At 38.6% G+C, this 115,343-nt stretch carries 94 protein-coding genes, 1 pseudogene and 1 riboswitch (2 of these 96 running past the window's edge); of the genes and pseudogenes, 63 read left to right on the top strand and 32 right to left on the bottom strand.

The window, feature by feature from the left end; translation table 11 throughout:
* The 4 genes from QDN89_RS08410 to QDN89_RS08395 form a co-directional block, all read right to left on the bottom strand.
* On the bottom strand, nt 1-996 hold the 5' portion of the coding sequence (locus QDN89_RS08410; RefSeq protein WP_280769666.1) for an extracellular solute-binding protein. It extends 354 nt beyond the left edge of the window; only the first 996 of its 1,350 coding nucleotides appear in the window; it begins with the start codon at nt 994-996; the stop codon falls past the left edge of the window.
* 117 nt (nt 997-1,113) lie between these two features.
* Nucleotides 1,114-1,902: a response regulator transcription factor gene (locus QDN89_RS08405; RefSeq protein ID WP_280769665.1), complete on the bottom strand. Its 789-nt coding sequence runs from the start codon at nt 1,900-1,902 to the stop codon at nt 1,114-1,116.
* On the bottom strand, nt 1,899-3,674 hold the full coding sequence (locus QDN89_RS08400; RefSeq protein ID WP_280769664.1) for a sensor histidine kinase: 1,776 nt from the start codon (nt 3,672-3,674) through the stop codon (nt 1,899-1,901). Before QDN89_RS08400 ends, QDN89_RS08405 begins: the two co-directional genes overlap by 4 nt.
* 448 nt (nt 3,675-4,122) lie before the next feature.
* On the bottom strand, nt 4,123-5,280 hold the full coding sequence (locus tag QDN89_RS08395) for an ROK family transcriptional regulator (RefSeq protein WP_280769663.1): 1,158 nt from the start codon (nt 5,278-5,280) through the stop codon (nt 4,123-4,125).
* Nucleotides 5,281-5,468: 188 nt separating this feature from the next.
* On the opposite strand from QDN89_RS08395, the gene xylA reads away from it, so the two are divergent.
* Together xylA and xylB are read left to right on the top strand one after the other, a co-directional pair.
* The gene (xylA, locus tag QDN89_RS08390; protein ID WP_280769662.1) at nt 5,469-6,782 is read left to right on the top strand and encodes a xylose isomerase; all 1,314 of its coding nucleotides are present in this window, start codon (nt 5,469-5,471) and stop codon (nt 6,780-6,782) included.
* A gap of 66 nt (nt 6,783-6,848) precedes the next feature.
* A complete protein-coding gene (gene xylB / locus QDN89_RS08385; protein ID WP_280769661.1) occupies nt 6,849-8,345 on the top strand; it encodes a xylulokinase in 1,497 nt (498 codons plus the stop codon).
* A 70-nt stretch (nt 8,346-8,415) separates the two neighbouring features.
* Here xylB and htpG read toward each other — a convergent pair whose 3' ends face one another.
* Together htpG and mscL are read right to left on the bottom strand one after the other, a co-directional pair.
* Entirely contained in the window at nt 8,416-10,302 is a 1,887-nt protein-coding gene (gene htpG, locus QDN89_RS08380; protein WP_280769660.1) for a molecular chaperone HtpG, read from the bottom strand.
* A gap of 275 nt (nt 10,303-10,577) precedes the next feature.
* Complete coding sequence (mscL, locus tag QDN89_RS08375; protein ID WP_280769659.1) at nt 10,578-11,069, bottom strand: large conductance mechanosensitive channel protein MscL; 492 nt, start codon at nt 11,067-11,069, stop codon at nt 10,578-10,580.
* Between the two features lie 688 nt (nt 11,070-11,757).
* On the opposite strand from mscL, the gene QDN89_RS08370 reads away from it, so the two are divergent.
* Nucleotides 11,758-12,126 carry a hypothetical protein gene (locus QDN89_RS08370; RefSeq protein ID WP_280769658.1) on the top strand — a complete coding sequence of 123 codons (369 nt, stop codon included), beginning with the start codon at nt 11,758-11,760 and terminating at the stop codon, nt 12,124-12,126.
* Entirely contained in the window at nt 12,123-12,719 is a 597-nt protein-coding gene (locus tag QDN89_RS08365; protein ID WP_280769657.1) for a hypothetical protein, read from the top strand. The genes QDN89_RS08370 and QDN89_RS08365 overlap by 4 nt, the downstream gene beginning before the upstream one ends.
* Nucleotides 12,720-12,764: 45 nt before the next feature.
* Here QDN89_RS08365 and QDN89_RS08360 read toward each other — a convergent pair whose 3' ends face one another.
* From QDN89_RS08360 to QDN89_RS08350, 3 genes are all read right to left on the bottom strand, one after another.
* Entirely contained in the window at nt 12,765-14,171 is a 1,407-nt protein-coding gene (locus tag QDN89_RS08360) for a C40 family peptidase (protein WP_280769656.1), read from the bottom strand.
* A 153-nt stretch (nt 14,172-14,324) separates the two neighbouring features.
* Entirely contained in the window at nt 14,325-14,480 is a 156-nt protein-coding gene (locus QDN89_RS08355; protein ID WP_280769655.1) for a hypothetical protein, read from the bottom strand.
* Nucleotides 14,481-14,498: 18 nt separating this feature from the next.
* Nucleotides 14,499-15,428, bottom strand: coding sequence for an HD domain-containing phosphohydrolase (locus QDN89_RS08350; protein ID WP_280769654.1), 930 nt, complete (start codon nt 15,426-15,428; stop codon nt 14,499-14,501).
* Between the two features lie 245 nt (nt 15,429-15,673).
* Here QDN89_RS08350 and QDN89_RS08345 point away from each other — a divergent pair, with 245 nt between their 5' ends.
* Entirely contained in the window at nt 15,674-16,723 is a 1,050-nt protein-coding gene (locus QDN89_RS08345; protein WP_280769653.1) for a M42 family metallopeptidase, read from the top strand.
* A gap of 87 nt (nt 16,724-16,810) precedes the next feature.
* Here QDN89_RS08345 and QDN89_RS08340 read toward each other — a convergent pair whose 3' ends face one another.
* From QDN89_RS08340 to QDN89_RS08320, 5 genes and pseudogenes are all read right to left on the bottom strand, one after another.
* Nucleotides 16,811-18,268, bottom strand: coding sequence for an aldehyde dehydrogenase family protein (locus tag QDN89_RS08340; RefSeq protein WP_280769652.1), 1,458 nt, complete (start codon nt 18,266-18,268; stop codon nt 16,811-16,813).
* Between the two features lie 190 nt (nt 18,269-18,458).
* Complete coding sequence (locus QDN89_RS08335) at nt 18,459-19,376, bottom strand: DUF7916 family protein (protein ID WP_280769651.1); 918 nt, start codon at nt 19,374-19,376, stop codon at nt 18,459-18,461.
* A 94-nt stretch (nt 19,377-19,470) separates the two neighbouring features.
* Complete coding sequence (nagE, locus tag QDN89_RS08330; protein ID WP_280769650.1) at nt 19,471-20,835, bottom strand: N-acetylglucosamine-specific PTS transporter subunit IIBC; 1,365 nt, start codon at nt 20,833-20,835, stop codon at nt 19,471-19,473.
* A 493-nt stretch (nt 20,836-21,328) separates the two neighbouring features.
* Nucleotides 21,329-21,850 carry a hypothetical protein gene (locus QDN89_RS08325; protein WP_280769649.1) on the bottom strand — a complete coding sequence of 174 codons (522 nt, stop codon included), beginning with the start codon at nt 21,848-21,850 and terminating at the stop codon, nt 21,329-21,331.
* A gap of 231 nt (nt 21,851-22,081) precedes the next feature.
* Nucleotides 22,082-22,351 (bottom strand): annotated as a pseudogene (locus QDN89_RS08320) (Crp/Fnr family transcriptional regulator); the annotation flags it as partial.
* A gap of 411 nt (nt 22,352-22,762) precedes the next feature.
* Between QDN89_RS08320 and ppc the strand changes: the two are divergent.
* Both ppc and QDN89_RS08310 read left to right on the top strand, forming a co-directional pair.
* On the top strand, nt 22,763-25,519 hold the full coding sequence (ppc, locus tag QDN89_RS08315) for a phosphoenolpyruvate carboxylase (RefSeq protein ID WP_280769648.1): 2,757 nt from the start codon (nt 22,763-22,765) through the stop codon (nt 25,517-25,519).
* Nucleotides 25,520-25,757: 238 nt separating this feature from the next.
* Nucleotides 25,758-26,255, top strand: a complete 498-nt coding sequence (locus QDN89_RS08310) for a hypothetical protein (RefSeq protein ID WP_280769647.1) — start codon at nt 25,758-25,760, stop codon at nt 26,253-26,255.
* Between the two features lie 155 nt (nt 26,256-26,410).
* On the opposite strand, the gene QDN89_RS08305 is transcribed toward QDN89_RS08310, so the two are convergent.
* On the bottom strand, nt 26,411-26,539 hold the full coding sequence (locus tag QDN89_RS08305) for a hypothetical protein (protein ID WP_280769646.1): 129 nt from the start codon (nt 26,537-26,539) through the stop codon (nt 26,411-26,413).
* Nucleotides 26,540-26,626: 87 nt separating this feature from the next.
* Here QDN89_RS08305 and QDN89_RS08300 point away from each other — a divergent pair, with 87 nt between their 5' ends.
* From QDN89_RS08300 to QDN89_RS08280, 5 genes are all read left to right on the top strand, one after another.
* Nucleotides 26,627-27,505 (top strand): helix-turn-helix domain-containing protein, encoded by an 879-nt coding sequence (locus tag QDN89_RS08300; protein WP_280769645.1) that lies wholly within the window; start codon nt 26,627-26,629, stop codon nt 27,503-27,505.
* Between the two features lie 409 nt (nt 27,506-27,914).
* A complete protein-coding gene (locus tag QDN89_RS08295; protein ID WP_280769644.1) occupies nt 27,915-28,913 on the top strand; it encodes a BMP family ABC transporter substrate-binding protein in 999 nt (332 codons plus the stop codon).
* Nucleotides 28,914-28,937: 24 nt separating this feature from the next.
* Nucleotides 28,938-30,755 carry a sensor histidine kinase gene (locus tag QDN89_RS08290; RefSeq protein ID WP_280769643.1) on the top strand — a complete coding sequence of 606 codons (1,818 nt, stop codon included), beginning with the start codon at nt 28,938-28,940 and terminating at the stop codon, nt 30,753-30,755.
* Nucleotides 30,756-31,513: 758 nt separating this feature from the next.
* Nucleotides 31,514-33,553, top strand: coding sequence for a bifunctional metallophosphatase/5'-nucleotidase (locus tag QDN89_RS08285; protein WP_280769642.1), 2,040 nt, complete (start codon nt 31,514-31,516; stop codon nt 33,551-33,553).
* 350 nt (nt 33,554-33,903) lie between these two features.
* Complete coding sequence (locus tag QDN89_RS08280; RefSeq protein ID WP_280769641.1) at nt 33,904-38,514, top strand: DUF6359 domain-containing protein; 4,611 nt, start codon at nt 33,904-33,906, stop codon at nt 38,512-38,514.
* A gap of 229 nt (nt 38,515-38,743) precedes the next feature.
* Here the strand turns inward: QDN89_RS08280 and QDN89_RS08275 are convergent, their stop codons facing one another.
* Nucleotides 38,744-38,989, bottom strand: coding sequence for an amino acid decarboxylase (locus QDN89_RS08275; protein WP_280769640.1), 246 nt, complete (start codon nt 38,987-38,989; stop codon nt 38,744-38,746).
* 177 nt (nt 38,990-39,166) lie between these two features.
* On the opposite strand from QDN89_RS08275, the gene QDN89_RS08270 reads away from it, so the two are divergent.
* Both QDN89_RS08270 and QDN89_RS08265 read left to right on the top strand, forming a co-directional pair.
* Nucleotides 39,167-39,907 (top strand): sulfite exporter TauE/SafE family protein, encoded by a 741-nt coding sequence (locus tag QDN89_RS08270; RefSeq protein ID WP_280769639.1) that lies wholly within the window; start codon nt 39,167-39,169, stop codon nt 39,905-39,907.
* Nucleotides 39,908-40,046: 139 nt separating this feature from the next.
* Nucleotides 40,047-40,337 (top strand): hypothetical protein, encoded by a 291-nt coding sequence (locus QDN89_RS08265; RefSeq protein WP_280769638.1) that lies wholly within the window; start codon nt 40,047-40,049, stop codon nt 40,335-40,337.
* 138 nt (nt 40,338-40,475) lie between these two features.
* Here QDN89_RS08265 and QDN89_RS08260 read toward each other — a convergent pair whose 3' ends face one another.
* A complete protein-coding gene (locus QDN89_RS08260) occupies nt 40,476-41,804 on the bottom strand; it encodes a Na+/H+ antiporter NhaC family protein (RefSeq protein ID WP_280769637.1) in 1,329 nt (442 codons plus the stop codon).
* Nucleotides 41,805-41,947: 143 nt separating this feature from the next.
* On the opposite strand from QDN89_RS08260, the gene QDN89_RS08255 reads away from it, so the two are divergent.
* Nucleotides 41,948-42,442: a VanZ family protein gene (locus QDN89_RS08255; protein WP_280769636.1), complete on the top strand. Its 495-nt coding sequence runs from the start codon at nt 41,948-41,950 to the stop codon at nt 42,440-42,442.
* A 121-nt stretch (nt 42,443-42,563) separates the two neighbouring features.
* On the top strand, nt 42,564-43,436 hold the full coding sequence (locus tag QDN89_RS08250; RefSeq protein WP_280769635.1) for an SGNH/GDSL hydrolase family protein: 873 nt from the start codon (nt 42,564-42,566) through the stop codon (nt 43,434-43,436).
* A gap of 127 nt (nt 43,437-43,563) precedes the next feature.
* On the opposite strand, the gene QDN89_RS08245 is transcribed toward QDN89_RS08250, so the two are convergent.
* On the bottom strand, nt 43,564-43,845 hold the full coding sequence (locus tag QDN89_RS08245; RefSeq protein WP_280769634.1) for a hypothetical protein: 282 nt from the start codon (nt 43,843-43,845) through the stop codon (nt 43,564-43,566).
* 269 nt (nt 43,846-44,114) lie between these two features.
* On the opposite strand from QDN89_RS08245, the gene QDN89_RS08240 reads away from it, so the two are divergent.
* A complete protein-coding gene (locus QDN89_RS08240; RefSeq protein WP_280769633.1) occupies nt 44,115-46,166 on the top strand; it encodes a penicillin-binding transpeptidase domain-containing protein in 2,052 nt (683 codons plus the stop codon).
* Between the two features lie 552 nt (nt 46,167-46,718).
* Here the strand turns inward: QDN89_RS08240 and QDN89_RS08235 are convergent.
* The 6 genes from QDN89_RS08235 to QDN89_RS08210 all read right to left on the bottom strand — a co-directional run bounded on the left by QDN89_RS08235 (nt 46,719) and on the right by QDN89_RS08210 (nt 53,137).
* Nucleotides 46,719-47,267: a cupin domain-containing protein gene (locus QDN89_RS08235; protein WP_280769632.1), complete on the bottom strand. Its 549-nt coding sequence runs from the start codon at nt 47,265-47,267 to the stop codon at nt 46,719-46,721.
* Between the two features lie 35 nt (nt 47,268-47,302).
* Nucleotides 47,303-48,352: an ABC transporter ATP-binding protein gene (locus QDN89_RS08230; RefSeq protein WP_280769631.1), complete on the bottom strand. Its 1,050-nt coding sequence runs from the start codon at nt 48,350-48,352 to the stop codon at nt 47,303-47,305.
* Entirely contained in the window at nt 48,309-49,337 is a 1,029-nt protein-coding gene (locus QDN89_RS08225) for an ABC transporter ATP-binding protein (protein WP_280769630.1), read from the bottom strand. The genes QDN89_RS08230 and QDN89_RS08225 overlap by 44 nt, the downstream gene beginning before the upstream one ends.
* Nucleotides 49,338-49,349: 12 nt before the next feature.
* A complete protein-coding gene (locus QDN89_RS08220) occupies nt 49,350-50,291 on the bottom strand; it encodes an ABC transporter permease (RefSeq protein ID WP_425335384.1) in 942 nt (313 codons plus the stop codon).
* A gap of 16 nt (nt 50,292-50,307) precedes the next feature.
* Nucleotides 50,308-51,222, bottom strand: a complete 915-nt coding sequence (locus tag QDN89_RS08215) for an ABC transporter permease (protein WP_280769629.1) — start codon at nt 51,220-51,222, stop codon at nt 50,308-50,310.
* Nucleotides 51,223-51,475: 253 nt separating this feature from the next.
* Nucleotides 51,476-53,137: an ABC transporter substrate-binding protein gene (locus QDN89_RS08210; RefSeq protein WP_280769628.1), complete on the bottom strand. Its 1,662-nt coding sequence runs from the start codon at nt 53,135-53,137 to the stop codon at nt 51,476-51,478.
* Between the two features lie 358 nt (nt 53,138-53,495).
* Between QDN89_RS08210 and QDN89_RS08205 the strand changes: the two genes are divergently transcribed.
* From QDN89_RS08205 to dcd, 3 genes are all read left to right on the top strand, one after another.
* Nucleotides 53,496-54,632 carry a M20 family metallopeptidase gene (locus QDN89_RS08205; protein ID WP_280769627.1) on the top strand — a complete coding sequence of 379 codons (1,137 nt, stop codon included), beginning with the start codon at nt 53,496-53,498 and terminating at the stop codon, nt 54,630-54,632.
* A gap of 334 nt (nt 54,633-54,966) precedes the next feature.
* Nucleotides 54,967-55,221 carry a hypothetical protein gene (locus QDN89_RS08200; protein ID WP_280769626.1) on the top strand — a complete coding sequence of 85 codons (255 nt, stop codon included), beginning with the start codon at nt 54,967-54,969 and terminating at the stop codon, nt 55,219-55,221.
* Between the two features lie 228 nt (nt 55,222-55,449).
* Nucleotides 55,450-56,004: a dCTP deaminase gene (gene dcd / locus QDN89_RS08195; RefSeq protein ID WP_280769625.1), complete on the top strand. Its 555-nt coding sequence runs from the start codon at nt 55,450-55,452 to the stop codon at nt 56,002-56,004.
* A gap of 244 nt (nt 56,005-56,248) precedes the next feature.
* On the opposite strand, the gene rpsN is transcribed toward dcd, so the two are convergent.
* The gene (gene rpsN / locus QDN89_RS08190) at nt 56,249-56,518 is read right to left on the bottom strand and encodes a 30S ribosomal protein S14 (protein ID WP_280769624.1); all 270 of its coding nucleotides are present in this window, start codon (nt 56,516-56,518) and stop codon (nt 56,249-56,251) included.
* A 442-nt stretch (nt 56,519-56,960) separates the two neighbouring features.
* Between rpsN and QDN89_RS08185 the strand changes: the two genes are divergently transcribed.
* From QDN89_RS08185 to QDN89_RS08130, 12 genes are all read left to right on the top strand, one after another.
* A complete protein-coding gene (locus QDN89_RS08185; protein ID WP_280769623.1) occupies nt 56,961-59,288 on the top strand; it encodes a glycoside hydrolase family 10-like protein in 2,328 nt (775 codons plus the stop codon).
* A gap of 321 nt (nt 59,289-59,609) precedes the next feature.
* Complete coding sequence (locus tag QDN89_RS08180; RefSeq protein WP_280769622.1) at nt 59,610-60,983, top strand: ABC transporter substrate-binding protein; 1,374 nt, start codon at nt 59,610-59,612, stop codon at nt 60,981-60,983.
* A 69-nt stretch (nt 60,984-61,052) separates the two neighbouring features.
* Complete coding sequence (locus tag QDN89_RS08175) at nt 61,053-61,760, top strand: N-acetylmannosamine-6-phosphate 2-epimerase (protein WP_280769621.1); 708 nt, start codon at nt 61,053-61,055, stop codon at nt 61,758-61,760.
* A complete protein-coding gene (locus tag QDN89_RS08170; protein WP_280769620.1) occupies nt 61,757-62,608 on the top strand; it encodes a MurR/RpiR family transcriptional regulator in 852 nt (283 codons plus the stop codon). Before QDN89_RS08175 ends, QDN89_RS08170 begins: the two co-directional genes overlap by 4 nt.
* Nucleotides 62,609-62,623: 15 nt before the next feature.
* Complete coding sequence (locus QDN89_RS08165) at nt 62,624-63,532, top strand: ROK family protein (RefSeq protein ID WP_280769619.1); 909 nt, start codon at nt 62,624-62,626, stop codon at nt 63,530-63,532.
* 3 nt (nt 63,533-63,535) lie between these two features.
* A complete protein-coding gene (locus tag QDN89_RS08160; protein ID WP_280769618.1) occupies nt 63,536-64,399 on the top strand; it encodes a carbohydrate ABC transporter permease in 864 nt (287 codons plus the stop codon).
* An 18-nt stretch (nt 64,400-64,417) separates the two neighbouring features.
* Nucleotides 64,418-65,350, top strand: coding sequence for a carbohydrate ABC transporter permease (locus QDN89_RS08155; RefSeq protein WP_280769617.1), 933 nt, complete (start codon nt 64,418-64,420; stop codon nt 65,348-65,350).
* Entirely contained in the window at nt 65,347-66,717 is a 1,371-nt protein-coding gene (locus QDN89_RS08150; protein WP_280769616.1) for an FAD-dependent oxidoreductase, read from the top strand. The genes QDN89_RS08155 and QDN89_RS08150 overlap by 4 nt, the downstream gene beginning before the upstream one ends.
* Nucleotides 66,714-69,332: a glycoside hydrolase family 38 N-terminal domain-containing protein gene (locus QDN89_RS08145; RefSeq protein WP_280769615.1), complete on the top strand. Its 2,619-nt coding sequence runs from the start codon at nt 66,714-66,716 to the stop codon at nt 69,330-69,332. The genes QDN89_RS08150 and QDN89_RS08145 overlap by 4 nt, the downstream gene beginning before the upstream one ends.
* 90 nt (nt 69,333-69,422) lie before the next feature.
* Nucleotides 69,423-70,937, top strand: coding sequence for a DUF4127 family protein (locus QDN89_RS08140; RefSeq protein WP_280769614.1), 1,515 nt, complete (start codon nt 69,423-69,425; stop codon nt 70,935-70,937).
* A 9-nt stretch (nt 70,938-70,946) separates the two neighbouring features.
* Nucleotides 70,947-71,843, top strand: coding sequence for an ROK family protein (locus QDN89_RS08135; protein WP_280769738.1), 897 nt, complete (start codon nt 70,947-70,949; stop codon nt 71,841-71,843).
* Between the two features lie 190 nt (nt 71,844-72,033).
* On the top strand, nt 72,034-73,725 hold the full coding sequence (locus QDN89_RS08130; RefSeq protein WP_280769613.1) for a methyl-accepting chemotaxis protein: 1,692 nt from the start codon (nt 72,034-72,036) through the stop codon (nt 73,723-73,725).
* A gap of 152 nt (nt 73,726-73,877) precedes the next feature.
* Here QDN89_RS08130 and QDN89_RS08125 read toward each other — a convergent pair whose 3' ends face one another.
* The 3 genes from QDN89_RS08125 to QDN89_RS08115 form a co-directional block, all read right to left on the bottom strand.
* Nucleotides 73,878-74,189, bottom strand: a complete 312-nt coding sequence (locus tag QDN89_RS08125; RefSeq protein WP_280769737.1) for a metal-sulfur cluster assembly factor — start codon at nt 74,187-74,189, stop codon at nt 73,878-73,880.
* Nucleotides 74,190-74,508: 319 nt separating this feature from the next.
* Entirely contained in the window at nt 74,509-75,813 is a 1,305-nt protein-coding gene (gene melA, locus QDN89_RS08120; protein WP_280769612.1) for an alpha-glucosidase/alpha-galactosidase, read from the bottom strand.
* 84 nt (nt 75,814-75,897) lie between these two features.
* The gene (locus QDN89_RS08115) at nt 75,898-76,980 is read right to left on the bottom strand and encodes a LacI family DNA-binding transcriptional regulator (protein WP_280769611.1); all 1,083 of its coding nucleotides are present in this window, start codon (nt 76,978-76,980) and stop codon (nt 75,898-75,900) included.
* A 351-nt stretch (nt 76,981-77,331) separates the two neighbouring features.
* Here QDN89_RS08115 and QDN89_RS08110 point away from each other — a divergent pair, with 351 nt between their 5' ends.
* From QDN89_RS08110 to QDN89_RS08090, 5 genes are all read left to right on the top strand, one after another.
* Complete coding sequence (locus tag QDN89_RS08110) at nt 77,332-78,639, top strand: ABC transporter substrate-binding protein (protein ID WP_280769610.1); 1,308 nt, start codon at nt 77,332-77,334, stop codon at nt 78,637-78,639.
* An 89-nt stretch (nt 78,640-78,728) separates the two neighbouring features.
* The gene (locus QDN89_RS08105) at nt 78,729-79,658 is read left to right on the top strand and encodes a carbohydrate ABC transporter permease (RefSeq protein WP_280769609.1); all 930 of its coding nucleotides are present in this window, start codon (nt 78,729-78,731) and stop codon (nt 79,656-79,658) included.
* The gene (locus QDN89_RS08100; protein ID WP_280769608.1) at nt 79,658-80,479 is read left to right on the top strand and encodes a carbohydrate ABC transporter permease; all 822 of its coding nucleotides are present in this window, start codon (nt 79,658-79,660) and stop codon (nt 80,477-80,479) included. Before QDN89_RS08105 ends, QDN89_RS08100 begins: the two co-directional genes overlap by 1 nt.
* A gap of 45 nt (nt 80,480-80,524) precedes the next feature.
* Entirely contained in the window at nt 80,525-82,756 is a 2,232-nt protein-coding gene (locus tag QDN89_RS08095; protein WP_280769607.1) for an alpha-galactosidase, read from the top strand.
* Between the two features lie 61 nt (nt 82,757-82,817).
* Complete coding sequence (locus tag QDN89_RS08090) at nt 82,818-83,072, top strand: SemiSWEET transporter (protein WP_280769606.1); 255 nt, start codon at nt 82,818-82,820, stop codon at nt 83,070-83,072.
* Nucleotides 83,073-83,212: 140 nt separating this feature from the next.
* Here the strand turns inward: QDN89_RS08090 and QDN89_RS08085 are convergent, their stop codons facing one another.
* Both QDN89_RS08085 and QDN89_RS08080 read right to left on the bottom strand, forming a co-directional pair.
* Nucleotides 83,213-84,223: a LacI family DNA-binding transcriptional regulator gene (locus tag QDN89_RS08085; protein ID WP_280769605.1), complete on the bottom strand. Its 1,011-nt coding sequence runs from the start codon at nt 84,221-84,223 to the stop codon at nt 83,213-83,215.
* 158 nt (nt 84,224-84,381) lie between these two features.
* The gene (locus tag QDN89_RS08080) at nt 84,382-85,146 is read right to left on the bottom strand and encodes a GntR family transcriptional regulator (RefSeq protein ID WP_280769604.1); all 765 of its coding nucleotides are present in this window, start codon (nt 85,144-85,146) and stop codon (nt 84,382-84,384) included.
* Nucleotides 85,147-85,571: 425 nt separating this feature from the next.
* Between QDN89_RS08080 and QDN89_RS08075 the strand changes: the two genes are divergently transcribed.
* The 10 genes from QDN89_RS08075 to asnB all read left to right on the top strand — a co-directional run bounded on the left by QDN89_RS08075 (nt 85,572) and on the right by asnB (nt 96,624).
* Nucleotides 85,572-86,561 carry a phosphate/phosphite/phosphonate ABC transporter substrate-binding protein gene (locus QDN89_RS08075; protein WP_280769603.1) on the top strand — a complete coding sequence of 330 codons (990 nt, stop codon included), beginning with the start codon at nt 85,572-85,574 and terminating at the stop codon, nt 86,559-86,561.
* Between the two features lie 26 nt (nt 86,562-86,587).
* On the top strand, nt 86,588-87,355 hold the full coding sequence (phnC, locus tag QDN89_RS08070) for a phosphonate ABC transporter ATP-binding protein (RefSeq protein WP_342394371.1): 768 nt from the start codon (nt 86,588-86,590) through the stop codon (nt 87,353-87,355).
* The gene (phnE, locus tag QDN89_RS08065) at nt 87,352-88,203 is read left to right on the top strand and encodes a phosphonate ABC transporter, permease protein PhnE (protein WP_280769601.1); all 852 of its coding nucleotides are present in this window, start codon (nt 87,352-87,354) and stop codon (nt 88,201-88,203) included. The genes phnC and phnE (QDN89_RS08065) overlap by 4 nt, the downstream gene beginning before the upstream one ends.
* Nucleotides 88,200-89,009, top strand: coding sequence for a phosphonate ABC transporter, permease protein PhnE (gene phnE, locus QDN89_RS08060; protein ID WP_280769600.1), 810 nt, complete (start codon nt 88,200-88,202; stop codon nt 89,007-89,009). The genes phnE (QDN89_RS08065) and phnE (QDN89_RS08060) overlap by 4 nt, the downstream gene beginning before the upstream one ends.
* Nucleotides 89,010-89,037: 28 nt before the next feature.
* Nucleotides 89,038-89,538 (top strand): MgtC/SapB family protein, encoded by a 501-nt coding sequence (locus QDN89_RS08055; RefSeq protein ID WP_280769599.1) that lies wholly within the window; start codon nt 89,038-89,040, stop codon nt 89,536-89,538.
* Between the two features lie 12 nt (nt 89,539-89,550).
* Nucleotides 89,551-90,378, top strand: coding sequence for a histidinol-phosphatase HisJ family protein (locus QDN89_RS08050; protein WP_280769598.1), 828 nt, complete (start codon nt 89,551-89,553; stop codon nt 90,376-90,378).
* 391 nt (nt 90,379-90,769) lie between these two features.
* The gene (locus tag QDN89_RS08045) at nt 90,770-92,779 is read left to right on the top strand and encodes a beta-galactosidase (protein ID WP_280769597.1); all 2,010 of its coding nucleotides are present in this window, start codon (nt 90,770-90,772) and stop codon (nt 92,777-92,779) included.
* Nucleotides 92,780-93,132: 353 nt separating this feature from the next.
* The gene (locus tag QDN89_RS08040) at nt 93,133-93,687 is read left to right on the top strand and encodes an RNA polymerase sigma factor (protein ID WP_280769596.1); all 555 of its coding nucleotides are present in this window, start codon (nt 93,133-93,135) and stop codon (nt 93,685-93,687) included.
* Nucleotides 93,684-94,667 (top strand): hypothetical protein, encoded by a 984-nt coding sequence (locus tag QDN89_RS08035; RefSeq protein WP_280769595.1) that lies wholly within the window; start codon nt 93,684-93,686, stop codon nt 94,665-94,667. Before QDN89_RS08040 ends, QDN89_RS08035 begins: the two co-directional genes overlap by 4 nt.
* Before the next feature lie 79 nt (nt 94,668-94,746).
* Nucleotides 94,747-96,624 (top strand): asparagine synthase (glutamine-hydrolyzing), encoded by a 1,878-nt coding sequence (gene asnB, locus QDN89_RS08030; RefSeq protein ID WP_280769594.1) that lies wholly within the window; start codon nt 94,747-94,749, stop codon nt 96,622-96,624.
* Between the two features lie 79 nt (nt 96,625-96,703).
* On the opposite strand, the gene QDN89_RS08025 is transcribed toward asnB, so the two are convergent.
* The gene (locus tag QDN89_RS08025) at nt 96,704-97,543 is read right to left on the bottom strand and encodes a flagellin N-terminal helical domain-containing protein (protein ID WP_280769593.1); all 840 of its coding nucleotides are present in this window, start codon (nt 97,541-97,543) and stop codon (nt 96,704-96,706) included.
* 361 nt (nt 97,544-97,904) lie between these two features.
* On the opposite strand from QDN89_RS08025, the gene QDN89_RS08020 reads away from it, so the two are divergent.
* From QDN89_RS08020 to QDN89_RS07980, 9 genes are all read left to right on the top strand, one after another.
* The gene (locus tag QDN89_RS08020) at nt 97,905-98,465 is read left to right on the top strand and encodes an FAD-dependent oxidoreductase (RefSeq protein ID WP_280769592.1); all 561 of its coding nucleotides are present in this window, start codon (nt 97,905-97,907) and stop codon (nt 98,463-98,465) included.
* A 165-nt stretch (nt 98,466-98,630) separates the two neighbouring features.
* The gene (locus QDN89_RS08015) at nt 98,631-99,263 is read left to right on the top strand and encodes a PspA/IM30 family protein (protein ID WP_280769591.1); all 633 of its coding nucleotides are present in this window, start codon (nt 98,631-98,633) and stop codon (nt 99,261-99,263) included.
* Between the two features lie 9 nt (nt 99,264-99,272).
* A complete protein-coding gene (locus QDN89_RS08010) occupies nt 99,273-99,806 on the top strand; it encodes an NfeD family membrane protein (RefSeq protein ID WP_280769590.1) in 534 nt (177 codons plus the stop codon).
* A gap of 218 nt (nt 99,807-100,024) precedes the next feature.
* A complete protein-coding gene (locus QDN89_RS08005) occupies nt 100,025-101,599 on the top strand; it encodes a flotillin lipid rafts scaffold protein FloT (RefSeq protein ID WP_280769589.1) in 1,575 nt (524 codons plus the stop codon).
* 612 nt (nt 101,600-102,211) lie between these two features.
* Nucleotides 102,212-102,940, top strand: a complete 729-nt coding sequence (locus tag QDN89_RS08000; protein WP_280769588.1) for a hypothetical protein — start codon at nt 102,212-102,214, stop codon at nt 102,938-102,940.
* Between the two features lie 262 nt (nt 102,941-103,202).
* Nucleotides 103,203-104,099, top strand: coding sequence for an AEC family transporter (locus QDN89_RS07995; RefSeq protein WP_280769587.1), 897 nt, complete (start codon nt 103,203-103,205; stop codon nt 104,097-104,099).
* Nucleotides 104,100-104,215: 116 nt separating this feature from the next.
* Complete coding sequence (locus QDN89_RS07990; protein ID WP_280769586.1) at nt 104,216-105,625, top strand: diguanylate cyclase; 1,410 nt, start codon at nt 104,216-104,218, stop codon at nt 105,623-105,625.
* A 269-nt stretch (nt 105,626-105,894) separates the two neighbouring features.
* Nucleotides 105,895-105,986, top strand: a riboswitch (cyclic di-GMP riboswitch).
* Nucleotides 105,987-106,019: 33 nt separating this feature from the next.
* The gene (locus tag QDN89_RS07985) at nt 106,020-106,199 is read left to right on the top strand and encodes an anti-repressor SinI family protein (RefSeq protein WP_280769585.1); all 180 of its coding nucleotides are present in this window, start codon (nt 106,020-106,022) and stop codon (nt 106,197-106,199) included.
* A 188-nt stretch (nt 106,200-106,387) separates the two neighbouring features.
* The gene (locus QDN89_RS07980; RefSeq protein WP_280769584.1) at nt 106,388-106,885 is read left to right on the top strand and encodes a ComEA family DNA-binding protein; all 498 of its coding nucleotides are present in this window, start codon (nt 106,388-106,390) and stop codon (nt 106,883-106,885) included.
* A gap of 173 nt (nt 106,886-107,058) precedes the next feature.
* Here the strand turns inward: QDN89_RS07980 and QDN89_RS07975 are convergent, their stop codons facing one another.
* A complete protein-coding gene (locus tag QDN89_RS07975; protein ID WP_280769583.1) occupies nt 107,059-107,706 on the bottom strand; it encodes a YigZ family protein in 648 nt (215 codons plus the stop codon).
* Nucleotides 107,707-108,496: 790 nt separating this feature from the next.
* Between QDN89_RS07975 and QDN89_RS07970 the strand changes: the two genes are divergently transcribed.
* The 7 genes from QDN89_RS07970 to flgM form a co-directional block, all read left to right on the top strand.
* Nucleotides 108,497-109,636, top strand: coding sequence for a sensor histidine kinase (locus QDN89_RS07970; RefSeq protein ID WP_280769582.1), 1,140 nt, complete (start codon nt 108,497-108,499; stop codon nt 109,634-109,636).
* A gap of 158 nt (nt 109,637-109,794) precedes the next feature.
* On the top strand, nt 109,795-110,493 hold the full coding sequence (locus QDN89_RS07965; RefSeq protein ID WP_280769581.1) for a response regulator: 699 nt from the start codon (nt 109,795-109,797) through the stop codon (nt 110,491-110,493).
* A gap of 196 nt (nt 110,494-110,689) precedes the next feature.
* A complete protein-coding gene (locus tag QDN89_RS07960; RefSeq protein WP_280769580.1) occupies nt 110,690-111,544 on the top strand; it encodes a DegV family protein in 855 nt (284 codons plus the stop codon).
* Nucleotides 111,545-111,646: 102 nt separating this feature from the next.
* Nucleotides 111,647-113,227, top strand: coding sequence for an ATP-dependent helicase ComFA (locus QDN89_RS07955; RefSeq protein ID WP_280769579.1), 1,581 nt, complete (start codon nt 111,647-111,649; stop codon nt 113,225-113,227).
* A gap of 15 nt (nt 113,228-113,242) precedes the next feature.
* Entirely contained in the window at nt 113,243-114,052 is an 810-nt protein-coding gene (locus QDN89_RS07950; RefSeq protein ID WP_280769578.1) for a ComF family protein, read from the top strand.
* A 6-nt stretch (nt 114,053-114,058) separates the two neighbouring features.
* Nucleotides 114,059-114,559 (top strand): TIGR03826 family flagellar region protein, encoded by a 501-nt coding sequence (locus QDN89_RS07945; RefSeq protein ID WP_342394370.1) that lies wholly within the window; start codon nt 114,059-114,061, stop codon nt 114,557-114,559.
* Nucleotides 114,560-115,102: 543 nt separating this feature from the next.
* On the top strand, nt 115,103-115,343 hold the 5' portion of the coding sequence (gene flgM, locus QDN89_RS07940; protein WP_280769577.1) for a flagellar biosynthesis anti-sigma factor FlgM. Its footprint extends 17 nt past the window's final position; the window shows 241 of its 258 coding nt (coding positions 1-241); it begins with the start codon at nt 115,103-115,105; the stop codon falls past the right edge of the window.

The following is a 115,343-nucleotide window of genomic DNA, read 5'->3' as shown; positions in this document are numbered from 1 at the left end:
GCTGTTAATATCGCCTTCTCCGCCTTCAACAACAGGAAACTTAAAGAAGCCTACGTTATCACGGAATTCCTGAGAAACTTCTTCATTCGTCGTATAGTTTGGAAGATCCCATGAGCCGATTAAGTACATTGCGGCATTACTGTTCATAAACTCTGACTTAGCTTCTTGATCTGAGAGGCCGTTGAGCCCACGGATAAATGCTTCACGGTCGACCATATCTTGAATTTTTTCCGCAGCTTCTATTAAACGTTCATCTTCAAATGAACCACTGCGATCGATGGCAGAATTGAGAGCGTCAGCGCCACCGATTCTATCAGCTAAATACATGTACCAAAGGGAACCGGTCCAACGATCACGGTTACCAAGAGCAATTGGAGCTATATCATTTTCAACAAATGTATCAATGACATGAAGAAAATCATCATATGTTTCAGGAACTTCAAGTCCGTATTCCTCAAACATTGCTTGATTGTAAAAAACAGGTGCAATGTTTAATTCTAATGGAAGAGCATAAGAGTTTCCGTTCATTTCGTAAGCTTCGAGTGTACCAGTGACAAAGTCATCACGAAGCCCATCATCGAGAATGTCATCTAGTGGAGTGAACATTTCCCCATTTACGTAAGGCTCCATAAATCCTGCTGGCCATGTCATGCCGACATCTGGAAGTTGATTTGATGAAGATATGACTTGCAGTTTATTCTTATATTGCTCGTTCTCCAGAAGTTCCAGTTCAACCGTGATGTGAGGATTTATTTCTTCAAACTCATCAATAATCTGATTGACGACTTTGTTATAAATATCTAAACTACCCCATGGCCATAAGTGCATGAAATCAAGAGTGACCTCTTCTTTAGGTTCTTCGTTGACGTTATGTTCCGAGTCTGTTGCACCTGTAGCTTCATTTTCATCATTAGAATTTCCACCGCCACATGCGGCTAACGTGACTAGAGAGGCGATTGATAATGCTAATAATCCTTTAAACGCTTTCTTTTCCATTCGTTGTTTCCCCCTTAACTTAGTTTAGTGAATGAGTATAACTTAATGATAAAGGAAAGAAAGCGTTATCATAAGGTGGTTTTGATTGGTTTAAATACCACTTTGATTAGGTTTCTTTTACTCAATTAAGGAAGATTGTCCGTTTTTTCTATACTCTGATGGGGTCATCTGTACATTTGATTTAAAGATCTTTACAAAATATTTTGCTGTTTGATAGCCTGTTTTTTCAGCAATATGAGCAATGGTTTCATTTGTTGATAATAGAAGATGTTTGGCATATTGAAGTTTTTTACGGGTGACGTAATCACTGAATGTCATTCCGACTTGCTCTTTGAAATGGACACTAAGATAACTTGCATTTAAATGGACGGCATTTGCCGCATCTTTGATGGTGATTTTTTCATGTAAGTGATCGTCTACATAATTCATCACTTGCTGAGCGGCTTCGGAGTAATCGGAAGTATCTGATTCTGCTTTTTGTAGAGTTTGATCAATAGCCCTATTTACTTTTCCGTAACGCGTTTGTTCTTCTATAATATTCAGAGCTTGCTCTACAGCTTGAATTAGTTTTTCTTTTTGTACTGGTTTTAATAAATAATTGATCACCCCTAACTCTAAAGCTTGATGAGCGTAATCAAACTCGGAATAAGCTGAGATGACAATAAAAACAAGGTGAGGATTATTCTGTTTTAATGATTGAATTAGCTCTAATCCGGTTTTCTCTGGCATACGAATATCTGTAATTAATAGATCAATATGAGAAGCAGTGATAACGTGTTGAGCCTCTTTGGCATTCGCTGCTGTCTGTATGTCTATAAAAAGCGAAGGAGTTGACTCTAATGTTCGTTTTACACCCAATCGAGAGCGAGGTTCATCATCAACAATAAGAATGTTCTTTTTTGTCATGACTGTTTTCCTCCTTTCATAATAGGAACCACTAAAGTAACCGTTGTACCTTTCTGGATTTCACTCTCAATCGAAATAGAAGCATCAGGATAGTCTAAATAAGAAAGATCCATCCGTTGTTGAATATTAGACATAGCAATTCCCATCCCCTTTTTGGATGTAAGTGACACGGTTCTAGTTTTCATAGAAGAAACAAGAGCTTCAAGGGCTTCTTCATCCATTCCTATCCCACTATCTTGAATAGAAATAAAGGCATAGTGTGGATTTTTAGGATAAATGCCGGCTTCTATTTTAATTTCACCTCTTTCAGGTTTTTGGCCAATGCCATGTAAAATAGCATTTTCTACGATTGGTTGGATTAGAAGTTTAGGTATAATTATTTCAGCGACATTATCTGGAATCTCAATCGACCAAGTTAACTGCTCACCAAACCTTAATTTCATGATTTGTAAGTAACGTTCAATATGCAACACTTCTTCATTTAAGAGAACCCAATCCTCTCCTTTGACATCACTAATCGTATATCGAAACAACTCAGACATAGCAATGACGATATCGGCACTTTCTTCATTTTTTTCATCTAGTGACCAATAAAGAGCTTCTAATGTATTAAAAAGAAAATGCGGATTTATTTGAGCTTGTAAAGCTTTTAATTCTGCTCGGTTTCGTGTTAATTCTTCTTCATAAACAACTTTAATTAAATGATTTGTCGTTTCAACCATTTTATTATACGTATCGTTTAATTCCGTTAACTCGACAGAGGAGGTTATCTTTGGTGATGGCTTTAATGCACCGAGTTGACCGAATCTCATCGCTTTTGTCAAGCGTTGGATTGGATCAGTAATGAATGTAGATAAACTATAACTTGCTAAAGCAAAAATGATAAAACCTAAGCCACCAGCTATGACAATCGCTGTTCCTATCCCAGTAATACCTTCTAGAAGAGTGTTCACGGGAGAGTAGATAATAAGAGTGAATTGGTTATGAGTAGACGTTCGACTGACCCGGATAAATTCCTGACCCTCAATGGTTACTGTTCGTCCATCATTAGTCAGATCGATGGTATCTAACGTTTCATAGGGGATGTTTGACGTAATATAATGTCCTTCTTGGTCTTGTAATAACACAAAGTCACTCGATGGTTCGGATGTTGAATATTGCCTTCTAAGATCGAAATAGTTTTTATTAATTTTTGTAATTAAATACCCCCCGTGAGAAAAGTTTCGGTCCAACAAGTTGATTTTTTTGATGGTCACAAACGAATCTTCATCGAACGGATCTTCACCAGCCCAAACAAGTCGCCCATTTTCTTCTATTGCAACATTGATCCAATGAGGATCAATCCGAGCAGGGAGAGAAAGTTCATTTAATGGAAAGAGGCGAGTGTAATCTGTGAAATATAATTCAAAGGAAGACATGCCAGTCGTATAAGCTTGATAGCTATTAATGATTTGATTCATTGATTGTCGTTCATTAAAGGTAACAGCTTCTTGATTAATCGTCTTGTAAAGGAGACTTTGAACAAAAGGATCGGTACCAATTTGACTCGTAATCAGTTCTATTTGTTCATACTGAGAATTGACTCTATTAAGCGTTTCTGTTGCTGTTTGCTCTATTTGTACTTCTGCATTTTTATTTAAAATATCTGTGACGAGATTAAAAGTGATAAGACCAACAAAAAAAAGGACAACCGTCATGACTATCGTGAAGATAATTAATATTTGATTTCTTAACGTATTCCATTTACGCCAATTCAAATTCATCTTAAACATAGTAAGTCCCCCAACAGTGTTGATTCTTATTAGCTATAAGTTGTTACACATCTCTGATCTTATGTAGCCAAAAACGATGTTTTTGATCATTTTCCATGTCGGAATTTAAATATAGTAATAAAAAACCTCTATTACGGGTTCATGGTAATGTTGAAGAATATTTTCCCCTATGTCGAATGAAAATGGTGTTCCATATATTCGAGCGAAAGGCAAGAATCTAGAACCCTCATTGTTACGTTTTAATTTCAGACTATTCAGACTAGTGAGAGGGAAAGAAAGCGGTACCTGTAAATCGTTCAGATACCGCTACAAGAATATATTGTGAAGGGGATTCACAAAGAAAAAAGTTAGTTCATTGAATGAACTTATTTTACTAATAGTTTATGTCAGTTTGAAAGCGATGTCAATAGTAGATAAATCGATAGGGGAGCTACTTTGTAGCGCCCCCTTATAAAAATTGTCTATTTAAAAATCCATCGATCGAAAAAGCGGACATACCAAGTGCTGAAGAATAAGGATGTAAACTAGTAAATTGAATGTCTACCGAACTTTCCATAAATGAAATGGTTTGGTTGGACACAACATCAACAATAGAAGGGAGTAATAGATCTTTTGCTTTTGATAACCTATTCCCAATGATCACTTTTTCAGGATTGAAAGTATTGATTATATTATTAATTCCGACCCCTAATTGAGTGCCAACTTCCTCAAATAAATGACGGATAGTGTCATCATGGTTAGCAAGTTGTATCAAATCTTCAAGGGAAGCGGTTTCTGTATTTTTTGAAAGTTCCTTATAGCGATCAAGGAGTGCCATTTCAGACGCGTAAAGTTCCCAACATCCTTTACTTCCACAACGGCATGATGCTCCATGTCGTTCAATGATCATATGACCCATTTCTCCAGTGAAACCGTGTGCTCCTCGATAAAGTTGGTTGTTTAAAATGAGACCTACACCAATACCAATCCCGGCACTAACGTAAATGGCATGATCTACATGTTTTGCAGAGCCAAAGGATTTCTCCCCATAAGCCCCTGCATTTGCTTCGTTTTCAATATTTACTGGGACTTGATAGATGTCTTCGAATATTTTTTTTATCTGTGGTTCATGCCAATCTAAATTAGGAGTAGCTAAAATATCCCCTTTTGAGTTTACTAAACCAGGAATAGCAAAACCGATACCAACGAGACCATACGGTGTTTCATCCCCTTTTCGAACGAGGTAATCAATCATTTCTTGCATTTCATCGATTGTTCCTTCTAAGTTATTTGTGTTAAAGGAATGAAGCACTTCGTTTACGACAGTTCCTTGAAGGTCAGTTAAAATACCTAAAAGATAGTTTACTCCAATATCAATGCTTACTGTGAAACCTGCTTTTTCATTGAATTGAAGCATGAGAGGGCGACGACCGCCACTGGATTGACCTAATCCTGTTTGATAACAGTAGTTTCCATCAATAAGTTCATCCACAAGGGTGGAAACAGTCGCTTTCGTTAATCCTAGTTTTTGTGCTAGCGCAGCTCTAGAAATGGGATGATCTTTTTTTATTGTCTGTAAAAGTAACAGTTTGTTGCTCATTTTTACACTATATTGATAACTAGACATAGTAATCTCCTTTTCAAATGGTTCTGTAATCATTCTGTGGTGACTTTGCTAGAGTTGTAAATAAGTCTCTCTCCTTAGTTTATCCATCTTCTAAACTACTTACAATAAATAAACTTAGTTTATTCAATGGACAAACTAAGTTTAACTTGATACAATACATTTATCAAATACTCCTAGGAGGTTATATCATGGCATATTTCAAAAATATTTCTGCAATACAGTATGAAGGGGCTCAATCGGAAAATCCTTTTGCGTTTAAGTATTACAATCCAAAAGAGAAGATTGGTAATCAAACGATGGAAGAAATTTTACGATATGGGATCGCTTACTGGCACACATTTACTGGAGATGGTGGCGACCCTTTTGGCGCTGGAACGGCAAAACGCCCGTGGGATCACTTGACTGGAATGGACCAAGCGAAAGCACGAGTAGATGCGGCGTTTGAGTTTTTTGAGAAAATGAATGCTCCATTTTTCTGTTTTCACGATATTGATGTAGCACCAGAAGGAAGTACGCTTCGAGAGTCGAATAAGAATCTTGATGAAATTGTCGCAATGATAAAAGATTATATGAAGACAAGCAATACAAAACTTCTTTGGAACACAGCGAATATGTTTACACACCCTCGGTTTACTCACGGAGCGGGAACTTCTAGTCACGCAGATGTATACGCTTACGCAGCAGCGAAGGTGAAGAAGGGGTTAGAAGTTGGGAAAGAATTAGGTGCGGAAAACTACGTTTTTTGGGGCGGTCGCGAAGGGTATGAAACGCTTTTGAATACGGATATGAAACTTGAGTTAGATAATTTGGCGAAATTTTATCATATGGGATTAGATTATGCGAAAGAAATTGGCTTTGATGCACAGTTCTTAATTGAGCCGAAGCCAAAAGAACCAACAACGCATCAATATGACTTTGATGTGGCAACGGCGACATCGTTTCTTTATCAGTATGGGTTGCAAGATCATTTCAAGTTTAACATTGAAGCAAATCATGCCACATTAGCTGGTCATACGTTTGAACATGAGCTTCGAACAGCACGTGAAAGTGGGATGCTTGGTTCGGTTGATGCCAATCAAGGAGACTTATTGCTCGGCTGGGATACAGATGAATTTCCAACAGATTTATATGCAACAACACTTGCGATGTACGAAATTCTTAAAAATGGAGGCCTAGGTCGTGGAGGGTTAAACTTTGATGCGAAAGTGCGTCGCGGTTCTTTTGAAGCAGATGATCTCTTCCATGCACACGTAGCTGGAATGGACGCTTTTGCAGTAGGACTTCGAGTAGCTCAGAAAATGATTGATGACCAATTCTTTGAAAAAATTGCCGCTGATCGTTATAGCACATTTAAGTCTGGGATTGGTGAAAAAATTGTTTCAGGCAAAACAAACTTCAAAGAATTAGAAAGTCATGCGTTGGATCTTGGAGAAATAGATGTGAAATCGGGTCAGTTAGAAAAGATTAAAGCACGGATCAATCAATATTTATTGAATGTATAAACGTTAAATCATGCGAATAGCGCTTGTCGCTATTCGCATCACGTATATTAAGGGAGGTTACTAATCATGAGTAGGTATGTCATAGGAGTCGATTTAGGGACAAGTGCCGTGAAGTTGTTATTAGTGAATCGTAAAGGGGAAGTGGTGGAGGAAGTATCCAAAGATTATCCCCTTTATCACGACGAGCCAGGATACAGCGAACAAGATCCGGAAGATTGGGTGCATGAAACAATAGCAGGATTAAAAGAATTAACCGATCGATTGGAAGATCCTAGTGCCATTGAAGGGATGAGCTTTTCAGGACAAATGCACGGTCTTGTTTTATTAGGAGAAGACTTAAAGCCTTTAAGAAAAGCCATTCTTTGGAATGATACAAGAACAACGGCACAATGTCGACAGATTGAAGCAAATGTAGGTTTAGATAAACTTCATGAAATTACGAAGAATCCCGCATTAGAAGGATTCACGTTACCAAAACTTATGTGGGTGAAAGAACACGAGAAGGCGTTATTTGAAAAGGCTAAAACATTTGTTTTACCAAAAGATTATCTTCGTTATCGTTTAACTAGCGAAATTCATATGGACTATTCAGATGCAGCGGGAACGCTTCTTCTAAATATAGCGAAAAAAAAATGGAGCGAAGAAATGTGTTCGATGAACGGCATCCCATCGATTCTTTGTCCACCGCTCGTTCCATCTCATGAACAAGTAGGGAAGATAACAGAAAGGATAGCGGAGGAAACTGGTCTTCCAATTACGTGCGAAGTGTTTGCTGGCGGAGCGGATAATGCTTGTGGGGCAATCGGTGCGGGTATATTAGAAGAAGGTGTGACGTTAAGTAGCACTGGGACTTCCGGTGTTGTTTTATCTTATGAAGAAACAGGGGATAAAGATTTTGCGGGGAAAGTTCATTACTTTAATCACGGAGAAGAAGCGGCATTTTATACAATGGGTGTCACATTGGCTGCGGGATATAGTTTAAGTTGGTTTAAAGATGTTTTTGCCAAAGAGACGTTGTTTGAAGACTTAATTAGGGAAGCGGAAGAATCTTCTGTTGGTTCAAAAGGATTATTATTTACACCATATATTGTTGGGGAAAGAACTCCTCATGCAGATGCAACGATTCGAGGGAGTTTTATTGGAGCTCATGCAGGACATACAAGAGGAGATTTTACTCGATCTGTCATCGAAGGCATAACATTTTCATTAAATGAAACGGTGGAAACATTTCGGAACAAAGGAAAAACGATCAACAAAGTGGTTGCGATCGGGGGAGGTGCAAAAAGTGCACTTTGGCTACAAATACAGGCAGATATCTACAATGCACAAGTGGTGACGTTAAAAAGTGAACAAGGACCTGGCATGGGAGCTGCAATGCTTGCTGCATTTGGACTGGGTTGGTATGACTCATTAAAAAGTTGTGCGGATGATTTTGTTTCTGAAAGCAGTGTTTATGAACCAATTCGAGAAAATGTAGAAAGGTACGCTAAGCTATTTAAACTATATCAAAAAGTATATGGAGCCACAAAAGAACTAAGTGGAGAGTTAGCAGAGTATAGGTGATTTAATATTGTATTCATAGTTAAATATACACATATAAAAACCCCTGACGAATCTGTCAGGGGTAAAATCGTTATTCCATCACTTTGCACATATCATTCGTAAATTCGACTGGATCTTCTAATGGAAGTCCTTCGATTAACAAAGCTTGGCTGTATAATAACGATGTATATAATTTAAGTTTTTCTTTATCTCCATCATATGCTTGTTTTAATGATTGGAAGACGTTGTGATTTTGATTGATTTCAAGCACTTTATCTGCTTTTACGTTCTGGTTTTCAGGCATAGACTGGAGGATTTTCTCCATTTCAATCGTCACTTCCCCTTCTGTTGTTAAGCAAACAGGGTGAGACTTCAATCGTTTAGAAATACGTACATCTTTGATCTTATCTCCAAGGATGTCTTTCATTTCTTTAAAGAGATCTTTGTTTTCATCGGCTGTTTTTTCATCTTCTTCTGTTTTGTCATCGTCAGAATCGATGCCCAAGTCACCACTTGAAACAGATTTGAACTCTTTTTCTTTATAGTCGCGCATCATTTTAATCGCAAATTCATCTACATCTTCTGTGAAGTAGAGGATTTCATACCCTTTGTCAGAAACCATTTCCGTTTGTGGAAGCTTCTCAATACGAGCGTAAGATTCCCCTGTTGCATAGTATATATATTTTTGGTCTTCAGGCATTCGCGACACATACTCGTCAAGTGTGACCAGTTTCTTCTCTGTAGAAGAGTAGAACATAAGTAAGTCTTGCAAGTCCCCTTTGTTACTTCCGAAGTCCGTGTAAACACCGTACTTTAATTGGCGGCCAAAAGACTCGAAGAATGTCACATATTTATCGCGATCTTCTTTCAATAACGACTGAAGTTGCGATTTGATTTTTGATTTAATATTTTTAGCGATCATCTTCAACTGGCGATCGTGCTGCAGTATTTCCCGAGAGATATTTAACGACAGATCTTCGGAATCAACCATGCCTTTGACAAAGCCGAAGTAATCAGGCAACAAGTCCGAACATTTATCCATGATCAAAACGCCACTAGAGTACAATTCGAGGCCTTTTTCAAATTCTTTCGAATAATAATCAAATGGGACCGTTTCAGGTATAAACAAGATCGCATTATAGCGAATCGTACCGTCGACATTAATATGAATATGTTTTAATGGCTTATCAAAGCCATATCTCTTTTCATTATAAAAGTTTTCATAATCTTCGTCTTTTAATTCAGACTTGTTTTTACGCCAAATCGGCACCATACTATTGACCGTTTGTTCTTCTATCGTTTCTTCTGTTTCATTGTCTTCTGCATCTTCTTTTGGTTTATGAACAGTGACATCCATTTTAATTGGGTAACGAATGAAGTCAGAGTACTTCTTAATGATGGATTTCAACTGCTGTTCTTCTAAAAACTCATCATACGATTCTTCTTCTTGGTTTTCTTTCAGCTTGATGATAATCGTTGTACCAACGGAATCCTTTTCTGTTGGTTCGATGGTGTATCCGTCTGTACCGTTTGATTCCCACTCGAAAGCTTCTTCATTACCGAAAGCTTTACTAAGTACTTTTACCGAGTCAGCAACCATAAATGCTGAGTAAAAACCGACACCAAATTGTCCGATGATGTCATGTCCATCTTTGATTTCATTTTCCTTTTTAAATGCTAGAGAGCCACTTTCTGCAATCGTACCAAGGTTTTTCTCTAACTCTTCTTTCGTCATACCAATACCTGTGTCAACAATGGTTAGCGTTCTGTTTTCTTGATCAGCGCTAACCTTAATGTAGAAGTCGTCTTTGTCGAAATTGACGGAATCATCCGTTAGAGCTTTGTAATACATCTTATCGATGGCATCACTAGCATTTGAGATCAATTCTCTTATAAATATTTCTTTTTGTGAGTAGATCGAATTGACCATCATTTCCAAAAGCCGCTTCGATTCTGCTTTAAATTCTTTTTTCGCCATATTCACTACTCCTTCGTTTGGAAAAATATTGTCTTTTAGCACTCGCTGTATGAGAGTGCTAATTCTAATTATATTTTACTTATAATATTTTGCTTGTCAATGGGGAGTAGGATAAGAAATAGGAAGAATGTCAAAATGAAGGGGTTGTGGTAATAAAAAGGGAGGGAATGCAACAAGTTTGACACGAGTGCCACATGATAAGGTGGGAGCGGAACAAATGAGTCGCCGAACGCCACAAGTCTCAGCTTGAGCGTCACAACATAACCCACTCCCTGTTACTTTCTACCTCGAATGCGAACGAGAGTATCAGTACTGGATCTTTTATCTTGGATATTTTCAATGGAAGAGGTACATTTAGGGCACCGCATAGCTCTTGAAGGAATATCAGAATAGCAGAAGAGACATGTTTTAACTTTTGTTGACTCAATAGATGATTTTCTTAACTTCACCATTTGAATAATAACAAGGTAGGAAGCAAATGCAATGATGACAAAATGGATAATTGTTTCAATAAAAGTACCATAATTTACAGTTACAGCTCCTGCAGCTTCTGCTTCAGAAAGGGTCTGATAGTTGCCTCCTGTTAAGTTTATGTACAAATTAGAGAAATCTACTTTTCCTAACAATAGACCAAGAGGAGGCATCAATATATCAGAAACAAATGATGTAACGATACTTCCGAAAGCGGCTCCTATGATCAAACCAATCCCCATATCAACGACCGTTCCTCTGATAGCAAATTCTTTAAACCCCTGGAAGAAACTCATGGAACGTCCTCCTCTTTCTTAGATAGATTTTTAATCTAAATCAGTATATGAGGTTGTCCGAACAAAATATGCTAAACGAGTTCTGTAACTATAGACTCGTGCATCGTTGTAAAATAAGCAGAATCAAACTTGTCATTTATCTTAATTATTGAAATCACATTTTTTATCCTACTTACCTCCAATTTCAATTCACTATATAGAACAAGAGCGTTTTGATAATAGCTTTGTTGTCGTTCCATGTTAATTTTAAAATCCTCTAATGAAACGCTTCCTTAATGTTCTCTAACTTTAAAGAAGCGTTATTTTTCAAAATCAAAAACAGCATTTGGCGAAGCACTAATAATAAACGGAAAACTGATAATATTGGAGGTATAACGATATAATCAACGGATTTTGTTCGTTATAACAAAATATAGACTGAATTTCAGACTTTCCAATTAATAAGGTGAGACACTATAATTTCATTATATTGCAGAATAAAGTAACTTTTTGTTGCTTTTATATTTATCAGCTTTAAACTACTATAGTAATAGAAGAAAATGGGATATGACCGAATTATCTTACTGCTTTGTGACGTAAGGTGGGGGAGGAAACGCTTATTTTTTCTGGAAATATTCTTTCTACTCTTGATTTATGGTATAAAAAGAATGGATGTAATTATAAATGAACTTTGTGGGAGGTAAGGAATGTGGAAGTAGTTATGATCGTAGCGTTGGCCGTGGCAGCTGTGGGAATATTTGCATTTTCATTTGTTACAAAAGATGAGAACTCTGAGGTAGATAGGAAGATTGAGAACTTTTCTATCACTTTAATGAAAGAATTGTATCAAGTGAATAAAAAAGTAGATATGTTAGAGAATAAAGTATTTCATAACGATAAAGAAAAAGAATTTGTCAATGCATTGACCGCTGAAGATGCGATTAATAAGCAAATCGCTAAAATGACAGAAGATGGTCATTCACCTGAAGAGATTAGCAAAGTACTAGATATAGCAAAAGAAGATATAGAGGCGCATTTAGCCTATTCAGAAGAAAAAAGTGAGGTTGTGTCTGGATGAAGAAATCAGATTTGCGGAGTTTATCCGGAGGAATCTTGGTTGCTACATTAGTCCTTTCCCCGTTTATACTTTTTGGTGATGATGAAGGTCAAGCTGATGAAGAAAAATCAGAAATCGAACAAGTTGATCATATAGAAGATAATGAAACAGAATCAGAAGTAACTGATCAAGATATTCAAGCTTATATTGAAGCTGAAGGGCTGTTCATTGTTTCAGAATCTGAATATGATTCTTTGAAAGAAGGTTCATCTGATATTGAACTAGTGAAAGCAGAATTAGAAGAGACAAAAGAAGAGTTAGAAGAACAAAAAGAAGCTGCTCAACTTGCCGCTGACGAATTAGAAGAATTACAAGAGCAAGAGGATGAGTCTTCTTCTGATGGAGATACGATTCATCAACTCTATTTAGTAATAGGGTCAGGGATGAGCAGTGGTGAAATTGCTATTATACTTGAAGATGCAAATATAATTAATGATGCAGCTGATTTCCGTCAACATATTGAAGATGAAGATTTAATCATGTCGATAAAGACAGGAAATTATATGCTGGATAGCTCCATGTCCATCAGAGAAATTGCTGATATCATATCGTAATGATACCCCCCCATGCAACCCTATACGTTGGGAGAGTGGGGGGGGTTAATATCGTTTTGCTCCAACGTATTTATCTGAAAAGAAATCACCATGATCTAAGTGGCGAGTCGTGACACCAGATGATTCTGTAGCAATGATAAATTGGTCATGTCCAATGTAAATACCCGGAAGGAGATTTCCTCCACTTTCGAAAAAGACGATATCTTCTGGCTCCAAATCCTCACGATTGACTTCGGTACCACTATTCTGAATATCACGAGAATTATCGGGTAATACTTGCCCACGACTTTTTTCGAATACATACGTTACGAATCCTGTTGTATTAAACCCGTCTTCCGGGGTACTTCCACCTGACTTAAATGGCGTGGTTAAATAGCTAGCCGCCTCTTGTACAAGAGGTGCTTCATCGTTCAAGCTCATGTTATCAAATCGCTTCACACCGGTAAATGCATCTTTCCAATAATCGTTTAAAAAAGAAATTTGTGTCATGTCTTCCGTTCGACTGGAGTGAATCATATAGTTGTTGCCAACGTAAATTCCTGCATGAGTGATCTCTCCTTCCTCACGATCACTTGTTTCCACATCAACATCCGAAAAATAAAGCACATCTCCTGGTCTCAAGTCTTCTTCAGGAATATCATCGCCTACTTTATATTGGTCTATCGTCACTCTAGGTAAATAAACATCCATCGTTTCTCTGAAAACTTCTTGAATGAAAAAGGAACAATCAAAAGCTTCTAGTGAATTTCCACCGAATTCGTAAGGTGTTCCTAAATAATTCATGGATTCACTTACGATAGGATGATCATGATTGCTATACGAACTAGGGTGAAGAGCGGTCATTTCTTCTTTTGTTAATCGTTTTGCACCTATGTAGTTATCGCCCCAGAAACTGTCGTTCTCCAAGGGAAGAACCGCAATCCCTTCGCTTTCTGTTGCTGTCATGAATTCATTGTTGCCTATATAAATTCCTGACATAAGTGTACTAGCTTCAAAAAATACAACATCGCCTTCTTGAAGGAAATCATTACCGACCTTTTCTCCTAATTCCTTTTGATGGCCGGCAATTCTCGGCATTCGAATACCTGTCGCTTCTTCATATACATATTGTACAAAACCGGATGAATTGAATCCTTCTTCTGGATCTTTTCCCCCTGATTCATAGAGGGTGCTTTCTAAATTTTCAGCGGTCTTGATAAATTCCTCAATGGAAAAATCAAAGTCTGAGTCGATAATTCCGTCGCTCACTGGTTCCGTATCGATGTCATATCCAAATGGTTGACTATCGTTTGATATTTCTCCTACTGTTTCTGTTGATTCGATATCATTATTTTCATTGTCAGAATCATCGCCTGATCCGAAAGCATTAGTTAAAATAAGGATAGCGAAGATAATCCCAATAATCATAAGGGCTGTCAGAGGATCAAATAGTCTCTTTTTCTGTTTTCCCATTAAATAAATCCCCCTTCATTTGTACTACGTTGACTCACAGTTTATGGTAGATAAAGGGTATTGTAAATAGGTATCGTGAAATTATCATCGTTGTTCACATGAAAAAAATCAGAGTAAAATAAAAAAACAGCAGGGATCCTGCTGTTAAAAAGATTAATCCATTTTTATCGGTTTTGAAAAAGTGCTAAAAGAGCTGTCTACTACGGAAATTTTAGTTTCTTTTACTGGTTTAGTATCTGATGCGCCAACAACTCCTGTTCCTACGGATAGCATCGCAACTAGAGCAACGACTGTAAGTAATTTTTTCATATGAATTCACCTCCCTTTTTAGTTACTTTCTAAAATAGATAAAAAGGTATCAACAACATCTGGGTGGTATTTAATAGCTCGAAGTTGTTTTATTTCAGAAATTGCACTGTCTTTTGTTCGCCCTTTTTGGTAGACTCGGTCGCTTGTGATGGCATCATAGGAATCAACAAGACCCACGATAGCAGCTTCTAGACAAATTTGTTCTTTTTCGAGACCTTTAGGATAACCACTACCATCATACCTTTCATGATGTTGAGCAACTACTTCGGATGCTAATATTAAGTGAGGAATATTTGTTTTTAGTAGAATGTCTGCACCGAATTGCGTATGATTCTTCATCACTTTCCATTCTTCTTCAGTCAGTTTTCCAGGTTTTAATAATATTGATTCAGGGACTTTTATTTTGCCTATATCGTGTAGGATAGCACCAAAATGCAATTTTTGCAGCGATACAGAATTTAACCCCATTGATTCGCCTACAAGCATAGAGAGGTGTTTTATTCTTGTACAGTGTTCTGCAGTATAGCCATCTTTTTTTTCAATATCAATGGCTAATAATTCTAATTCTTTTGTATCACTAAAATAATGATGGAATACAGGTCTTGATGAAGTGTATAAGAATTCGGAATCTTCTACTGCAGTTAATACTAAATGCTCACTGACGGGTTGGCCAGCAATAATATCTCCTGGTACTAGAAGAGTTTCTTCTTTTGTTGTGTGTAATTTCATTTTTCCAGATAAAATATAAACAGATTCTAATAAGTTTATATGATCATCATCTGGACTCATGCCCCACCTTGCACCAGATTTTAATATCTGATGAATAATTTCGGTGCCGTCATGTGAACTCAAAAGGGAAGTAATTGAATTTTTAGTAGAAACAGTTTGCAGTGCTTCGCCTTTTTTTAGAATAAGTAAAGGTGATTTGGCTGGTTTTTGAGAACTCACGAGTAGGCCTCCAAACTGGAAAGTATGTTCCGATATTCTTTTGTCTTCATTATAATCGAACACATTTGGTTATGTCGAACAATAATGATAATATACGCCAATTAAGAGGAAAGGCGCAGGACTATTCTTGTTATTTTAGGGAAAAATAGGGAAATTTTCTACACTATTATACTTATTCCTTTTTAGTGAAATCTTCAAACTCTGTTATAATTGACGTGGAATACATAAAAGTGAGGAGAGATAAAATGAGTTTGCCAAATGTAGATGAAACAATAGATGTGATTAAAAAGCTTGTAGAAATCCCTAGTCCGTCAGGGAATACGAATGAAGTGATCACTTTTGTTGAGAAATTACTTACAGATATGAATGTAGAGACGAAGCGAAATAGAAAAGGTGGACTGATCGCAACGATCCATGGCGAAAATACTAGTAAACATCGCATGTTAACGGCTCATGTTGATACGCTTGGAGCGATGGTGAAAGAAATCAAACCGAGTGGAAGATTGAAATTGGATCTGATCGGCGGTTTTAAATATAACGCGATTGAAGGCGAGTATTGTCAGATTGAAACCTCAACAGGTAATATCTTCAGCGGGACCATTTTGATGCATCAAACATCTGTTCATGTTTACAAAGATGCAGGAAAAGCAGAACGTAATCAATCAAACATGGAAGTTCGAATTGATGAGAAAGTCTCATCAGCCGAAGAAGTTCGAGAGTTAGGGATTGAAGTGGGTGACTTCGTATCGTTGGACCCTCGCGTACAAGTGTTGGACAATGGGTTTATTAAATCTCGGCACCTTGATGATAAGGCAAGTGTAGGTATTTTACTTGAACTGATCAAAAGTGTTAAAAATAACAACATTTCACTGCCAAATACGACACACTTCCTCATTTCAAATAACGAAGAAATTGGCTACGGTGGAAATTCGAATATTACACAGGAGACTGTTGAATACTTAGCAGTTGATATGGGAGCAATGGGCGATGGGCAATCCACTGACGAGTATACAGCTTCTATTTGTGTAAAGGATGCTAGTGGTCCTTACCATTACGCTCTTCGCAAAAATCTTGTTAAACTGGCTGAAGATAATGGTATAGGTTATAAGTTGGATATATATCCTTATTATGGATCTGATGCATCTGCAGCCATTCGTGCTGGGAATGATATTATTCATGGATTAATTGGACCAGGAATTGATTCTTCTCATGCATATGAACGAACGCATAAAGATTCCATTGATGAAACGACGAAACTTCTCTGGCATTATTTGCAAGCGGAAATGGTGGAATAATAAAGTTAACGAATGGTACCTGTTGTTAGGGTCAGTTATTAAATGAAATAACCAAGCCGAAGAATGACCTTCGGCTTGGTTATTTTGCTATTCAAAAAAAGGATATTGTCGTCGCTCTTTTTGAACGGATATCCATTTTTCTGTTGTGAATTTATTTAGAACCCACTCTCCTCCAAAGCGTCCAAGACCGGAATCTTTTTCACCACCGAAAGCCATATGAGCTTCATCATTGACTGGTTGGTCGTTGACGTGGACCATGCCGGACTCAATTTGCTGAGCAAGTTCTACACCTTTGTGAAGATCACTTGTATGAACAGCACCGCTTAAACCATAAGGGAGTTCGTTTGCGATCCGTATCGCTTCTTCCTCTGTTTTAAAAGAAAGGATAGGTGCTACTGGACCGAAAATTTCATTTTTAGCAATTGGCATGTCATTGGTGACATTCGTTAAGATGGTTGGATGAATGAGGTTTCCGTCAACTTCAGGCTTTATTAGTATTTTCGCACCTTGTTTGATCGATTCCTCCACATCTGATTGAATTCGCTCAACTTGAGAGTTGTTAATCAATGGTCCGATGACTGTTTTTTCGTCTGATGGGTCACCAGCAGCAAGAGTTTCTACTTTCTTTTTAAACAATTCAACGAACGAATCATGGACGTTCTGATTAACAAGGATACGGTTGATGCTCATGCAAATTTGACCTTGATGCATAAATTTACCGAAGGCTGCAGATTCCGCTGCCGCTTCAAGGTCAGCATCTTCTGTGACAATGAGAACGTTATTTCCTCCTAGTTCAAGTGCTGTTTCTTTTATATGTTCACCTGCCTGTTTGGCAATATGTCGCCCAACTTCGGTTGAACCAGTGAACGAAATGACTTTTGGGATAGGGTGCTGAACGAACGCATCACCGATTTCTGAACCACGACCAGCGATGACGTTGATTACACCATTTGGTGCCCCTGCTTCTTCAAATATATCGGCGATAAGTGTCCCAGCAGTGACGATCGTGTCTGACGCAGGTTTCAAAACGACAGTGTTTCCTGTTGCAATGGCTGGCGCAACAGATCTCATCGATAAATGAAAAGGGAAGTTCCAAGGACCAATGATTCCGATGACGCCTTTTGCATTTTTGTAAACGAAATTCTCTTTTCCAGGAATATCCGAAGCCATTATTTGTCCTTTCATTCGGTAAGGAAAAGAAGCAGATTCTTTAATAATTCGTTGTGCTACGCTGAGTTCCAGTTCAGCTTTGATGTGCGTACTTCCTGATTCTTTAACGAGCCAGTTGATGATTTCTTCTTTTCTCTCATCGATAATCTGAGAAACACGGTCGAGAAGCTGTTGTTTTTCAGCTGGTAATGTCTTCGCCCATGTTTGTTGTACGTCAGCAGCAGCTTGATATGCAGCGTCTAAATCTTTATCCGATGCTGAATTCATTTCAAAAATTTCATCTTCATTGTATGGGTTGATATTTTTCAACGTTTTTTCACTAGATCCGTCTTTCCATTGTCCGTTTATATATTGTTTCGCGAAATTCTTTACCATAGTTGACTCCTCCTAAGTATTTAAAAGCTTCAATATATTACTTAGAGAGACCAATTCCCTTGTTTGAGGGACTTTCAAACATTGTTCGTCCAGTACTATCATTCGTGGAAAGCCGCGTTGTTCCAATAGGTTCTTTACAGTTGGGTTCGTTTGCTTTATTCTCTTTATAATTAAAAAAAATTATTTTCTCTCATCTTATAACCGAAGCCGCCATCCGAATATACGTATGTCGTTTCCCTCTAACTGTGATCGAATAGGTCATAATATTCTCAGGGATAGCTACACCTGTATAACCTGCGTCACCGATATGGTGAATATCTGCACCAGCCATCTTGTTATTTAAACCAATTTGACGGATGGTTGCTTCATCAGCACCTTCTTGGCTTGTTCCAATAGTAAGCATCGTCAGTGCTCCTTTTTTATGAGCGTAAGAGACCTTTTCTTGCATCGATGCTACGGAAATGCCAGGGACTGTTCCAGGTGCCGGTAATAGAAGAACATCTGCACCAGCTTCAATAAAGGAGGAGATCATATTTTTTGGAATCATGTCTGCCCCTTCTTCTCCTTCTACTCCAGAACTATGCATTTTGCCAGCGATGATCAATACATCACCATCTAGAATATTTTTTGCTCTTTCGATTGCTTTGACGATTTCATCATTACTAACACCAGTTTTTGGATTGCCTGTTAAGCATACGAAGTCAAACCCTAGCTGTTTAACCATTTTTAATGCATCAACAGATGCCGTTCGACCTTCTGAAATGGATTCCCGTTCATCTAACGACTTAGATTTAATATCAACAGGTTCCAAATTCAACCCAATTGGTCTCCCAGTTAGTTTTTTCAAATAAGGGATAAGTTCGCTGGATTCCACCCCAGTTAAGCTAGCAACGTTTGGATCAAAAACATCAAATAAATTCAGTAAAATGAGGTCTGCTCCAAAAGCGGCAACTAGTTCGGCATTTGTAATTTCATGAAAAAGTGGAGGAGCAGGGGAGACAACTTCGGCAAGGATGGTTCTGCCTTCGGATGCTTTAATGGCTTGCTTTAACTCATGGGATTTCATTGTTGAAAAATCAGATGCGCGACAATCTAATAAACGTTTCATTTCTATCACTCCCTCAATAGTTAAAAAGGAAGAAGCTACTAGTCTCAGCAGCTCCTTCTCTTAGATAGTTATTTATAAAATTAAACTAATCTACTTATAGTTTAGGTCTCATCGCATCTGCTACAAACTCTACATCTGTTCCAATAACAACTTGAATATCAGTAGAGTTAAGTTTCATGACACCTTTTGCTCCTGCTTTTTTCAAAGCTTTTTCGTCTACTTTATCCATATTTTTCACTTTCATTCGTAAACGAGTCACGCAGTTGTCGAGACTTTGAATGTTCTCTTTGCCACCTAATCCTTCTAAATAAAGCTGAGCTAAATTCTCATACTTTTCACCAGACTGAACAGGACGATCTTCAAATTCGTCATCCTCATCTTCACGACCTGGAGTTTTCAAGTCTAATGCTTTGATAAGGAAGTAGAAAACAACGAAGTAGATGACTGCATAAACGAGTCCTACTCCTGCGAGCAGTAATGGTCTGGTAGCTATACCAAAGTTTAGGAAATAGTCGATGGCTCCTGCAGAGAAACCAAAACCATGCAAGATCCCAAGAGCATTAGTAACAATCATAGATGTTGCAGTTAATAGTGCATGAACAACATATAATAGAGGGGATAGGAACATAAATGAGAATTCAATAGGTTCCGTGATCCCTGTTAAGAATGATGTAAAGGCGATACCGATCATCATACCTGCAACTGCTTTCCTTCGGTGTTCTTTTGCTGCTGCAATCATTGCTAAACATGCAGCTGGTAAAGCAAACATCATAATAGGGAAGAAACCAACCATAAATCTACCTGCTTCCGGATCTCCAGCAAAGAATCTGTTCAAGTCTCCAGTTGCTCCATTGAATTCACCAAATTCAAACCAAACAAGTGAGTTTAATACGTGGTGAAGACCAATTGGAATAAGTAGTCGATTTAAGAAACCGTAAACCCCTACCCCAACAGCACCAGAACCGATAATCCATTGTCCTAATGCATCAATTCCTTCTTGGACAGGTGGCCAAATAAATCCGAAGATGGCAGCAAAAATGATCATTGCTGCAGCGGTTACAATAGGAACAAAACGTCTTCCTCCAAAGAATCCGAGCCACTGAGGAAGTTGAATGTTGTGATATTTGTTGTAAAGCAAACCAGCGATAACCCCACTGAATATACCTCCAAGAAATGCCATATTAATGTCTGGATTAATCGCTTGTGTACCTTCTGTGAGTACGAAGAACCCAATCGCACCAGCTAAACCGGCAGCACCATTTCCATCTTTCGACATTCCAATAGCAACCCCGATTGCAAATAACAACGGAAGGTTATCAAATAGTGCGCCACCTGCTGCTGCCATAAATGGTATGTCGAGAACATCCTCAGCACCGAGTCTTAATAATAGTGCGGCAGCGGGTAAAGAGGCAATAGGAAGCATGAGTGCTTTACCAATACGTTGTAAAAAACCTAACATAGTGAACAACTCCTTTCATATTCTTAAAGTAGTGTAAATAGATAGAAATAAGGACAACTGAATAAGTACCAAATGATTATTTAACCTTATTGAAAAATCACCACCTTAATATAACTACGGTTATGTCAACGCTTTCTTTTAACTGAAAAAAATTTAAGTTTTATTTGCGTTGTTAAGTATATTTTAGCATCTAGAAGTAAAGATGTCTATACCAGTTTGAAGAGATAATTTACATATTATTAAATTGACATCCATATGAAATAAATATGAACCAAAAGCATATTTAGAAGAATAAAATAAGAGATGGGGGTACTTTTTTATTAAGAGTAAAAAGAAGATAGAAGAAAACGAAAAGGTGATATTCGCACATTTAAGAAAGGAGAGTAATCATTAACAGAGGAATGAATCACAGTAATTTCTGCTATATTGCAACTTGCATCTTATCGACTCAAAGAAAAGCAAGAAAAAACCGAACGGCATGCTCAGTCCTTTCTTAATAATAGTAGTTATCTTTCACAAAATTATTTCTTTGTTTGCCTTGTATTCTTAACTGACAATAATTAATTTTATTAATATTTCTTAATTTAGAAGAGTAATTTTTGATTAACAAATCTAACACAGTAACTTGTTTTTTAGGTGAGAGTTGATCTTTAGTGAAATTCATATAAATGGATCGTGGGGTTTGTTTTAATTCCTCTATTTCTGGTTTAATAAATGCCAAAACGCCAGGTGAAACGAAAGATTTATGTTGTGATAAATGTAGTTGCGTGTTTCGTTTATGTCGTTCTATTTCATAATCAAAAATGACACCATCACCCACCGATAGCAGTTCAGATACCCCTTTTAGACAAATAGGGCCTCGCATGACAAATATAATCGGATATTGAATCAAATGAAGGATGTTCATCTCTTTTTCTTCTGACAAGTTTGTCACAGGATAGGAAGTCAAATATACGTAATGAATGGAAGGGAATTTGACTATTGAACGTAAGTAATGCCTAAACTGACTAGCCATAAAAGTAACCTCCTTAAGTACCATACTACAAACTGTACATACTAAAGAACTATCAAAATTCATATATTTACAGTTATCATTACTATTATAATACCCATTATAGACTAAAAGTAACATAAATTTGAGGGGTAATTACTAGGTATTTTCTATTTATTTGTGAATAGTACATAAATGTATAGTTAATAAGACGCAAAAAAACCTTCAGCCCTAGGGGGAAGGTTTTAAAGTTTTCTATGCAACTCGTTTTTCATTAGTCGGTGTGAATTTGTCTTTAAACATTATGGAACGGATGTAAGGGATAACCCATCGGTCGCCACCGAATCGCCCTGCGTTATTACCTGCGATAATAATGAAGAACGTAAGTAGAATCAACCAAGGGTTTGAAGATACTGTGCCGGCAAACATAAATGCGAAATTCATTGATAGACCAAAGAATGCTGCCGCAGTTGTTAAAATACCTACGATCAATCCAATTCCAACAAGAACCTCTCCCCATGCAAGCCGTTGATCTTCCTCTTAACAAGAGAAAGAAATAAGCAATCAACGTTTTTTTCAGGATAGGAAAGTTAATGATAGTTTTAGAAATTTTTAATTTGCACTAAAAAAGTATATTATGAAAGGTGTTGGTCATGTTTTCTTACAAGGTGAGATGACATAATTATTAGAAAAAATTGATTATTGTCGTTGTTTTTTGGTATGATAGAAAACATTATCGGCTAAACTTATTTTTATATTGTGAGTGGGACAGGTTATGTCAAGGTGGACGCAGGTTGTCCCACTTATAATTTTTTCCTGAGAAAGTATGACTAACTGAGACAAGGCTGATGATAAAAAAAGAAGCCGTTTAGGTTTCAAATCGACTTACATAAAAGCGTAGGAAGAAATCCTAAGCTTTGATTGGAGGATTAAAACATGATTGAAACACAAGATGCGAACGCACAGTTACGAACAGATGTGAAGAAGCTAGGTACTATTTTAGGAGAAGTGCTTGTAGAGCACGGGGGCGAAGACCTCTTTAATAAAGTAGAAGAAATTCGAGAAACGACAAAAGGACTTCGTGTTGATTTTAAAACTGAATCCTATGAGAAACTAAAAGAAATGATTAGTGGTTTGGAGTCTCCTCAGCGGCAAGATGTCATTCGAGCTTTCTCTACGTATTTTCATCTCGTTAATATCGCTGAACAAAACCACCGGATTCGTCGTTCACGTCAATATCGATTAAAAGAAGATGGACAAGTACAACCGATCTCAATCGAAAGTGCTGTTCAATCGGTGAAAAACGATCAACACTCAGATGAAGTGATTCAGACGATCCTTGATGATTTGTCAATTGAGTTGATTATGACTGCTCACCCAACAGAAGCTACGAAACGAACGGTACTTGAAATTCAAAAGCGTATTTCACAAATTCTTCAAGCACTAGATAATCCTCTTATTACCAAAAAAGAGCGTAAAAACTATGAAGAAAGTTTGGCAAATGAAGTAACAGCCCTTTGGCAAACAGATGAACTGCGTTATCGAAAGCCAACCGTCATTGATGAAGTGAAAAATGGACTTTACTATTTTGATCAAACTCTTTTTGATGTATTACCAGCTGTTCACCAAGAACTAGAAGAGCAACTAGATGACTATTATCCTGGTCATCAATGGAAAGTTCCTAACTTTTTGCACTTCGGTTCATGGATTGGCGGAGACCGGGACGGAAATCCATTTGTTACGCCAGATGTGACATGGGAGACATTAAAGTTACAACGAGAACTAGCATTGAAAAAATATGAGGAGTCTATCGTTGATTTAATGCGTCGTTTTAGCCAATCAACGGAAAGAGTGACGATTGACAAAGGACTAATTGCATCTGTCGAAGAAGACGAAAAGGCATATTTGAAAAAAAGTGACATGTGGCCGATTAAATCAGAAGTGTATCGAAGAAAATTTGCCGTCATTTTGAAGCGAATTCGCCAAGTTGGTAAATCAAAAACAGGGTACAATGATTCAGAGGAAATGCTAAACGACCTCCAAATGATTAAAAGCAGTGCAGAACAGCATCAAAAAGAAGGTCAAAAGCTGAAAAAGTTAGCGAAGATGACTCGGCAAGTAGAGTTATTTGGCTTCCATTTAGCGACTCTTGATGTGAGAAACCATAGTGGAGAACATGAAACAGCAATAGCTGAAATTCTTAAAGTAGTAAATATCTCTGAAGACTATAGCCAATTATCTGAAAAGAAGAAACTAGACGTATTGCAAAAAGTCCTTCGCGACCCACGCCCATTGATGTTGTTGAATGAAGATTATTCAAAAGAGACACAGGAGATTTTTGATGTGTTCCGGATGATCAAAAATGCACACGATGAGTTTGGAACTCGCTCGATTGAAGTATATTTAGTGAGCATGACGCAATCCTCTAGTGACTTATTGGAAGTGCTAGTTTTGGCAAAGGAAGCGGGGATTTATCGTCTTCACGCAGATGGCACGGTGGAAAGTGGTCTCCACGTAGCACCGTTATTAGAAACCGTAGACGATTTAATTGCAGGACCAAAAATTATGAAAACATTGTTTGACATGGAAGTTTACCGTCACCATATTAAAGAGCGAGGCGATCATCAAGAAATCATGCTTGGATATTCTGATGGCAGTAAAGATGGTGGAACACTAACAGCAAACTGGAAGTTATTTAAGGCGCAGCAAGAAATTCATGATACTGCGAGAGATTATAACATCGGTCTTAAGTTTTTCCACGGGCGCGGGGGCTCCCTTGGACGTGGAGGTGGACCACTTAATAGAAGTATCGTTTCTCAACCAGCCGAAACGTTGGGGGATGGTGTGAAAATCACTGAGCAAGGAGAAGTATTATCCTCAAGATACTTGCTTGAAGATATTGCTTTCCGTAATTTAGAGCAGGCAGCTTCTGCACTACTTGAATCTTCATCGAAAGTTCACAGTGAATCGGTGAAAGTAACGGGATTAAAGAATAAGTGGGAAGAAGCCATGGAGGAAATTTCAGAGAAATCGCTGAAAAAATATCAGTCTCTTGTATTCGGAGACGAAGATTTCTTGACGTATTTCAAACAAACGACTCCATTAAACGAACTGCGTGAATTGAATATTGGATCACGTCCAATGAGTCGTAAAAACAGTGAAGCATTTGAGGATTTACGGGCGATTCCATGGGTGTTCGCTTGGACCCAGTGTCGTCAAAATTTACCTGCTTGGTATGCTGCAGGCTCAGGGTTAGCTGCTTATGCTTCAAAAAGTGAAGAACATTTAGAAACGCTTCGTGAAATGTATGAAGTTTGGCCGTTCTTTGAATCAACGATCAATAATTTGCAAATGGCTTTAATGAAAGCTGATTTGCAAACAGCAAAAGAATATGTCGATTTAGTTGAGGATAAGAAGATTGGGGAACGTATCTTTGCAGATATTACAGAGGAATATGATCGCACAAAAGATGTTCTATTAAAAATATCTAAAAGTGAAGAACTTCTTGATCATACTCCAAACATTCGTGAGTCTGTTCACCGTCGAAATCCATATGTCGATCCGTTAAATTATTTACAAGTGGATCTCATTCAAAAAATGCGTGAGGCAGAAGGTAAAAAATCGGATGAACTTCTTACGGAAGTGCTGTTGACAATTAGTGGTGTTGCTGCCGGACTTGTTAACACAGGTTGATGGTTGAAAAATAAGGTGTATTTTAATAGGTAGAAACACACATAAAAAGTCCTGAGAGAAATAATCTCTTAGGACTTTTTTTCTTTTATGTCATTATTCCTATACGTATAGTTATTGTGTTAATTCTATTTAAATCGAATAAACCGACTCTCTTCTGCGATATGTCCATTTAACAGAATTTTCACTCTATTTTTAAAAAAGGTATCATGGAATTAATCTAAAAAAGGGGGTTTTATTAATGGTCAAGAGGCTGTCGGTATTCGTTGGGGTTTTGTTGGTGTCTTTGTTCGTATTCAGTTCTGTTGCTCATAGTCAAGGTTTACAACAAAGTGGCACTAGCAACTCTCTTAATCTGTTATCTGGCAGTGGGAGAAACGGTGAGGTTATGACTGTCAAGAATTCGGAATCCTTTCAGTCATCTGGTGCTTTTCAAGCGCCAAAAGAATCATTACACATGACGCCTGTTGAAGACCGTTACGTCGAAGTGATGGAAGTAAATCATCACGTGCCCATTCATCCTCTTCCGTTACGAATAACTTATCTTGAAAAGTACCCAGTATCTGTAGACCCTTATGGACAAGGACAAATGATTCGACAACTCGATCAAACGATATTCGCCCTTCTAAAAGAATTAAATGTCGTTGGGTTAATTGTCCTCTTTTTCATCATTCGAGTTACGTATACTAAGTTGTTCCGAGACTATCGTTCACAGAAACCATTTCGTTTTCCTTTTTAACTATCATCAATTTAACCACTCTTCAATTAAATCAAATTGAAAATATGTGGTAATAAATGGTATATTAATATTGGGGGAACAATAAAAAAAAGCATGAAGGAGACCAAAGCTCTCCTCTCATAATAAGAGAGCTTTGGTTTTGGGAATACAATTGATTACCCTTGATCTGGAACGCTGTGTTGATTTGGTAAGTCTCTAGCTGCGAACTGCTGATCTCCGCTAAAAGAGACAATACCACCTAGAAACATTGCGACAATGCCCATCGCTAAAAGGTACTTTTTCACTTAAACACCCCCTTTAATTAATATCCTTTAAAGCATCATGAACTTCTTTTCAGCATGGCTTATTAAATGATTAGGAGGTAAATTGTGATGAATGATCGGTTAATAGGCGAAAACATTAAGATGTTACGAGAAAAAGCAGGTATGTCGCAAACGGAATTAGCCGAAAGTATCTGCACTCAGGCACAAATTAGCCGAATCGAAAAGGGAGAGGTTATACCACTAAGTACAACACTTTATAATATTTCAAGAAAACTAGAAATCGATATGAACGAATTTTTCAATATGGCTAATTATCGTAGATTTGATTATATTGATACTGTAAAAAGCGAAATTCGAAAAGCAATTCGTGACAAAGAGTATGAAGCGGTTTATGAAATGGTAAAGTCCGAACAAAAAAATGGTGTTTTTGCATCTGTTGAGCATGAACAATTTCTCTTGTGGCACGAAGGAGTTGCAATTTATTATTTGAAACAAGATTTTGACCGATCGATTGAATTATTAATGAAAGCATTGTATCGAACTCGCCAAAAAACAAATTCACTTTATTCTAGTACGGAAATTGAGATTATGAATAGTATTGGAATAATTTTTAATGAAAAAGGTGAACTTGAGCTATCTGTTCAATATTATGAACAAGCGCTGGAAGAAATGCATAAAATTCAAAAGAAAATGGATCTGACAAAAATCAGACTGTATTATGGACTTACTAAATCATTGACCTCATTAGGCAGATACAGAGAGTCGTTTGCTTATTGTAAAAAAGGAATTTCGTTATGTATTTATTTAGAAAGTTTTTATTTGTTAGGAGAATTGCATTTTCAAGCGGGAATTAATTGTTTTCATTTAAGACAGTTCAAACGTTCCATGACGCATCTTAATAAATCATTATTATTATTTGATATTATGGATAAACACGACTATGTAGAAATTATTAAAGAAAATATGAACGAGTACTTTCCAGTATAGGAGTATATCAGATTATGGTGTAGTCTAAAATTAAATTAATATTATCGACTATCTTTCGATAATGAGCTATTATTCAAATACTTCTCAAGGTCGTTTTAGAATACTATAAAAAGGACTTTGCTTTCATGATAATAAGTCATTCTAAATACACTAGAAAAAACCATATTCTTGATTATATTCGGGAAGAAGTATAGACCTAAGAAAGGTTTTTCGTTAAGATACAAGTAGAAAAGCTGTCTTTTGTATAAAAAGATAGCTTTTTAGTTGGTGAAAACAAATTGGATTGTGGTTCTTATAGGTAGAGAAGATCTTACAAAAGGTATGAGATATTTGGATCGATAGTTATCAAGTAGGTATGTTACTGTTTTGTAGCCCAAATGTTTTGTTTATCCAAATAGGAGATGGTGTGATGCAAGCGGTTGAACAACAATCTAAAAAAATATTAATCTTCTCTATATTAGTTGCATTTTTACTTATTTTAACCATGCTGTATCAATCCAGAAGTATTTTACTAGTAGAAGAAGAGGATAAGGAAGAAATAACAAAAGTAGGAATCTTGACAACTGATCAAATTATCGATCAAAGTTGGGGTAGCCTTGCTTATAAGGGCCAATTAAAAATTGAGGAAGAGTTTTCTGTACATACGACGTTAAAAAGTGAGTTAAGAAAAACAGATTCCATGGAACAAGCGACCATAGAAATGATAGATGAAGAAATGGATTTGATTATTGGTCATGGACGTGAGTTTTCAAATACATTTACGAGATTAGCTGAAAACCATCCTCATATCATGTTTGTAACGATTCATGGAACGGCTGTTTTTGAAAATCAAGCAGTATATACGTTTGATCAAGGGGAAATAGAATATTTCGCTGCATTGGCTGCAACATTAAAAACGGAATCACAGAAAATCGGCATCATTGATGCTGATAATGAAAGAGACAAATACCCACAATTTGAAGAAGGTCTTCAATACTATGATTCAGAAATAACATCATATTATGACATTATACCTGACCGGAATGACGGAGATAGAGCTTTGGAAATAATGGAAGAAATGATAGAAAATGACGTTGATGTGGTTTATTCGAAAGGAAATGCTTTTAATCGGCACATTATTGAGCGTGCAAAAATGGAAGATATTTATGTCATAGGTTATATCGATGACCAATCATACATGGCGAGAGATCATGTGTTGACTAGTGTGATTAATGATGTTCCGCGAATTTATTCGGTAATAATGAATGATTACTTTAGCGAAGAAGGAATTTCTAGTGGCGAGAGGATGCTAACAGAAAAAGATGGGATTTATAGACTATCACCATTAGGTCCAATGTTTACAGCGGACGAAAGAGAATACATACATGATGAAATTAATAAATATGATCAAGGTGAGATTTCGTTTTAGCGTCCTACCGGAAGGAGAAGGATAATGAAAGGCTTTTTTACTAACATGACGTTTCGAAGCAAGATATTATCCGTCCTTCTATTGACGACCATTTTGTTTACTAGTTTTTCGTTTGTTTTTATTCATTCGATGGATGAAATGAATCAAGTCAGTGATGATTTAAGCAATCGAAATATTCCAGAACTTATTTGGCTTACTCATTGGCAAGAAAATCTTCAAGTCAAAGAACATCTTGTTGAAACGGCAATAATGACAGATTTTTGTTGTGAGTTTATAGAACAATATGAAGAATATCAAGCTGAGATGGATGAGAAGTTATTACAGGATTTCGGTACCATCCCGACGGAACTTGAGAATACAAAGAGGGACATCGATCGTTTGGACTTTATGATTACAAATGAGATACGAGGATTGATATCGTTTGGGAATGAAGAATATGCATCTTTGATGATCGAAGAAGATTATCTTCCGAACTTAGAGTCTTTGCGAAGTGATATTGATGGAAAAAAGCAAGAGGTGCTTGCGTCGCTTGATGATCATTCAACTAGACTAACGACGATTATTGAAGAGTCATTATGGCTATTATTGTTAGTGACATCAGTGGCAATCTTATTAGCGATTGTGGCATCTTATCGAATTAGTAAAGATTTAACGAAACCCGTTGAAATAATAGAAACAAAAATAGGGAAAATTGCTAAAGGACAATATGGATTAACAATTAAAGAAGCACATCAAGTGGAGTTAAAGTCCTTAACCCGATCGATCAATGAGATGTCTTCACGGTTAAAAGAGTCATTTGAACTGATCATGGATGACAAAGTTTATCGGGAACAAATATTAAATTCTTTACCAATTGGAATTGTCACCTCTGATGAAAAAAGAGGGGATATTGTCTTGAATGATGCAGCAAAAGACCTAATCGGCGAACATGAAAGTCAAATGGAATCTTTCGTAGGAAATCCTTATGAAAGAGATAATAAAGATTTTTGGTATGCTTTTTCATCAAAGGAAATTTTTCAAAATGTTAAAATGCCATTTGAAACAAATGGTGAGATTCGGTATTTACTCGTTTCCCAGTCGCAATTAATTGGGAGAGAAAAAGAAATAATCGGGAAAGTGTTTTATTTTGTTGATATTACAGAAACAGAACAATTAGAGAAAAAGATACAACAGACAGAAAAACTTGCGTTCGTTGGAGAACTTTCGGCAGGGGCAGCTCATGAAATTCGTAATCCTCTAACAGTGATTGATGGATTTCTGACGTTAATGAATCAATCATTAACGAATAATCAAAAAGAGAAGTTTCGTATTCAATTGTTATTAAAGGAATTAGCTCGAATCAATTCCATCATTGAAGAAATGCTTTTGTTAACGAAACCTAGTGCCCCGAAAATGAAACCAACATCTTTAAGGGAGATTATCAATGATATAGTCCCACTAATCCAACATGCCGCCGGTAATGAGCAAGTGAACTTCGATATGCACTTGGACTCCATTTCAATGTTTGTAGATAGTGAACAAATGAAGCAAGTATTACACAATTTAATTCGAAACAGCATTGAAGCAATGGAGGGGAAGGGTACAATTTATATTTCTTCGAAAATAAAAGGAGAAATGTGTCAAATCTTTGTTAGGGATAACGGTCCAGGTATACCAGAGAAAATGAAAGCACAGTTGTTTCATCCATTTTTAACTTCAAAAGAAAGTGGAACTGGACTTGGATTAACGATTGCCCAACGGATACTTGATAACCATGAAGGTAAAATAGAACTATTTTCCTCAAGTAAACAAGGGACATGTTTCTTAATTGAAGTTCCTCTCGCATTAATAGACAAAGAATGACTTTAAATACTAAACAGTGGCGAAATGATCGTCACTGTTTTTGTTTTGTTGATGTTCGTGAAATTGTTCTTTTGTAAGGGTGAATTTATCCAAAAGTAATGATGTATGTGAAAATTAAATGAAGTAAGTTGAAAATAAGATGAATTTTCCATTTTTTTCAGGTGTAGGACTATATAGGTAATATTCAGTATTTGTCGATTTTCTATTAATAGTATGAGACTTTACGCTTACTAAAAATCTATTTATAGAACACTCTACAGTTAATTTTTTAAGTTAGAACTCCTTTTAATCACTTATTATTAATTTGAAGAAATAGAAAAAGATTATCTTAATGAAGTCTCATAGAATTAAGTTTAAAAATCGATAGATTAAAAATATAAAGTTAACACGCATTTATTTTCCTTTTAATCCCATAAAAAGAAGCTATTTTACTTATGTTTTATAAAAAGTACATTTCGTTGTATCTATTATTTCTATAAAAACAAGATAAATTTAATACTATTTCTATTATTAAAACTTAATAATTCAATTTTTGAATAAATTTAAATCGAGTGTTAAAAGTATTTTATAGAAATGTGATGGTAGATAGTACACATATCCTATGAGCATGTACATGAAGTGATCAGACGTCTGATTTGAAAGGGTTTACATGTTTTACTCGCAAAGATTATACTTTATTAGTTGCTACTTCTCTTTTATTCAAGTAGTAGGTAACGATTCATAATTTTACCACTTATTTTAAGGGAGGAAATCGTATTATGAAATATCGTTCGAAAATGAATCGCAAGTTTATTGTTGCAACGATGTCTGTCGCTCTTATCGTCTCATCATTTGCCCCAATGGCCAGTGCAAATCCTGGTAATGGAAATGGCAATGGTAATGGACAAGCTACGAGTGAAGAAAGAGGTAACAATGGAAACAACTCTCAGGGGCCAAAAAGAGCCATTGAAGATGTAGAGATCCTTGATTCTACCAGCTTTAAGATCGATTTTGATAAGACATATCCAAAAGGATTGGATATTAACCGAATGATTGATGTGGAAGTCGAGTTAGAGGATGAAACAGTTGTTCCTGAATTAACGAACTACGAGGTGTCGTCAGATGACCGATCACATGTAATAGTTGAACACGGGAACGATGATCTTGATGGATTAGTAGGAACATTATCGATTAATAATTTTGAAGTCCCATTTGATTACGTTGAAGATGCAGAGGAAACATTTGAGTTATCTGTTCTACACACGAATGATCTTCATGGACGAGTGAACATGTATCCACAATTAATAACAACTGCAAACGAAGCACGTGAAACGCGTCCTGATGCTCTCTTATTAGAAGCGGGGGATATATTTTCTGGAACATTATACTTTAATGAATTCCGAGGTCAAGCAGCTTTAGAGTTCATGAACTTAATGGACTATGATGCCTTTGTTTTTGGAAATCATGAATTTGACCTAGGCGATCCGGAGGAAGGGCATCCAGATTTAGTTAAATTCGTTGAAAATGCAAACTTCCCATTTTTAGGGGCAAATATGGATTTTTCTGGTCATCCAGAGTTTGATGCTCTTACAAGTAATAAAGATGGTATCACCTACGAAGCAGAAGGTGGAATGATTTACGACGGGATCGTTAAAGAAGTTAACGGAGAAGAAGTTGGTATTTTTGGTATTAATACCGAAGATACTGCGGACATTTCCAGCCCGATTAATGTGACTTTCTCTGACTTCGCAGATGCTTCAGCTCAAATGGTTGAGCAGTTTGAAGATGCTGGAGTAAATAAGATTATCGCGTTAACACACCTTGGTTTTGACAGCGATCCAAGTGTTGGGAATGACCTTCGCTTAGCTGCAGAAGTTGAAGGAATTGATATTATCGTAGGTGGACATAGCCACGATGCGCTTCATGATCCTGTCGCTGTAACTGAAAACGAAGCAGGAGAAGAGATGGAGCCAACAGTGATTGTACAAGCAAACGAGTACGGAAATTATATTGGGACGTTGGACGTTACGTTTGATTCAGAAGGCGTATTGATTGATTGGGAAGGAGAACTTCTCGATGCAAGGGATAGAGAAGCAGACCCATATGCCGCAGAGTTATTAGAGCCTTATACAGAAGCAATTGAAAAGGTTCAAAACGAACCGGCAGGCTTTACATTAAATGAAGAGCTTCCTAACCCACGTTTAGGAGATGGCTCTGATGTCAGTGTTCGTGCAAATGAAACAAAGTTAGGGAACCTTATCGCTGATGGTTTTCTAAGAGCTGGTAAACGTGCAAATAGTGACACCGTAATTTCCTTCCAAAATGGTGGTGGAATTCGTGCAGCTCTTCCAGCAGGAGACGTGACTGTTGGTGAATTAATTACGGTTCAACCGTTTGGAAATCGATTGACCCTTCTTGAATTGTCGGGGGCAGAAATTATCGAAGCACTTGAACTGAGTGTGAAAGACGTTCCAGGAGAGAATGGTGGTTTCTTACACGTTTCAGGAATGAAATTTACGTTTGACAGTAGTCAACCTGCTGGAGAACGTGTTCAGACTGTCGAAGTGAAACAAGGAGAAGAGTACGTAGCGCTTGAGATGGATGAGATGTATGTAACGGCAATGAATAACTTCACAGCAACTGGTGGAGATGGTTACAGTGTGTTCGGCGAAGCTTATGATGAAGGCCGAGGTACGATTGTTGGTGACACGGATTGGGAGATTTTACGTAACCATGCGCTAAAATTGGTTGAGGAAGTTGGAGAAGTAAAACCTGAAATTGAAGGGCGAATTATTGACGTTAATAGTAGCGATGAGTAAGAAGTCTGTTTTATAGACTTATAGCTTATTAGTGCAAGTTTAAGGAAAAGTGCGAGACTCCTTCAGGAAAGCAAAATTAAAAGAGGTTTTTCCTGAGGGGGCTCGTGAACTGTTCCAAAAAGGGAGTGAAAGTCTTCCTACAAAACTAGACATCACTTTAATAAAATAAATTTTCAAATTATTCAAAAATATGGTAAGTTTGAAGGAATAAAATACATACAAATGAGTGTAATAGAAATCGTCTTTACACTCATTTGTTTTGTATATGACAACAGAATATCATGTTAATACTGGTTAGTTCTTTGTCGAAAAGGTAGTAATCTAGGTTACTTAAGGGAGGAAATCATTTTATGAAGTATCGATCAAAGATGTATCGCAAGTTTATTGCTGCAACGATGACTGTCGCTCTTATCACCTCATCATTTGCTCCAATGGTCAGTGCAAATCCTGGTAATGGTAATGGTAATGGACAAGCTACGAGTGAAGAAAGAGGTAACAACGGAAACAACTCTCAGGGGCCAAAAAGAGCCATTGAAGATGTAGAGATCCTTGATTCTACCAGCTTTATGATCGATTTTGATAAGACCTATCCAAAGGGATTAGATATTAATCGAATAATTGATGTGGAAGTGGAGTTAGAGGATGAAACAGTTGTTGTTCCTGAACTAACGGACTACATGGTGTCGTCGGATGACCGATCTCATGTGACAGTGGAACACGTGAATGATGATCTCGATGGATTATCAGGCACATTATCGATTAATGATTTTGAAATTGATTTTGATTATGGTACTGACGAAGAGTATGGTTACTACGAAGGTCAATCGATTTTAGATATAAGAGAAACTGATTTTGGAACGACACAAACATTTTATGGAACGGTGACTGCTCACTTTGAAGCAGGTGGTCAAACAAACATGTATGTTCAAGATGATACCGCAGCCATTTTAGTTCGCGGTGCTGGTTTAGGGAGCCAATACAACTTAGGTGATAAAGTTCAATTCACAGGAGAACATAACCATTTTAGAGATATGAAACAAATATTAGTATCTGACTCTGAAATCGTTGAAAAAAACCACGGTCAAATTGAGCCAAAGGTGGTCGATTCAACATTTTTTGAAAAGGATGCTGATGAGATTGAAGCTCAATTAATTGAAATGAAAGATGTGACGGTGAGAGATAATTTTGATTTTGATGATTTTAATGCAGATGATGCTGCAGGTGACTTTTTAGTTTATGGTGCATATGCAGATGTTCAAGAAAATACGGAATATGACTCCATCTTTGGAGTAGTAAACTATCATTTCTATGAAAACAAATTGATGCCAAGAGATAACGATGACCTCGTTGAAGATGCATCTGTTGTTCAGTCACCTAGAGCTAACTACGAATCTGGAGCTATTGCTTCCGGTAGTGAAGTGACGTTATCTTCAGGTACAGAAGGTGCAGATATTTATTATACGATAAATGGAGAAGACCCTACAGCAGAGGACATGCTGTATGATGGTCCAATTACAATTACTGAAGAAACAACACTTAAAGCGATAGCGATGAAAGATGGATTAGAAAATAGTGATATTCGCGAATATCAGTACACACTACTTCCAGAAGCAGGAGAATTAGAAATCTATGATATCCAAGGAGCTTCTCACACTTCTCCTTATGAAGGACAAGTTGTTCGTGGAGTGCCTGGTATTGTGACACATACTGAAAATAACGGATTTTACTTCCAAAGTGCAGAGTCCGATGGCGATGTAAACACATCTGAAGGGATGTATGTTTATAGCAGAAGTCATGAAGCAAGTGTTGGTGATGAAGTTCTTGTTGATGGTAAAGTGGTCGAGTATGAAGAGGCTGGGTTCCATGACTTTAGCTCTGACCCTAACAATGATCTTCGAACAACTCAAATGGAAGCAAGTAATATACAAATTGAATCTTCAGGAAACGATCTACCAGATGCCATTGTTGTAGGTGTTGATCGAGAGATTCCAGAGGTTTTGCTTGCAGATCCTGAAAACTATGATATTAACGATCCAGAAGATTTCGATGCAGAAGCAAATGCACTTGATTTTTACGAAAGTTTAGAAGGAATGCTCATTGAAATTCCAGGTCAAGTAACGGTTACTGGCCCACAAAAATACGATGAACTTACAGTTATATCAGAAGAGTGGGGACTTGAAAATAGAACAGAGTCTGGTTCTGTTTATGTGGAGGAAAATGAGCAAGGAGAAAATTACTCCGAATTTAATACTGAAGTGATGTTTGTTGTCGCACCGAGAGGCACGATTGCAAAAACAGGAGATTATTTTGAGGAATCTATCGTTGGTGTTGTAGGTTATGACTTTAGTAACTTTAAAATTCAGCCGGTAGGTGATGGACTACCAGACTTACAAGATGGTGGTTTAGAGCGTAGAGACGAGACAACCATTGAGTTTGAAGATGATAAGCTTACTGTTGCTACTTATAACGTGGAAAACTTCCATCCTGATGCTAATCCTGAGAGAATTCGTAGATTAGCTAATTCGATGGCGAATGAACTGAATTCTCCTGACATCATTACTCTCGTTGAGGTGATGGATAATTACGGAGAAGATGTTGGTCCAGATACAGATGCAAGTGCAAGTTATCAGACATTAATTGATGCGATTGAAGAAAAATCAGGTGTCGAGTATGCCTTCACAGAAGTTGCGCCAATCCAAGGGAACGATGGTGGGATACCAGGAGGAAACATTCGAAATGGACACCTTTATCGTGTTGATCGAGTAGAACTTGCTGATGATTCTGTAGCACCAAATGATGAAGGTCTGACAATTGATGAACAAGGAAACTTAAGTTATGGAACAGGGTTGATCGATCCAACAAACGATGCGTTTAGGAATTCACGAAAGCCACTGCTGACTGAATTCAATTTCAAAGGTGAGTCCGTTTATGTTATCGGAAATCACTGGAATTCTAAACGTGGAGATGAAGCACCATTTGGAATCGTTCAACCGGCAGAGCAAGGAAGCCGTGAACAACGTTTAGAAATAGCAGAAGTGATTGGTGATTTCGTTGCTGAGCTAAATGAAAAAACGGAAGAAGATGCAAATGTGGTTGTTCTTGGAGACTTCAATGACTATCCTTGGTCTCCTCCTGTAGATCTCCTTCTTGAATCAGGAAATCTTTACAATGCTATTTTTGAATTGGAAAGAAGTGAACAGTACACTTACAGCTATAATGGAAGCGCGCAATCACTAGATTCTATTTTGGTTTCAGAGCATTTACAATCTGAAATAGACGTAGATGCGATGGGTATCAACTCAGAATTTATGTGGGAGCATGGACGAGCAAGTGACCACGATCCGATCATGGTTCAATTAGAAATTCCAGATATTGATCCAGATTATGAGATTGTACCAGGTCCAGAGTTAACGTTCGAAGATGACGAACTAAACTCAAATGCAACAATGGAACTTACTGTTGGGGACGATTTTGATTATCCAGAAGTAACGGCAACGGACAGTGAAGGGAATGACCTTACTGTTGAACGTGGTGGGGATGATGTTGATGCAAACACTGCAGGGACATACATTGTCGTTTACAGAGCTTCAGACGAGGAAGGTCGTTCGTCGACCCTTCGATTGACAGTGGTTGTGAAGGAAGATATTGATAGAGATAATCTTACTGTCGCACAAGCGATTGCTAATAATGACGGGGAAGGAACCGTTCAAGGCTATATTGTTGGAACGATGACCGGAAATTTTGACGGTGATTTCACTGCAACAAACTTGATGTTAGCAGATGATCCAGATGAGCGTAACATGGATAAAATTTTACCTGTTCAATTACCAAATACGTCATTAAGATCAGATATCAACTTACAAGATAATCCTGAAAATCTAGGTAAAGAGGTTCGGTTAACTGGTAATTTAGCTGCATATTTTTCTAGACCTGGATTAAGGGATACGAGTGAGTATGAGTTTGTGGAAGGCGATGACGGTGACAGCGGTAACGGAGACGGCGAAATTGATAGAGATAATTTAACTGTTGCTCAAGCAATCGCAAATAACGACGGGGAAGGAACCGTTCAAGGTTATATTGTTGGAACAATTATTTCAGGTGGTAACGGAAACTTTGACGGTGATGATGAATTCTCGCATACAAACCTGATGTTAGCAGATGATCCAGATGAACGTGAAATGGACAAGGTCTTGTATGTTCAATTGCCAAATACGTCTTTAAGAGCTGACCTAAACCTAAGAGATAATCCTGATAACCTTGGAGAAGAAGTCAGGTTAACGGGAAGTTTGGAGGCGTATTTTGGATATCCTGGATTGAGAAATACGAGTGAGTATGAGTTTGTTGAAGGCGATGGTGATAGCGATAATGGAAATGGCGATGGAGAAACTTCTGTCATGTCAATCAGTGACGCACGGGATGCTGCTGAAGGAACAGAAGTAACAGTAGAAGGTGTTGTAACAACTAACCCAGGGTCTTGGGGCGGACAAGGATTTGCTGTTCAAGATGATTCTGCTGGAATTTACGTTTTTCAAAATAATGGTGACATTTCATTAGGAGATCAAGTCAAACTTACAGGAACAAAAGGGGAATTTAATGGTGAAATCCAAATAACTGACCTAACTTCTCTAGAAGTAAAAGGGGAAGGTGAGTTGCCAGAACCAACCCTTGTTAATCTGGATGAAGTGGCGAAAAATATGGAAGGACAACTTGTTAAAGTTGAAGGCGTAGAAATAAATGAACTTGAAGAAGTAAATAACTTTGGAACATTTGAATTCAACGCAGTTGTTGATGAGGAGTCCGTTCTTATTCGAGTGGATAACCGAACAGGGCTTGATTACAACGGATTCACTTTTGAAAATGGAGATATTGTTGATGTAACAGGTATTGTTGCAGAATACCAAGGTTCGATGCAACTTAAACCTCGAATGGAAGCAGATATTTCTGCAAGTGAAGACGAGTAAAAAACGGATTTAAAAGGAATGGTTAACAATATAGCGAGTGCAGGGATAAACCCTGTACTCCTTTTGTTGTTTGTTGGAAATATATAAGGAGGCGGGGAAACTTGAACTGTGTCCAAAGGAAGAGTGTTCTGGCTAAGACGGTAAGAAGAGAGGACGTCATGTGACCGAAATAAGCATGAATTTAGCAAAGAGGACAGCCTTGTTCAGACTATCCTCACTACTTATAACATTAAATTTTTACCGTATGAAGGCAAAAATGATCAGCCTCAATTTTTTTAACAGTTACTTCGAAGCCTTGAGCTTTAATTAATTGAACAAGTGGTTCCGCTTCATGCGGAACATGTATTTCAGTTACACCTCCCTTAGGTACAGTTTTGAGATGAGCGATAATTTCATTTTTTGGGTGTTGTCCGTTATTCACCATCTCTCTTACATCGATGACGGTTTGATTATTTGATCCTTTTGTTATGTTCATGGTATGTCGTCCTCCTTTAAAGTATCTCTGTTGATATGTCCACTTTATCTGAAGAAAAAGTCGGTAGCGGTGATGAACGTCACAAAAAATGAAGGAAGATGTGAATTTTCACTTTTTCATTTTTCCTGTACAATAGAAGCTAAGTGTAAATATTTGTTCTAGGAAAGGCTAAATACTATGGTAACCGAATTGCTGATTATTTTTGTTATTTTACTTATAGGCAGTTTTATTCAAGGAGTAAGTGGATTTGGTTTTGGTTTGTTTGCCATGAGTTTTTTACCATTTCTTTTTACAATAAAAGAGAGTACACTTCTCGTTGTGGCCCTCGCATTAATTTTATCAGTAAGCATTGCGCTTCAATTGTTTCGCCATATTAAATGGAAATCGCTTATCTATCTTTTAGGCGCAGCATTTGTAGGGCGAATTGGTGCATTTTTCATTCTCGATAACTACGGAGAGTTAGATATATTAAAAGTTTTCCTTGGGATTTTTCTCATTGGTGTTGTTATTTATTTATTTACGAGCAAAGGACCTAGCGACTCGGATGCATTTACAAATCGAACGTGGCTTCCAGTACTTCTTGGTTTTGGTGGTGGTTTTGTAGGCGGGATATTTGCTGTTGGTGGACCGTTTTTTGTGTTTTATTTGATGTTAATTTTCAACAATAATAAATATGCCTACAGTGCTAATTTACAAGTAACTTTTGTATTCACTAATTTTATTACCGTATTTTTGCACGGGATAAATGGAGATTTCAGTGGTGTGTTTTTCCTTTATTTCTTAATCGGAGTGATTAGTGTTTTGGTCGGTTCACGTATAGGTATTTATTTTTTTAACCATATTTCTCAGCAAAATATAAAAAAATTAGCTGGGGTCGTTGTGGCTATTGCAGCGATTAATCTTATTCTGTTTAGTTAATCTGAGACAAAATAGTCATTGAATTCCTTTCAACACCTGTTATAATGAATTTTGATTCGATGATACATGTGGATCTTTACTGCAGAGCGAAACGAAATACGTTTTAGCTCATTAAAAGTATGGAAAGGATGAATACTCCATGTTGGATACTTTACAAACTGCTTTCACTGTTTGTGTTCAACGAAACCCTGATGATACATATACGTTTGCTGGATTAGTAAACGCTGAAGATGTTTCAGAAGGAACAGTGGTTGAATTAAATGTAAAAGAGCCATCAGGATTTTTTAGCAAAATGGTGTCTGCTTGCTTGGATGAATTTCGTTATTTTGAAATGGAGCATATCCAAATCACGAAAGAAAACTTTGCTGATTTATATTTCTTTTTACCAGATCAAAACATTATGGAAAAAGTTGAGTTTACTGAAGAATAATATCAATTATATATGTGATTCCAAACAGAGTTATCCTCTATTGGAATCACTTTTTTTATGTTTAGCCGGAAATTATATATTTTTGAGATGTGGATAAATTTTAGGGTGTCGTGCTCATAAAGGAAGGAACTCAATAGTCTAATTGCTTCTATTTGTTTTTTGTAAGTATTGACCCAATGAATAAAAGAACGTTACTAAAGGTGAAAGCAGAAGAAAAAATGCAAAAGGGAGATAGGTCAGCACAGGAATCCCAATAATCGTGCTACACAGTATCGCTAACAAACTCCATGGAACAAGCCCTGCAAAAACAACGGTTGAATCAGCGAGTGTCCTCGCTAAATCTCGTTTCGATAAATGCTTTTGCCAGTAGGGAAGAAGCGCCCGCCCAGTTAAAATAATTGGAAATGACTGATTAGGTGAAATGAGGGAGACACTTGCGGCCACTGCAATACTTTTTGATGTATTGATAGGTAAAGCTGTATTGGTTGTGAAAATCTTTTCTATGTAAGGCTGGATGAGTTTTGTATCCTCGATCATTTGAGAATAGGCTCCAACGAGTAAAATAAATAGAATAAATGGCAACATTTGCTGTAATCCATTTATCGCATCGACCCCAAATACAATGCCATGAAACCACTCATCTAAGGCTACTCCGCGAATAACTAAAATGATTAGCGCTGTAACAATACTAGCTGAGAAAGTTATTTTCATGTTTTTTCCTGCTAAGATCATCACAAGTAACACTAACGGAGGCAGTAAAGAGATGGAAATGGAAGTGAAATTAATTTCTTGTAAATGATGAGACAGTACTTCCTCCCCGGTTGTTCCCTTATCTATGAAAAGATCAAACAACAAAAATATAACTGTTGTTAGTCCGGTAGTCCATAACATCGTTGGGAATATTGCTTTAAAATGGTTTCGAACCGTCAATTCCAACGAGTGCGATAAAAGAAAAAAGGAACTAGATAAAGGGGAAGTTCTGTCGCCCACAAAGGCACCTGATACAAGTGCTCCCCCAACAATAGCTAATGGAAAACCGAGGATATCAGCGGCACCTATTAATGGAACACCAACGATACTAAGACTTCCGATAGCAGAACCAACAATAAGAGACATGATTGCGGTAACGACGAAAGTGATCGTGAAAAAGTATCCAGGGTGGATGAGAGAAAGAGATAAATCATTTAAATCTCGAATCGTCCCTGCTAAATACCATGTTGGTAGCAAAATACCAATAAATGCTAACAACCAAGCCACGTCTTTGTTTCTTTTCACCCCTGTCCATGAGGATGTACGCAGTTTTTTAATAGAAAATCCTTTTCTCAAGGAGATGACGACAAGTAAAAATAGTCCTGGACAGATCGCCAGGACGAGAGATAAATCATTTAGAATCGCTGTTATTAGAGAGCTGACAGTAACAGATATAATGAATAGTAATTCTACTAGTGTGAATGTTTTTTGTTTCATAATGATCGAACCTCCGCAAAAGGGTATGGGAGCATTTTATCATAATGACTGGAGATTCGTGTCTATATGATTTGTGCTATGATCAAAATGACATTGCATCACAATAAATTTATACATTAATTGTCAAGAAAGGAAGGTTTTCATTGCTTAAGCAAACAAAAGAATTTTTATTATTTTATTTATCACCATTCGTATTTTGGGTCGCACTTATTTATTATTCTTCCTCCCAATCGTTTGAAGATCAAACAGTTGAACCGCTATTAGCTGGTGGAAATCTTACTTGGATCTCGGATTGGTTTTCATGGGTATCTTTTTATTATGGGGATACACTTGTAAGTTTAGAAACGAGAACGACAGCTGAATTTGCAGAATTTTTTATTCGAAAAGGGGCCCATCTTGCCGTATTTGGTATATTAGCAATTTTAGCTTTTAGACTTGTATATGTTGTATATCGTTCCAATAAGACGGCAGTTATATCTTCATTAAGTTTTGTATTGTTGTATGCATCTGTTGATGAGTTCCGACAATCACTGCATCCTGGTAGGTCAGGCATGGTGGAAGATGTAATTTTAAATGTTGTTGGAGGGATAATTGCTTTACCTATCTTTATCTGGGCGAAAAAGAGGTGGAGATGCTAAATATCTGTTACTAGTCTTTTGATATAGGTCATTGTTTTTATAAATTCGTGTAATACTAGTGAAAATACCGTTTTTTTCCTGTATAATATGGTGGAGATTCTCGATGTTAAAGGAGAAAAAGATGAAAAAATACATAGTAATAAGTGTCGTTGCATTATCCATCATAGTGATTATTATTGGAAGATATCAATATGATCAAAAGCTATCAACTATCTCGTCAACTGCGCAAGAGATGCTATCAGAACAAGCAGAAAACGTTGTCGATGAAGAAGAAGTAGGGAGTTCGGAAAATAATACGGAAGATGTGGTGACGTCTAATAATGCAGAAAGTGACGAAGAAACTTCGGAATTTGATGTAGAGGCATTACTAGAAAATGTCCCGCAGCCTATCGCAGAAAAAATCGAAGAAAAGTTAACGAATGAGGAACAAGTAACGATTTTGGCATTTGGATCAAAAGCGCTGACTGATTCACAGGATGAAGGAATTGTCCCGTGGCCTGAGTTGTTTATGGACAATATCAATGAAGCATACGATACGGATTTATTCCAAGTGGAGACGATGGCAGTCGGTGATATGACATCTTTAGAAATGGTTCAACAAGGTGTGGATCAAGAAGTTGCTGATAAAAATGCAGATATATTTTTAATTGAACCGCTACTATGGAACGATAATGGTGAGGTGAGAATAGACCATTCAACCGATCACCTGTTAACATTATGGAACACAATCATGACAGAAAACGAAGAAGCAGTTGCTATTATTCAATCTTCCCAACCAGCATACGATACGGTGAATTATCCAATTCAAATGGAAGGATTACGAAACTTCGTTAATGAAAACGATCTTTTATACATTGATCATTGGAGTGATTGGCCAGACATTAGAGATATTGAATTAGTTGACTATGTTGATGAAGATCATAGAATGCCCACTCAAAGAGGACACGAACAATGGAGTGACAGCGTGATGTCGATATTTGTTAGTAATGACTAAATGATCTATCTTGCGGAAAATGACACGTGTTTTCGATCTTAAAAAAATGGTGAAGATTGATGTAAACGATTAATATTAAAAAAGAACCTAGGTTGAATTGATGATCAACCTAGGTTCTTTTTCTAACTTATGTAGTTTGAGAAGCTTTTAAAGGGGCAGGGTGCACGTGCTGTTCTTCATCCAAAAAATGAACATTATGTGCGGAATAGCCTTTAAAACAGTGTGGACACTGAAAAGGAAAAGAATTTCCTTTATTAATTGCAGCTTTTCTAATATCAGGAGAGTGAGTTCCGTATGTTTCCTGAGCTAGTTTATTCCAATTTGCAGCCCGATCAATCGTTTCACAACTTGGACACTCTACATAAGTTGCTTCTAAAATTCTCTTTTGCTTCGCACTTTTCCAAAACAACAAATCACCACCAAGTTTAAATATCTACTAACAATATAAGCTAAATGTAGACAAAAAAAACAAGTTTCAACAAATTCTGAAATAAAGACTATATAATAAATGTTTAAGTAGGTCTTTTTCATAAAAAAAACTACTAATTTGACATTCTTTTCAAATAATACCTATATGAATGTCATATGATGTGATAGGTTTGGATTAGGCATAAAGGGTAGATCTGTTATGTGGAAGTGAGACAACTATTCGAAAGTTTCAACGGGGGGTTGATCAATATGAATAGAAAGAGCTTTTTTTCTTTTCTGAGTATCACGGTAACAATGCTAGTAATTACTGCTTGTTCCAACGAGGAACCTGCACATCCTGAGGAGCCGCTCGAAGCTTATGTAAACGCTTGGAGTTCTCAGTCATTTGAGGAGATGCTTGATCAGTTAAGCGAGGAGTCGATGAATCAAATTAGCGACTTTGAATGGGATTTTCAAGAGCGGTATGAAAAAGTCTATAGTGACTTAGGTGTGGAAAATATGGAGATCACTTTTGAGTCAAGAGATTATACTGAAGAAGAAATAGATCTAGAAGAGCTAGAAGAAGTGGACTATTCTATCTTCATTGAAATGGAAACGCTTGTAGGGAAGTTAAGCTACGAGACAGATGTAAAAATGAATAAACAAGTTACGGCAGATGAAGAAGAAGAACAGGAGGAATGGGTGATTAATTGGGATCCTTCTCATTTAATGATGAGAATGCAGGAGCCTGATGATCAGATCGCCATTGAAATAGAACAACCAGAGCGGGGAGAGATTTTCGATCGTAATGGAGAACCATTAGCGATCAATGGAGAAATCTATGAAGGTGGTCTCGTCCCAGAAAGCTCCGATGATTTGGATGAAGCAGCAATAGAATTTGCAGAAGTACTTGGATTAGATGAGGAAAGAGTAATTGAACAAGCGAACCAATTTCCAGATAATCCAGATTGGTTTGCACCAATACAGAACTTATCATTAACGGATGATCGAATCGAAGATCTTCTAGAAATTCAAGGTGTTTTGCTAAATCGTGTCGATGGAAGGGAATATCCATATGGTGATATTACGGGGCATCTTGTTGGTCACATTGGTGCGATAACGGCTGATGAAATAGAAGATCGGGAAGGTGAAGGATATAACGCTACTTCAGAAATCGGGAAAAATGGAATCGAACTTCTTCTAGAAGCAGAACTTCGAGGAGAACCTGGTATTTCATTTTCTGTTCTTTCAGAAGAAGGAGAAACAAGAGATGTTATAAAAACAACAGATCCAAATCACGGAGACGACGTTACATTGACATTGGATATAGATATGCAGGAAAAAATGTCGGATGTTTTAGATGAAGACTCTGGGTCCGGTGTTGTGATTGATCCTTTGTCAGGAGAAACGTTGGTATTAGTTAGCGAACCTCAGTTTGATTCGAATTTGCGTTATTTACAATTATCCGATCCACGTGCAGAAGAGATGGATAGCACGGATATATTGTTTGAGCGAAGGTTTCAAAATGTCTATTCACCTGGTTCCATATTCAAACCCTTTACAGCTATTGCAGGAATAGAAGAAGGGACGTTAGATCCAAACGAAGAGAAACAGATAGAAGGCACCCAATGGCAACCAGATGATAGCTGGGGCGGTTATCGAGTGACGAGGGTGAATGATAGTGAATCAGATATTGATTTGGAAACAGCGATGAAACTGTCAGATAACATTTATTTTGCACAGCAAGCATTGGACTTAGGGGAAGATGCAATGGAAGAATGGGCCGATAAGTTTGGTTTTGGAGGAGAGTTTACATTTGATTTTCCTCTTAATAATTCTAGTATTGCCAATGATGGGATAGATCGAGAAATTTTGTTAGCAGACACTGGTTATGGGCAAGGGGAAGTGCAAATTTCACCAGTCCATATGAATGCGCTGTACTCGATTTTCCTTAATGAAGGATCGATGGTTCAACCAACTTTATTTATAGATGAAGAGACGGATTCAACTCTAATTGACATAGTACCTGTTGAAACATCTGATACCGTGTTAGATACTCTAATTCAAGTTGTGGAGGATTCCGATGGAACGGCATACCGAACAGAGCCTGGGCATACTCGTTCTATAGCTGGAAAGACAGGAACAGCCGAATTAAAACAAGAGCAGACGGTTGAAGATGGTGATCAGATTGGATGGTATGTTAGCTTCGATTACGAGGAACGTGATTTGTTAACAACGGTCATGGTTCAAAACGTTGAAGATAAAGGCGGAAGTGGATATGTAGTTGATTTGGCCAATGATTTTTGGGGAAGTGTAGAGTAGAAAGCGTGAATTCTCATGAGGATATATTATATAGAAAAGATTAATACAATGCTAAGCTGGCTGCGGCCAGCTTTTTTTGTTACTTAAGATTTTTTTATGGTCATAAGGGAGGGAGCCGCACATTATGTGCCCGTTGCGAGCTAATTTTGGTAAAAGACGGTCACAAGAGAGCGCGTCTTGAGCCCGTTGCGAGGTGATTTCATTAAAAGACGGTCACAAGAGAGCGCGTCTTGAGCCGGTTGCGAGTCGAGTTTGGTGAAAGACGGTCACAAGAGATCGTGTCTTGAGCCCGTTGCGAGCTGATTTCAGTAAAAGACGGTCACAAGAGAGCGCGTCTTGAGCCCGTTGCGAGGTGATTTCAGTAAAAGACGGTCACAAGAGCAGCCTGCTTGTGCCCAAGACGAGCTGATTTCAGTAAAAGACGGTCGCAAGAGCCACCGCCATGAGCCCATGATAATCTGATTTCTTTCAAAAGAAAGAACGCACGTAAAAAAACAGGTGTGCTTTAAATCTAAGCCACCTGTTTTCCTTCACGAAAGCAAACAAAACTAGTTAAAATATTTTAGGTGTGACGACGCACATAATTGTTGAACACTTATCTTTCAACGGGTTGCGCCAAGTATGCGGCCGCTCAGAAGGGAAGTGAATCGTATCTCCTTCTGAAAGGATATACTCCTCATTATCAATCATATACTCCACTGTTCCCTCAAGAATATAGTGAACTTCTTCTCCAGCATGCTGAAAGATTCGATCCGTTGCACCAGGATCAAGCGTTACAAGTAACGGTTCCATGGAGCGGGTAGAAAAATTACCGCTTAATCGAACATATTTAGCGGGGGACCCTTCAATGCGAAACGACCGCCGCTTATCTTTAGTTGTTTTATAGTTTGTATTTTGTTCTGGAGAAAAAAAGCTCGTGATTGGTACTTCTAATCCATCAGCAATTTTTTTCAATGAACTGATTGCAGGTGACGAGGACCCACGTTCTACTTGAGACAGAAAACTAACGGACAGACCAGTTCTCGAACTGAGTTCCTTTAATGTTAACCCTTGGTGATTACGGGTAAGTCGAATTTGTTTTGCTAATTCTGATTCAGACATAATGTTTAGTCACTTCCTTCTAAATACCAAGCTCTTCAGGAGCGTTGGATTGTTCCTTTGCCACCTTCAAGTGGATAGTGGCATGCAACAAAGTGATCCGGTTTTAGTTCTTCGAATGCAGGTGTATCTTGTTTACATTTTTCATCAGCAAATGGACAACGAGTATGAAAGCTACAACCTGAAGGAGGATTTACTGGGCTCGGAATATCTCCTTTAAGTACAACTCGTTCTCTTGTGTCGCGAACTTCCGGATCTGGGACAGGAACGGCAGTGAGGAGTCCTTCTGTGTATGGGTGCATTGGGTTAGCAAACAACTTTTCCCTCGTGGTAAGTTCCACTACTTTTCCTAAATACATGACAGCAATACGATCACTAATGTGTTTCACTGCAGGTAAACCGTGTGCGATAAATACAAGGGTTAAGTTAAACTGTTCTTGCAGTCTTTTTAACAGGTTAAGAATTTGAGACTGAATCGACACGTCCAACGCTGAAACGGGCTCATCACAAACGAGCAATTTCGGATTTAATGCTAATGCACGTGCAATCCCGATTCGTTGTCGCTGACCGCCACTGAATTCGTGAGGAAAACGTTGAGCGAACTCCGCACTAAGACCGACCACATCCATCAATTCATAAACGCGCTCTGATAATGCCTTTCCTTTATGGGTTTGGTGCGTTCGTAAAGGTTCAGCGATCAATTCAAACACGCGCATCCGTGGATTTAAGGATGAGAAAGGATCTTGGAAGATCATTTGAATGTCTTTCCGCTTTTGTCGAAGTTTTTCCCCATCTAATTCAGTTAGGTTTTCCCCTTCAAATATGATTTCCCCTTCTGTTGCTTCAAGCAAACGTACGATAAGATTTCCTGTCGTGGATTTTCCACAGCCAGATTCTCCAACGATACCTAACGTTTCTCCTGGGTATACTTTAAGATCAATGCCGTCGACAGCTCGTAAATATTCTCGCTTTTTCTTGAACCAGCCTTCGGTGACGTCGAAGTGTTTTTTTAATCCCCTAATTTCAAGGAGAGGTTCTTGCGTATTACTTTTGTGGGGTTCCTTCGTTTCCACTTTTTTGTCGCTCATGTTCCATCACCTCCTCATCAAATAACCAGCAACGAACTTCACGTCCATTTTCCATCGTCTCAAGTTGTGGTTCATGTGAGATGCAGTGGTCCATGGCGTGTGGACAACGGGGATGGAATCGACATCCTTCGGGCATATTGGCTGGCGTTGGTACGGTTCCTTTAATCGATATTAATTCTTCATTTAAATCTTGAATTTTCGGTGTACTGTCTAGTAACCCTTTTGTATAAGGGTGTTTAGGATCTTTAAATAACGTGAATACGTCGGACTGTTCCACGACTTGACCTGCGTACATAACAATGACGCGATCCACCAATTCTGCTACAACACCAAGATCGTGAGTAATTAAAATGATAGCTGTATCCATTTTTTTCACTAAGTCTTTCATTAACTCTAGTATTTGCGCTTGAATTGTTACGTCTAGTGCAGTCGTTGGTTCATCGGCAATGAGAAGCTTAGGGTTACATGATAGTGACATCGCGATCATCACTCGTTGTCTCATCCCACCACTTAGTGAGTGGGGGAAAGAGTTATATACTTTATCCGCACGCGGAATCCCAACTTGAGTGAGCATGTCGATACTCATTTTTTTCGCTGTTGCTTTATCAACGTTTTGATGCTGAAGAATCGCTTCACGCAGCTGATTTCCAATCGTAAATACTGGGTTTAATGACGTAAGCGGTTCTTGGAAAATCATCGCAATGTCATTCCCACGAATTTTACGCATTTGCTTGTTAGTATAGGTAGCTAAATTTTTGTCTTCAAACATAATATCCCCACCGACAATTTTTCCGGGATCTTCTACAAGTCCCATGATGGATAAGGATGTGACACTTTTTCCGGAACCTGACTCACCAACGATAGCGACGAGTTCCCCTTTATTGACTTGAAACGATACGCCGTCCACGGAAGGAACAGTCCCATTTTCCGTGAAAAAATGAGTTTGTAAGTTACTTACATTTAACAATTGATTTTCATCTTTCATGGTACCCCTCCTTTAACGACCTTGTGAACGTGGATCTAAGACATCGCGTAACCAGTCACCAAGGAAAATAATACCCAGTACTGTTATCGTAATGGCCAAACCTGGGAATGTTGCTAGCCACCAGTTTGTTGCTAAATAGTCACGACCGTCTGCGAGCATATATCCCCAAGATACATCAGGCGGTTGTACACCCATTCCGAGGAAACTCAAAGATGCTTCCAAAATAATTGTCGTAGCTACACTCAAAGTAGAAATAACGATAAATGTCGAGAACACGTTCGGTAATATGTGCCTACGAATGATCGTCATGTTTTTCGTTCCGATCGATTTGGCAGCTTTTACATATTCACGCTCCTTAACGGAAAGAACTTCTCCGCGAATCAGTCGAGCGTAGATGACCCAGTTTGTAACCCCAATCGCAAAAATCAAGGTTAGGATCCCTGGATTTAACACAGACAAAATAACAAGAATAAATAGAATGTTAGGAATAGATAAAAATGCATCGACGAGTCTCATCGTAATTGTATCGAGCCATCCACCATAATATCCTGAGAATAACCCTGCGGCCATGCCGAGAACTCCAGCAACAACAACAGAGAAAATACCAACAAGTAGTGAAATGGTTGTGCCATAAATGATGCGACTTAATATATCACGCCCGAGGTTATCGGTACCGAGAAAATGTTCGGATGTGCCGCCCTCTGCCCATGAAGGAGGAGCGAGCATATTGGCATAATTTTGTTCATTTACGCCAAACGGAGCCAATTGATCGGCGAAAATACCGACGATAAAAACGACAAGAACGATAAATAAACCAACTGTTCCTGTTTTACTTTTTAATAACAGTTTTGCCCATCGAGTGATCGGAGACGATTTTTTCAATCTTCTTTTCGATTCTGGAGTTGGTTCTACTGGCGGCTCTGGAATCGGTTCTGGAGTTACTTGTTGACTCACATTCAAGACCTCCTTTCTAGTATTTAATCCGTGGATCTAGGAGTCTATATAATACATCAGCGATAAAATTGATGAAAATGACGAGTAAAGCAATTAAAAATACAGCTGCTTGAACGATCGCCATATCTCTAGCATTGACAGCTTGAACGAGTAACTGTCCGATTCCTGGCCAAGCGAATACTTGCTCTGTAACAATAGCGCCACCAACTAACGTGGACGTCTGCAAAGCCATGATGGTAACAACAGGAATCAGCGCATTTCTAAACGAGTGCTTGTATGTGACAATCCCATTGCTGACACCTTTGGCTTTTGCGGTTCGCACATAATCTTGTTGGAGTATTTCAATCATATTTGACCGTGTTAACCGCGTCATCTCGGCGGCAACAGCAGTACCAAGCGTAATCGCAGGCAAAACAACATGCATGAAAGTCCCTCTTCCAGAAACAGGGAAAATTTGAGTGTTTACCGCTAAAATAAGAATAAACATAATCCCAAGCCAAAAGTTAGGCATTGCTTTTCCTAAAACAGATGAACCAGTAATAAAAAGGTCAATAAACGTATTGCGACGTGTAGCTGACCAGATACCCATTGGAATAGCGATGATTGTTGCAAAAATCATCGATGCAATAGCTAACTCCATCGTAGCAGGGACTCTTTCTAGCACTATCGACATAGCATCTTGGTTATATCGGTATGATTGACCAAAATCCCCTTGAACAGCATTCGTTAAGAATATGCCATACTGAACGTAAAAGGGCTCATTGAGACCTAGTGACTCTTGCACTCTAGCGACGTCTTCAGGAGATGCTTCTTCTGGTAGCATTAATGCGACGGGATCTCCAGCTACATAGACGAGACTAAAAACAATAAAAGTCATAATGATGAGGACAGGAATGAGTTGTAATAAACGTTGTATCAAAAAGCGTTTCATCAGTTTTTCACCTCCAAAGGTGGAATATGTATATCAGTGTGTTTGGCTTTCTTCTATAGGAAACGCGATCCATTTTTGTATGATTTCCTTCTTTACTTGAAAAATAAAGTAATACTGTAACGTGAAGACGCAAGAAAACTCTTTATAAAAGAGGAGCGACGTTTCGTCATAAAAATGATTCGGCCGGTAATGCTTCAACAGTACCTGCGGTTAGACAGGTACTGTTGAAATTCCGGTAGTTCACTAACAATAGTTATCTTCGTGTAATTTCATCTGCATAATACATTTCATCAATACGTGGTTCATAATCAACTAAGTCACTCACACCAAAGTTCATGTTAATCGAGTGCAAGTAAATGTGTGGTCGTTCTTCAGCAAGAATTTCTTGCGCATCTTGATACTGTTGTGAACGCTCTTCAGGATCCATGTTCACGTCAGCAGCGAAGAAAAGCTCATCAAATTCTTCATTAACCCAATCCATACGACCTTCGTTAAGTGGTGATTCTGACGTATAGTGGTCCAAACCTTGAGCTGAGTCAAATAGTGAGCTTGCAAGACCAAGTAGCATTAATTCTTCATTAGTATTACCTTGGTAATGCTCAATAAATTGGCTCCACTCGAGGAATTCAAGGTTTAAGTCGATGCCAACTTCACTAAGCATCCCAGTGATAACCTCTGCAATATCACTGTCCATTAAATAACGTCCTTGTGGTGCTTGCATCGTAATTTCAAGTCCGTCTTCATAACCAGCTTCTGCCAGTAGTTCACGAGCGCGCTCTTGGTCATAGACGAATGTGTCAAACAAGTCTTCGTTAGCCCCTACGTTACCCGGTGTCATACGAGTTCTTGTTGGTGTTCCAGACCCTTGCATAACTTGTTCAGTAATCGCTTCATTATCAATTGCTAAGTCAATCGCCTCAACAACTCTCGGGTCAGATGTTGCAACACCTTCTGTTTGACGAACGATGATTAGCATGGTTCGGTTTGATTCAGCGTTAATATGTCTTGTACCATCGTTCTCATCAACACGATCCCATTCGTTTGGTGGGATGTCAGTAACAACGTGTGCGTTTCCTGTTAGTAGTTCACCTACACGAGTAGAAGTTTCAGGAATAGCTCGGAAAACAACTTCTTCCCATTCAGTGAAATCTTCCCCTAGGAAGTAATCATCAAATTTCTCTAGTTCGACACGATCATCACGTGCCCAGTTAACAAAGCTATATGGACCACTACCTACTGGCTCATCCAAGAAATGATCCATGCCATTTTCTTCAATGTAATCTTTAGGTAAGATACTAGCACCTGTTTGGCCGAGGCGGTTTAACAGGGATGGCTGAGGACCATCTGTTGTCATTCGGACAGTAAATTCGTCTAGAACTTCAATGTCACCTAGCTGAGTAAAACGCGCATGCTCAGAAAGCGTATCGTCTTCCATTACACGGTCAAATGTAAATTTCACATCTTCAGCAGTTAGCTGATCTCCGTTATGGAAATATACATCGTCACGAATCGTGAATTCCCAAACGTCGTCTTCGATTGATTCATAGTCTGAGACAAGATGAGGTTCTACTTCCATCGTATCCTTGTTTCGTTTGAACATATAATCAAATACGTTTACGTGTACGGCTTCAGTAGAAGTGTTCCCGTGGTCATGGATGTCCCAAGATACCATGTCTGTACCCATTGCAATAACAAGCGTGCTGTCTTCTATTAACTCTTCCGCTTCTGCTTGTCCTTCGTCATCATTTTCTGCGTTGTTGTTGTCTGTTTCTTCCGCAGCATTGTTGTCGTTACCCTCATCAGCATTTCCTGTGTTCGCTTCATTATCGTTATTGTCTTCTCCGCCACAGGCGACGAGTAGGGCTAAACTAAGTACTGAGAAACCCCCGATAGTTCTCTTTAATGTCTTTTTCATCCAATTAAACCTCCATTTTACAGTCGCGCTTCACTTTTGTTGAAAAAATGAAGCAGGACTTTAATTTTGATATGATCAAGCGTACCATGATTATTTAGAATTGCAAGATTATTTGTAATATTCCTGTAATATGAAACCGGTTGCTTTAAAGTGATAAAGTAGGTGGAGGTCTTGAGCGAGTAGTATTTACACTATGTAAGACTATTTAACATTTTTTTTGATGAAATAATAGATTGTTGCAAATATTTAAAAAGAACAGTAAACTACAAAAACATTACGAGTGTTTTAATTACAGTATTCATTTAAAAAATAATGAAGTAGAGGGATTTATTAACAAATTGAATTAGGGGGAATAGCGATGACAAAATTGAGCGATTATTTTTACAAGAAACAAGAAGAAATAAAGGAAGACTTATTAACATTAACTCGAGCAGAATCTCCAACGCCAGATAAAAAATTAGTGGATGAGTGCGGACAAGAATTGGCGAAGCTGTTTTACGATTATTTAGGATTGAAGCCTGAAGTGTTTAAACAAGACGTACAAGGTGATCATTTGAAGTTCACTGTCGGAAACGGAGGAAAACGAGTCCTTTTCCTCGTTCATTTTGATACTGTTTGGGATAAAGGTAGAATCCCAATTGTCGAAAAAGAAGGTAAACTATATGGTCCAGGGGTATTTGATATGAAAAGTGGTATTATTCAAGCTCTTTGGGCAGTGAAAGGATTGATTGATATAGAAGGTGGACTTGATAATCTGGAAATCGTCTTTCTCTGCACATCCGATGAAGAGATTGGCAGTATAAGTTCACGCTCACTTATTGAGCAAGAAGCAAAAACTGCGGATGTTGTTCTTGTAACGGAAGCACCTGTTCATGGAAGCGGTGCTCTAAAAACATCGCGAAATGGTGTTGGTATTTATGAGTTAATCGTCAAAGGACACAGTTCCCATGCAGGAAGTCATCATTATGATGGAATAAGCGCCATTAAAGAGATGGCACATCAAATCATAAAATTGGAAGGGATGACGGATTATGACGTGGGCACAACGGTAAATATCGGTATCGTAGAAGGCGGCACCCGACTGAACGTTGTTCCTGATCATGCACGGGCAACGATTGATTTTCGAGTGAAAACAAAAGAAGAAGGTGCACGAATGGTTAAGGTTGTAGAAAATTTACAACCTTTAACGGAAGGCGCAAAAATGGAAGTGCGTGGAGAACTGAATCGTCCACCGATGGAACGAACGGAAGCAACAGCGAAGCTATTTTCTTATGCGAAAGATGCAGCGAAAGAAATTGGCTTTGAGTTAAAAGAAGCACACATCGGTGGAGGAAGTGATGGAAACTTTACAGCAGGCTTAGGGATTCCGACTATTGATGGGTTAGGTGGTTATGGTGACGGGGCTCATGCGGAACATGAACATATCGACTTGGACGAGTTGCCGAAGCGAACGGCATTAATTGCTCATCTTTTGAAAAATATCGCGAAGGAATAATAGTATGATTGAGTAACGAATGGGACGGACACATAAAAGGTCTGTCCTTTTTGTTGCGTTCTCATGCGAGTTGTGACACTTACCCTCATCTATTAATAAAAAATGTAAATTGACGCTTTTGTGAACTGTATTGTAATTGAAGCAATATTATTTTATATTATAACTATCAAGTTAGTGAAATGTATCACAAAACAACACGCAGATATTGTTAAACAAGGAAAGTCATTTCACAAACAAGTAAGAATAGTTTAGAAGTAAGTTGAATGATCATACAATACGTTTTTACAGTTAATTATGTGAATGAAATCACAATTATAATTAGGAGGAATGCAGCATGTTACAAATTACAGAACGAGCAGCTGGTATGTACAGAGATGATATGGAACTTTCAGGTCAAGATGAGGTTCGTTTATTTGTTCGCGGAGCAGAAGGATTTTTTCTAGGTGTTGAAAAAGACGCATCAGAATCAGAAGACTGGAAGACGGTTGTTAATGGCGTTCGTTTCTTTATTAAAGAAGATGATCTTTGGTTGTTTGATGGCATGACACTTGATTTTTGTGAAAAAGGCGATTGCATTAAGCTTCACTAAAAATATAATATTAACCGCTAAAAGAGCTTCCTGGATAGATCTGGGAGGCTTTTTTTTGATAGTTAGAGCGTCGGCATTAGTGAGTGACCGCTTCTCTTACCCGATTATCATTATTTGCACGAACAAAATATATTTCATGGGTTGGGAGAATATTGTCTTACTGCCATTTCATGATAAAATATATATAATATTAGAGATTGATAAACAGTGATGAGGGAGTGTTTTGTGATGATTTTAAGTGGAAAAACAATATCAGAGAAAATCACATCAAAAGAAATGGTCATCAAACCGATGACAGCAGAACAAATTCAACCTGCTTCTGTCGACCTTCGATTGGGGCATCATTTCCTTGTAATAGATGACCATTTAAGTACGAAACTTTCACTGACTGCAGAAGCGGTTTATCGAGAAATTGATGTAGGTGACAGAGGTTCCATTGTTATTCCTCCGCAGTCATTTCTTCTTGCAACAACGAAAGAGTATATTGAAATTCCTCCGACGTTAACAGCGTTCGTTGAGGGAAGAAGTTCGATTGGCCGCCTTGGCTTGTTTATTCAAAATGCAGGGTGGGTTGATCCAGGTTTTCGAGGACATATTACTTTGGAATTATTCAACGCCAATCGCTTACCGATTGAATTAGATGTGAACCGTCGAATTTGCCAACTCGTTCTTGCACAAGTGGACCAAGAAGCGAATCCATATGAAGGAAAATACTTAGATCAAAAACATGCAACCGCAAGTCGAGTGCAGTTGGATTATGAAAATCGAAATAGATTGGAATAGAAAAAAGCCATTGCCCTATATTTTCATTAAGGCAATGGCTTTTTTGCAGGTGAATGAGAGATTGTATTTGTGTCCTTTTTCTAAAAGCTTGTTCTTTCAAAAGGGGAAAAACTTCTTGAATTAAGCACAAAGTGATTTTTTTCAGCTTTTTTCAAAGATAATAATGGAATTAATAAAAAGAAGCCTGTTTTCATGCATCACAGGCTTCAAAAATGTAGTGGATAAACCGAAAATGTTTTTTACCTTACCAGCTGGCTTTTTTCACACCAGGAACTTGCCCTTTATGAGCTAGTTCACGTAATGCAATTCTCGATAACTTAAATTTACGTAGTACTCCGCGTGGTCTGCCTGTTAATTCACAACGGTTCGTTAAACGTGTAGGCGAAGAATCTCGGGGGAGTTTTCTTAACGCCGCGTAGTCTCCTTTTTCTTTTAACTCTCGTCTTAAGTCTGCATATTGAGCGACAAGTTGTTGTCGTTTTCTTTCTTTAGCTATTTTTGATTTTTTTGCCATAAGTTAATTCCTCCTTAAATACTATTAATAAATTAAATCGTAACAATTACGATTTAAACATAATTTCATGCTTTTGGCAAGTTAGAAAGATTTTCTTTACGAACTTTGTCAACTTGATAGGTTTAGGAAGAATGAAAGTAACAATAGGAGGTCGATAAGGAAATATAAGAAGAAGGCAGTAAATGAACGGAACGTAAATAGAAAACTACTAAATAAAAAAAGTGTAAAATGGTGCATTTATCCTTTTTTTATGAAAAATAAAAAGAAAATATCCACCTTTATCTAAGCTTATGTTACGATGAATGAAGAAAATGGAAGAGATTCATCTTTATGAACTCTTCTATCCATCATGATCTAACTAACATTTAGGTAATGTGAAGGGAGGTCTAAAACGAGTAGTACGGTATTTATTTTCAGAATATTAAAATCGGGAGGTAGATGAATGCTTGTTTCAAAATTTATTAAAATAGCGATAGTAAGCGTGCTTTCTTTAGCTCTGTTGATTACTCCATTTCAAGCTAAAGAAGCGGTACAGGCGGCTTTAGCGCAAGATTACATTCAATCATCAGATGGGGAAACCCACGTCATTGCAGATTTTAATGTACTCCGTGGACAGGATCAAATTGTTGTTTATACGCCTGATTACGGTAGTAATACTCCAAATAACCGTTGGGGGACAGAGGTAGTAGTTGAAAATGACGTAATCTTAGAAGTTAGAGATGGCCCTGTAGATGCAACCGAAAGAGCTCCAATTCCTGAGAATGGGTACGTTATTTCTGGACATGGTTCCGCTAGAGAGTGGATCCTGGAACACTTAGGTGAAAATGAAAGCGTTGACATTCTTTATGATGTAATTGATGATCCTGTGAGAACGTCGATGTACAATGTTAGCAAAGTAAATCCGGAACTGCCGCATGAATTTCCTGGCGGACGAGGGACCAATGAACTTATATACTATGATTCAAATTATGAGTATGAAACGACAGGTACGAATCAATATGGAGCAGAAGTCATTATTGAAGATGGAATCATAGTTGAAATGTCAGGAAGTAATTCAACCATTCCGGAAAATGGGTTTGTCTTATCAGGCCACGGAACCGCGCAGCAATGGATTCTACAGAATACTCAAGTCGGGGCAGAGTTATCATTTGATGAAGATCAAATGACTGTTCAATCTACTATAGATGCGAAGGCTTATATTAGGGCGGCGGAATTGAAATTAAATGAAGCGGAAAATAACATTGCTCTAGCTGAGAAAAACTTCAAGGATGTGCCGATAGAAGAAGCTATTGAGTCAGTGTCGAACGCACAAATTTATTTAGAAAAAGCCAACAAAGCTTTTGAAGAAGAGAATTGGATGGAGACAATTGATTATTCGGAGAAAGCAGAAAACAGTGCTAACCAAGCTACTTTCCAAACTGTTGAATCACAGGTAGTCGATGCTAGAGGTGTTTGGCATAGACCAACGGAGAACAATAAGGAGGAGATTATTCGTACGTTAGACAAGCTGGCGGATGCTAACTTTAATATATTATTTGTAGAGACCTTTTTTCACGGATATACAATCTATCCTGGTGATCATGTTGAACAAAACCCAAACTTTGAAGGGTGGGATCCGTTACAAGTTTTCATAGAGGAAGGAAAAAAGAGAGGAATTGAAGTTCACTCTTGGGTACACACCTTTTTTGTAGGACATGAATCGTTAAACCCTCCTGGACCTATTTTATCTGAGAATCCAGAGTGGGCAGCGGTAGACCGTGAAGGGCGAATTCCTTCAGTTAGAGAAGAAGGTTACTATTACTTAAATCCAGCTCTTCCTGATGTGCGCGACTTTTTGTCCACAGTCTTCGAAGAGATGATGACTGAGTACGAAGATCTTGATGGGCTACACTTGGACTATATTCGCTATCCTGTAAGTTTACCAATTGAAGCAGGCTATAGTTATGACGAATATAGCCGGACTCAATTTGAAAAAAAGTATGGTGCTGATCCATTGGAGATCACTCCAGATGATGAAGAACTGTGGACACAATGGAATGAATGGCGCCAAGAACAAATTACGACGTTTGTGGAAAGAATCCACCGAGAAATAAAAGAGGTTGATGAGACAATTGATATCTCTACAGCTGTATTTCCAGAAGTGTCAGATGCAGTAGACCAAAAGTTTCAAAATTGGATCGAATGGGTTAGCGAAGGCTACATGGATTTCATTACACCAATGATCTATTCTGTAGATACAAATTATGTTCAGCGAACGACAGAAGAATTTATGGATAAATTTGAACAGCCTGTGTTAGCTTACATCGGATTAGCCCCATTTATTGGCTTTTCTGATGAACTACTAGTAAGTCAAGTGGATGCGATGAATGATACGCAAGCTTTAGGACAAGTGCAATTTGCTCTGCACTCACTGAATGATGAGCATTTTAAAGCTCTTAAGGAAGGACCTCAACGAAAAGAAGCCGTTCTTCCACATCGCGATCCCGTTTATGCAGCTGAAATAGTTGTAGAAGATGCTCTTCGAAGAATGGACGAAGTTTATAGCGATGGCATAAGGCACTCGCTAACTAACCCTTTAATAAATCATATCCAAAAAATACAAAAAAGCTTAAACAAAGGAGATCTAGTCCAAGCTGAAAAACGGGTCGAAAAAGTCTCGAGATTTCTAGAGAATAGAAGTCATCATATAGATGAAACTGTGAAAAACTACTTGCAAAGAGATATGCAGCAAATCAATCAGTTGATTGAGTTTGCTAAGTTCAAAGAATAGACTCGCTCTCGTCTGTAATGACACAAGGTTGGTCATCCTACTCATTACAGGCGATCTTTTTGGAGGATTTATTCACAAATTAAAATATTTTTGGAGAAAATGTTCACTTTTATATCTTTCTATGCTATAGTCAACTTATAAATAAAAGTTTTCTGAAAATTACCGAAGGGGGATCGTCCACAAAGTAAAAAGGTGATCATTCGTTAATTTGCAATGTTACCAGTTTCATTGATTAGCAGGTAATTTAAGCTATATTTTTTCCGGTAAAAAGAAACCGCTTACTAACGTTGAAAAAAGATTAATTAAAAGGGGTGTATGATTTTGAAGAGTAATTCTATGAAATGGTTTTTCTTTATGTGTATGTCTTTCGTTATCGTTTTAGCGGCTTGTGGTGGAAACAATAATGATGCGGCATCAGGGAACGAAGAAGCTACAGCTGAAGAGTCTAATAATAATAGTGACGATAGTAATAATAATGATGCTAACAGCAATGCAGCTGACTCAGGAGAAGCAGTTGAAATAGAATTTTGGACGATGCAATTATCTCCTGATTTTGATGATTATATCAACGGAGTAATTGAGAAGTTTGAAGATGAGAATGACAATGTTACTGTAAACTGGGTGGATGTACCTTGGGGTGACATGGAGACTCGTATTTTGTCTGCCGTTGCAGGTGGAACCGCTCCTGACGTTGCTAATTTAAATCCTCAATTCGCCGCTCAATTAGCAGAGTTAGACGGTTTGATTAATGTTGACGAATTGATCGATTCGGAAGTGAAAGATCAATACTTTGAGGGAGCATGGATATCAAACTCTTTTGACGGAAAAACATTCGGAGTTCCATGGTACTTATCTAGTCAAGTAACGATGTACAACGCAGATATTTTCGAACAAGCTGGATTAGACTCAGAAGATCCTCCGTCTACATTTGAAGAACTATATGATGCCGCTGAACAAATTAAAGAAGAAACAGGGAAATATGGATATTTTCCACCGTTTGACGGCAGTCATGTGTTAGAAGCACTCGTCATGATGGGCGTTGATTTAACAAACGAAGAAATGACTGAAGCAGCTTTTAATACGCCAGAAGGTCTAGATGCGTTTGAATACTTTTCTAACCTATATCAAAATGAATTAATTCCACGTGAAGTGTTAACAGAAGGACATTCGGCGATGATCGATATGTACCAAGGAGGGCAGTTGGCGATCATGGCATCAGGACCTCAGTTCTTAAGCCAGATCGAAACGAATGCTCCAGATATTTTTGAAGTCACACGTCCCGCACCACAAATTACGGGTGAAACCGGACTGATGAATATAGCCGCTATGAATCTTGTCATTCCTGAAGGAACCGAATACACGGATGAGGCACTTGATTTCGCAGTATTTATGACAAATGCAGAAAACCAGACTGATTTTTCAAAGGAAACAGCGATCTTACCATCTATTGAAACAGCTTTAGATGAGCCATTTTTCCAAGAAATGGAGGAAGATCCTACCCCTGAGGAAGAAGCGAGAGTAGTATCAGCCTCTCAACTTCCTGATAGTGAAGTACTTATCCCACCTATGGAAAATTATGAAGACTTGAGAGTCGCAATGGTAGAAGCATTGGAATCTGCTATGTTTGAACAACAAAGTCCACAAGAAGCGCTCGATCAAGCGGAAGAACAATGGAATCAAATTTTAGCTCAATAATAATGAAAGAGGGGGAGGAGATCTCCCTCTTTCCATCTTTATATTTTGAAAAAGCTGGTGATGACGTCTATGACTAAACATATAATTGAAAAGATTAAAGGCTCTCTAATTGTTTCTTGTCAAGCTTTGGATGATGAACCGTTACATGGGTCTGAAATCATGGCATTAATGGCGAAAGCTGCTAAACAAGGCGGAGCAGTGGCAATTCGTGCCAACGGTAAAGAAGATATTCTTGCTATAAAGAAAGAAGTCGAACTGCCTATTATAGGATTAGTTAAAAGAGATTATCCTGATAGCCCAGTGTATATTACAGCTACAAAAGAAGAAGTAGATGAGTTGATTGAGGCAGGAGTGTCTATGATTGCGGTTGATGCGACAAATAGATCTCGCCCAAATCAAGAAACGCTTCAGTCATTGATTAAGTATATAAAACCTTTAGGTATCCCTATCATGGCTGATGTTTCAACGGTAGAGGAAGGGATGAAGGCTGAAAAGTTAGGTGTGGATTGCATTTCTTCTACGCTTTCAGGTTACACAGAATATTCTCCAACTCATTCTGGACCAGACTTCGAGCTTATTGAAAACTTGGTTAATTGTTGCTCTGTTCCTGTTATAGCTGAGGGAAGAATCAAGACACCAGATCATGCGAAGCAAGCTCTAAGTATAGGTGCTTATGCAGTGGTCGTCGGTTCAGCGATTACGAGGCCGCAAATCATTACGAAAGATTTCGCTGAAGGGATGAAATTAAACCAAAGAGTAAAGGGGGAAGTACATTGATTCATCCTGTAGATAAAAACACACCGGTAGCAATTCGAATTGATAGTCATTTAAAAGCTTTAACCAAGTCAGAGCAAAAAGTTGCAGAGTTTGTACTGAACCATTTGGATGAGGTGATGTATTCATCAGTAACCGATTTGGCTGACAAAGCTGAGGTGGGAGAAACAACGGTTCTTCGTTTCTGTAGAAAAATAGGTTTTAAAGGATATCAGGAATTTAAATTTTCTTTAGCGAAGGATATTTCTGCTCAATCTCAAGAAACAAAAAATGAAACGAAGGAAGAGAGCTTTATAGACAGTATCACCTCTCACATCATCCAAGCTGTTCAGGAAACAAAAGCAATGATTGACGAAAATTCTCTAAATGAAGGACTTTCCATGCTATTAAAAGCGAGATCCATCTACATTTTTGGTGTGGGGACTTCAGGTATAACGGCTTTAGATGCCAAGAGTCGTTTTTTACGCACAGGCCACAGTGTTGAAGCAATAACGGACTCACATTTCCAAGCGATGACAGCTGCAACGGTTCGATCGGAAGATGTGGTCATAGGTCTTTCTGTATCAGGTTCTACGAAAGATACAATCGACTCTCTGCAAATAGCAAAGAAAAATGGTGCTAAAGTGATTGCTATTACACATCATGCTAGGTCACCTATAACCAAGCTAGCTGACATAGTCTTGCTAAGCGGCGGGAAAGAATCACCTCTTGAGGGTGGCTCGATGACAGCAAAAATAGGTCAGCTTGTAGTGATTGATTTATTATGTACGGGTCTTGCTCTAGAAGATTTTGACTCTTCCATAGAAATGAAAGAAAAAACAGCGAAGTCTGTGACAGGAAAATTGTACTAAGCGGGTGTGAATATAATGGAAGTCATTGGTGTAGATATTGGAGGAACAGCTATCAAAGGAGCAATTATTACTAGTAATGGTGATTGGTGCGAGGAAATAAACGTTCCTACAAGAGCAGAAAAAGGGAGAAAAGAGATCTTATCTGGATTATTGAGAGTGATTTCAGAATTACTCAATAAAAAATTCAATATCGTCGGAATTGGAATTGGCTCTGCTGGAAACATTGATTATCTAAATGGAAAAGTAGACTTCGCTTCAGAAAACTTACCTGGTTGGACAGGGGTAAATTTGCAATCCCTTATAGAGGAAACTTATAAACTTCCAGTAGTTGTAGATAACGATGCGAACATGGCCCTAGTCGGAGAAATGTGGCGTGGTAACCATCCACATACCCAATCCGTTGTGATGGTTACGTTAGGAACTGGTGTGGGTGGAGCGAATATGTTTGATGGAAAATTATCTAGAGGCGCTTCTTTTAAAGGCGGAAACTGGGGACATTCCAATTTGGTTCCTGGTGGTAGGCTGTGTAATTGTGGTCGAAAAGGGTGTGTAGAAGCTTATTTATCAGGAACAGCTTTTGTTGAGAGAGCATGTGAACAAACCGGAAGATGCTATCGGCATGGTGCAGATGTTTTTAATGATTATCACCATCATGTGGGGGATGTTGTGCCTGTCGTTCAATCGTATATTCATGAATTAGCTTTATTCATAGATTCCTTAGCTGAAGGATTGAACCCTGAATTGTTTTTAATTGGGGGGGGAGTCATTCATGCGAAAGACATTTGGTGGGAAGATTTCCAAACATGCTTGAAACAAAATCCTCAACCTTCTCCGTTGGTGCGTTCGGCTAGTTTAGGAAATCGTGCTGGTATTTATGGAGCAGCTTTTACAATCATAAAGAAAGTCGAAGGAAAGGAGTTCTAATAAATGAAACAAAGTAAGATTGCCCCGTATCTGTTTCTCCTTCCAGGCTGTATTGTTTTAGGGTTAATTATTTTTTATCCTCTCGTTCAAGCAGTTTGGTTAAGTTTTACAGACTATAATATTATACAAGATCCTAATTTTGTTGGGATGGAGAATTATCAAACGATGATTGAGAGCGATTTGTTTTGGAAAGCCCTCGGGCAAACGTTTTTATATTTAATTGTTGTCGTGCCATCTTTGGTTATATTACCTATTTTTCTAGCAATATTAGTGAATCAGAAAGTGAAAGGTATTGGTTTTTTTAGATCAGCTTATTTCGTACCGGTTGTAACTTCAATGGTTGTTGTTGGGATCACATGGAAATGGGTTTATGCAGAACAAGGAGTACTTAATTACATATTAGATCTGATGGGACTAAGCTCAGTTAACTGGCTCACGTCCACATCTACGGCGATTTTTGCGGTCATGGCTGTAACCATCTGGAAGGGGTTAGGCTATTACATGCTTATCTATTTAGCTGGATTGCAATCAATTCCATCTGACTTATATGAAGCAGCGGAAATTGATGGAGCAAGTAAATTCAAGCAAATCATTCATGTCACGATTCCATTATTGGCTCCTTCTATCCTGATTGTAAGCATAATGTCTTCCATTTCAGCTATGAAAGTGTTTGAGGAGATCTATGTCATGACAGGTGGGGGACCCCTTAATAGTTCGAAGACCATTGTATTTCTTATTTACGAACAAGCGTTTAGTCGTTTGAACATGGGATATGCAAGTGCAATAGGTGTTGTATTATTCGGAATCACCTTGATTATTTCCATTATAAACTTGAAAGTTATGAGTAAAAAAGAAAAAGTAGCTTAATAGATAGGAGGAAGAAACATGGGACTTCGTGTACTTAAAGACGAGGAAGAGGAAATGAAAAAATCATCGATTACTCAACATTCTCAGAAAGAAGAAAAGCCGAAAAGAATAAAAAAGAAAACGCCGTTCACTAAATTTCTTTATAATCTGTTTATATACTCGCTATTAATTTTGATGACCATTGTAACAATAGGACCATTTTTATGGTTATTATCTACGGCTTTGAAATCTGGAGCAGAAAATATCTTTGCTTATCCTCCTAAATTCATTCCTGAACAGCCGACTTTGGCAAATTTCGCTAGAGTCATGGAGGCGTTCCCCTTCTGGCGATATTTATTTAATAGTTCGCTTGTTTCATTCGTAACGGTTTTATTAAATCTTGTATTATGCTCGTTGGCAGCTTATCCATTAGCGCGAATGAAGTTTAAAGGGAAGAATATCATTTTTATTTTAATATTAAGTACGATGATGATTCCATTCCAATTATTGATGATTCCTATTTATTTATTAGCTTTGGACCTAGGGTTGAATAACACGTACGCAGGGGTGATTCTCCCACATGCGACAACAGCTTTCGGTATCTTTTTAATTCGACAGGCGTTCATGACGGTTCCTTATGAATTAGAAGAATCGGCGCGAATAGATGGATGTAACAGTTTCCAAATTTGGTTGAGAATTCTTATGCCACTTGTGAAACCGTCATTAGTCACACTAGCTATTTTCACATTTATGATGTCTTGGGGAGATTTTTTATGGCCGTTAATCATTTTGGATGATACAAGTATGTATACCTTACCTCTTGGTGTAAATGCTTTAGCGGGCAGCTTCTCTTCCGATTGGAGACTAATAGCAGCTGGCTCGATCATCTCCATTTTACCAATTATCATCTTCTTTATCTTTATGCAAAAATACTTTATCGGCGGTGTAATGAAAGGAGCTGTGAAAGGATGACAATGGGACCTGATTTTAGATATGAAACGACTCTTCCTGTCACAGCTCATTATGAAACGGTAGTGATCGGTGGCGGATGGGCTGGCGTAACAGCTGCTTGTGCTGCTGGCAGGAAAGGTGCTAAAACACTGCTTATAGAAAAAAGTAATTGTCTAGGTGGAAATGCCACACAAGCACTGGTTGGGCCATTTATGCCTTTTTCCGTCAAAGACAAGCCATTAGTGAAGGGCATCTTTCAAGATATTCGTGATGATGTGGTTCTGCGGGAAGGTGCCTCTGGAGAAAGCCGTGGATTTGATGTAGAAATTTTAAAACAAGTTCTAAATGAAACGGTGGAAAAGTATGATGTTGAACTCCTTTTTCATACAGTATTAATCGATGTGGTGAAAGAAGGAAGAACGGTTAAAGGAGTAGTGATTCATAATAAGAGTGGGTTACAACTCGTAACTGCCGACTATTTCATCGATACATCAGGTGATGCGGATTTGGTTCATTTAGCCGGGGGGCAATACGTCGTTGGTCGTAAAGAAGACGGGTTGACTCAGGCGATGACAAAGATGTTTAAAATTGCTAATGTCAATATGGGTGAAGTTATTCAATACTGCCAATCAAACAGCGAACATTTCATGTTTATTGAAGACGAGGAACTCGTCTCCATTGCTGGATTTAAAGATTTAGTAAAAGAATACAAAAATAAAGGGGAGTTCCCTTTGCCTCAAGATTATATATTCTTTGTGTCGACGAATCGTCGAGATGAAGTCTTGGTAAATACGACGAGAGTGGTCTTAAAGAGCGGTATTTCAGGATCAGATATTACAGCAGCGGAATTAGAAAGTTTAAACCAAGCGCACGCAGTTATGCGTGTACTAAAGAACGAAGTGCCAGGAATGGAAAGAGCGTATATTTCAACGACAGGCTCACACATCGGCATCCGAGAAACTCGGCGAATTGTTGGTGATTATGTGTTAACGAGAGATGATGTTTTATATGCGAGGAAATTTCATGATGCGATCACTCATGGAGCTTACCCTATCGATATTCATAATCCTAAAGGGGAAGGCGGAGAGTTAACAGATATCAAAGAAAATGAGTACTATGATATTCCCTATCGTTCTCTTGTTCCCGTAGATTTTGATAACGTTCTAGTTGCAGGAAGATGTTTGTCTGCCACGCATTCCGCCCATTCCTCTGCGAGAATTCAAGCAACGTGTGCAGCTATGGGTGAAGCAGTAGGAACCGCAGCAGGAATCGCTTCAGAGGAGAAAGTATCTGTGAGAGACATTGATCTAACCAGTTTGCAGAAATACTTACATGAACATGGTCATATTGTTAAACCGGAGTATGTAGAAAGGGTGGAAGTGACGTGAAAACAGGACATATTGTGTTTCATACCCACTGGGATAGAGAGTGGTACTTACCATTTGAAACGTTCCGGCATCGGTTTATGCAAGTGATGGATCGGATTCTAGATGGGATTGATTCAAAGGAGATTGACACCTTCGTTTTAGATGGCCAAGTAGCCGCCCTTGAAGATTATTTAATCGAGAACGATGATGAATTAAATAATAAAGTCATTGATTATATTAAAAATGGGCGCTTAGTTATTGGCCCTTGGTACGTATTAGCGGACGAATTTTTAGTTTCAGGTGAATCATTGATTCGTAATTTAGAGATCGGCATGAAAAAAGCGGAGCAACTGGGTGGCGTTCAGAAAGTTGGTTATTTGCCTGATACGTTCGGTCATATCGGTCAAATGCCGCAATTATTGAACCAATTTCAAATTAATAATTCATTTTTATGGAGGGGAGTTTTACCTGAGAAGTCTGAATTTGTTTGGAAAGCACCAGATGGATCATCGGTATTAGCGATATTCTTGCCTGATGGGTACTATCAACCACTGCTTAATGAGATAAATCCTGAAAAAGCTGTCCAGTCTTTCACGGAGAAAGTGCTACCGTGGACAGATTCGGATCAACTCCTGTTACCGAACGGTGGAGACCATCTTATGCCTTCATTAAAAGGTATGAAGGAAGTCATTGATTCCATTCAAGGCGTTGGCGGTGTTCATTGGAAACAAAGCTCATTGGAAGACTATCTTCGCGATGTCAGAAAAATTTTAGTAGGTACTGACCGTCTGCCAGAACATCAAGGAGAAATGAGGTCTAATAATCATTTTTATATTTTGCCGAATGTCTTGTCTACAAGGACGTATCTAAAAGAACAAAATCAGCGGATGGAAGACAAACTTACAGGGCATGTGGAGCCTTTAATTGCTTATGCTTCGTTTATTAACAACCATCGTTTCAGAAAAACTTACTTAGAAAATTCGTGGAAGCTGCTATTAGAAAATCACCCTCACGACAGCATTTGTGGATGCAGTGTGGATAACGTACATAGAGAAATGGAAACGAGGACAATGAAGTTGGAACAGCGAGTGGACGTTTCCATAGCGGAGGCGCAAGAAACTCTCGGTATGAGAACAGGGCTCGTTAGTGGGCTGGCTTCTAGATACCCATTTGACGATGATAAATATTTTTCAGTTTTTAATCCTCACCCCTGGAATTACACAGGGTTCATTAAAGGGGAGCTATGGTTAAATGAACAAGAAGAAGAATTCGGAAAAGGGTTTTATCTTCATAACAAAAAAGGTGAAAGGATCTCCCCCATTGTTATCAAAGCAGAGAGAAGAGAGCTTTTTGCTTCACCAAGAGATGCGGCCCCTGATTTCAAGTCGATGACAAAATATACTTTTGGGTTTCATTGCGCAGATTTAAAGGGACTGTCTATGACACCCTTTGAAGTCAAATATGGTGAAAGTAATCAGCTTAAACAACTAGAGCGCTGGAACATGGAGAATTCTTCCTTGTTCATTGAACTTGAAAAAGATGGAACGCTAACAATGCTAGATAAAAAATCTGGTAATAAAATATCTGGACTTATGAATATATATTCATCCATGGATGCGGGTGACGAATATAATTATTCACCACCAATCAATGATCCAGTGACATTCGCTGAGCTAGCAGAAGTTCCACAAGTCTTTGAAAATGATGGATACTCGACCATGGAGTACCGCCTTTTATTGAATCTACCGAAACAATTAAATAAAGATCGAACAGGTCCGGTAAATGAGACAGTTCAATCAGAAGTAACGATCTATCTCCAATTAACAGAAGCCACGCATATGAACGTGAGTTTTCATATAAGTAATCATGCTAGTGATCAACGTTTACGAGCGATATTTCCTATTGGAACTAGTATCCATCAATCTAAAAGTGACTCTAGTTTCGAATGGGTCACACGCCCCGCAAAAAAGAAAGAGTTAGTAGATGCAAAAAAGGGGACAGAAGTTCCTGTCGTTGTAGAACCATCGCACTCAGCCATTATGGGTTATAACGATCAACGTTCCCAAGGCATTGCACTCGGTCAGCGCGGTCTGCAAGAATATCAAGTGATCGAGAAAGAGCAAGAGGATGAAATGCATTTAACTTTACTTCGAAGTGTTGGATGGTTATCTCGAGATGACCTCCGTACAAGAGGAGGAGGAGCAGGACCGCGCTTAGAGACTCCGGAAGCTCAGTGTATAGGAGATTATTCATTTGATCTCATTGTTACACCGTTTAATGAGACGAAATCTGAAGCCCAATGGTTGAGAACCGTCAAAGAGTTTCGTGTTCCTCCCCTTGTCCTCTCCGGCCATGCTGAATCACAAGAAGAGAAGGGTTTGTTGACAATTGACGAACAAAATTTGCAATGGAGCGCCGTTTGTCCAGTTGAACAGGGCTTTAAATGCAGGTTGTGGAACCCTACGGACAAAGAGATCGTGTTTCGTGCTGAGTCGACCGTGCGTCACGTAGAAAAGTGGTCTTTAAACGGTGAGAAGTTAAAGGAGATTGACATTCAGAATGGGTTATGGAAAGACACAGTTGCTTCTCATGAAATAGTGACATATATATTGATGAGACAGCATCCTGATTTATAAACTTTACGGGGGAGAGCATGTTGTCTCCCTTTTTTACATAGAACCTTTCATGACTAGAAAGGTTCGTTATATTTATAAGGAGGTATAAAGATGATGTCTGATATTGCATTATTGCCAGTGGATGCACGCCCGGTGACAAGATTACTTCCAGCTCAATTAATGAATGTAGCAGGTAGGTCCGTTCGTATTCCTGATAAAGAGGTACTTGGTTTTTTAAAGGATCCCGGAGATGTCAGCGCTATACATGAGTGGTTGCGCCAGCAAGTAGATCAAGTTAAAGGTTTCGTTCTTTCCATTGATATGTTGATTTATGGAGGGCTTGTTCCTTCGAGAGTTAGCCCTATTGATCTCACAGAAGCAAAAAAAAGATTGAATCTACTTAAAGAATTGAAAGAGGAAAACCCGGATTGTTTAATTTATGCCTATAGCACAACGATGAGATTGTCGAACTCTTATGTGAATGAAGAGGAGAAAGACTACTGGAGCGAATACGGAAAAGAACTTTGGAAACTGTCTTTTCATTCTCATCGACTAGAGCAAACAGGAGAGTCAGATTCGCAGAGAGTGATAGAAGAGGTAACTCGAGTGATCCCTGCACATATTATAAAAGACTATACAGAAACGAGAAAAAGAAATTTCCAATTGAATCAGTATTTGTTGGACGAAGTGGAAAAAGAAGTGATTGATTTACTTATATTTCCTCAAGACGATACGTCAGAGTTTGGTTTCAATATATCAGAACAACAACAGTTGTCTCAGAAGGCGGATGAAAAAAAATTATTCGACCAAGTTCTCATATATCCCGGTGCGGATGAAGTAGCCAGTGTTATGGCGACACGAATGGTATTTGAATTGGCTCATGAGCCACTCCCGTCATTTTATCCGATATACAGTGGAGAGAAAGGTTCTCTAATAAACGCCATGTATGAAGACCGACCGATAGTCGAATCGGTAAAAGGTCAAATTCATGCTTTAGGAGGTTCCTTTGAAGACGAGGGTAAAGACGCGGATATCGTATTAGCTGTTAATGTACCAGGCAAAAAACAAGGAGACCTAGCTTTGCAACTTGATTTGAAGGGGGTTCATACGGCCGATCGTAACTTAGGAGAATGGTTACATAGAATGGAACGTTATATAAATAAAGGAAAAGAAATAGCGGTAGCGGATGTAGCTTATGCAAACGGAGCTGACCCAGCGCTTATTCCTCGCTTATTAAATAAAATGAACTGGAAAGAATTATTATCATATGCTGGCTGGAATACAGCTGGAAATACAATTGGAACGGTAGTCGCTCAAAGTGCATTAGTCTATTTAGCGAAAAAAGAGAATAAGAACTTTCAGAAGAAAAATGAAGAGGTTCTTGCCCTTCGCTTGCTCGAAGATTATTTATATCAGGCGGTAATAAGAAAAATTGTAAGAGAAACTGCTCCAGAAGGAGAAAAGTCCGTTGATCTAGAAAAAAGAGTCTCAGGTGTATTTTTAGAAAGAGCGCAAGAATGGCTGATAACAAATAATATGGATCAATTTCAAATTTCTGATGTGTATTTACCTTGGAAACGAACGTTTGAGATCGGCTTTCTTGTTCATCAAAGAAAGGATGATTGATGAGTGACTATGAAAAAAAACAGAATTGGCATTGATATTGGAGGGACATCGATCAAAGCGGGAGTCATAGCTCCTGATGGTCAGATAGTTGCCCATAGAGAAATGGCTACCCCGTTAAACCCTCATCAAGGAATGGATCAAATCAAAGGGTTAATCGGCGAATGGTTGTCCAATAGTGAAACTACTATTGGGGTAGCAGCCCCCGGTCCGATGGATTTGCAAAATGGGCTATTTTTAGATCCACCTAATTTAAAAGGATGGCACAACTATCCATTTGTAAAACAGTTCGAAAAGAACGTGGGTAAAACGTGCCTATTTGAAAATGACGCAAATGCTGCTGCAGTTGGTGAATACTATGCTGGAGCAGGAAATAAAGCAAAAAGCATGGTCTATATTACGATTAGTACAGGGATCGGTGCTGGAATTGTTTTGAACGGTCAAATACTAACGGGGGCACAGTTTAGCGCAGGAGAAGTTGGGAACATGATTATTACGAATGAAGGTCCAAAACGTGAAGGGTTAAATGTTGGTTCGTGGGAATCATTAGCTTCGGGAACCGCGATAAAAGAAAAAGTAGAAGATGTTTTTCAATCGAAAGATGGAGCGAAAGAGTTATTAAAACGTGTAAAAAATAACGAAAAATTAGCTGTTGAAATGTTCAATGAATGGATGGAACATTTAGCATCAGGGATTGCCAATATCGTCCATGTGATTAACCCAGAAATGATTGTTCTTGGTGGCGGCGTCATGATAGGAAAAGATGTTATTCTACCGTCCCTTATTCCAGCAGTAAAAGAAAAAGTATATGCAAGCTTAAGAGCATCGATTGACATTCAACCTGCAAAATTAGGAACAAAAGCTGGTGTCATTGGAGCCTCTTATTTACCTATAGTCAAAAGATTATAAGTATGTTTTTAAATATACGACCGATAACCACAACCAAGGTTTTAGATGGTTGTGGTTTATTTGTAATAAAACAAGTATAAAAGTCCTTATTATTTTACTTAAAAATGACGTCAATCGTCTTGCTTCTCCTATAATTAGATGGTATTTTTAGAAAGCACGACTAATTGCTTATAAATATAGGGGTGGAGACATGTTAAAGAATATGAAAATATTGACGAAGTTTCAATTAGTGATGGTTGCAACAATTATTGGAATTTCGGCAATCTTATTAACGGTTACTTATAGTCAAGTAAAGAGTGGGATTGAAAGTTTTGCCGCAGAAAAGGCAAGCTCTGATCTGGAATTATCTTATCAGTATGTCAATGAAAAGCATGAAGGGTCATGGCAAATTCTAGATGGAGATTTATACAAAGGGGACCATCGGATCAACGAAGATTATGATCTTGCGGATGAAATAGCTGAGATGACAGGTGGATTAGTGACTGTTTTTCAAGGGCGCCAACCGATAACAACTAACTTAATTATCAACGATGAACGTGCTGTGTCAGTAGAAGCGACAGGAGAAGTGACGGAACTCGTTCTAGAAGATGGTCAAATGTATTACGGGGAGGCAGATATTTTAGGTACAGATATGCAGACAGCTTATCGACCTATTTTGGATGAAAATGGGGCCATTTTAGGTATGTTTTTCATGGCTGCATCTCAAGAAATAATCAATTCGATTATGACTGAGGTCATTACATATGTAGGTATCGTTGTTGCTGTGATATTAATCATTACTACGATACTCCTTTTGTTTTTTTCTCGGAAAATAAAGTCGAGGATTCAAACCATTTTGGATAATCTTCAACTAGCTGGTGATGGGGATTTTCGCAATCATCATCAAGAAGAGAGCAATGATGAACTTGGCCAGATTTCTATTAGTTTTAATAAAATGAAAGAGAACCTTAGTTATTTACTACAAAATGTCACTTCAGCTTCTGATCATCTTGCTTCATCATCAGAAGAACTAACGGCAACCAGTGAACAATCGGCGAAAGCGGCAGAAGATGTAGCTAAAACAATTGAAGATATTTCTAAAGGAGCAACGGACCAAGCGGCAGACACAGAGAAAGGTTCTGCAGAAGTGAATGAGCTTGGAAGTACAATTGACCAAAATCAAAACCATGTTGAGAAGTTAAATGATCTTGCTAGTGAACTTCGTACGTTGAAAGATCAGGGCGTGAAACTAGTTGGTGACTTAATTGAGAAAACAACAGATAATAATCGTGTAACAGAAGAAGTGCATGAGATGATATCCGAGACGAATAGTAACACAGAGAAAATTGAAAGTGCTAGTGGAATGATTAAAAGCATTTCTGAACAAACAAATCTACTTGCATTAAATGCATCGATAGAAGCGGCGAGAGCAGGGGAAGCGGGGAAAGGGTTCTCTGTTGTGGCCGATGAAATTCGGAAACTTGCTGAGCAGTCGAATAAATTCTCTGAAGAGATCTCAACGATCATTCAAATGCTAGCAGAAAAAACAACAGAAGCTGTCTCAAAAATGGATGAGTCAAAACAAATGTCTGTGATTCAATCCAAAAGTGTCCACGAAACAACTGCGACATTTGATGGCGTGGCGAAAGCGATTGAGAGAATGAGATTAACATTGGACGACTTGAACCATTCAGGAGAAAACATGCATCATAAAAAAGAAGAAATTATTCGAGTGATTGAAAATTTATCCGCAATATCTGAAGAGAATGCGGCTAGTACAGAAGAAATGTCAGCGGCTATTGAGGAACAAACGGCTTCTATGGAGGAGATTGCCAGTTCTAGTGAAACACTAGCGAAGCTAGCAGAAAATATGCAAACAAATGTAAGTAAATTCAAATACTAAATGTTTAACGACGGCGGACAGAGAACTTCTGCCCGTCGTTTTACTTTACCGACTCTACATAAGAATTAGAAAGCGATCGAGGAAAGGTTGGTATGAATAACAATGAAAAGGCTCTCCGTGTAGGAAAGCCTAGGTTAAAATTTTTAAGTTTTTTAACTCTCATGCACGCCAAGTGCTAATTTAGCATAACGTGACATCATTTTTTTATCCCACGGTGGACTCCAAACAATTTCTACATCCACTTCGCCTATTTCTTTAAATTCCTGAAGTTCTTTTAACGAATTCTTAATGTCACTGACGATCGTTCCAGCAAGTGGACATCCCATCGAAGTTAACGTCATTTCAATTTGCACGTTATCTTTATCATCAAGATCCACATCATAAATTAGTCCTAGATTGACAATATCAACACCAAGCTCCGGATCAATCACCTTTTCCAATTCGGCATAAACTCGCTCGATCATTTCTTGTTTTTCATCGGTCACGTGTATCGCCTCCTTCCATTCTAGTTTATCCAATTTCGAGGAAAAATGAAAATAGAACGCACACAAGATAGATTTAGAATGAAAAGGTGAGGAGTGCCGCAAGTTGTATAGCGATAGCTATAAACAAACGAGTGAGCGAACGCAATAATTTTGTGGTTTAGCACAACAAGATGTTAGACGAACACTACAAATCCGATCTTGTCCGCAACAAAAAGAAGACGACTGCAAATTTGTCAGGAAGGGGATCCCTTTTTTCGTCAGTCGTCTTCTCGGCTAGTCCATCTATATCATTTACCGTTTACTTGTATTCAGGAAGCCAGTCACCGTGGGCTTCAATCAAGTCATCACACATCGCAACGATGTCATCTAGCGACAATTCAGCACTCGTATGAGGGTCGAGCATCGCTGCTTGATACACGTGTTCTTTCTTTAACGTACTCGCAGCTTCCATCGTTAATAGCTGCGTATTGATGTTCGTTCGATTCAATGCGGCTAATTGTTCTGGTAATCGTCCAATATACGTTGGTAAAATCCCATTACGATCGACGATACACGGAACTTCCACACATGCATTTTCAGGAAGGTTAGAAATAAGTCCACCCGTATTCAATACGTTTCCACCAAATTTAAACGGGACATTCGTTTCCATCGCCTCAATAATTCGCGAACCATATTCATGGGAACGCTCGTGTGTGAGCTGAGCATTTCCGACAATCTCCCCGCGCATCTCTTCCCACTCGTTAATTTGATTGACGCAGCGACGTGGATATTCATCCAATGGAATATTAAATCGCTCAATCAATTCAGGGTAGCCACTCTTAATAAAGTAAGGGTGATATTCCGCATTATGCTCCGAAGATTCGGTAATGTAGTAGCCGAACTTATCCATTAATTCGAAGCGGACCATATCATCGTGTTTTTCAGCTTGCTTTTCACGAGCGCGCTTTTTAATTTCAGGATATAAATCTTTGCCATCTTTTTTCACTTCTAGAAGCCATGCCATATGATTGATCCCAGCAATTCGTTCTTCAATACCTTCATGATCCATATCGAGCGACTCAAATAAATCTTTCGTACATACTTGGACGCTATGGCATAGTCCAATCGTTTTCACATTTGTATAACGAAGCATGAACCCAGTCAACGCCGCCATCGGATTCGTATAATTTAATAACCACGCATCCGGACACACTTCTTCCATGTCTTTCGCAATATCAAGCATGACAGGAATCGTTCGTAGCGAACGGAATAAGCCACCAATGCCGATCGTATCTCCGATTGTTTGTTTTAAGCCGTATTTTTTAGGAATCTCAAAGTCTATCACTGTGCTCGGTTCATATCCACCAACTTGGATCGCATTGACAACATACTTTGCCCCATTAAGCGCCTCTTTTCGATCCAAATATGACACGATCGAAATCGAGTCATTGTACTTTTGCGCCAAATTTTTCAGCATCTGCTCCGACTCTTGTAACCTCTTCTCATCAATATCATGCAACGCAAACTCAAACCCATTGAGGGCAGGGACAAACATACAATCTCCTAGAACATTTTTTGCGAAAATCGTGCTTCCTGCACCGATAAACGTGATTCTTTTCGTCATAATCATTCCACTCCTTCTATTATCTGTTGATATTGTTAATCGTTTATGAAGATAGCGATACTGAAAGCGCTTAAAAAACACTAATTAAAAATCGAATGAAACCTCTACCGAATTACCGCTATGCTCTTTCAAAGGAGCGCATGACTCACGATATTCGATTCGACATGGATGAATGATTTTTGCTGGAACCTCTCTACCCTCAATCCGTTCACTTAATAATTTTACTGCTGATTTTCCCATTTGCTCTGAGTAAACCTTTGCTGTTGTTAACGGAGGATTAACGTATTTAGCAATTTCAATATCGTTAAAGCTAGCAATGGACACGTCGTTAGGAACATTTAGTCCTTCTTCATGCAATGCACGAATCGCTCCAATCGCAATCGGATCACTTGCAATCAGAAAAGCAGAAGGAAGGTTGCCTTTTTTTATCGCTTGTTTCATCAGTTGGTAGCCAGCATCCGTAGACCAATCTCCAATATACACGTGCTGAGGATTATATAGGCCTCGTTTTTCCATCACTCTTTTATATGGAATGAACCTCATTTTTTCAATATTTTCAATGATTCCTAAATCTGACTCGTGGGAGGGAGTATGAGTAATTTCACTTCCGCCTAAATAGCCAATTTTTTTATGCCCCATAGAGAACATATACTCCATTAATTGGGTTGCAGCACCGAAAAAATTTGATGTGACACTATCAAATAAGTCTGTTCTTGGTGATTCGTCTACGAATACGACTCTGTCATGTTGCGCATAGATTTGTTGAACAATACTATCTGAAATATTCCCAACAACGATGAGTCCTTCCAAATCAGTGAAGTTCGTTTCTTCTATTGAATGTTGGCCAAGCCTTATAACGGAAGAAATAGTAAAACCTAATTTCAAACTTGCTGATTCTATTCCCCTACGGATACTCATAAAGTACTCGTCTTCATATTCATGATCTTTTGAACAGAAGATGATTAACCCAATAGATAATTTAGGAGAAGCTTCTGACATCGTTTGTTTTCTTTTAGATGAAGGAAGATAGTTTAATTTTTTTGCTGACTGGAATACTCGTTCTCTCGTTGTATCAGCAACAGACAAATTAGGATCCCGGTTTAAAACTCGAGATACCGTGGCAATCGAAACATTCGCATCTCGAGCGACATCTTTTAAATTTGACATCGTACACCTCCAATCGATTTTCAGTAAAATTTTACTTAATATTTAAGTTACCACAGTTTTATATTTTGTTCAACATTCAAATGAGTCTGATGACTAAAAAAGGAAATAATCACTTGTATATAAGGATTATTGCCTGATATACAGCTAGTAAATAAATTTTTAGAAATTTTAATTTTTCACTTGAAAGCGGTTACCTAATCTGTTATATTCTAATTACAGAAAGATAAAATTTTAGTAAAAAAGAAACGGAGAGGTGAACGAATTTTACTCTTTCTCGATTTTAGGCATGATGAGGTAATTATTCTTTTAGATTTAAAAGGCGTTAAGCCTAATTAAACAAGGGGGTACACAATGAAAAAAGTATTAGCAAAGTTGGCTGTTGGTTTTGGTGCTGTAGCTATGTTGGCAGCGTGTGGAGGAAATAATGATAACGGAAATGAAGTAAATAACGAAAACGACGGAAACAATAACAATGGAGAAGCAGCTTCTGCAGATGGAGACGCAAACGTTGTGTTATATTCTACGATGCAGTCAGATGGTGAAAGAGGTGCATTTGAAGAAATTGTTGCTGATTTCGAAAGTGAAAATCCAGGTATTACTATAGAAGCAAATTTCCCAGGTGGAAGTTATGAAGATCAACTTCGCGTTATGATGGCTGCTGATGATTTACCAGATTTATTTGATACACACGGTTGGTCCCAACTTCGATATGGAGATTATACAGAAGATTTAGCTGACATGGACTGGGTTGAAAATCTTGATCCAGCGATGGACCAAATTATTAAAGATGATGAAGGAAAAGTATATACGTATCCATTAAACCAAGCGCAAGATGGGATTATCTATAATGTAGATATTCTTGATGAACATGGGATTGAACCGCCAACAACGTGGGATGATTTCAAAACAGCACTTGAAACGATTAGAGATGAAGGTGATGGAACGGTTGCGCCACTTTGGATTGGTGGAGGAGATAACTGGACAATCGCGCAAATGGTTGACCAAATGCTGACACCAACGTTCATTACAGATGATGATAATGATTATAGCGAAGAACTATTAGATGGAACGTTTGATTGGAGTAAATACGAGTGGTTAGCGGAAGAAATTCTTTCTTTAAAAGAAAATGACTTGCTTAACCAAGATGTGTTAACAGCCCAGTTTGCTCAAACAGCGGAAATCATGGCTAATAACCAAGCGGCGTTTATGTTTATCGTAGGTTCTGTCGGACCAGATGCAACGGAGATGAACCCAGATACACAAGTTGGATTATTACCAACACCAGCAGTTCATGAAGGCGATGACCCATCATGGATTGGAGGAGAAAGATATACATTCTCTGTTGCTGAAAAATCAGAAGTAAAAGAGGAAGCAAAACAATTTATTGATTTCTTAGCTCAAGAAGAAAACGCGAAGAAAATGGCAGAGGCGACTAACCTATCTTCTGCATTAGTGAATGTTGAGGCGGATACGTACTATTCTGAGTATTATGATATGTATTCTGATTTAGAAATCGAGCCTTACTTCGACCGTGTTTATTTACCGAGTGGCATGTGGGATGTGATGGCGAATACAACTGCTGAATTGTTAGCAGGTGGAACGCCAGAGCAAGCTGCAAATGAAATGGAATCAGAGTACCATCGCTTAAGAGATCAGTAAACAGCAATTGGATTAAAAGGAGCAGGCGTGTTCTGCTCCTTTTCCTTTCAATAGACCTTTAAGGCATAAGAGTAAGGAGATGGAACGACATGAGTGAACTAGCAGGGAAAGTTAGTAACACTGTGAACCCAAAAAAACCTAAAAAATACAAGATTGAGAAACATTCGTCTCTATGGTGGATGTATCTTCCGGCGCTTCTCTTTGTTACCACATTTATCGTATATCCATTCATCAACGGGTTTCGTATTTCATTTACGGACTGGAATGGATTCTCACAGGATAGTAATTTCATTGGTTTAGATCAATATAGAAGAATGTTCACGGACCCGACAACTTGGACGGTAGTGAGAAACACGTTACTTTACGGGATTGGAAGTACCATATTACAAAACGTGATCGGACTTGGTTATGCCCTTCTATTAAATAGCAAAATCAAAATGAGAACGTTGACGAGAACAGTCGTTTATCTTCCGGTTATTATTAGCCCGTTAATTATGGGGTACATTTTCTACCTTATTTTTGCTTTCCAAAACGGAGCATTAAACGATGCGATTACATTCTTTGGATTTAATCCAATCAATGCGTTAGGGAATCCAAGCGTTAATCCTCTTATCATCGTACTCGTTAATACGTATCAATTTGTTGGTATTGCGATGATTATTTATTTGGCTGGACTGCAAAGCATTTCTAAAGATTATTATGAAGCAGCGGATATTGATGGAGCTTCTGCATGGCAGCAGTTTAAATCGATTACTTTGCCACTATTAGCCCCTTCTATAACAATCAATGTTGTGTTGAATATTATCGGTGGTTTGAAGTTGTTCGACGTGATCATTGCTTTAACAGGTGGTGGACCAGGGAATGCTTCGCAATCCAGTTCAACCTTTATGTATTCTTTGTATTTCAGCAGACAAGATGCAGGTTATGCTGCAACTCAAGGGATATTGGTAGCCTTTATTATATTGATTATTAGCCTTCTAGCACTGTGGTATTTCAAAAGGAAGGAGATTGAAGCCTAATGAGTACGAGTAAAAGAATTATTTTAACATTAGTAGCATTTTTCATCACTGTTTTCCATATCATTCCGTTTTATATTTTAATTACGACGTCCTTGAAAGTGAGAGGCGATTTCAGCTCTAGGTGGACATTTCCAGACTACTTCACACTAGAAAATTTCACAACCGCTTGGCAAAATGCCAATTTAGGAAATGCGTTTATGAATTCTTTTATCATCACAACAGGAGCGGCTATTTTATTAATTTTCTTCGGTTCTATGGCTGCTTACCCTCTTGCAAGACGAGCAACAAAACTAAACAAAGCAATACTCGTTCTTTTTGTTGCGATTATGGTAGTGCCACCATTAACGGCACTTGTACCGTTGTATCAAATGGTTGTTCAAATCGGTATGTTAAACACAAGAACGGTGGCGATTTTAAACAACGTAGCCGCATTTATGCCATTAACGATTTTCTTGTATTCAGGTTTCATTCGCTCGACGATTCCAAAAGAATTGGAAGAAGCAGCGAAAATTGATGGATGTAGCACTTTAGGTATTTTCTTTAAAATTGTTTTCCCGCTATTGAAACCTGTCACGGCTTCCGTATTAATTATTGCTTGTGTATTTATTTGGAACGACTATCAATTTGCAATCTTCTTCTTGCAAAGTAGCGACGTACACACGTTGACGGTTGCGATGGATAGCTTCGTTGGAGCAAATCAGAATAACTTAGGACTTGTAGCAGCTGCAGCGTTTATGGCAATGATTCCAATGGCGATCTTGTTCCTATTCTTGCAAAAATATTTTATTGCTGGTCTTTCATCAGGTGCAGTAAAAGGATAATAAAGATGACTTGAAAGACGAAATTGTTGTAATGGAGGAAAAGACATGCCGATATATTTCAATGAAAAAACAAAAGAATTTCACTTACAAAACAAAGGATTAAGCTATATTTTTACGATCATGAAAAACAATCAGTTAGGTCATCTTTACTACGGGAAGCGGATCCGTAATCGAGAGTCTTTCCAACATCTTTACCGAGAGCAACCTCGGGCAGGGATGTCCTGTGTGTTCGAAGGAGATTTATCATTCTCATTAGATATTCTAAGACAAGAATATCCTGCTTATGGCTCAACAGATTACCGAGAACCTGCTTATCAGATCCTTCAAGAAAATGGAAGCCGTACGACAATGTTTGAATACGATTCCCACAGTATATTTTCTGGTAAACCTTTATTAGAAGGATTACCAGCGACTTACACGGAACAAGAAGAAGAAGCGACAACGCTTATTGTTGTGTTGGTAGATTCATTGATTGATGCAAAAATTGAGTTATCCTATACGATCTATGAAAATAGAAATGTCATCACAAGAAGTGCGAAGTTTATTAATAAAGGAGATCAGAAACTCGTCTTAAATCGAGCACTTAGTGCGAGTGTTGATATGTTTGATGCGGACTATGAGATGGTTCAACTGTCGGGTTCTTGGTCTAGAGAACGTCACGTGAAAACAAGGGAACTTCAATCAGGCATCCAAAGTATTTCTAGCACTCGTGGAACGAGCAGTTCGCAGCAAAATCCGTTCCTTGCCTTGAAACGGCCAGACACGAATGAACATCAAGGGGAAGCATACGGATTCAACTTTGTTTATAGTGGGAATTTCCTTGCTCAAGTGGAAGTGGACCATTATGATGTAGCTCGTGTAACGATGGGAATTAACCCGTTTGATTTTCATTGGTTACTAGAACCAGGTGAAATGTTTCAAGCTCCAGAAGTAGTCATGGTTTATTCTGACACAGGGTTGAATGGCATGAGTCAGACATATCATGATCTTTACCGCGAGCGACTCGTTCGTGGACCTTGGAAAAATAAAGAGCGCCCTGTTTTAGTTAACAATTGGGAAGCGACTTACTTTGATTTCAATGAAGAAAAATTATTGTCGATTGCAAAAGAATCAAAAGAGCTCGGTATCGAGCTATTTGTTTTGGATGACGGTTGGTTTGGTAAACGAGATGACGATACAACGTCATTAGGAGATTGGTTCACAGACGAAGCGAAACTTCCAAATGGAATCGAAGGAATTGCTGAGAAAATTACCGATCTTGGTATGGCATTTGGTCTTTGGTTTGAACCAGAAATGGTCAACAAAGAAAGTGAATTATATAAAAAACACCCGGATTGGATTATTCAAGTCGAAGGACGAAGAGCTTCTCACGGTAGGCATCAATTTGTACTAGATTTTTCACGCGAAGAAGTCGTTAGTCATTTATTTGATCAAATGGCTGAAGTATTGCAAAAAGCGCCTATCACGTATGTAAAGTGGGATATGAACCGATACATGACAGAAATTGGTTCTGCGAAACTACCACCTGAACGTCAAAGTGAGATCGCACACCGATATATTTTAGGTGTGTATGAATTATATGAGCGTCTAACAAGAGAATTTCCAGACGTATTGTTTGAATCATGCGCAAGTGGTGGTTGCCGCTTTGATCCGGGGATGCTTTATTATGCTCCGCAGACGTGGACGAGTGATGATACCGATGCGGTTGAACGATTGAAAATTCAATATGGAACAACGATGGCTTATCCGCTCAGCTCACTTGGTGCTCACGTGTCAGACGTACCGAATCATCAAGTACACAGACATACGAGCTTGAAAATGAGAGGAGACGTCTCTTTCTTTGGAATGTTCGGTTACGAATTGGACATCACAAATATGTCCCAAGAAGAAAAAGAGGCTGTCAAAAAGCAGGTTCATTTTTATAAAGAGCATCGACAACTTATTCAAAACGGAACATTCTTCAGGTTAATTAGTCCGTTTGAGGATGGTGGAAATCGAGTAGGTTGGATGGTTGTCTCTAAAGACAAAAAAGAAGCATTAGCAGGATATTACAAAATACTTGCTGAGCCAAACCCAGGATTTAAACGAATGATCCTAAAAGGATTAGACGAGAAAAAAGAGTATAGGATTGAAGGGAAAGCTGGAAGCTTTTATGGTGATGAATTAATGGGACCTGGTTTGATGATCGAAAATGAATATTCAGGATCTGTTCCTCCTCAAGACGACAATATTGGAGATTTCAAGTCTTCTCTATACAAATTGACGGCTGTTAACTAATTGACAAGAGCCTCTATCCGATAAAATAGGGTAGAGGTTTTTTCTTGAAATACGAAAGGTTGTGAGAATAATTGCTATCATCGGACTATTAGCAGCAGTTTTAACAACGGTTTCTTTTTTACCACAAGCGATAAAAACAATCAAAGAAAAAAATACAGAAAGCATTTCCCTAGGGATGTATACTTTGTTCACGACAGGCGTTTTTTTATGGCTTGTGTACGGAATTATGATCAAGGATATTCCTATTATTGCAGCAAATTTAGTTACATTTGCTTTAGCTAGTTTTATTTTGGGAATGAAGTTGAAATATAAATAGGCTAGACACCGATAAGAATGTTTCCCATGACGGATGAAAATGGTATCCAGAGTGGTTTTATATGACAAGAAAAAAGGATGTTTTGCTTTCTCAACATCCTTTTTTGTGAATTTAGAATGGCTTTTGATGTAGCCTCTACTTTAGTTTTGTTGGGCTGTGCTTTCTCGAATCATTAATTCCGTTGGGATAACGACTTTCTTCGGAATTTTCCGCTTTGTCTCTAGCCTTTCGATCATCAAATCAACGGCCGTTTCTCCCATGAATTCGGTATACACTTTCACTGTTGAAAGGGAAGGTTGCAGATAGCTGGATGCTGAAATGTCATTGAATCCGATAATCGACACTTGTTGAGGGACGTGGATGTTATTTTCGTGAAGAGCCCTAAGCGCACCAATGGCCATGGAATCACTAGCGATAAAAAAAGCAGTTGGAAGTTTAGGTTGTTGGAGTGCTTTTTTCATTAACTCATAACCTTCTTCCGTTGAAAAGAGTCCTGTAAAGACAAATTTTTCATCAAAAAGGTTGATCGAAGACAAGTAATCTCTAAAAGCTTTTTCTCGATAATCCATGACCGTTATTTCAGGGCGAATAAGTTGTTTACCACCAATAAAGCCGATGTTGCGATGATTTAATGACAGTAAGTGGTCCAATACATTAATCATCGATTTTTGAAAGTCGATAACGACAGAGTCTTGAGTTGCCTCTAGAGGTGAGAAATCGACAAATGTAATATAGTTGGTTATTTTTTTAACTTCATCGATTTCTTCTGGAGAAAGTCTACCAACGATAATCAATCCATCTACTTGATCAACATGGGAAAGATCTAAGTTATTGTTTTGGCGATATATTTTGATCAAATCAATTTTTTTCGTCGTACATGCTTTTTCAATTCCAAGCCGTATCGCTAAAAAATAGGGATCGTTGATTTCTTCTTGTTCAGAATTAAAAAGCACAATTCCAAGCCGATATTTTGTTTTTTCATTTTTAGCCGATCGTTGTTTTAATGTGCGATAGTTCAGTTCTTCTGATACTTTGAAAATCCGTTCTTTCGTATCGTCTGACACAGACAACGTTTCATCGTAGTTGAGTACTCTTGAAACGGTGGCAATGGAGAACCCGGATTTCTTAGCGATATCACGAATGGTGGCCATGTCTTCCTCCTTCATAACAACATAATAACCATTTTAGAAATGTTTAGTAAAATACTTTGTTACTTTTACTATATCATAAAGGAAATCTCTGAGGGGGTGTTATGTGAGTTTAGCCAACAGTAGATAAAGGCATTTAGCTAAATGGAATGTGACCCGGTTCAATTATTATTAGATGTATTTGAATTTGATGAATGAGACCTTGGCTGTGCTAACAGTTCCGCAGAGAATCGGTATCTATCTGAACGATTAACAGATATAGACCACTCGATAGGTCTGCCGTCATCTAAATAAGTGACTCTTTCAACAATTAAAACCGGTGAAATTTCTTGAATGTCCAAATGTTTTCTTTCGCTTTCCGATGGCATAGAAGCCTCAATAGATGTGCTTGCCTTCCCCATCGTATACCCGCTATTTTTAATACATTCATGAAGGGAGCGTTCCATGTCTTGCTCAGTCAATTCTGGTAATAGATGGACTGGAATAATGTTCGTTTCAACAGCTATAGGATTTTCATCTGCATAACGAATCCGCTTTGTAACCCACATGTCATCTTTTAATTGAATGCCCATTTTTTCAATAGATTCAAACGTCCCTTTTTGTTTCTGGAATGAAAGCACTTTTGAAGATGGTTTCATTCCTCTTTCCATGATGTCCTCTGTAAAGCTTTTTAATGTCGTAAGGCTTTGCTCAAGTTTTCTTTCTTGCACGATCGTTCCGACTCCTTTAAGGCGTTTAAGAAAACCTTCTTCAACAAGTGCGTTTGTTGCCTGCCTTAATGTCATGCGGCTAATATCAAAACGTTTTGTTAATTCCTTTTCTGTAGGTAATTTATCACCTGGTTCGTACGATCCACTTTGAATTTCTTTTTCAAGTATGTCTTTTACTTGTACATAAAGAGGTATGGAAGAAGATTTATTAACCATTGAGCTCACCCGATTCTTTATTAGTCTTACTTATTATTATAAATGGAAAATGATAAAAACTACAAACATTTTTTAATTATTGTCTAGACATACTTACAAAAATGTATTATGATGAGTTTACAAATTAATAATTATCTAAATATTAAAAATAATTATGAAAGGGTTTACAAACAATGGTAATAAACAAAAAACAAGGAGGATTACCATGAAAAATAATTCTTTATATTTTTGAAAAAATCGTACTTTTATAAGAGGAATATCTGAAAAATCAATCTTACTTTTTTAATATGGTAGCTGCTTTTAGGATTTATGAATGCTCGTTAATAGATATTAACAGTATGTTTATATTCCTTTAATACTTCCTTAATCTTTTATCAGTAGTGTGTTAATCGTACTTAATTAAAATCACAAGGAGGAAATTAATCATGAAGAAAATTTCAACGTTATTTATCGGAGTTATCAGTTTTTCTTTACTATTTGCTTGCGGGGAAAATGAAGATAATGAAACTAATGAAGTAGAAGGGGCAACAAATAATGAAGAAAATACTAATTCTGAAAATGAAGGTACAACAGATGATAGAGAAGATTGGCCAGAAGAATTTGTCTACGGCTTAGTACCAGGGGAAGACCCTTCTGTATTAGAGAGCAGATGGGACCCTATGAGAGAATTTTTGGAAGAGAGACTAGGTATTCCGGTAGAATTTTTCCATGGCACAGATTATACAGCAATGATTGAAGCGATGCGTGGAGGACATGTTCATCAAGCACACTTTGGACCATTTGCATACACACTAGCCCATGAACGTGCAGGTGCAGAGGCGTTCGCAATGGGAATTAATGATCTGGAAGATGCGGCTTATAATTCAATCATTATTACGTTGGAAGACTCAGGAATTGATTCATTAGAAGACTTAGAAGGAAAAGATTTCGCATGGGTAGATCCTACGTCAGCGTCAGGTCACCTATTTCCAAAAGCACATTTAATTAATGAATTAGGAATCACGAACGATGAAGTGGATGAAATGTTTGGAAACGTTGTTTTTGCAGGTGGACACGACTCAGCTTTCATTTCCGTATTAAATGGCGATGTTGATGCAGCGGGAGTAGCGGACTTCATTATTGGAAACCTTGAAGATACGCATGGGGATCATCCGGAATATGACAATATTAAAATTGTTTCAACGACTGGCGATATTCCACGAGGACCAGATGCTTATCTTGCAGATTTGCCAGAAAGTTTAAAAGAGGAATTGCAACAGGCATTCGCTGATATGGCTGAGCAAGAAGAATTACAAGAATTTTTGGAGTCAGCGAATTTCCAAGCTGGTTGGATTGAAGTGGATGACAGCGATTTTGACATTATGAGAGAAACAGCAGAGGCGCTAGGTATGTCACCAGAGGAATTGTTAAATTAACAGCTAGATGAAAGGAAGGCTTGATGATGATGGAAACTATTTTAGAAATAAAACATTTAAATAAGACTTATCCTGATGGCACAGAGGCGCTGAAAGATATTAGCCTCTCCGTGAAAAAAGGAGAGTTCATTGTCATAATTGGGCCTAGTGGAGCGGGGAAGAGTACTTTTCTTCGCTCTATCAACCGATTGAGTGAACCTTCTGGTGGTGAAATACTCTTTCACGGAGAAGATATCGTCAAAGCAAACAGAGCGAAATTAAGAAAAATCCGCCGAAACATCGGAATGATATTTCAAGGGTTTAATTTGGTAAAACGTTTACCTACTGTCAGGAATGTTTTGCACGGAAAACTAGGGTACATGTCTACTTGGAAAGGAGCTTTAGGGCTTTTTGGACAAGAAGAAGTGGAAGAAGCGTTGGACATTTTGGAAAGAGTAGGATTGGAAAAGCAAGCATTCAAACGAGCTGATGAATTAAGTGGAGGCCAACAACAAAGAGTGGCGATTGCTCGTGCTATCAATCAATCGCCAAGTATGATTCTTGCTGATGAGCCGATTGCCAGTTTAGATCCAAATGCGTCTCGAGTGGTCATGGATTATTTGCAAAAAGCATGTCGAGATGAGGGGTTTACAACAATCGTAAACCTTCACCAAGTTGATTTTGCAAAAGAATATGCGGATCGTATTGTAGGTATAAAAAATGGAGAAGTTTATTTTGATGGCCCTGTTCATGAACTAACGGAAGATGTGATTAAAGCCATATACGCTACTGACAAAGAGGCGATGCCAGTATGAGACAAGAAGCGCTTAAAGTAAGTCCATCATCTCAACCTTCGATGACAAAAAAACAGTCTAAATACGATGAATATAAACGGCGACGAAAAATATTACTCAAAAGCCAAGCGTATATTGTCGGACTCATTTCATTATTAGCTTTATGGTCCATTTGGGGGACGGGGTTTAATTTATTAAGCTTAGTCTTTGGAACATACGAAATATTGGTGTTTATATTTACGGATATGTTTCCTCCAGATTTATCGGTCATTGGTAGTTTAATAAGTCCTGCACTAGATACGTTATATATGAGTTACGTTGGGATGGTTATTTCCGTTTTGGTTTCTCTCATTCTAGGAGTTTTGGCAGCAAACAATTTATCGCCGCACTGGATTGTTGCTCGAGTTAGTCGAAGTGTCACGGCATTCCTCCGTTCTGTACCAGCTGTTGTTTGGGCAATTATATTAGTTTCTGGAATCGGCCTAGGACCTCTCACTGGTACAATTGCGATCGGTCTATCAGGTATAGGTATTTTAGGAAAAGCTTACGCGGAAGTATTAGAAAGTATTGATGAGAATCAATTAGAGGGTGTTCGTGCGACAGGAGCTAACTGGTTTCAAGTTATTGGGCAAGCTGTATGGCCTCAATTCAAAGCAGGATTTGTCTCATGGTCCTTATATAAATTAGATATGAATATTCGTGAAGCTGCCATTCTAGGGTTAGTCGGAGCAGGTGGATTAGGTTACTATTTACAAGGATCGATCAATCTATTTCAATACAAAGAAGCGGCTACAGCGATACTTATGATATTTGCCCTTATATTACTAGTAGAATATATGACAGCTAAGATAAGGGAGCGGATTATATGATTAAAAATAAGGAAACATTTCGTCAGCAAAAGAAAGTTCAAAACTCCATATTTACTTTTCTAGCATTCGCATTCTTTGTATTCAGCATGCTTCAATTAAATATCGTTCCTGAAAGAATTGTGAGAAGTATTGATAGACTTGGTTATATTTTCTCAAATATGTTTCCACCTGTAACAAATGAACCGTTAAATCTGTTCGGTGCAGCGATAGAATCAATTCAAGTTGCTATATTAGGAACCATTTTAGGCGTATTAATTTCACTATTTTTAGCAGTACTTGCAGCAAAAAATTTAACATTCTCTCCATATTTGAGCTATTTTATTAAAGCTTTTGCAGGATTTGTTCGAGCAGTACCCGCTTTGATTTGGGCACTCCTGTTCATTGTAGCAGTTGGTTTAGGACCAACCCCAGGAATTCTTGCACTGGCAATTAATAGTATAGGGATGCTTGTGAAAGTTTATGGTGAGGCATTAGAAGAGATCGATATGGGGATTGTAGAAGCTCTGGAATCTGCAGGAGCTACGAAACTACAAGTGATTCTCCAAGGAGTCTTCCCGTCAGTGTTAACTGCTTTCACAGCTTGGTCATTATTTAGATTAGATGTAAATATTCGATACTCTGCCATTTTAGGAGTCGTTGGTGCAGGTGGCATTGGATGGGAATTAATGAAAGCAGCACAAATGAGTCGTTATGATGAAGCTCTCATGGTAACCATTGTTATTTTCGGAATGGTGATGAGTGCAGAAGTTATTTCAGAATTTATGAAAAAACGAACGAATGCAGCAACAGCTCAAGCTTTAAATTAGGAAGATGCAAGAAAGGGTGTAAGAAGGTATGGAGACACTGGAAGTTTTGTATATCTATCATATCTCTCCCTATATAGAAATGGTATTTAAAGTGGTGTTTAGCGCATTTTTAGGGTTCATGATTGGCTGGGATCGCTCGTCTAAAAGTAAACCAGCAGGAATTAAAACACATATGTACGTTTGTATATCATGTTGTTTAATTACACTTATTTCTATCTACAGTGTAGAAGCTTTCTCTACAAGTTCTAATAATGTCATGATGGACCCTATGCGACTAGCCGCTCAACTAGTAAGTGGGTTAGGTTTTCTAGGCGCGGGTGTCATATTGAAAGATGGATTAAACGTGAAAGGATTAACTTCTGCAGCGATGATGTTATTTGTAGGTGGAGTTGGAATAGGAGTGGCTGCAGGTTTTTACGTGTTAGTGATTTCTACCGTATTGGTAGCTATTAGTCTAGCAAGACTCGGAAATTTTATAGAAGATAAAAGTTTATTAAAAGACGAGGTTAAGAAATCAAAAGCTAGTTAAAAGGATGATTATATGATTATAGACTATCACACCCATCACGAAAGATGTGGTCATGCAACTGGTTCTATAAGGGACATGATAGAAAAAGCGATTCAACAAGGAATTTCTCACATTGGTATCTCGGACCATAGTCCTTTGTATATTTACGAAGAAGATCACTTTAATCCAGGAATGACGATGGCTAAATCAGAGTTTCCCAATTACTATAAAGAAATTTTTGAACTGAAAGAAGAATATAAAGGAATGATCGATGTACGCCTTGGAGTAGAGTCAGATTATTTTGAAGGCTGGGAAACGTTTTACAAAGAGTTGTACTCCCAATATTCATTTGATTTTATCATTGGTTCCGTTCATTATTTTGGAGGGTATCACGTATTTAACCCTGAGAGGTGGAAAGGGACTAACGTTGACCGTGATGAGATTTATAAAGAGTACTTCTCTCTCGTTCGAAAAGCTGCGAACAGTGGAATGTTTGACATTTTAGGACATATTGATGCAGTGAAAGGATTAGGCTATCAACCTGTTTCAAGTATGCAAAAGGAAATGGAAGAAACAGCTAATGTGATAGCTAAAAGTAATATGGCTGTAGAGCTAAATACTTCTGGAATAAGAAAATGTGGAGAAATATTCCCATCAACTAATTTTTTAAGCTTGCTTCATGATAGAGGAGTTCCATTTACATTTGGATCAGACGCTCATTCTCCAGAGGAGCTCTCACACGGATGGAAGGAAGCTCTTGCAGAATTAAAGCAATTAGGTGTAACAGAGCTTGCTACATTTGAAAATCGAGAACGTAAAATGATGCCATTAAATGAATTATTAGTAGAACATAAAAGGTGAAAACGGATGAGTTAACCATTGCCATGGTTGACTCTGTTTTTTTAATTATATTATCCTATACACAGAATTATTTTTTTGAAATCCTGCTCGAGTTATTCTACGTTAGCACTCATTGTGTCTTTTTAGTACTAAGCATGCCTAAGCCACTTCGGGACTTGTTCTGCAAGCCGGCGTGATGATTTTTTTAATCAAACGAGGAACATAAACAAAGTTAATTAATAAAAGAACAGAAACTTTATAAATTTAATTTACAAAGTGTAAGGAGAACAAGTATAATTGATATAGAAATTAATTTTCTTAGGAAGAGTATGAGAGCGTTATCAAATGAAGTTTTTTTAAAAAATAGTGGAATCTTTGAAAGAGTAATATATCAAAAAAGGAGAAATCGACAATGTATATAGGAGTAGATTATTATCCAGAGCAATGGCCTCGTGAAAGATGGGAAACAGATCTTCAACTCATGAAAGAGTTAGGAATCAACGTTGTAAGAATCGCAGAATTTGGTTGGAGTATCATGGAACCAGAAGAAGGAGAATTCGACTTCCGTTTATATGATGAGGCGATAGAGCTTATTCATCAATACGGTTTCGACATCGTATTAGGAACGCCAACGGCAACGCCACCTGCTTGGCTTATTGAAAAATACCCGGAAGTCCTCCCAGTGGACGATCATGGACACGTGATTGGGTTTGGGGCGCGTCGTCATTATACGGTGAATAGTGACGTTTTCCAAGTGTTATCAAAGCGAATAGTGAAAGAAATGGGAAAGCATTACGGAAACCATCCAGCAGTGATCGGTTGGCAAGTAGACAATGAATATGGCCATGAGAAATCCGATCGCAGTTACGGGGAAGTAGACGAGAAAGCTTTTCAAAATTGGCTAGAGAAAAAATATGGTGATGTACAAGCCCTCAATGAACGGTGGGGGACCGTGTTTTGGAGCCAAACTTATACGAATTGGTCACAAATTCCTGTGCCAAGAAAAGTGTATCAAGAACATAATCCGAGTTTGCTTCTCGATTTCGATCGTTTTTGCGCAGACAGCTATACGAAGTATAATCGCTTGCAAGTGGAAACGCTTCGACAATATGTCGATGAACGACAGTTTATAACGCACAACTTTGTTTATAGCGGCCTTGCTCAAGATCAAAAGGAAATAGCGAAAGATCTCGATTTTATATCGTTTGATAATTATCCCGTTTGGGGTGGATTGGCAGATCCCATTTCACCAGCTGCCATTGCCAGACAACATGATCTTTGCAGAGGAACGAAAAATGGAAAAGGGTTTTGGGTGATGGAAGAACTTTCTGGTGCGCAAGGGTGGAGTCAAATTGGCTACCTTCCTCGTCCTGGTCACTTGAAATTATGGACATACCAAGCGATGTCCCGCGGAGCGGAGGCCATTGTTTACTTCCGTTGGCGAGCGGCTCGGTTTGGAACAGAACAATTTTGTCACGGTATTTTAGATCACGACGGCAAACCACGGCGTAAATACGACGAAGTAAAAGAAGTAATTGACTCGTTACGTGGATTTGCTGATGATTGGATTGCGTCTGATTATTCCGCTGATGTCGCTTTTTATCACGATCCTGAAAATGAGTGGGCGTGGCAAATTCAACCACAGTCCGATCAATTTGATTATGTGAAAGAATTTCTCCGTTTTTACGAGCCTGCTCACGCAATGAACGTACAAGGAAATATTATTCGTGCTGATGAGGACCTGAGTAAGTATAAAGTTGTTGTCGTGCCAATTTATTTTTTAACGAAAACGGGCTTCAATGACAAATTGAAAAAATACGTGGAAGATGGCGGCACGGTTATCTTTAGTTATCGAACAGGTGTGAAAGATGAAGATAACGTTGTAACAGATAAGACATTACCAGGAGAGTTAGCTGACTTATGTGGAATAGAAGTGCACGAGTATGAGTCACTTCGAGAAAACAAATCTAGTCAGGTCAAAGGAATTAGCGGACCGTTAAGTGGAATGGAAGCAACGGTGAACGTATGGTGTGACTATGTTGAAGCGGATACGGCAGAGGTACTAGCCACATATAACGATTCTTGGTTTCAAGACAAAGCAGCGGTCACTCGCAACACGTATGGAAAAGGAACGGTTTATTATGTCGGCTGTGGATTAAGTCCGGAGATGATGAATCAACTCTATACGTCTGTGTTTACAGATACCGAAGTCCCTTTTATGGAATCAGCGGAAAACGTTGAAATAGTTAAAAGAAACTGCGGAGAGTATGACTATCTTTCTGTCCTGAATCATGATGTTGAAAAAGGACATGACGTATCTTTACCTAGTGGAGATTGGACAGATGCCACAACAGGAGACAAGTACTCCAAGAGCCTGGCGATTCCTCGTTTAGGAAGCGTCGTATTGATGAAAAAGAAGTAATGTTTAGGGAAAATAGGAAGTAATGGATTGGTATCTCTTCCTTCATAGATGGAAGAGAACAAATCAGGCTCTGCGTTCCTTGCAAAGGTTGACCGGCAAGCTTATTGGAGAAATTTTCACACTAAATTTATAGAAGTGAATTAAAGGTTTGAATGTGATGACATATCACTTCAAACCTTTTTTGTGTCTATAGGCATGATAAGTTCAACGAGATACAATAATATATGACAAGAAATACATACAAAAGAAAGAGCTTTAAAGAGAGAGCATACACTCTTCTAAAATTTTTATGGAATGTGACTCCTTTTTATTTTTTGTGCGTCTAATAGTGTGAATGGAAAAGAGGTGGTTTTATGGAAGATGAAAAACTCGTCGAACTAGCTTTAGATGGCGATGATGAAGCCCTTCGTACGTTGCATGGCCGTTACGTTCAGCCGTTATTTCATTATGTTTACGTCCAAGCAGGAAATCATCATGATGCAGAAGAGCTGATCCAAGATATCTTCTTTAAAATGGCGAAGAATTTAGCAAGGTTTCAAGGGAAATCTAGTTTTAAAACATGGATCTTTGCGATTAGTAGAAATGTTGTGATCGATTACCATCGAAAACAAAAAAAGCATAAGGCGACAACTTTCATGCCACATTCCACGCTAGAGGCATTTACTGAAAAGGTTCATTCTGCGGAGGAAGAGGTTTTAGACAAAGGCTTGAAAAATTATTTGTTGCAAACGATGAATCAGCTGCCGACAGATTATCAAGCTGTGCTTCATTTACGGTTTGTGGAAGAATTTTCCGTAAAAGAAACAGCAGAAATCATGAAAAAAACAACGTTTTCAGTGAAGGCGCTACAAAATCGAGCGAGGAAAAAAATGATGAGTCTTATTAGAGAAGAGGTGGGAGAAGGATGACGGATAAAAATAATAATCCAAACTCAGAAAAAAGAGACGAAGGTCATCCATTTCCAACCGAAACCGAGCTAGAAGAAGCGATGAAGGAGTGGAAAATGGAGCCTTCAGATAAAACGAAACGAGAATCGTTCCAAAGAGCAATGCAAGGAATAGAAGAAGCTAGAAGAGAATCTAGTAAAAGAAATAAGATGGCTAAAATGAAACGGTGGTCTCAAGGGCTTGTTGCAGCAGCAGTAGCGGCGGGATTACTTTCATTAATTGTTTTGAATACGGATGAATTTCAAAATATGTTTGGCACAGGTTCTGGTTCAGTTGGAAATGACAACGAAAATGAGGAAATTCAAGTGGACAATAATGAAAACGAATCGAACGAAGAGGTAGACGTGACTGATTTAAACGAATCGAATGACACCAACGAGGCAAATGAGTCGGATGATAATAATGATGCACCTGACGAAAGTGCCGAGTTTCCTGAAGTGAATCGTCCAGAGACGAAAGAAATCACAACAACTCCTGAAGGAATGGAAGAAGTTAATACGCACCATTTATTAAATGATCCATCAATGCCGTTTACAACTTATATTCGAGACGGTTATTACTATGAATCATTTGATAAAGAGTTTGGCAAAGGGGTTACAATCTCTCAACAAGACTTCGATATGATCAACGTTGACATCGTCTTTTTTGATGATGGCGTCACGGAAGTTGAGGCGTTGCAGTATGCAGAGGAAGAGTGGAATGTAGCTGGAGGAGAAGCGCTTCCCCTAGATGAAGAAGAGAAGTTAGCAGGATGGATTGTCGAGAAAGTCGTTCATATTGGAGACGTTCATGGAGAAATGATCGTAGGAAGCTATGAAGAGTCCTACTTCTACATTTACAGTCGATACGCTCCAGAAGCTGGAGATGGCTGGTATCCAGTAAAGCAAGTGATTGTAGATGAGTGGGAGTGGAAGGAAACAGGAGAGCAACTTAATGACTAAGTAAACCTAATTGGAGAAAAATGGGCTCGGTTTTAATATCAGATTGATAAAAATTTAAAGCGTAAGGAGATAAACTAAGATGTGTGGAATCAATGGAATCTATTCGTTTAACAAACAACTGGTCGATCGAGCCCGTCTTCAAACAATGGCAAATGTGATGGTTCACCGTGGGCCAGATGATGATGGGGTGGAAATCGATAATTTTGTAGGCATTGGTTTTCGCAGACTGGCAATCATTGATCAATCAGGAGCTAACCAACCATTGTTTAATGAAAATAATCGTCTCATGCTCGTTTGTAACGGTGAAATATATAACTATAAAGACCTTCGAGAAGATTTAATGACAAAAGGACATGAATTTAGGACAAATGGAGATGCGGAAACCATTCTTCATTTATACGAAGAATATGGCGTAGATTGTGTGGACCACGTGCAAGGGATGTTTTCGTTCATATTATGGGATTCGGAACATGAATTATTTTTCGCAGCACGTGATCATTTTGGGATCAAACCTTTTTATTATTGGTATGATGATGAAAAGCTTATATGTTCATCAGAATTGAAAAGCGTCTTAGGCGAATTCACTGGTCCTGCGAAACTTAATGAACAAAGTTTGTTACACTTTCTGAGTTTTCAATATGTGCCTGAACCGGCTACGATGGTTGAGGGAGTGTACAAGTTACCTGCTGGTCATCGGTTAATCGTCAAAGGAAATGATTTTAAGATAGAGCGCTATTGGAAGCCGGTATTTGACCCCATCGAAGAACCTGATGAGCAGGTTCGCAAAAAAATTAGAAAGGCATTAACGAAATCTGTTGAGCTTCATAGCCAAAGTGATGTTCCTATAGGTAGTTTTTTATCTAGTGGAATTGATTCTACGGCAATAGCAGCTATGTTAAGAAAAATGGGTCCATTGAAGACATTTTCTGTCGGTTTTGAAGGTGGATTAAATGAGTGTGAAGTTGCTAGAAAAACGGCAGAGATTCTTGATACGGACCATCATGAGTGGACATTATCAGAAGAAGATTTTTTTCAAGCTGTAGAATCTGCAGTGTGGCATCAGGATGATCCGGTTGCAGATCCTTCCGCGATTCCTCTTTATCTCCTTTCCAAAATGGCTTCTAGACATGTGAAAGTCGTTTTGTCAGGGGAAGGTGCCGATGAGTTTTTCGGAGGTTATCGTATCTATCAGGAACCACAGGCTCTAAAGTATTTTCAGTGGCTTCCACCAAGTATCAAACGAGCATGGAAAAAACATTCGAGACAGTTTCCGGATTTTTTCGGGAAAAATTATTTGAATCGTGCGATGACTTTGTTAGAAAATCGTTTCATCGGAAATGCGAAAATTTATACGGAAGATGTTCTTGATGTAGTCCATGAGAATTTGAAAGAGCGTTACCTTCATAATGAGACAGCCTTTCAGCTTGTCAAACCGTTTTACGAAGGTGCCAAAAACATGGATGATGTAACGAAGATGCAGATCATTGATACGAATTTTTGGTTACCTGGCAACATTTTAGCGAAAGCGGATAAAATGTCGATGGCCCATTCATTAGAACTTCGTGTCCCCTTTGTTGATCAATCTGTTTTTGAAGTAGGAAGGAAAATTTCTTTGCCTGGAAAGGTGAATCGGAAAACAACGAAGCGGATTTTCAGAGAAGCGATGTCAGGGATTGTTCCAGACCACGTTCTCCATAGACGGAAACTAGGGTTTCCTGTCCCACTGCGAAATTGGTTAAAAGGCGAAAGAGGAGAGAAGTGTTTGTACTTCATCCTAGAGAGTGGTTTGAGTCAGTATCTTAACGAACGTTATGTAGATAAATTATTTTGGGAGCACCAAATGGACAAAGCTGATCATTCACGAAAAATCTGGTGTTTATATATCCTTGCTCAGTGGCATGTCCTTTATATTGAAAATGAGAAAAAGTCTTATAGTTACTTAGATGGTGCATCTTAAGGGAAATAATACCGATGAGTAAGAATAGCTTAAATAGAATGAAAAAGGCTGTCCTCATTTTGAGAGACAGCCCTCTTGATTATTGAAGTAAATTTATTTGCATACCACTCATTCCAATACCCATGTTCTGGGCGCTTAACTGCGCTTGTTGCATCGCTAAATATTGGTTAAGTTGGATCGACTCCGCTGCTATATCTGCATCGCGAATGCGCGATTCAGCTTGTTGTAAATTCAAAAGGTGAGTTTGCGCAAGGCTACCGGCGTAATTTAATCGATTGTCCGTGGAACCAAGCGTGCTTCGAGTATGAGAGATTCTTGCTATCGATTCATCGATCACGCCAAGAGCACTTCGAGGATCGGAACTTAAATCAACATCGGCTAAACTTTGACCTGAAACAACGCTACCTAAATAATCAGACGTGCTTCCATCAATCGAAAGCTGGAGGGATTGTCCATTTGCATTTGTTATTGCACGTTTGTTAGTGAATGACCCATCAAGTAGCGGTTGTGTATTAAATTCCGTATCTCGTCCAATCGCATCTAACGTCTCGCGAATTTGTGAGAATTCTTTCTGCAGAACATTTCGATCTGATTCTGTTAATGTTCCGTTATTCGCTTGAACAGCGAGCTGCCGCATCCGTTGAAAAATATCGTGTGACTGACTTAATGCACCCTCCGCCGTCCTAGTTAGCGATTGAAAGTCCTCCATGTTCCGAGTGGCCATCCGGTCTCCGCGGATTTGACCTCGCATGCCTTCTGAAATGGCTAAGCCCGCTGCATCGTCTGCGGCCTTATTAATCCGTTGTGACGAACTGAGGCGAAGCATTTTCATCGCTAGCTGATTGTTCGTTTGTTTTGTTGTTGAAAAAAATGGAACTGATTGAGAGGAAATCATCGTATCACCTCTTTCAATAGTCATTCTATCTTATATCCATTATACCAATTATTCTGAAAACAGAACAAGTTTATTTTCTTTAAGAGATTTAGGAGGGAGTGGGATAGTGACATTCGTTAGTAGGTTGATCGCTTGAAAGGAAGTAAAAGAAAGGTATAGTGACCTTCATGCATTTTCAGATCGCTTGAAGGGAAGCAAGCCGCACATTACCGTATCTTCTTCAAAAATTCCTCGCATACTCTCCAAACTCACAAATGGTTTTAACCAAAATAACTATTCAATCAAGGTTTCCCTAATTGTTATAAGCAGATCATTCGATTTCGTTAGGGAACATTTGTAAAATGAATAATGAAAGCGATTAGAATTCTCGAAAGGGTTGGTTAGTATGTACGATATTATAGTTATTGGTGCAGGACCTGCAGGAGCGAGCGCAGCTTTATTTGCTGCAAAAGCAGGGAAAAAAACGTTGTTGTTAGATAGTAACCAAAGTATTACAAAAAAAGCGTGGGTTGAGAATCATTACGGTGTGAAAGAAACGACAGGACCAGACCTGGTCGACACAGGAATCGAGCAAGCGAAAAAATTTGGAACGGAAGTAGTAGATACGAAAGCTACAGGTGTTACGAATAACGGAGACGGTGTCAAAGTTGAGTCGGAAGCTGGCGAATTTCAAGGGAAACACGTGATTTTTGCAACAGGTCTTATGGCTGATGTCGCAGAAAAATCAGGAATAACCACAAAAGAAGGCACAGAGCCAAAAATCAAGAAAGTCATTGATGTTGGTCGCGACGGTAAAACGAACGTCAAAGGTGTTTGGGCAGCTGGAACATGCGCAGGCGAAAGTGTCCATACGATTATTACCGCTGGACACGGGGCATCTGTTGCTATCAATGTAATTAGTGAACTGAACGGCGAACGTTACGTCGATCACGACATACTTAAATAATTTCTCTAGCCTGGCAGGAGTCAGGCTTTTATTTGTTGCTGTTGTGACTTCCTTAAAATAAACTTTATTCATTTTTTTCATGAATTCCCATATCACTTCCATAAACGGAGTTATTTTCTGTATACTGTCTTTAGGACCATTTCAATTATTGAGAGGAGGGATTAGATGATATTGTGGTTTCAAAGGCTCAGGCGACTTTTTTCGAAAAATGGGGAGTCTCATGAACAATCTGCTTCAGACCCAGTAGAGATGGCGGATGAGTTGTTGCAAGACATGGAAAGAGAACTTAACGATATGCAAGCTTCATTAAATAAGCAAATCGCTAGCGAAAAAAGATTGAATCGAAGGATGGAATTAGCGGAAGAGGAATCTTCTCAGCGTGAAAAAGATGCGATTCAATTTTTAGAGAAAGATGATGATCAATCGGCAAAGCTTGCATTGCTGAAAAAAGAGGAAATAGATCGTGATATTCAGGAAATTACCTCGTTATTTGAGTCGGCTCAAGCACATAAACAAGATATCCTTCGGCATATTGATGAACAGAGAAGGGATTATCAACGTTTGCAAATAAAAAAGAGAGAATTGCAGTCAAAGCGAAACCTTCATCTTCCCTCTGCCGTAGATGAAATGGAGAGAGCAAAGAAGCGTGATCATGAAATGTCTGGTGATGCCTCATTTAGTGAGAAGAATGAGCACGAAGGAGAAAGTAATGTTGGGGAAGAAAACGAGCGATCGTCTTCAGAGAGTGTTGATGCGAAACTTGAGCATCTGAAGAAGTCATTAAAGAACAGAAATTAGGTGAGTAGCATGGAGATATTCGGATATGATATCGAATCAATTTACCTGTTTTTATTGATTGCAGGGGTAATCTTGACGATTCTCTACATATTTGTCGGGGAACTGCTTGAAGGTCTCATGGACATTAGTGGAGACGCTATTTTAAATCCGATTACAATCATTGGATATATCACATTGATTGGTGGACTCGGGTATGTGCTTGAAGCTGTGGCCTTTTTCCTCGGTAGTGGAATGATTTTATTGATTAACCTTGTTGTATCAGCAATTGTTATCGTTTTAGTGAACTATTTCATTATTATTCCTGTAAAGCGGTCCGAGAAAAACACATCTTATTCGATTAACGAATTGAAAGGGACGGTTGGAGAAGTATTCACAACGATCCCTGCAGATGGGTTTGGCGAGGTAATTATATCTCGTACTCACGGCACAATTAGCAAACCGGCGAAAAGTTTTGATCAAGAGTTGCTTCCTGAAGGAACGAAAATCCTCGTTATTGACATTGATGACGAAGGTGTCTTTCTCGTTTCCAAACATTACGACTAATTTTTTCACAAGATGATCCGTTCAACCTCATTATGGTCATTTATGGTCATGGAAGATTTTAGTGCCACACATTCTTTGTTTAAAAAAAGTGGAGACTCCAATACCCCACATTAGTTCTGTTATTTTTTATGGTGCTAGGAAGCTTTTACATAGATTTACGAAGAGACTTCAGCGACCATGTTTTTACAGAACAAAAAATAGAAAGAGGAGTTGAAACAATGGAAACAGTATTTATTGCACCTGTTGTCGTCGCCTTTGTATTTCTTGTTTTATTAGGTGTCTATTTCACACGGTATCAAACATCAGGACCAAACGAAGCATTGATCGTAACAGGTAGTTATTTAGGAAAAGGGAAAAACATTTCTGAAGATGATGATGGCAAAAAGATGAAGATTATTCGCGGTGGCGGTGCCTTTGTTGTTCCGGTTTTCCAACAGTATGCGAAATTTAGTCTATCAAACTACAGCTTAGATGTTCGCACGAGTGGAGCGTATACGGAGCAAGGGGTTCCGGTTTCCGTAGATGGTGTGGCGATTATCAAAGTCGGATCAACGATGGAAGAGATCGCAACAGCGGCGGAACAATATTTAGGAAAACCAACAGAAGAATTTGAAGAAGAAGTGCAAGATGTTCTCAAAGGTCACTTACGTTCGATCTTAGGTTCGATGAGTGTAGAGGATATTAACAACAACCGTGAGCGTTTCAACCAAGAAGTCCAGTCTGTTGCGTCTCGCGATTTTAACAAAATGGGTCTTGAAATCAAGTCCTTTACTTTGCAAGAAGTAACAGATGCACAAGGATACTTAGATTCCTTAGGTAAACCTCGTATCGCTGAAGTAAAGCGTAATGCAGCGGTTGCGGAAGCGGAGCGTAAGAAAGAAGCTCGTATCGAAAATGCTCGTGCAGAGCAAGAAGCGAAAGCACAAGAGTTGGTTCGAGATACGGAGATTGCAAACTCTGAGAAAGAGAAGCAGTTGAAGATTGCTCAATACACACGTGAGCAAGACCAAGCTCGCGCGGAAGCGGATCAGGCGTACGACTTGCAAACGGCGAAATCGAAGCAGCACGTTACGCAAGAAGAAATGCAAATCCAGATCATCGAGCGCGACAAGCAAATTGAACTAGAAGAGCGTGAAATTGTTCGTCGTGAGAAGCAGTACGATGCAGAAGTGCGTAAGAAAGCGGACGCAGATCGCTATGAGCAAGAACAGCGTGCGGAAGCGACAAAAGTTACGCAAATGCGTGCCGCAGAAGCGTCACAATATCAAATTGAAGCAGAAGCGAAAGCAAATGCCGATGCTGAGCGATTCCGTGGGGAAGCAGAAGCAACGGTTACCTTCAAAAAAGGTGAGGCCGAAGCGAGTGTTATCCAGAAGAAAGGGGAAGCAGAAGCTGAAGCGAAGAAGAAGTTGGCCGAGGCTTATGAAGCATACGGTGAAGCTGCGAAACTTAGCATGATCCTAGATATGCTACCTGCATATGCGAAGGAAATTGCTGCACCGCTTAGCGCCATTGATAAAGTGACTGTTGTGGATACAGGTGGTAGTGGCAAAGATGGAAACGGAGCAGGCGGAGCTGGAAAAATGTCAGGATACGTCACTGACTTGATGGCGACCCTTCCTGAAAACTTGAAAGCGGCATCTGGTTTGAATGTGAATGAACTTCTAGAAAACTTCTCTGGTAAAGGCAATGTGAAATCTAGTGTCGACAACCTAACAGAAGAGCTTTCAAACAAGGAAGCAGGACAACAAGAAGCTAGGGAATCGTCAGAGAGCGATGAAACTAGGGCGTAAAACCTTGTATGAGTCATAGACTCTAGTAAAGCTGAATAAATGTAATAGGGAAGAAGCTTTGGTGTTCATTACGCCAAAGCTTCTTCTGTTCTAGTTGCGCTTTTGGGGTGTGGGTGGGAGCGAGCAGAGATAGGAGTTGTTGTTGATGCATCTTGTGACCGTAGCGAGCAGATTTTGGTGAAAGACGGTCACAAGAGAGAGCGTCTTGAGCCCGTAGCGAGCTGATTTCAGGGAAAGACGGTCACAAGAGGATGCCGCTTGAGCCCGTAGCGAGCTGATTTCAGGGAAAGACGGTCACAAGAGAGAGCGTCTTGAGCCCGTAGCGAGTTGATTTCAGGGAAAAACGGTCACAAGAGAGAGCGTCTTGTGCCCGTAGCGAGCAGATTTTGGTGAAAGACGGTCACAAGAGAGGGCGTCTTGTGACCGTAGCGAGTTGATTTTGATAAAAGACGGTCACGAGAGGATGCCGCTTGAGCCCGTAGCGAGCAGATTTTGATGAAAAACGGTCCAAGAGGATACATCGATCGCACAAAATGCATCCATCAACTGCAACGAAATTTTTTAATATGCGTCTAATATTGTACATAGTCCAAAACGAGGGAGGAGTATGGAATGTTACCTTTTAAAATACTTGCTAGCATCGTTATTTTATTAGGATTGGTTTATCTATCACCGGTACATGTCCATGGAGAAGGGAAACAAAAAAGTGATGAATTTACAGAGCAAATCATGAAATGGGAGGAAGAAGGAATTGATCCTAATCATACAGAAGCGACCGAACAGGTTTTAGCGTACATTGAAGATCATTTAGCGGATAGTTACGTGAGCATGTATATTGATCGAAGCGATAGGGAGTTAGGGGTATTAGTATTTGCATTTCAAGAAGAAGTTAGCGAAGAACACAAAGAAAAAATGCACCAGGTAGTAGAAGAACCGGCAGAAATTGATTTTCTGAAAATCACATATACGGAGGAAGAATTGTTAGCGAAACAAAGTGAGATTGATTCGGATGGATTTGAAAGGGGAAATTATACGATTCATCATACTAATCCAGACGTTTTTAAAGGGAAGGTACAAGTAGGAATTGATCCTTTTATTGAAGAAAATGCGCAGCGGATATACGAGCAATATGGACATGAAATGGTTGAAGTAGTAGAAGGGTTCGAAGTAACAATGTTAGAAGTAGAAGCTAGTATAACTGACGACGATCAAGGTGAAGAAGGATTAGCTACCAATGAGGGGCTTTCTAATGAAACAGCAGCAGGTGAAATGGAACAGCATGAACAACTAAATTTTTTCCAAAGAATATTTTTAACCATTCGCAGTTGGTTTCAATCTTAAGTGGAATGGAGGATTCTATGGAAGTGCTCACTCCATTAGTCACACGTCGCTCTATGGCGTGTGGCTTTTTTTGACAGAAACGATGGTGCTTTTGAACGTCTATTGCTTCAAATAGAAAACTAATGATGCAGTTCTTTCATTATTAATGATAGAATTTGAAGATACTTGTTTTCAAAAGACGGATGATCCGTCAGCATGAAATGAAGCGCAAGTTTGCTCAAAATCTAAAGGGTGAGTCCCGAAAAAATAGGAAGCGATAGTCATGACGATTTTCATATCCGTAGTTTTACCTGTGCTACTTGTTTTTCTGACAGGTTATGTCGTACAAAAGTGGCGCAAAGTTGATATTAAGCCAATCTCAACCGTTGCCATTTATATCTTAACGCCTGCTCTTGTGTTTGACACGTTTTACAAGGCAGATATGAACATACAATACGTTTATATGATTGTCTTTGCATTAGCGTTATTATTTGCGATCATCATTATAAACAAACTTTATGCGTGGAAGATGAAGTACCCGACCAGCATAGAAAGTGGATTGATTCTTTCAACAGCATTTATGAACTCAGGGAACTATGGTGCTCCAATTATTTTGTTTGCATACGGCCAAGAAGGATTTGCATATGCCGTATCGTTTATGGTTTTGCAAGCTGTGATCATGAATTTTTTTGGAGTATATTATGCGGCGCGTGGGATTTCAGGTGTGAAAACAGCGTTACAAGTTTTGCTACGAATGCCGGTGACGTATGCGGTGTTATTAGCGATTCTTCTCAAACTAATCAGAGTGGAAATGCCGGATAATCTCATGCAACCTGTGGAATTAATTTCTCAAGCTGCGATACCGACCGTGATGCTCATTTTAGGGATGCAACTGGCGCAAATCGAATGGACGAAGTTTGATTGGAGCAAAGTGTCCTATGGCGTCGTTGTTCGACTGCTTCTTTCACCAATGATAGCCTGGGGTCTGACAATGGTTATGCCGATGGATCCTCTTTTAGCAAAAGTCCTTATCGTAGCAGCGGCAATGCCTTCTGCAGCTACGATTGTGATGTACGCTGTGGAATTCGACGCCAAACCAAAGCTCGTTTCAAGCATCACTTTGATTACAACGTTACTAAGCGTGTTTACCATCACGCTCATTATCATGCTTTTAGGATAATTTCCATTACAGGAAAACAATTGTAAAAAAATAGAGGACATTTAACTTTGTTTCCAGTATAATTATCATAGGACTTTTCGCCAATTGCGTATTTTTTACAAGGAGGAGGGGTGGAATTGAAGCGGGATAGTCATTTTATTCAACAAAGAAACTTGCTCGTTTTGAAATTGTTACTTTTGTTTAATACACTTGGACTCCTTGTGGAATTTATCTTCTCTGCTTCCATTAGCACATATCCCTTCATTGGGTATGTGATGATAGGTATTGTATGGGTTATCTTAAAGAAAAAGGTCGCTACTGTCGAAATGATGTATGGGATCATAACCTTGTATTTTGTACAAATGTTTTATATTATTTCTGCTTATCCAGAACTAACTTCCTATATATTCGTTTGGCTTGGGTTAGTTATCTCTTCTTTATTTAATCAAACTCGAGTGATTGTTTTAGCTGCGTTATATACGATGGCTCTAACACTATACACGTTCAGTCGCTTTTCAAATCAAATCGTTTTCACGAGTAATCCTGATGATATTGCTTATTACCTACTTTTTACATTGTTTGTAGCAATATTTTTAATCGTTCAAAGTTCTTTTTCTGAAAAAATGTGGACGGGACTGCAAGACAGCCAAGGCAAACTTACCTACATATTAGAGAGTGCGAGTATTATTACGTATTCTTACGATCCAATTTCGCAAGTTCACACTGTTTCTTCTGGAATTAATACTTTAAAGAATATGATGAAAAAGGAAGTGTCATCTAGTCCTATTTTGTGGAAAGAGTACATCCATGAAGAGGATAAGCCATTTGTTGATGTGGTTGAAACTCATATTTTAGAAGGGAAAATGGAGTCAGTGGAGTATCGACTTGAAATTCCAACTAATCCAGTAATGTGGGTTTCGGCTCGATTTTTCCCAGTAATCTCAGATCATGGGACGATTAAACGAGTAGAAGGAGCGTTTGTTGATATTACCGAGAGAAAGAAGGCCGAAGAAAAAATTGAGTTCTTAGCATACCATGATGCCTTGACGAAACTACCTAATCGCTCTCAGTTGTATCAATTTGTTCAAAAGGAACAGATCAAAGCCGAATTTGATTATGAACGGTCTTATGTTATTTTCATCGATTTAGATTCATTTAAACAAGTAAACGATACATACGGTCACCATGCAGGGGACAAACTCCTTTCGTTAGCGGCAACTAGATTAGTTAGTTCCTTGAAGCAAATAGATATGGTATCCCGTATCGGAGGGGATGAGTTTGTAGTATTTGTAACGGATTTAACCTCAGAGCAAGTTATTCATGTAGCAGAAAGGTTACAAACAACGTTATGCAAACCATTTTTTATAGATGAAGCTCCAATAAAAATCACACCAAGCATTGGAATTAGTAAATTTTCGTCTAATAATGACAACCTCGATACGTTAATTTCGCAAGCAGATGCTGCGATGTACAATATTAAAAATGAAGGAAAAAATGGCATCAGGCTTTACGATTATGCAACAGTGCCAAAAGACAAATCTATCTAACATAACGTTTTAGAAATGGGGAGGCATTGCCCAGAATAGAGCAATGTCTCAATAAGTCATGAGAAATAGAACGTTGGGAATATTTGCGTTAAAATAATAGAAAATTGTAATGAAAATGTAATATAAAATTTCATAAAAGTTGGCATTTTTTTAAGAAAATCGGGTATATATTGAATAAGCTCTAGTCACTATGGTGAACGCCAGCTTTTCAAGCATCATGAAGCCAACACTCCTATGTTAAAAATTTTTTACCGTGTTACCTTAACTCCTACTAGTAAAGGCAAACTTGTTGAAAGACAAGGACGCAAAGCTAAGGGTCTAAGAGTCCATAATAGGGACTTAAGATAGCCTGGCTGCCTAATAGGCACTTGTGGGAAAGGGGGTCTAAGGAGAGATGGAAAAAATTGTGAACTCAACCTTAGACAAAGAATGGGAAAGATTGATGCGTGAAGCACGGGAAATCGGGATGACAGTAGAAGAAGTCAGTCACTTTTTAAGAGAGAAAACACCAAAAAAGAGTTTTCATGTTTATGGGACATTAGTAGAGCAACCAAATGATTTATTAAGTAACTAAGTTTGGACCTCTTCATTAGAATGAAACTCTCTAAACATATCTTCTGCTGATCCTATAAGGGTCAGTTTTTTTATCTGATTGATGAGAAGAAAAGGGTAATTTTTGCAAAATTACGTATTCCTTCATGAAAGAGAGACAATTCTTTCACAATATTGGTATAATATGAATAAAGGAATGGGGGAAACGATATGATAAAGAAAGTTCTCGTTCTCCTTAGTATGTTTTTCATCTTTGGAACTTGGGTGTGGCCTTTTCTTGTGAAGATGTTTCCGATTTTGGAAAGGGAAAAAGGATGGTCAGCTAGCAGTTTTGAAACGGCGAAAAATCATGCTTTGCTTGAGGATGATAAAAAAGTTCACCAGAATGGTCATTTGATCGACGAGGAAAAGGGTGTTCAAGAAGATAGCAACAACAAAGAAAATGGTGAAACTGAAACACCTACGGAATCATCAGAAAAAGCAGAAGCCAAAGAAAATAGTCATAAAAGTGACAAAGTTGTCCGTGTGAATGAAGCTTCTGTAGAAGAACTTCTAGAAATTTATGGAGTAGGCGAAGATTTGGCGAAAAATATCAAAAAAGAACGAGATGATAATGGTCCTTTCAAACACATAAATGATCTTCTTCGAGTAACAGGAATTGGAGAAAAAAAGTTAAAAACGATGGAATCCTACATCAATTTGGATTGAAATGATTAATGACTTTCGTTAGATCCTGTTGTTGTATTTTAAAATTAGCATGATACAGAGTTTAATTCATTTAATGAAAGATAAAAGCAGTTCATTGTTCGGGGCTAACTTTTTGTGATGAATATCGAGGAAACCATAAAAAACCACCGTCTGGTGGTTTTTTATGGTTTCGTTTATTTTCCAGGAGGGGGTACGTCTTGTTCTAAGTATGCTTGGCCAGTGTTTTCGATGTGAACTTGCCCACTCGTTAAATTCATCATCCATTCTTCAAAGGCAGCTTCTTCCCCGTCCGCGACATATGTTTCTAGCTTGACTTGCTCTAAATAGTCAATTTGCTTTAATAAATAATTGGAGGAGCGAACTTCGTTTTCGATTTTTCCAAGTAAGGTGTAATCAAATGTGGAAGCATAAATGTTCATGAGTTTTCTTTCTACAACTCCGACAGCATTCAGCCCTTCGCTGACCGCAGATCCATAAGCACGGATCAGTCCACCAGCGCCTAATTTGATGCCACCAAAATACCGAGTGACAACAACGACTGTATCTTTTAACTTTCGTTTTTTCAATACTTCAAGCATAGGTACACCGGCAGTGCCTGATGGTTCGCCATCGTCATTGGCTTTTTGGATCAAATCATTTTCACCGATCATGTAACAAGAACAATTATGATTGGCATTCCAGTTTTTCTTTTTAATCGATTCAATGAACGTTTGAGCTTCCTCTTCTGTCGTTGCCCGTTGCACGTAAGCAATAAATCGTGACTTTTGGATGGTGATTTCGTGTTCACCAGCACCTTTAACTGTATAGTAGAAAGGAAGCATGATAATCTCTCCTATCGGTTTAATAACTTAATTTGTGAAGTGATGCATGTTCAACTCTATTTTTTGAAGGGAAACTATGTGTGAATCTAACAAAAGAAGTTTAATCCTTGTTATGTGAGGGTTGAACGGTCATTGGAAATATCCCAGAGCGGAATTTATGAAACAAGCGTATGCAAAAAAATGAACGACAAACCGATAGATATAGGCTATAATAGTAGAATGTACGTTCGGTTTCGAAGTAGGGTGATTTTGCTCTACTAAAATAAACACATGAGATTAGGCTATGTATATATATACATTCTTAACTAGGTTTATTTGTTCATACACGCTTCAGTCGGTGCAAAATTTCTTGAAGTGTAAAAAAATATAGAAAAGTGTTCAAAAGGTGATAAATGTTTATAAATTTAGGGTATGATGAATAAGAGAGCCTGTCAAGTTCAGTGTTCTCTAGTGTTTACCCATTTTTTCTAGAATAGCAGTCGAATAAGTTATCAATGAATATGAGATTTTATGGAAAAATTTCTATAGGTTTAATTTCCCATATGACTTTACTTAGACAAAAATGGCAATATCGAATATGATGAAAATGAATAGGTTTGTTCAAAAATCTAGTCATTTGTTAAAAAAATGAATCAAATGTCGGATGACCCCCATAAATTAAGTAATATGTTCGATTTTTATGGATAGGGTTTTCAGCATCTATGAAGCTATGGTCTGGAAACTTATAAATATTAGCAAAAAAGACTTCAATGTCTCAGACCATTTTTGTATGCAGAAAGAGAGGGGTTGGATGAGCTCCGTTCAATCAATTGAGTCTATTTTAGATAAAATGATGGATATGGTAGGAAAAAGTAAAGAAGAGATTTTTGAAATTGGCGAAGAATCAAGAGATGAATATCAGTCATTGAAAATAGAACTAGAAGATATTCAGCAAAAAGTCATTCAATTAATTGAACAGTCAGAACGTACTGAGCTCCATTCCCGATTTGCAAGAAATCGTTTAGCGGAAGTGAGTAAGCATTTTGGTTATTATAGTGACACGGAAGTTCGTGAAGCATACGAGCAAGCCAATGATTATCAAGTGAAACTTGCGTTATTACATCAAGAAGAAAAGCAGCTAAGAGAACGGCGAGACAATCTTGAACGTAGGTTAATGAAACTAGGCGAAACGATGGAACGTGCTGATCATTTGATTAACCAAATCAACGTAGTAATCAATTATTTGACTGGTGACTTACAGCACGTGTCTGAATTAGTGCAAGATGCTCAAGAAATGCAAAAGTTCGGGTTGAAAATTATTCATGCTCAAGAAGAAGAACGAAAAAAATTATCCAGGGAAATCCACGATGGCCCTGCTCAAACGATGGCCAATGTCATGCTTCGCACTGAACTTGTAGAGAAAGTATTGGACCAGCAAGGAGTAGAAAAAGCACGACTTGAAATTCGTGACTTAAGAAAAATAGTAAAAGATTCGTTAAGTGAAGTACGACGAATTATTTACGATTTAAGGCCGATGACGTTAGATGATATCGGATTAGTGCCGACCTTGGCGAAGTATATAAAGAATGCGGAAGAGCATACTGGTATTTCGATCACATTTAAGAATATTGGAAGAGAACGTCGATTTCCGCAGAATATGGAAGTTGCTATCTTCCGTTTTGTTCAAGAGGCGATCCAAAACGCCTATAAGCATGCGGAACCAACGTCGATCCAAATTAAATTGGAATTAACGGCGGAGCGAGTGACAGCCGTGATTAAAGATGATGGAAAAGGCTTTGATGTTCTAGACAAAAAAGAAGGTAGCTTCGGTTTAGTTGGAATGAAGGAACGGATTAATATGTTGGATGGAAAGTTAAGCATTGATTCCAAACCAGGAAAAGGCACGTTAATTATGGTGCAAATACCAATTACGTCTTTGGAAAATTTGTAATATGTTTCGAACTTCGGAATGAGTAGAAAAGAACTATGAAGTTTCGTTCATTGTCCGATATACAAAAGATTTTTGATGCATGATCCTTAATATTGGGTGTATATGACTAAAAAAAAGTAAATGAAATGAATTATTCATTATAATAGGAGGAGAAGAAAATGGAGAGAGACGATAAATTAAAAATTGTACTCATTGACGACCATCAATTGTTCCGAGAAGGTGTGAAACGGATTTTATCAATGGAAGATAACTTTGAAGTTGTTGCGGAAGGTAGCGATGGAGAAAACGTGCTAGATCTTGTCCGTCAAAACCAACCAGACGTTGTGTTAATGGATATTAACATGCCAAACGTCAACGGAATGGAAGCGACAAAAACACTCGTTGAAACGTTCCCGAATGTGAAAGTATTGATTCTTTCCATCCATGATGACGAAACGTATGTTACACATGTGTTGAAAACAGGAGCTTCCGGTTATTTACTAAAAGAGATGGATACAGAAGCATTGATTGAAGCTGTGAAAGTTGTTGGAGATGGTGGAGCTTATATTCATCCGAAAGTGACACACAATCTAGTCAATGAATACCGTCGTTTAGCAAATGATAACGGACCAGAAACAGAAATTGGTTTCCGTGAAGTGGAGTATCGCCGCCCACTACATCTTCTTACACGTCGCGAATGTGAAGTGTTGCAGTTAATGACAGATGGAAAAAGCAACCGAGCGATTGGTGAAGCGCTTTATATTAGTGAAAAAACGGTGAAAAACCACGTTAGTAACATTTTGCAAAAAATGAGTATGAATGACCGCACGCAAGCTGTCGTTGATGCGATTAAAAATGGTTGGGTTAAAGTAAATTAATTCGGAGCGATAAATTCCATTTTTTGCATAAAAATGAGAATGGACAAGCTTCCGAAAGGATGTTGCACCTGCTTCTAGTCAGCAGGTGCATATTTGTGTGGACACCTTTGATCAATCATTGGTAGTATAAGGATACTGACAGTTGCACTGGACGAAACGTGTGACTAATTTACAATGGAAGTAGAGGGAAAGCGTCATGGGTAAAATAGCTATTGTAACCGATAGTACGGCTTACATACCGAAAGATTTACGCGAGGAACATCACATAACCATGGTACCTCTCAATGTTATTTTTGGTGAAGAAACGTATAAAGAAGAGCAAGACATCACGAATGAACAATTTTATGAAAAGATGAAGGAAACAGAAGCACTTCCGACAACGTCGCAACCGGCTATTGGTCTGTTTGAAGAAGTGTTCCAAAAGTTAGCTGACGATCACGATCAGATCATTGTTATTACGTTATCGAGCGGGATTAGTGGGACACATCAGACCGCGTTAGCGGCGGGAAATATGACGCCAGATGTGGAAGTTCACGTGTTCGACACGGAAGTTAGCTGCATGGTGCAAGGTTTTTACGTCCTTTCTGCTGCAAAAATGGCGGAACAAGGATACAACGCGAAAAAGATATTGGACCATTTGTATCAAATGAAAGAACATATTCGGGCCTATTTCATCGCTGACGATTTGAATCACCTCCACCGTGGCGGTCGTTTAAACGGTGCGCAATTGTTTGTTGGAAGTTTATTATCCATCAAACCAGTGCTTCATTTCGATAATAAAGTAATCGTCCCTTATGAGAAAGTTCGCACGACGAAAAAAGCCCTGGCAAAGATTTATCATTTATTAGATGAAGACGCGAAAGACGGTGCTCCTCTTGATATAACTGTCATTCATGCGAATCGACCAGAAAAAGCAGCTGAAATTGCGGCGATGTTAGAGAATAAATATCCAAACGCAAACGTCTATATTAGCTATTTCGGCCCTGTGATCGGTGCGCACCTTGGTGAAGGTAGCCTAGGGATCGGTTGGGTAGATTCAAGTTTTAGCTAACATACGAAGTTCGTCAACAATCGGAGGAAAGCAAACGGCCACGGTCGTTTGCTCGATCCCAAAGAAGTTCGTTACCTCATTCGTAAAGGAGGCGCATGCCCAGTGCGTTTTTATCAGGTTTCACTTGATGACCCGTCCTTTCCGTCTTTGTATCCTAAAGGCGAGATCGTTACAAATCTTCTCTATTGGCTCATTCCTGAACGACTGATTCCAAGAGATGCTGACAAAATACCGACATACCCACTCGTAAGACTTTCTGATATACCCTCAAATGAGATTTCATTCCCCCTACTTAATGAAAAATTCCAAGTGAACGATAAGTTAAGAAATGTATTATATGGAAGGCGTTTGTTAGTGGACGAAATCACTGCCCACGTTTCATTGGACGTTATCCATGAGCATGTTTGTCATGGCGTCATTCACTATCAGCCAGCGATCACTCGAAACCCAAAGTTAACATGCAGGCGATGTGGCAACGATGATCCATTTTTATTTGGCGACATTTCTTGTGCCAGGTGCAAAAAAATGTGTGCCTATTGCCGCGCTTGTTTAATGATGGGACGTGTCGCAGAGTGCAGTCCCTTACTTACATGGAACGAAAAGGAAAAGGCGAAAGAAAAAAGGCATACCCTCGGTTGGAAAGGACAGCTTTCCCCTGCACAATCGAAAGCTTCGCAAGCATTAGTTAATCATGTAACGACTCGTTACAAGACGGAGAAGAATTTCCTGATCTGGGCCGTTTGTGGTGCAGGAAAAACAGAGATGCTGTTTGCGGCGATTCAATTAGCGTTAACGAAAGGTGGGCCAGTTTTAGTGGCGACGCCAAGAACGGACGTTGTGTTGGAGTTATTGCCGCGAATGACAGAAGCTTTTCCTCATACGGTAGTAAGAGCGTTTCACGGAGGAGTTCCAAAAGAAGAACGCTTCGAGCAAGGAGAACTAGTCATTGCTACAACTCATCAACTGCTTCGGTTTTATCGCCATTTTCCTCTCGTGATTATTGATGAAGTGGATGCCTTTCCTTATTCGTATGATAAAAAACTTCAGTATGCGGTGAAGAATGCTCGTGCGAAAGAAAGTTTGACCGTTTATGTGACAGCAACTCCTCCAGATAACCTGAAGAGAAAGGCTGCGTCGGGGAAGATTGCTTATGTAAAAGTACTGAGGCGTTACCATGGTCACGACCTTCCTGTTCCAAAACAAACGTGGATCGGAAACTGGAAAAAGAAACTTCTTAAAGGAAATTTACCTAACCCAGTCATTGAGTGGCTTCGAGGTCATATCGCTAATCAAAAACAAGTGTTTTTATTCGTGCCGCAAATTTCGTTGATGGAAAAAATCGAAGAAGCTGTTCGGATAGCATGTGAAACCGTCAACGTGGAAACCGTCCATGCGGCGGATCCGAGTCGACGTGAGAAAGTAATAAGGTTTCGTGAAGGCGAAACGAACGTGTTAGTGACAACGACCATTTTAGAGCGAGGAGTCACGGTGAAAGGTGTGCAAGTCGGAATTTTAGGAGCCGAAGATCGTATTTTTACAGAATCCGCTCTCGTGCAAATCTCAGGTCGTGTGGGAAGGAGTCCAGATCGACCAAGTGGTGACGTTGTGTTTTTTCACTATGGTAAAACAAAGGCGATGGGACAAGCGATCCGCCATATTGAAATGATGAATAAAGATCGATGATGGAGGCGAGGGAAGGTGTCAAAGTGGAGTGATACGCTGTCAGAAACGAGTCGATGTTTATATTGTGATCGGTCATTTATGGAAGAAGTGAACTGGACGTGGGCATTAGGGCTACCTGAAGAAAAAGTATTATGCCCCGACTGCGAAGGGAAACTGGTGAACATAAACGAAGTAGGATGCGAGATGTGTGGACGACAAGTTGAAAAAGCAGATCATGATTTTGTGGATGCGTCGGTGAAACTGCCGGCTACCTTTGTGAAAGAACCTGTAACGTTATGTCGCGATTGTGCGAAGTGGAAGGAAGCAGAAAAAGGCGAAGATCGTTCGGTGCAGCAGCGTTCTTTATATGTTTACAATGACTTCCTTCAAGAAGTGATGGCGCAGTATAAGTACCGCGGAGATGCGACCCTTGCCACGCTTTTTTCCAAGAAATTAAAGCGGTTAACGAGGCCTTTGGGGAAGATTGATGTGGTGACGGTGGTGCCCCTTTCGGAGGAGCGGTTGTGGGAGCGGGGGTTCAATCAAGCGGAATTGTTGGCTGGGGAGTTTGCGTGCTGTGATGTGTTGCAGCGGCGAGGGGAAACGGCGAAGCAAAGTAAGCGGGATAGACGGGAACGAATTGCCGCACTTCAGGGCGCGTTTCGGTTGTCTGTTGAGGGAGAGAAGTGGCATTGGGCGGGGAAGCGTGTGCTAATCATTGATGATATTTATACGACGGGAGCGACGTTACGTTCTGCGTCGACTGTGTTGTATGAGGCTGGTGCGGAGAAAGTGTTTGCGGTGACGGTAGCGAGGGCGACGGGTGCTTTGAAAAACAACGGTTAAAGTTTGTTGAATTATGTCGATATAACTAATATATACTTTGGATTCAAAGGAGTGGGGAAGATGGCAGATTTGGCAAACTGTCCGAATTGTGACAAGTTGTTTGTGAAGGCATTGCGATCTGTTTGTGATCAGTGTGCCCGTGAGGTGGAGGAGAAATATCAAACGGTGTACACGTTTATTCGCAAGCGAGAGAATCGTAAGGCGACCATGGATGAGGTCGTCGAGGCGACGGAAGTGAGTAGAGAGTTGATTACTCAGTTTGTGAAAGAGGGTCGCTTGCACTTGGCGCAATTTCCTAATTTAACGTACCCGTGCGAGAAGTGCGACAGAGAAATTCGCGAGGGGCGGATTTGTGAAAAGTGTCGTGGGGAAATCCAGTCAGGCTTGCATGCTGGTGAGCGGCAACAAGCGTTTGAAGGGCGAAAAAAGGAGCGTGAAACTGCGCGGTACAAGACTTATTCGACGATGGACGAGCGAGTTCGTGAAGGTCGGAATAGAAGGAGATAACGTTTGAGGGGAGGCGTTCAACTTTGGTTTGGTAACCATAGTTGGGCGTTTTTTTGTGTTTGGGAAGTGGGGGGGTGTGGCGTTGGGGCATAGTGCCCGAAGCGTGAGAGCGTCGCCGATGAAGGGAACTAAGCGAGTTAGATAGTTCCTTTCAGTTGCTGCCTTCCGAGTGAAGGGAAGTAAAGGATGCGTATAGTGTCCGAAGCGAGAGAGCGACGCTGGTGAAAGGAAGTAAGTCATCTAGATAGTACCTTTCAGTCGCTGTCAGCCGAGCGAAGGGAAGTAAACGATGAACATAGTGCCCGAATCGAGGGAATGTATACGTTGAAAGGAACTAAGCGAGCTAGATATTGCTTTAAGCTTAATTACATGGTTCTAATATATACGTGAGAAGCGTCGATAACAACGTTTTCTAAACGATGGGAGATTTTTTCTTGGCAAAACTAAAGAATTCCGCGTAGGATCCGATATAATAAACAGAAGTAAGGAATGTAGTCGTTCGTTTATGGAAATGAAGGATACTATTCCAGGAGGTGGAATGACATGAAGATTAATCCGATGCATTCGGTTCAGGCATATCGCAAGCTTCAGGAGACACAGGACCGTCAGCAAAATGAGCAAACAAAACGTTCTGATAAGGTAGAAATTTCTTCAGAAGCGAAGGAGATGGCTAAGTCGAAAGAGATTTCGGCGGAGCGTCAGGAGCGAGTTAATGAAGTGAAGAGTCAAATTGAAAAGGGCACATACAAGGTGAACCATCAAGAAGTGGCCAAGAAATTTTATG

Source organism: Salipaludibacillus daqingensis, from assembly GCF_029891575.1.
GTDB lineage: Bacteria > Bacillota > Bacilli > Bacillales > Salisediminibacteriaceae > Salipaludibacillus > Salipaludibacillus daqingensis.
Note: the sequence above shows the minus strand (reverse complement) of the source record. Positions and strands in the feature narration are given on the sequence as shown.

What these genes read in the sequence shown, in the direction of transcription:
- QDN89_RS08405 (WP_280769665.1), bottom strand. Translation starts at nt 1,902, where the DNA reads ATGACAAAAAAGAACATTCTTATTGTTGATGATGAACCTCGCTCTCGA.
- QDN89_RS08400 (WP_280769664.1), bottom strand. Translation starts at nt 3,674, where the DNA reads ATGTTTAAGATGAATTTGAATTGGCGTAAATGGAATACGTTAAGAAAT.
- QDN89_RS08395 (WP_280769663.1), bottom strand. Translation starts at nt 5,280, where the DNA reads ATGTCTAGTTATCAATATAGTGTAAAAATGAGCAACAAACTGTTACTT.
- xylA (WP_280769662.1), top strand. Translation starts at nt 5,469, where the DNA reads ATGGCATATTTCAAAAATATTTCTGCAATACAGTATGAAGGGGCTCAA.
- xylB (WP_280769661.1), top strand. Translation starts at nt 6,849, where the DNA reads ATGAGTAGGTATGTCATAGGAGTCGATTTAGGGACAAGTGCCGTGAAG.
- htpG (WP_280769660.1), bottom strand. Translation starts at nt 10,302, where the DNA reads ATGGCGAAAAAAGAATTTAAAGCAGAATCGAAGCGGCTTTTGGAAATG.
- mscL (WP_280769659.1), bottom strand. Translation starts at nt 11,069, where the DNA reads ATGAGTTTCTTCCAGGGGTTTAAAGAATTTGCTATCAGAGGAACGGTC.
- QDN89_RS08365 (WP_280769657.1), top strand. Translation starts at nt 12,123, where the DNA reads ATGAAGAAATCAGATTTGCGGAGTTTATCCGGAGGAATCTTGGTTGCT.
- QDN89_RS08360 (WP_280769656.1), bottom strand. Translation starts at nt 14,171, where the DNA reads ATGGGAAAACAGAAAAAGAGACTATTTGATCCTCTGACAGCCCTTATG.
- QDN89_RS08355 (WP_280769655.1), bottom strand. Translation starts at nt 14,480, where the DNA reads ATGAAAAAATTACTTACAGTCGTTGCTCTAGTTGCGATGCTATCCGTA.
- QDN89_RS08345 (WP_280769653.1), top strand. Translation starts at nt 15,674, where the DNA reads ATGAGTTTGCCAAATGTAGATGAAACAATAGATGTGATTAAAAAGCTT.
- QDN89_RS08340 (WP_280769652.1), bottom strand. Translation starts at nt 18,268, where the DNA reads ATGGTAAAGAATTTCGCGAAACAATATATAAACGGACAATGGAAAGAC.
- QDN89_RS08335 (WP_280769651.1), bottom strand. Translation starts at nt 19,376, where the DNA reads ATGAAACGTTTATTAGATTGTCGCGCATCTGATTTTTCAACAATGAAA.
- nagE (WP_280769650.1), bottom strand. Translation starts at nt 20,835, where the DNA reads ATGTTAGGTTTTTTACAACGTATTGGTAAAGCACTCATGCTTCCTATT.
- QDN89_RS08325 (WP_280769649.1), bottom strand. Translation starts at nt 21,850, where the DNA reads ATGGCTAGTCAGTTTAGGCATTACTTACGTTCAATAGTCAAATTCCCT.
- ppc (WP_280769648.1), top strand. Translation starts at nt 22,763, where the DNA reads ATGATTGAAACACAAGATGCGAACGCACAGTTACGAACAGATGTGAAG.
- QDN89_RS08310 (WP_280769647.1), top strand. Translation starts at nt 25,758, where the DNA reads ATGGTCAAGAGGCTGTCGGTATTCGTTGGGGTTTTGTTGGTGTCTTTG.
- QDN89_RS08300 (WP_280769645.1), top strand. Translation starts at nt 26,627, where the DNA reads ATGAATGATCGGTTAATAGGCGAAAACATTAAGATGTTACGAGAAAAA.
- QDN89_RS08295 (WP_280769644.1), top strand. Translation starts at nt 27,915, where the DNA reads ATGCAAGCGGTTGAACAACAATCTAAAAAAATATTAATCTTCTCTATA.
- QDN89_RS08290 (WP_280769643.1), top strand. Translation starts at nt 28,938, where the DNA reads ATGAAAGGCTTTTTTACTAACATGACGTTTCGAAGCAAGATATTATCC.
- QDN89_RS08285 (WP_280769642.1), top strand. Translation starts at nt 31,514, where the DNA reads ATGAAATATCGTTCGAAAATGAATCGCAAGTTTATTGTTGCAACGATG.
- QDN89_RS08280 (WP_280769641.1), top strand. Translation starts at nt 33,904, where the DNA reads ATGAAGTATCGATCAAAGATGTATCGCAAGTTTATTGCTGCAACGATG.
- QDN89_RS08275 (WP_280769640.1), bottom strand. Translation starts at nt 38,989, where the DNA reads ATGAACATAACAAAAGGATCAAATAATCAAACCGTCATCGATGTAAGA.
- QDN89_RS08270 (WP_280769639.1), top strand. Translation starts at nt 39,167, where the DNA reads ATGGTAACCGAATTGCTGATTATTTTTGTTATTTTACTTATAGGCAGT.
- QDN89_RS08265 (WP_280769638.1), top strand. Translation starts at nt 40,047, where the DNA reads ATGTTGGATACTTTACAAACTGCTTTCACTGTTTGTGTTCAACGAAAC.
- QDN89_RS08260 (WP_280769637.1), bottom strand. Translation starts at nt 41,804, where the DNA reads ATGAAACAAAAAACATTCACACTAGTAGAATTACTATTCATTATATCT.
- QDN89_RS08250 (WP_280769635.1), top strand. Translation starts at nt 42,564, where the DNA reads ATGAAAAAATACATAGTAATAAGTGTCGTTGCATTATCCATCATAGTG.
- QDN89_RS08240 (WP_280769633.1), top strand. Translation starts at nt 44,115, where the DNA reads ATGAATAGAAAGAGCTTTTTTTCTTTTCTGAGTATCACGGTAACAATG.
- QDN89_RS08235 (WP_280769632.1), bottom strand. Translation starts at nt 47,267, where the DNA reads ATGTCTGAATCAGAATTAGCAAAACAAATTCGACTTACCCGTAATCAC.
- QDN89_RS08230 (WP_280769631.1), bottom strand. Translation starts at nt 48,352, where the DNA reads ATGAGCGACAAAAAAGTGGAAACGAAGGAACCCCACAAAAGTAATACG.
- QDN89_RS08225 (WP_280769630.1), bottom strand. Translation starts at nt 49,337, where the DNA reads ATGAAAGATGAAAATCAATTGTTAAATGTAAGTAACTTACAAACTCAT.
- QDN89_RS08215 (WP_280769629.1), bottom strand. Translation starts at nt 51,222, where the DNA reads ATGAAACGCTTTTTGATACAACGTTTATTACAACTCATTCCTGTCCTC.
- QDN89_RS08210 (WP_280769628.1), bottom strand. Translation starts at nt 53,137, where the DNA reads ATGAAAAAGACATTAAAGAGAACTATCGGGGGTTTCTCAGTACTTAGT.
- QDN89_RS08205 (WP_280769627.1), top strand. Translation starts at nt 53,496, where the DNA reads ATGACAAAATTGAGCGATTATTTTTACAAGAAACAAGAAGAAATAAAG.
- QDN89_RS08200 (WP_280769626.1), top strand. Translation starts at nt 54,967, where the DNA reads ATGTTACAAATTACAGAACGAGCAGCTGGTATGTACAGAGATGATATG.
- dcd (WP_280769625.1), top strand. Translation starts at nt 55,450, where the DNA reads ATGATTTTAAGTGGAAAAACAATATCAGAGAAAATCACATCAAAAGAA.
- rpsN (WP_280769624.1), bottom strand. Translation starts at nt 56,518, where the DNA reads ATGGCAAAAAAATCAAAAATAGCTAAAGAAAGAAAACGACAACAACTT.
- QDN89_RS08185 (WP_280769623.1), top strand. Translation starts at nt 56,961, where the DNA reads ATGCTTGTTTCAAAATTTATTAAAATAGCGATAGTAAGCGTGCTTTCT.
- QDN89_RS08175 (WP_280769621.1), top strand. Translation starts at nt 61,053, where the DNA reads ATGACTAAACATATAATTGAAAAGATTAAAGGCTCTCTAATTGTTTCT.
- QDN89_RS08165 (WP_280769619.1), top strand. Translation starts at nt 62,624, where the DNA reads ATGGAAGTCATTGGTGTAGATATTGGAGGAACAGCTATCAAAGGAGCA.
- QDN89_RS08160 (WP_280769618.1), top strand. Translation starts at nt 63,536, where the DNA reads ATGAAACAAAGTAAGATTGCCCCGTATCTGTTTCTCCTTCCAGGCTGT.
- QDN89_RS08155 (WP_280769617.1), top strand. Translation starts at nt 64,418, where the DNA reads ATGGGACTTCGTGTACTTAAAGACGAGGAAGAGGAAATGAAAAAATCA.
- QDN89_RS08150 (WP_280769616.1), top strand. Translation starts at nt 65,347, where the DNA reads ATGACAATGGGACCTGATTTTAGATATGAAACGACTCTTCCTGTCACA.
- QDN89_RS08140 (WP_280769614.1), top strand. Translation starts at nt 69,423, where the DNA reads ATGATGTCTGATATTGCATTATTGCCAGTGGATGCACGCCCGGTGACA.
- QDN89_RS08135 (WP_280769738.1), top strand. Translation starts at nt 70,947, where the DNA reads ATGAAAAAAAACAGAATTGGCATTGATATTGGAGGGACATCGATCAAA.
- QDN89_RS08130 (WP_280769613.1), top strand. Translation starts at nt 72,034, where the DNA reads ATGTTAAAGAATATGAAAATATTGACGAAGTTTCAATTAGTGATGGTT.
- QDN89_RS08125 (WP_280769737.1), bottom strand. Translation starts at nt 74,189, where the DNA reads ATGATCGAGCGAGTTTATGCCGAATTGGAAAAGGTGATTGATCCGGAG.
- melA (WP_280769612.1), bottom strand. Translation starts at nt 75,813, where the DNA reads ATGACGAAAAGAATCACGTTTATCGGTGCAGGAAGCACGATTTTCGCA.
- QDN89_RS08115 (WP_280769611.1), bottom strand. Translation starts at nt 76,980, where the DNA reads ATGTCAAATTTAAAAGATGTCGCTCGAGATGCGAATGTTTCGATTGCC.
- QDN89_RS08110 (WP_280769610.1), top strand. Translation starts at nt 77,332, where the DNA reads ATGAAAAAAGTATTAGCAAAGTTGGCTGTTGGTTTTGGTGCTGTAGCT.
- QDN89_RS08105 (WP_280769609.1), top strand. Translation starts at nt 78,729, where the DNA reads ATGAGTGAACTAGCAGGGAAAGTTAGTAACACTGTGAACCCAAAAAAA.
- QDN89_RS08100 (WP_280769608.1), top strand. Translation starts at nt 79,658, where the DNA reads ATGAGTACGAGTAAAAGAATTATTTTAACATTAGTAGCATTTTTCATC.
- QDN89_RS08095 (WP_280769607.1), top strand. Translation starts at nt 80,525, where the DNA reads ATGCCGATATATTTCAATGAAAAAACAAAAGAATTTCACTTACAAAAC.
- QDN89_RS08085 (WP_280769605.1), bottom strand. Translation starts at nt 84,223, where the DNA reads ATGGCCACCATTCGTGATATCGCTAAGAAATCCGGGTTCTCCATTGCC.
- QDN89_RS08080 (WP_280769604.1), bottom strand. Translation starts at nt 85,146, where the DNA reads ATGGTTAATAAATCTTCTTCCATACCTCTTTATGTACAAGTAAAAGAC.
- QDN89_RS08075 (WP_280769603.1), top strand. Translation starts at nt 85,572, where the DNA reads ATGAAGAAAATTTCAACGTTATTTATCGGAGTTATCAGTTTTTCTTTA.
- phnC (WP_342394371.1), top strand. Translation starts at nt 86,588, where the DNA reads ATGATGGAAACTATTTTAGAAATAAAACATTTAAATAAGACTTATCCT.
- phnE (WP_280769601.1), top strand. Translation starts at nt 87,352, where the DNA reads ATGAGACAAGAAGCGCTTAAAGTAAGTCCATCATCTCAACCTTCGATG.
- phnE (WP_280769600.1), top strand. Translation starts at nt 88,200, where the DNA reads ATGATTAAAAATAAGGAAACATTTCGTCAGCAAAAGAAAGTTCAAAAC.
- QDN89_RS08055 (WP_280769599.1), top strand. Translation starts at nt 89,038, where the DNA reads ATGGAGACACTGGAAGTTTTGTATATCTATCATATCTCTCCCTATATA.
- QDN89_RS08050 (WP_280769598.1), top strand. Translation starts at nt 89,551, where the DNA reads ATGATTATAGACTATCACACCCATCACGAAAGATGTGGTCATGCAACT.
- QDN89_RS08045 (WP_280769597.1), top strand. Translation starts at nt 90,770, where the DNA reads ATGTATATAGGAGTAGATTATTATCCAGAGCAATGGCCTCGTGAAAGA.
- QDN89_RS08040 (WP_280769596.1), top strand. Translation starts at nt 93,133, where the DNA reads ATGGAAGATGAAAAACTCGTCGAACTAGCTTTAGATGGCGATGATGAA.
- QDN89_RS08035 (WP_280769595.1), top strand. Translation starts at nt 93,684, where the DNA reads ATGACGGATAAAAATAATAATCCAAACTCAGAAAAAAGAGACGAAGGT.
- asnB (WP_280769594.1), top strand. Translation starts at nt 94,747, where the DNA reads ATGTGTGGAATCAATGGAATCTATTCGTTTAACAAACAACTGGTCGAT.
- QDN89_RS08025 (WP_280769593.1), bottom strand. Translation starts at nt 97,543, where the DNA reads ATGACTATTGAAAGAGGTGATACGATGATTTCCTCTCAATCAGTTCCA.
- QDN89_RS08020 (WP_280769592.1), top strand. Translation starts at nt 97,905, where the DNA reads ATGTACGATATTATAGTTATTGGTGCAGGACCTGCAGGAGCGAGCGCA.
- QDN89_RS08015 (WP_280769591.1), top strand. Translation starts at nt 98,631, where the DNA reads ATGATATTGTGGTTTCAAAGGCTCAGGCGACTTTTTTCGAAAAATGGG.
- QDN89_RS08010 (WP_280769590.1), top strand. Translation starts at nt 99,273, where the DNA reads ATGGAGATATTCGGATATGATATCGAATCAATTTACCTGTTTTTATTG.
- QDN89_RS08005 (WP_280769589.1), top strand. Translation starts at nt 100,025, where the DNA reads ATGGAAACAGTATTTATTGCACCTGTTGTCGTCGCCTTTGTATTTCTT.
- QDN89_RS08000 (WP_280769588.1), top strand. Translation starts at nt 102,212, where the DNA reads ATGTTACCTTTTAAAATACTTGCTAGCATCGTTATTTTATTAGGATTG.
- QDN89_RS07995 (WP_280769587.1), top strand. Translation starts at nt 103,203, where the DNA reads ATGACGATTTTCATATCCGTAGTTTTACCTGTGCTACTTGTTTTTCTG.
- QDN89_RS07985 (WP_280769585.1), top strand. Translation starts at nt 106,020, where the DNA reads ATGGAAAAAATTGTGAACTCAACCTTAGACAAAGAATGGGAAAGATTG.
- QDN89_RS07980 (WP_280769584.1), top strand. Translation starts at nt 106,388, where the DNA reads ATGATAAAGAAAGTTCTCGTTCTCCTTAGTATGTTTTTCATCTTTGGA.
- QDN89_RS07975 (WP_280769583.1), bottom strand. Translation starts at nt 107,706, where the DNA reads ATGCTTCCTTTCTACTATACAGTTAAAGGTGCTGGTGAACACGAAATC.
- QDN89_RS07970 (WP_280769582.1), top strand. Translation starts at nt 108,497, where the DNA reads ATGAGCTCCGTTCAATCAATTGAGTCTATTTTAGATAAAATGATGGAT.
- QDN89_RS07965 (WP_280769581.1), top strand. Translation starts at nt 109,795, where the DNA reads ATGGAGAGAGACGATAAATTAAAAATTGTACTCATTGACGACCATCAA.
- QDN89_RS07960 (WP_280769580.1), top strand. Translation starts at nt 110,690, where the DNA reads ATGGGTAAAATAGCTATTGTAACCGATAGTACGGCTTACATACCGAAA.